At 39.0% G+C, this 115,343-nt stretch carries 99 protein-coding genes, 9 tRNA genes, 10 pseudogenes and 2 riboswitches (2 of these 120 only partly in view); of the genes and pseudogenes, 92 read left to right on the plus strand and 26 right to left on the minus strand.

The features are described 5' to 3' along the window. The 12 genes and pseudogenes from LA20531_RS08025 to LA20531_RS08080 form a co-directional block, all read left to right on the plus strand. Window positions 1-471, plus strand: the final stretch of a protein-coding gene (locus LA20531_RS08025) for an ATP-binding protein (RefSeq protein ID WP_056940491.1). 855 nt of this gene lie to the left of the window's left edge; only the last 471 of its 1,326 coding nucleotides appear in the window; its start codon lies off the left edge, out of view; its stop codon occupies window positions 469-471. A gap of 10 nt (window positions 472-481) precedes the next feature. Further along, window positions 482-2,713, plus strand: a complete 2,232-nt coding sequence (locus LA20531_RS08030; protein ID WP_056940492.1) for a DEAD/DEAH box helicase — start codon at window positions 482-484, stop codon at window positions 2,711-2,713. Between the two features lie 199 nt (window positions 2,714-2,912). Beyond that, on the plus strand, window positions 2,913-3,908 hold the full coding sequence (dhaK, locus tag LA20531_RS08035; protein ID WP_013437296.1) for a dihydroxyacetone kinase subunit DhaK: 996 nt from the start codon (window positions 2,913-2,915) through the stop codon (window positions 3,906-3,908). Between the two features lie 15 nt (window positions 3,909-3,923). Then, window positions 3,924-4,508 carry a dihydroxyacetone kinase subunit DhaL gene (dhaL, locus tag LA20531_RS08040; RefSeq protein ID WP_013437297.1) on the plus strand — a complete coding sequence of 195 codons (585 nt, stop codon included), beginning with the start codon at window positions 3,924-3,926 and terminating at the stop codon, window positions 4,506-4,508. Continuing rightward, window positions 4,505-4,876: a dihydroxyacetone kinase phosphoryl donor subunit DhaM gene (gene dhaM / locus LA20531_RS08045; protein WP_013437298.1), complete on the plus strand. Its 372-nt coding sequence runs from the start codon at window positions 4,505-4,507 to the stop codon at window positions 4,874-4,876. Before dhaL ends, dhaM begins: the two co-directional genes overlap by 4 nt. A gap of 17 nt (window positions 4,877-4,893) precedes the next feature. Next, window positions 4,894-5,604, plus strand: coding sequence for an MIP/aquaporin family protein (locus LA20531_RS08050; RefSeq protein ID WP_013437299.1), 711 nt, complete (start codon window positions 4,894-4,896; stop codon window positions 5,602-5,604). A gap of 123 nt (window positions 5,605-5,727) precedes the next feature. Then, window positions 5,728-6,105 carry a hypothetical protein gene (locus LA20531_RS08055; protein ID WP_013437300.1) on the plus strand — a complete coding sequence of 126 codons (378 nt, stop codon included), beginning with the start codon at window positions 5,728-5,730 and terminating at the stop codon, window positions 6,103-6,105. Between the two features lie 214 nt (window positions 6,106-6,319). After that, a pseudogene (locus LA20531_RS08060) lies at window positions 6,320-7,571 on the plus strand (ammonium transporter). 51 nt (window positions 7,572-7,622) lie between these two features. Next, window positions 7,623-8,381 carry an NADPH-dependent oxidoreductase gene (locus LA20531_RS08065; RefSeq protein ID WP_056940493.1) on the plus strand — a complete coding sequence of 253 codons (759 nt, stop codon included), beginning with the start codon at window positions 7,623-7,625 and terminating at the stop codon, window positions 8,379-8,381. 123 nt (window positions 8,382-8,504) lie between these two features. Beyond that, window positions 8,505-8,762 carry a hypothetical protein gene (locus LA20531_RS08070; RefSeq protein WP_056940494.1) on the plus strand — a complete coding sequence of 86 codons (258 nt, stop codon included), beginning with the start codon at window positions 8,505-8,507 and terminating at the stop codon, window positions 8,760-8,762. Between the two features lie 99 nt (window positions 8,763-8,861). After that, window positions 8,862-9,410, plus strand: a complete 549-nt coding sequence (locus LA20531_RS08075; RefSeq protein WP_056940495.1) for a TetR/AcrR family transcriptional regulator — start codon at window positions 8,862-8,864, stop codon at window positions 9,408-9,410. Between the two features lie 57 nt (window positions 9,411-9,467). Beyond that, a tRNA-Thr gene (locus tag LA20531_RS08080) sits at window positions 9,468-9,540 on the plus strand. 59 nt (window positions 9,541-9,599) lie between these two features. On the opposite strand, the gene LA20531_RS08085 is transcribed toward LA20531_RS08080, so the two are convergent. After that, window positions 9,600-10,634: an IS3 family transposase gene (locus LA20531_RS08085; RefSeq protein WP_099202331.1), complete on the minus strand. Its 1,035-nt coding sequence runs from the start codon at window positions 10,632-10,634 to the stop codon at window positions 9,600-9,602. Between the two features lie 230 nt (window positions 10,635-10,864). On the opposite strand from LA20531_RS08085, the gene pulA reads away from it, so the two are divergent. Next, window positions 10,865-14,458: a type I pullulanase gene (gene pulA, locus LA20531_RS08090; protein WP_056940470.1), complete on the plus strand. Its 3,594-nt coding sequence runs from the start codon at window positions 10,865-10,867 to the stop codon at window positions 14,456-14,458. A 136-nt stretch (window positions 14,459-14,594) separates the two neighbouring features. On the opposite strand, the gene LA20531_RS11655 is transcribed toward pulA, so the two are convergent. Beyond that, complete coding sequence (locus LA20531_RS11655) at window positions 14,595-15,083, minus strand: hypothetical protein (RefSeq protein ID WP_236704179.1); 489 nt, start codon at window positions 15,081-15,083, stop codon at window positions 14,595-14,597. 162 nt (window positions 15,084-15,245) lie between these two features. Between LA20531_RS11655 and LA20531_RS08100 the strand changes: the two genes are divergently transcribed. Beyond that, entirely contained in the window at window positions 15,246-16,646 is a 1,401-nt protein-coding gene (locus tag LA20531_RS08100) for an IS3 family transposase (protein ID WP_013436946.1), read from the plus strand. 146 nt (window positions 16,647-16,792) lie between these two features. Then, window positions 16,793-16,942: a hypothetical protein gene (locus LA20531_RS11265; protein ID WP_162252730.1), complete on the plus strand. Its 150-nt coding sequence runs from the start codon at window positions 16,793-16,795 to the stop codon at window positions 16,940-16,942. Here LA20531_RS11265 and LA20531_RS08105 read toward each other — a convergent pair. Beyond that, window positions 16,937-17,167, minus strand: a complete 231-nt coding sequence (locus tag LA20531_RS08105) for a hypothetical protein (protein ID WP_236704178.1) — start codon at window positions 17,165-17,167, stop codon at window positions 16,937-16,939. The two genes, LA20531_RS11265 and LA20531_RS08105, sit on opposite strands and share 6 nt — an antisense overlap. Window positions 17,168-17,256: 89 nt before the next feature. Further along, window positions 17,257-17,463 (minus strand): hypothetical protein, encoded by a 207-nt coding sequence (locus LA20531_RS08110; protein WP_056940469.1) that lies wholly within the window; start codon window positions 17,461-17,463, stop codon window positions 17,257-17,259. A 115-nt stretch (window positions 17,464-17,578) separates the two neighbouring features. Between LA20531_RS08110 and LA20531_RS08115 the strand changes: the two genes are divergently transcribed. The 12 genes from LA20531_RS08115 (at window position 17,579) to LA20531_RS08175 (ending at window position 27,692) form a co-directional block, all read left to right on the plus strand. Continuing rightward, window positions 17,579-17,974 carry a hypothetical protein gene (locus tag LA20531_RS08115; protein WP_056940468.1) on the plus strand — a complete coding sequence of 132 codons (396 nt, stop codon included), beginning with the start codon at window positions 17,579-17,581 and terminating at the stop codon, window positions 17,972-17,974. Window positions 17,975-18,003: 29 nt separating this feature from the next. After that, entirely contained in the window at window positions 18,004-18,933 is a 930-nt protein-coding gene (locus LA20531_RS08120; RefSeq protein WP_056940467.1) for a glycosyltransferase family 2 protein, read from the plus strand. A 15-nt stretch (window positions 18,934-18,948) separates the two neighbouring features. Next, entirely contained in the window at window positions 18,949-19,821 is an 873-nt protein-coding gene (locus tag LA20531_RS08125; protein ID WP_056940466.1) for a metallophosphoesterase family protein, read from the plus strand. Window positions 19,822-20,234: 413 nt separating this feature from the next. Further along, window positions 20,235-21,569, plus strand: coding sequence for a PTS sugar transporter subunit IIC (locus tag LA20531_RS08135; RefSeq protein ID WP_056940465.1), 1,335 nt, complete (start codon window positions 20,235-20,237; stop codon window positions 21,567-21,569). Beyond that, window positions 21,569-22,468: a DUF7916 family protein gene (locus tag LA20531_RS08140; protein ID WP_056940464.1), complete on the plus strand. Its 900-nt coding sequence runs from the start codon at window positions 21,569-21,571 to the stop codon at window positions 22,466-22,468. Before LA20531_RS08135 ends, LA20531_RS08140 begins: the two co-directional genes overlap by 1 nt. Window positions 22,469-22,841: 373 nt before the next feature. Next, entirely contained in the window at window positions 22,842-23,516 is a 675-nt protein-coding gene (gene apf / locus LA20531_RS08145) for an aggregation-promoting factor (protein ID WP_056940471.1), read from the plus strand. Between the two features lie 139 nt (window positions 23,517-23,655). After that, window positions 23,656-24,726 carry an SEC10/PgrA surface exclusion domain-containing protein gene (locus LA20531_RS08150; RefSeq protein WP_056940463.1) on the plus strand — a complete coding sequence of 357 codons (1,071 nt, stop codon included), beginning with the start codon at window positions 23,656-23,658 and terminating at the stop codon, window positions 24,724-24,726. A 77-nt stretch (window positions 24,727-24,803) separates the two neighbouring features. Next, window positions 24,804-25,379 carry a histidine phosphatase family protein gene (locus tag LA20531_RS08155; protein WP_056940462.1) on the plus strand — a complete coding sequence of 192 codons (576 nt, stop codon included), beginning with the start codon at window positions 24,804-24,806 and terminating at the stop codon, window positions 25,377-25,379. 6 nt (window positions 25,380-25,385) lie between these two features. Continuing rightward, the gene (locus LA20531_RS08160) at window positions 25,386-25,976 is read left to right on the plus strand and encodes a histidine phosphatase family protein (RefSeq protein ID WP_082589039.1); all 591 of its coding nucleotides are present in this window, start codon (window positions 25,386-25,388) and stop codon (window positions 25,974-25,976) included. A gap of 67 nt (window positions 25,977-26,043) precedes the next feature. Then, complete coding sequence (locus LA20531_RS08165) at window positions 26,044-26,703, plus strand: putative quinol monooxygenase (protein WP_056940460.1); 660 nt, start codon at window positions 26,044-26,046, stop codon at window positions 26,701-26,703. Window positions 26,704-26,755: 52 nt separating this feature from the next. Beyond that, on the plus strand, window positions 26,756-27,439 hold the full coding sequence (locus LA20531_RS08170; protein ID WP_056940459.1) for a glycerophosphodiester phosphodiesterase family protein: 684 nt from the start codon (window positions 26,756-26,758) through the stop codon (window positions 27,437-27,439). A 181-nt stretch (window positions 27,440-27,620) separates the two neighbouring features. After that, a tRNA-Gln gene (locus tag LA20531_RS08175) sits at window positions 27,621-27,692 on the plus strand. 437 nt (window positions 27,693-28,129) lie between these two features. On the opposite strand, the gene LA20531_RS08180 is transcribed toward LA20531_RS08175, so the two are convergent. Next, a complete protein-coding gene (locus LA20531_RS08180) occupies window positions 28,130-28,672 on the minus strand; it encodes a helix-turn-helix domain-containing protein (protein ID WP_056940458.1) in 543 nt (180 codons plus the stop codon). A gap of 162 nt (window positions 28,673-28,834) precedes the next feature. Here LA20531_RS08180 and LA20531_RS08185 point away from each other — a divergent pair, with 162 nt between their 5' ends. Beyond that, window positions 28,835-30,217, plus strand: coding sequence for an IS3 family transposase (locus LA20531_RS08185; RefSeq protein ID WP_099202202.1), 1,383 nt, complete (start codon window positions 28,835-28,837; stop codon window positions 30,215-30,217). A 5-nt stretch (window positions 30,218-30,222) separates the two neighbouring features. Here the strand turns inward: LA20531_RS08185 and LA20531_RS08190 are convergent, their stop codons facing one another. Beyond that, window positions 30,223-30,420 carry a hypothetical protein gene (locus LA20531_RS08190; RefSeq protein ID WP_156399038.1) on the minus strand — a complete coding sequence of 66 codons (198 nt, stop codon included), beginning with the start codon at window positions 30,418-30,420 and terminating at the stop codon, window positions 30,223-30,225. Window positions 30,421-30,549: 129 nt separating this feature from the next. On the opposite strand from LA20531_RS08190, the gene LA20531_RS08195 reads away from it, so the two are divergent. The 10 genes and pseudogenes from LA20531_RS08195 (at window position 30,550) to LA20531_RS11660 (ending at window position 42,745) form a co-directional block, all read left to right on the plus strand. Beyond that, entirely contained in the window at window positions 30,550-31,809 is a 1,260-nt protein-coding gene (locus LA20531_RS08195; protein WP_056940562.1) for a PTS sugar transporter subunit IIC, read from the plus strand. A 48-nt stretch (window positions 31,810-31,857) separates the two neighbouring features. Next, window positions 31,858-34,077, plus strand: coding sequence for a beta-glucosidase BglX (gene bglX / locus LA20531_RS08200; RefSeq protein WP_056940566.1), 2,220 nt, complete (start codon window positions 31,858-31,860; stop codon window positions 34,075-34,077). 107 nt (window positions 34,078-34,184) lie between these two features. After that, window positions 34,185-35,147, plus strand: coding sequence for a glycoside hydrolase family 43 protein (locus LA20531_RS08205; protein ID WP_056940563.1), 963 nt, complete (start codon window positions 34,185-34,187; stop codon window positions 35,145-35,147). 44 nt (window positions 35,148-35,191) lie between these two features. Continuing rightward, window positions 35,192-35,626, plus strand: a complete 435-nt coding sequence (locus LA20531_RS11270) for a beta-xylosidase family glycoside hydrolase (protein WP_260191332.1) — start codon at window positions 35,192-35,194, stop codon at window positions 35,624-35,626. 149 nt (window positions 35,627-35,775) lie between these two features. Further along, window positions 35,776-35,939: riboswitch (M-box (ykoK) riboswitch) on the plus strand. Between the two features lie 80 nt (window positions 35,940-36,019). Next, a complete protein-coding gene (gene mgtA / locus LA20531_RS08215; RefSeq protein ID WP_056940565.1) occupies window positions 36,020-38,707 on the plus strand; it encodes a magnesium-translocating P-type ATPase in 2,688 nt (895 codons plus the stop codon). A gap of 198 nt (window positions 38,708-38,905) precedes the next feature. Beyond that, window positions 38,906-40,063: pseudogene (locus LA20531_RS08220) on the plus strand (RNA-guided endonuclease TnpB family protein). A 192-nt stretch (window positions 40,064-40,255) separates the two neighbouring features. After that, window positions 40,256-40,468 (plus strand): hypothetical protein, encoded by a 213-nt coding sequence (locus LA20531_RS11275; protein ID WP_236704183.1) that lies wholly within the window; start codon window positions 40,256-40,258, stop codon window positions 40,466-40,468. 99 nt (window positions 40,469-40,567) lie between these two features. Next, window positions 40,568-41,739, plus strand: a pseudogene (locus LA20531_RS08230) (aminotransferase class I/II-fold pyridoxal phosphate-dependent enzyme). 258 nt (window positions 41,740-41,997) lie between these two features. Further along, window positions 41,998-42,348: a YSIRK-type signal peptide-containing protein gene (locus LA20531_RS08235; protein ID WP_233994823.1), complete on the plus strand. Its 351-nt coding sequence runs from the start codon at window positions 41,998-42,000 to the stop codon at window positions 42,346-42,348. After that, window positions 42,326-42,745, plus strand: a complete 420-nt coding sequence (locus LA20531_RS11660; protein ID WP_236704184.1) for an LPXTG cell wall anchor domain-containing protein — start codon at window positions 42,326-42,328, stop codon at window positions 42,743-42,745. Before LA20531_RS08235 ends, LA20531_RS11660 begins: the two co-directional genes overlap by 23 nt. A gap of 285 nt (window positions 42,746-43,030) precedes the next feature. On the opposite strand, the gene LA20531_RS08245 is transcribed toward LA20531_RS11660, so the two are convergent. After that, complete coding sequence (locus LA20531_RS08245) at window positions 43,031-44,392, minus strand: IS4 family transposase (RefSeq protein ID WP_099202230.1); 1,362 nt, start codon at window positions 44,390-44,392, stop codon at window positions 43,031-43,033. A gap of 215 nt (window positions 44,393-44,607) precedes the next feature. On the opposite strand from LA20531_RS08245, the pseudogene LA20531_RS08250 reads away from it, so the two are divergent. Both LA20531_RS08250 and LA20531_RS08255 read left to right on the plus strand, forming a co-directional pair. Continuing rightward, window positions 44,608-45,648 (plus strand): annotated as a pseudogene (locus LA20531_RS08250) (PTS sugar transporter subunit IIC). Window positions 45,649-45,948: 300 nt separating this feature from the next. After that, window positions 45,949-47,445: an SLAP domain-containing protein gene (locus LA20531_RS08255; RefSeq protein ID WP_056940615.1), complete on the plus strand. Its 1,497-nt coding sequence runs from the start codon at window positions 45,949-45,951 to the stop codon at window positions 47,443-47,445. Window positions 47,446-47,577: 132 nt separating this feature from the next. On the opposite strand, the gene LA20531_RS08260 is transcribed toward LA20531_RS08255, so the two are convergent. Further along, the gene (locus LA20531_RS08260; protein WP_056940616.1) at window positions 47,578-47,940 is read right to left on the minus strand and encodes a hypothetical protein; all 363 of its coding nucleotides are present in this window, start codon (window positions 47,938-47,940) and stop codon (window positions 47,578-47,580) included. Next, window positions 47,933-49,252 (minus strand): annotated as a pseudogene (locus LA20531_RS08265) (Y-family DNA polymerase). Before LA20531_RS08265 ends, LA20531_RS08260 begins: the two are co-directional and overlap by 8 nt. A gap of 353 nt (window positions 49,253-49,605) precedes the next feature. Here LA20531_RS08265 and LA20531_RS08270 point away from each other — a divergent pair. The 7 genes from LA20531_RS08270 to arsC all read left to right on the plus strand — a co-directional run bounded on the left by LA20531_RS08270 (window position 49,606) and on the right by arsC (window position 53,369). Continuing rightward, entirely contained in the window at window positions 49,606-50,004 is a 399-nt protein-coding gene (locus LA20531_RS08270; RefSeq protein WP_013437337.1) for an iron-sulfur cluster biosynthesis family protein, read from the plus strand. 140 nt (window positions 50,005-50,144) lie between these two features. Beyond that, window positions 50,145-50,594, plus strand: coding sequence for a GNAT family N-acetyltransferase (locus LA20531_RS08275; RefSeq protein ID WP_013641596.1), 450 nt, complete (start codon window positions 50,145-50,147; stop codon window positions 50,592-50,594). A gap of 65 nt (window positions 50,595-50,659) precedes the next feature. Continuing rightward, window positions 50,660-50,741: transfer RNA gene (locus LA20531_RS08280), tRNA-Tyr, on the plus strand. Between the two features lie 34 nt (window positions 50,742-50,775). Beyond that, window positions 50,776-50,847 (plus strand) — tRNA-Gln (locus tag LA20531_RS08285). A 202-nt stretch (window positions 50,848-51,049) separates the two neighbouring features. Continuing rightward, window positions 51,050-52,165 carry a hypothetical protein gene (locus LA20531_RS08290; protein WP_056940617.1) on the plus strand — a complete coding sequence of 372 codons (1,116 nt, stop codon included), beginning with the start codon at window positions 51,050-51,052 and terminating at the stop codon, window positions 52,163-52,165. A 94-nt stretch (window positions 52,166-52,259) separates the two neighbouring features. Then, complete coding sequence (locus tag LA20531_RS08295) at window positions 52,260-52,961, plus strand: GntR family transcriptional regulator (protein WP_013437341.1); 702 nt, start codon at window positions 52,260-52,262, stop codon at window positions 52,959-52,961. Between the two features lie 6 nt (window positions 52,962-52,967). Continuing rightward, a complete protein-coding gene (gene arsC, locus LA20531_RS08300) occupies window positions 52,968-53,369 on the plus strand; it encodes an arsenate reductase (thioredoxin) (RefSeq protein WP_056940618.1) in 402 nt (133 codons plus the stop codon). Window positions 53,370-53,423: 54 nt separating this feature from the next. Here the strand turns inward: arsC and tagD are convergent, their stop codons facing one another. From tagD to LA20531_RS08315, 3 genes are all read right to left on the minus strand, one after another. After that, a complete protein-coding gene (tagD, locus tag LA20531_RS08305) occupies window positions 53,424-53,810 on the minus strand; it encodes a glycerol-3-phosphate cytidylyltransferase (RefSeq protein WP_013437345.1) in 387 nt (128 codons plus the stop codon). Between the two features lie 183 nt (window positions 53,811-53,993). Continuing rightward, window positions 53,994-55,154 carry an RNA-guided endonuclease InsQ/TnpB family protein gene (locus tag LA20531_RS08310; RefSeq protein ID WP_099202335.1) on the minus strand — a complete coding sequence of 387 codons (1,161 nt, stop codon included), beginning with the start codon at window positions 55,152-55,154 and terminating at the stop codon, window positions 53,994-53,996. Continuing rightward, on the minus strand, window positions 55,129-55,749 hold the full coding sequence (locus tag LA20531_RS08315; RefSeq protein WP_056940766.1) for an IS607 family transposase: 621 nt from the start codon (window positions 55,747-55,749) through the stop codon (window positions 55,129-55,131). Before LA20531_RS08315 ends, LA20531_RS08310 begins: the two co-directional genes overlap by 26 nt. A 221-nt stretch (window positions 55,750-55,970) precedes the next feature. On the opposite strand from LA20531_RS08315, the gene LA20531_RS08320 reads away from it, so the two are divergent. The 18 genes from LA20531_RS08320 to LA20531_RS08405 all read left to right on the plus strand — a co-directional run bounded on the left by LA20531_RS08320 (window position 55,971) and on the right by LA20531_RS08405 (window position 77,446). Next, on the plus strand, window positions 55,971-56,699 hold the full coding sequence (locus LA20531_RS08320) for a WecB/TagA/CpsF family glycosyltransferase (RefSeq protein ID WP_013437346.1): 729 nt from the start codon (window positions 55,971-55,973) through the stop codon (window positions 56,697-56,699). A 7-nt stretch (window positions 56,700-56,706) separates the two neighbouring features. Next, entirely contained in the window at window positions 56,707-57,795 is a 1,089-nt protein-coding gene (locus tag LA20531_RS08325; RefSeq protein WP_056939941.1) for a glycosyltransferase family 4 protein, read from the plus strand. 81 nt (window positions 57,796-57,876) lie between these two features. Continuing rightward, window positions 57,877-59,355, plus strand: coding sequence for a nicotinate phosphoribosyltransferase (locus LA20531_RS08330; protein ID WP_056939940.1), 1,479 nt, complete (start codon window positions 57,877-57,879; stop codon window positions 59,353-59,355). Then, complete coding sequence (nadE, locus tag LA20531_RS08335) at window positions 59,352-60,182, plus strand: ammonia-dependent NAD(+) synthetase (protein ID WP_056939939.1); 831 nt, start codon at window positions 59,352-59,354, stop codon at window positions 60,180-60,182. The genes LA20531_RS08330 and nadE overlap by 4 nt, the downstream gene beginning before the upstream one ends. Window positions 60,183-60,356: 174 nt before the next feature. Beyond that, entirely contained in the window at window positions 60,357-63,044 is a 2,688-nt protein-coding gene (locus LA20531_RS08340) for a calcium-translocating P-type ATPase, PMCA-type (protein WP_260190416.1), read from the plus strand. A 90-nt stretch (window positions 63,045-63,134) separates the two neighbouring features. Next, entirely contained in the window at window positions 63,135-64,286 is a 1,152-nt protein-coding gene (locus tag LA20531_RS08345; protein ID WP_056939937.1) for a CDP-glycerol glycerophosphotransferase family protein, read from the plus strand. A 3-nt stretch (window positions 64,287-64,289) separates the two neighbouring features. Further along, a complete protein-coding gene (locus tag LA20531_RS08350) occupies window positions 64,290-65,720 on the plus strand; it encodes an oligosaccharide flippase family protein (RefSeq protein WP_056939936.1) in 1,431 nt (476 codons plus the stop codon). A gap of 2 nt (window positions 65,721-65,722) precedes the next feature. Continuing rightward, window positions 65,723-66,421, plus strand: a complete 699-nt coding sequence (locus LA20531_RS08355; RefSeq protein ID WP_056939935.1) for a glycosyltransferase family 32 protein — start codon at window positions 65,723-65,725, stop codon at window positions 66,419-66,421. Beyond that, the gene (locus tag LA20531_RS08360; RefSeq protein ID WP_056939934.1) at window positions 66,418-66,873 is read left to right on the plus strand and encodes a SprT family protein; all 456 of its coding nucleotides are present in this window, start codon (window positions 66,418-66,420) and stop codon (window positions 66,871-66,873) included. Before LA20531_RS08355 ends, LA20531_RS08360 begins: the two co-directional genes overlap by 4 nt. Before the next feature lie 81 nt (window positions 66,874-66,954). Then, window positions 66,955-67,039: transfer RNA gene (locus LA20531_RS08365), tRNA-Leu, on the plus strand. Window positions 67,040-67,125: 86 nt separating this feature from the next. Then, window positions 67,126-67,773 carry a glycoside hydrolase family 73 protein gene (locus tag LA20531_RS08370; protein ID WP_056939933.1) on the plus strand — a complete coding sequence of 216 codons (648 nt, stop codon included), beginning with the start codon at window positions 67,126-67,128 and terminating at the stop codon, window positions 67,771-67,773. Window positions 67,774-67,858: 85 nt separating this feature from the next. Further along, window positions 67,859-70,105, plus strand: a complete 2,247-nt coding sequence (gene pcrA / locus LA20531_RS08375) for a DNA helicase PcrA (RefSeq protein WP_056939932.1) — start codon at window positions 67,859-67,861, stop codon at window positions 70,103-70,105. 35 nt (window positions 70,106-70,140) lie between these two features. Continuing rightward, window positions 70,141-72,144, plus strand: a complete 2,004-nt coding sequence (ligA, locus tag LA20531_RS08380; protein WP_013641606.1) for an NAD-dependent DNA ligase LigA — start codon at window positions 70,141-70,143, stop codon at window positions 72,142-72,144. A gap of 13 nt (window positions 72,145-72,157) precedes the next feature. After that, complete coding sequence (locus LA20531_RS08385; RefSeq protein ID WP_082589016.1) at window positions 72,158-73,306, plus strand: CamS family sex pheromone protein; 1,149 nt, start codon at window positions 72,158-72,160, stop codon at window positions 73,304-73,306. A gap of 11 nt (window positions 73,307-73,317) precedes the next feature. Next, the gene (gatC, locus tag LA20531_RS08390) at window positions 73,318-73,626 is read left to right on the plus strand and encodes an Asp-tRNA(Asn)/Glu-tRNA(Gln) amidotransferase subunit GatC (protein ID WP_013437359.1); all 309 of its coding nucleotides are present in this window, start codon (window positions 73,318-73,320) and stop codon (window positions 73,624-73,626) included. Then, on the plus strand, window positions 73,626-75,065 hold the full coding sequence (gatA, locus tag LA20531_RS08395) for an Asp-tRNA(Asn)/Glu-tRNA(Gln) amidotransferase subunit GatA (protein WP_013437360.1): 1,440 nt from the start codon (window positions 73,626-73,628) through the stop codon (window positions 75,063-75,065). Before gatC ends, gatA begins: the two co-directional genes overlap by 1 nt. Before the next feature lie 4 nt (window positions 75,066-75,069). Beyond that, window positions 75,070-76,500 (plus strand): Asp-tRNA(Asn)/Glu-tRNA(Gln) amidotransferase subunit GatB, encoded by a 1,431-nt coding sequence (gene gatB, locus LA20531_RS08400; protein ID WP_056939931.1) that lies wholly within the window; start codon window positions 75,070-75,072, stop codon window positions 76,498-76,500. 25 nt (window positions 76,501-76,525) lie between these two features. Further along, a complete protein-coding gene (locus tag LA20531_RS08405; protein WP_052542872.1) occupies window positions 76,526-77,446 on the plus strand; it encodes a diacylglycerol kinase family lipid kinase in 921 nt (306 codons plus the stop codon). A 166-nt stretch (window positions 77,447-77,612) separates the two neighbouring features. Here the strand turns inward: LA20531_RS08405 and LA20531_RS08410 are convergent, their stop codons facing one another. Next, on the minus strand, window positions 77,613-78,017 hold the full coding sequence (locus LA20531_RS08410; RefSeq protein WP_056939930.1) for a hypothetical protein: 405 nt from the start codon (window positions 78,015-78,017) through the stop codon (window positions 77,613-77,615). A 487-nt stretch (window positions 78,018-78,504) separates the two neighbouring features. Here LA20531_RS08410 and LA20531_RS08415 point away from each other — a divergent pair, with 487 nt between their 5' ends. Next, window positions 78,505-78,816, plus strand: a complete 312-nt coding sequence (locus tag LA20531_RS08415; protein ID WP_236704146.1) for a hypothetical protein — start codon at window positions 78,505-78,507, stop codon at window positions 78,814-78,816. Between the two features lie 50 nt (window positions 78,817-78,866). On the opposite strand, the gene LA20531_RS08420 is transcribed toward LA20531_RS08415, so the two are convergent. Then, window positions 78,867-79,577 (minus strand): Bax inhibitor-1/YccA family protein, encoded by a 711-nt coding sequence (locus LA20531_RS08420; protein WP_056939929.1) that lies wholly within the window; start codon window positions 79,575-79,577, stop codon window positions 78,867-78,869. A 139-nt stretch (window positions 79,578-79,716) separates the two neighbouring features. Here LA20531_RS08420 and LA20531_RS08425 point away from each other — a divergent pair, with 139 nt between their 5' ends. Next, the gene (locus LA20531_RS08425; RefSeq protein ID WP_056939928.1) at window positions 79,717-80,064 is read left to right on the plus strand and encodes a hypothetical protein; all 348 of its coding nucleotides are present in this window, start codon (window positions 79,717-79,719) and stop codon (window positions 80,062-80,064) included. Window positions 80,065-80,115: 51 nt separating this feature from the next. Here LA20531_RS08425 and nhaC read toward each other — a convergent pair whose 3' ends face one another. Next, window positions 80,116-81,492 (minus strand): Na+/H+ antiporter NhaC, encoded by a 1,377-nt coding sequence (gene nhaC, locus LA20531_RS08430; RefSeq protein ID WP_056939927.1) that lies wholly within the window; start codon window positions 81,490-81,492, stop codon window positions 80,116-80,118. A 368-nt stretch (window positions 81,493-81,860) separates the two neighbouring features. Between nhaC and rlmD the strand changes: the two genes are divergently transcribed. The 3 genes and pseudogenes from rlmD to LA20531_RS08440 all read left to right on the plus strand — a co-directional run. Next, window positions 81,861-83,213: a 23S rRNA (uracil(1939)-C(5))-methyltransferase RlmD gene (gene rlmD, locus LA20531_RS08435; protein WP_056939926.1), complete on the plus strand. Its 1,353-nt coding sequence runs from the start codon at window positions 81,861-81,863 to the stop codon at window positions 83,211-83,213. A 345-nt stretch (window positions 83,214-83,558) separates the two neighbouring features. Continuing rightward, window positions 83,559-83,832, plus strand: a pseudogene (locus LA20531_RS11375) (helix-turn-helix domain-containing protein); the annotation flags it as partial. Then, window positions 83,830-84,588 (plus strand): annotated as a pseudogene (locus tag LA20531_RS08440) (ISL3 family transposase); the annotation flags it as partial. The pseudogenes LA20531_RS11375 and LA20531_RS08440, both read left to right, overlap by 3 nt. Before the next feature lie 94 nt (window positions 84,589-84,682). Here LA20531_RS08440 and LA20531_RS08445 read toward each other — a convergent pair. After that, on the minus strand, window positions 84,683-84,883 hold the full coding sequence (locus tag LA20531_RS08445; RefSeq protein ID WP_056939925.1) for a cold-shock protein: 201 nt from the start codon (window positions 84,881-84,883) through the stop codon (window positions 84,683-84,685). Between the two features lie 211 nt (window positions 84,884-85,094). Between LA20531_RS08445 and LA20531_RS08450 the strand changes: the two genes are divergently transcribed. From LA20531_RS08450 to LA20531_RS08490, 8 genes and pseudogenes are all read left to right on the plus strand, one after another. Next, window positions 85,095-85,541, plus strand: coding sequence for a HEPN domain-containing protein (locus tag LA20531_RS08450; protein WP_056939924.1), 447 nt, complete (start codon window positions 85,095-85,097; stop codon window positions 85,539-85,541). A gap of 69 nt (window positions 85,542-85,610) precedes the next feature. Next, a pseudogene (locus tag LA20531_RS08455) lies at window positions 85,611-86,138 on the plus strand (helicase-related protein); the annotation flags it as partial. Window positions 86,139-87,125: 987 nt separating this feature from the next. Continuing rightward, window positions 87,126-87,626 carry a GNAT family N-acetyltransferase gene (locus tag LA20531_RS08465; RefSeq protein WP_056939922.1) on the plus strand — a complete coding sequence of 167 codons (501 nt, stop codon included), beginning with the start codon at window positions 87,126-87,128 and terminating at the stop codon, window positions 87,624-87,626. 108 nt (window positions 87,627-87,734) lie between these two features. Then, window positions 87,735-87,821 (plus strand) — tRNA-Ser (locus LA20531_RS08470). Between the two features lie 6 nt (window positions 87,822-87,827). Beyond that, a tRNA-Asp gene (locus LA20531_RS08475) sits at window positions 87,828-87,901 on the plus strand. 6 nt (window positions 87,902-87,907) lie between these two features. Then, window positions 87,908-87,983: transfer RNA gene (locus LA20531_RS08480), tRNA-His, on the plus strand. A 4-nt stretch (window positions 87,984-87,987) separates the two neighbouring features. Further along, a tRNA-Val gene (locus tag LA20531_RS08485) sits at window positions 87,988-88,060 on the plus strand. A 62-nt stretch (window positions 88,061-88,122) separates the two neighbouring features. Further along, window positions 88,123-89,589 carry an MFS transporter gene (locus LA20531_RS08490; protein ID WP_056939921.1) on the plus strand — a complete coding sequence of 489 codons (1,467 nt, stop codon included), beginning with the start codon at window positions 88,123-88,125 and terminating at the stop codon, window positions 89,587-89,589. 7 nt (window positions 89,590-89,596) lie between these two features. Here the strand turns inward: LA20531_RS08490 and LA20531_RS08495 are convergent, their stop codons facing one another. Further along, window positions 89,597-90,109, minus strand: a complete 513-nt coding sequence (locus LA20531_RS08495; protein ID WP_056939920.1) for a TetR/AcrR family transcriptional regulator — start codon at window positions 90,107-90,109, stop codon at window positions 89,597-89,599. A gap of 109 nt (window positions 90,110-90,218) precedes the next feature. Between LA20531_RS08495 and LA20531_RS08500 the strand changes: the two genes are divergently transcribed. From LA20531_RS08500 to LA20531_RS08510, 3 genes and pseudogenes are all read left to right on the plus strand, one after another. Then, window positions 90,219-91,991 (plus strand): oleate hydratase, encoded by a 1,773-nt coding sequence (locus LA20531_RS08500; protein WP_056939919.1) that lies wholly within the window; start codon window positions 90,219-90,221, stop codon window positions 91,989-91,991. Between the two features lie 188 nt (window positions 91,992-92,179). Beyond that, a complete protein-coding gene (locus LA20531_RS08505; RefSeq protein ID WP_082589015.1) occupies window positions 92,180-92,656 on the plus strand; it encodes a GNAT family N-acetyltransferase in 477 nt (158 codons plus the stop codon). Window positions 92,657-92,745: 89 nt separating this feature from the next. Then, window positions 92,746-93,218 (plus strand): annotated as a pseudogene (locus tag LA20531_RS08510) (helix-turn-helix domain-containing protein). A 33-nt stretch (window positions 93,219-93,251) separates the two neighbouring features. On the opposite strand, the gene LA20531_RS08515 reads toward LA20531_RS08510, so the two are convergent. Genes LA20531_RS08515 through LA20531_RS08525 form a run of 3 tightly spaced genes read right to left on the minus strand, consistent with a single transcriptional unit; the run spans window position 93,252 to window position 95,779 of the window. Then, a complete protein-coding gene (locus tag LA20531_RS08515; RefSeq protein WP_056939943.1) occupies window positions 93,252-94,067 on the minus strand; it encodes a PTS system mannose/fructose/sorbose family transporter subunit IID in 816 nt (271 codons plus the stop codon). Further along, window positions 94,042-94,854 (minus strand): PTS mannose/fructose/sorbose/N-acetylgalactosamine transporter subunit IIC, encoded by an 813-nt coding sequence (locus LA20531_RS08520; protein ID WP_056939917.1) that lies wholly within the window; start codon window positions 94,852-94,854, stop codon window positions 94,042-94,044. Before LA20531_RS08520 ends, LA20531_RS08515 begins: the two co-directional genes overlap by 26 nt. A 10-nt stretch (window positions 94,855-94,864) precedes the next feature. After that, window positions 94,865-95,779, minus strand: coding sequence for a PTS sugar transporter subunit IIAB (locus LA20531_RS08525; RefSeq protein ID WP_082589013.1), 915 nt, complete (start codon window positions 95,777-95,779; stop codon window positions 94,865-94,867). 309 nt (window positions 95,780-96,088) lie between these two features. Between LA20531_RS08525 and LA20531_RS08530 the strand changes: the two genes are divergently transcribed. After that, window positions 96,089-96,925 (plus strand): aldo/keto reductase, encoded by an 837-nt coding sequence (locus tag LA20531_RS08530; RefSeq protein WP_056939916.1) that lies wholly within the window; start codon window positions 96,089-96,091, stop codon window positions 96,923-96,925. Between the two features lie 67 nt (window positions 96,926-96,992). Here the strand turns inward: LA20531_RS08530 and LA20531_RS08535 are convergent, their stop codons facing one another. From LA20531_RS08535 to LA20531_RS08545, 3 genes are all read right to left on the minus strand, one after another. Then, a complete protein-coding gene (locus tag LA20531_RS08535; RefSeq protein ID WP_056939915.1) occupies window positions 96,993-98,327 on the minus strand; it encodes a solute carrier family 23 protein in 1,335 nt (444 codons plus the stop codon). Window positions 98,328-98,337: 10 nt separating this feature from the next. Continuing rightward, the gene (pyrR, locus tag LA20531_RS08540; protein ID WP_056939914.1) at window positions 98,338-98,868 is read right to left on the minus strand and encodes a bifunctional pyr operon transcriptional regulator/uracil phosphoribosyltransferase PyrR; all 531 of its coding nucleotides are present in this window, start codon (window positions 98,866-98,868) and stop codon (window positions 98,338-98,340) included. A gap of 198 nt (window positions 98,869-99,066) precedes the next feature. Then, the gene (locus LA20531_RS08545; protein ID WP_056939913.1) at window positions 99,067-99,858 is read right to left on the minus strand and encodes a Cof-type HAD-IIB family hydrolase; all 792 of its coding nucleotides are present in this window, start codon (window positions 99,856-99,858) and stop codon (window positions 99,067-99,069) included. 126 nt (window positions 99,859-99,984) lie between these two features. On the opposite strand from LA20531_RS08545, the gene LA20531_RS08550 reads away from it, so the two are divergent. After that, window positions 99,985-101,454 carry an MFS transporter gene (locus tag LA20531_RS08550; RefSeq protein WP_056939912.1) on the plus strand — a complete coding sequence of 490 codons (1,470 nt, stop codon included), beginning with the start codon at window positions 99,985-99,987 and terminating at the stop codon, window positions 101,452-101,454. Window positions 101,455-101,485: 31 nt separating this feature from the next. On the opposite strand, the gene LA20531_RS08555 is transcribed toward LA20531_RS08550, so the two are convergent. Next, window positions 101,486-102,685 carry an MFS transporter gene (locus tag LA20531_RS08555; protein WP_056939911.1) on the minus strand — a complete coding sequence of 400 codons (1,200 nt, stop codon included), beginning with the start codon at window positions 102,683-102,685 and terminating at the stop codon, window positions 101,486-101,488. A gap of 91 nt (window positions 102,686-102,776) precedes the next feature. Here LA20531_RS08555 and LA20531_RS08560 point away from each other — a divergent pair, with 91 nt between their 5' ends. The 4 genes from LA20531_RS08560 to LA20531_RS08575 all read left to right on the plus strand — a co-directional run bounded on the left by LA20531_RS08560 (window position 102,777) and on the right by LA20531_RS08575 (window position 107,420). Beyond that, entirely contained in the window at window positions 102,777-103,859 is a 1,083-nt protein-coding gene (locus tag LA20531_RS08560; protein WP_056939910.1) for a M42 family metallopeptidase, read from the plus strand. Window positions 103,860-103,956: 97 nt separating this feature from the next. Beyond that, a complete protein-coding gene (locus tag LA20531_RS08565) occupies window positions 103,957-105,579 on the plus strand; it encodes an ABC-F family ATP-binding cassette domain-containing protein (RefSeq protein ID WP_056939909.1) in 1,623 nt (540 codons plus the stop codon). A gap of 96 nt (window positions 105,580-105,675) precedes the next feature. After that, window positions 105,676-106,596 (plus strand): aldo/keto reductase, encoded by a 921-nt coding sequence (locus LA20531_RS08570; protein ID WP_056939908.1) that lies wholly within the window; start codon window positions 105,676-105,678, stop codon window positions 106,594-106,596. A 50-nt stretch (window positions 106,597-106,646) separates the two neighbouring features. Then, a complete protein-coding gene (locus tag LA20531_RS08575) occupies window positions 106,647-107,420 on the plus strand; it encodes a hypothetical protein (RefSeq protein WP_056939907.1) in 774 nt (257 codons plus the stop codon). A gap of 102 nt (window positions 107,421-107,522) precedes the next feature. Here LA20531_RS08575 and LA20531_RS08580 read toward each other — a convergent pair whose 3' ends face one another. After that, window positions 107,523-108,341 (minus strand): transporter substrate-binding domain-containing protein, encoded by an 819-nt coding sequence (locus tag LA20531_RS08580; RefSeq protein ID WP_056939906.1) that lies wholly within the window; start codon window positions 108,339-108,341, stop codon window positions 107,523-107,525. Between the two features lie 167 nt (window positions 108,342-108,508). On the opposite strand from LA20531_RS08580, the gene LA20531_RS08585 reads away from it, so the two are divergent. The 5 genes and pseudogenes from LA20531_RS08585 to LA20531_RS11940 all read left to right on the plus strand — a co-directional run. Beyond that, window positions 108,509-108,949 carry a MarR family winged helix-turn-helix transcriptional regulator gene (locus LA20531_RS08585; protein ID WP_013437386.1) on the plus strand — a complete coding sequence of 147 codons (441 nt, stop codon included), beginning with the start codon at window positions 108,509-108,511 and terminating at the stop codon, window positions 108,947-108,949. Then, window positions 108,949-110,679, plus strand: a complete 1,731-nt coding sequence (locus LA20531_RS08590; protein WP_056939905.1) for an ABC transporter ATP-binding protein — start codon at window positions 108,949-108,951, stop codon at window positions 110,677-110,679. The genes LA20531_RS08585 and LA20531_RS08590 overlap by 1 nt, the downstream gene beginning before the upstream one ends. Beyond that, window positions 110,679-112,448, plus strand: a complete 1,770-nt coding sequence (locus LA20531_RS08595; RefSeq protein WP_056939904.1) for an ABC transporter ATP-binding protein — start codon at window positions 110,679-110,681, stop codon at window positions 112,446-112,448. The genes LA20531_RS08590 and LA20531_RS08595 overlap by 1 nt, the downstream gene beginning before the upstream one ends. Before the next feature lie 26 nt (window positions 112,449-112,474). Next, window positions 112,475-112,567, plus strand: a riboswitch (TPP riboswitch). 50 nt (window positions 112,568-112,617) lie between these two features. Further along, a complete protein-coding gene (locus LA20531_RS08600; RefSeq protein ID WP_056939903.1) occupies window positions 112,618-113,196 on the plus strand; it encodes an ECF transporter S component in 579 nt (192 codons plus the stop codon). A 179-nt stretch (window positions 113,197-113,375) separates the two neighbouring features. Then, a pseudogene (locus LA20531_RS11940) lies at window positions 113,376-113,651 on the plus strand (MFS transporter); the annotation flags it as partial. A 100-nt stretch (window positions 113,652-113,751) separates the two neighbouring features. Here the strand turns inward: LA20531_RS11940 and LA20531_RS08610 are convergent. After that, window positions 113,752-115,343, minus strand: partial view of an IS1182 family transposase gene (locus LA20531_RS08610; RefSeq protein WP_099202338.1) — the 3' portion only. 178 nt of this gene lie beyond the right edge of the window; 1,592 of the gene's 1,770 nt are visible here — the last part of the coding sequence; its start codon lies beyond the right edge, outside the window; its stop codon occupies window positions 113,752-113,754.

The raw sequence follows: 115,343 nt of genomic DNA on the forward strand, positions 1-115,343 counted from the left end.
AAATATCTGGGCATTATCATGTGTGGTACGCCGCAAGCCGTTGAAGATCGGCGCCGCGGAGTTTATTCATATGAAGCTCTGCGTAGTCGTTTAGCCTCAGGTAAATTTGCGCAAGAAAGCGCCCGCGACATGTACGCTCCAGTGATTAGGCTTGAACCATTAACCGCAGAAGAAATGCTGGTTTTGACAGAAAAACTAGCTGACATGCATGCCAATTTGTACGGCTACGAGCGCACGATTACTGATAATGACCTAGCTCAATTTATCAAGATTGAGTATGCCCGCGTCGGTGCAGATACTAATATCACGCCACGTGAAATTATTCGTGACTTTATCGAATTGCTTGATATTGTTTGGCAAAATCCAGATAAGAAGATCACGGACTTGCTTAATTCAGATCAATTCAGCTATACCAAGTCAGAAGCCGTTTCGGATAATGCGGAAAAGGATTATACCGAATTTAAGATTTAAAGGATGAACTATGGACGTTTTTTCACATTATGCGCCATTTATTCAAGATTATATTTATGAACATGGCTGGCAAAATTTAAGACCAATCCAGGTTGCGGCTGCCGAAGAAATTTTTAACACTGATCATAATGTGCTCTTGTCAGCTTCGACGGCATCAGGGAAAACCGAAGCGGCCTTTTTCCCGATTTTGTCAGAGATTTACAATGAGCCGGAAGATTCGGTTAAAGTTCTCTATATTGCTCCGCTTAAAGCGTTGATCAATGACCAATATGATCGTTTAACTGACTTATGCACAGATGTGGATGTTCCAGTTTGGCGCTGGCACGGGGATGTGGCTCAAACACAAAAGCGTAAGCTACTCAAACATCCTTCGGGTATTTTACAAATCACGCCCGAATCGCTTGAAAGCTTCATGATCAACAAGCACATGGATATTCCGCATCTTTTTGGCGGCTTGAAATATATTGTCGTTGATGAATTGCACTCATTTCTTAGAAGCGACCGCGGTGGACAAACTTTTTGTTTAATTGAGCGTTTGTCTAAACTAGCTAACGTTAATCCACGTAGAATCGGGCTTTCTGCGACTATCGGCAATCTGGAAGATGCCAGCAAATTTTTAGGTGCCGGTTCAAATAGAAAAACTGTGGCTCCAAGGGTGCAGAATGAACCGCAAATTTGGCATCTTTCCATGGAACATTTTTATAAAACCGATCCACAAGCCAGTTCAAAGGATTTTGATCCCAGTCAAATTGAACCGAAAACTGATAAGGCACCAGAATTGGCTGATCCCGGAATTGGCTATATTTTTGAACACACGCGTGGCAAAAAGTGTCTGGTTTTCACCAACAGTCGTGAAGAATGTGAGGCTGTGTGTCAGGAACTTAGAGCCTACTGCGCCTATAATCATGAACCGGATCGCTTCATGATTCACCACGGTAATCTTTCACCAGCCTTGCGTGAAACTGCAGAAGCCGCAATGAAAGATGACGATGTTTATATGACAACTTGTGCGACGGCCACGCTAGAACTCGGAATCGATATTGGTCAGCTGGAATCTGCCTTTCAAATCGATGCGCCGTTTACTGTGTCAGGCTTTTTGCAGAGAATGGGACGGACAGGACGCCGCGGCAATCCGCCAGAAATGCACTTTGTGATGCGCGAAGAGCACCCTGAATCAAGGGCAATGCTGCCAGAATTGATTCCATGGCCATTGCTGCAAGGAATTGCCTTGGTACAGCTTTATGCCGAAGAAAAATGGGTTGAACCGCCTGAACCTAACCGTTTGCCATATAGTTTGCTTTACCACCAAACGATGAGTACGCTGGCTGCAGGTGGTGAAATGACACCGGCAGAACTGGCCTCTAGGGTATTAACTCTGTCATATTTCCACAACGTGAGCCAAGAAGACTATCGCGTTTTGCTTAAGCATTTGCTTAAAACGGGACACATCGAATGGACCGAGAATGGTGGCTTGATTGTGGGCCTTGCCGGCGAAAAAGTTGTGAATAACTTTAAGTTTTACGCGGTTTTCCAAGAAAATGAGGAATTCAGCGTCCATGCTGGCAGCGAAGAATTAGGTACCATCGTTAAGCCGCCTCCTGTAGGGGACAAGATTGCGATTGCCGGTCGCGTATGGATTGTCGAAGACGTTGATATCAAGCGCCACCAGGTATATTGTCACGAAGTAAAAGGCAGAATTCCTGCCTACTTTGGGGATGTACCGGGCGATATCCAACCGAAGATTTTGCAAAGAATGAAGAAGGTATTCGCTGAAAAAACGATGTACCCGTATTTGATGCGAAACGGCAAGGTACGTTTAACGCAGGCCCGCGATACAGCAGCGCTTGCTGGTTTGCCTAAGAAAAACTTGATTAAATTAGGTGGCAACATGTGGTGTCTATTTCCGTGGACTGGTACTTATGCATTTTTGGCATTGGAACGCTTAATTAAGATCAAATGTGGTAAGCAGTTGAATATTCGAGGATTTAACTCATCCAGACCATATTTTATGTATTTTGCCATGGATGCGGATGAACAAGAATTTTGGCACATTATCGGTGAAGAAGCAACAAAAGATTTTGAACCGCTAGAATTAGTTTACCCAAATGAAGTGCCGGGAATTGATAAGTATGATCAGTACTTGCCAAAAGAATTACTTAGAAAGGAGTTTGCTAATAGCGTTTTGGATATTAAAGAAATGAAGCGTTGCGTTAAGCAAATGGTTAAAGAGAATTTGGTATAGGATTAAAAAATTAATAAGTAATTTAGAATGTTGATAATTGTTTCTTAAACAGGAATATATCGACATTTTTTAGTTTGCAAAGTTATAAAATGACACATTGTCATCATGCGTGTTAAAATATATTAAACTCAATTATTCAGTTATGTTACAATTTGCATGTAAGCATTTTCATTACAAGACCTAGAAAGAAGGATTCTTTATGAAGAAAATAATCAACGATCCTCATGATGTTGTTCCAGAAATGGTTAACGGAATGACGAGAGCCTATCCACAATACATTGAGAAAATTGAAGGAACTGAAGCTGTTGTTCGCAGTGATAAGGATTCTATGAAAGGTAAAGTTGGAATTGTTAGTGGTGGTGGTTCAGGCCATGAACCAACACATGCTGGTTATGTTGGTGAAGGGATGCTTAGTGCTGCTGTTTGTGGACAAGTTTTTACTTCACCTACACCAGATCAGATTTATGCTGCTATTAAAGCAGTAAATCAAGGTCAAGGAGTCTTCTTAGTAGTTAAGAATTACTCCGGTGATGTTATGAACTTTGATATGGCTAAGGATTTAGCAAGTATGGACAATATACCTGTTAAATCAATTGTTGTTGATGATGATATCGCAGTAGAAAACAGTTTATATACGCAAGGTCGTCGTGGTGTTGCTGGTACTATTTTTATGCATAAGATTCTTGGCGCTGTTGCTCAACAAGGAGCATCTCTTGATGAAATTGATGCTTTAGCTCATAAAGTTTTGCCAAATATTAAGACTATTGCCGTAGCTTTATCTGCAGCTACTAATCCAGAAGTGGGCAAGCCAGGTTTTGTCCTCAAAGATGATGAAATTGAATATGGGGTTGGAATTCACAGCGAACCGGGTTATCGTCGTGAAAAAATTAAGCCTTCAAAGGAATTAGTTGAAGAGCTGGTTGGTAAACTTAATAATGAAATGCATCTTGATGGTAATAAGAAGTATGCCTGCTTAGTAAATGGTATGGGTGCCACCCCATTAATGGAGCAATATATTTTTGCAAATGATGTACTAAACAAATTGCAAGAATTTAATATTAAACCAAGTTTTATGAAGATCGGTAATTACATGACCTCAATTGATATGGCTGGCATTTCTCTTACTTTATTTGAAATAAAAGATGCTAAATGGCTTGATTACTTAAATTATCCAGTTAAGACAATTGCTTGGTAAAAGGAGAACTAAAAAATGACATTAACCGTTGATACCTTAACGACTTGGATGAGTAAATTTGCTGAAAAAGTTGAAACCAATAAACAGTTTTTAAGTGATCTGGATACACCAATTGGTGATGGCGATCATGGCTTTAACATGGATCGTGGAATGAAAGCTGTTGAAGAAAAATTAGCAACTAAACCTGCTGATGTTACTAGTGGTTTTAAGATAATTGCTATGGCTTTGATTTCAACTGTTGGTGGTGCTTCAGGTCCACTTTATGGTACAGCCTTTTTAGAAATGGCGAAAAAGAGTACTACTACTAATGACATTGGTGAGTTACTTGATGCAGCATTGGCTGGTATTGAGATGCGTGGTGGAGCTAAACCTGGTGACAAAACTATGGTAGATGTTTGGAATGCTTTGGTTCCAGATGTTAAAAATGGTATCTTGACTGAAAATAGAATTACTGAAGCTGTTGCTGCAACGAAAGATATGATTGCGAGAAAAGGTCGTGCTTCATACTTAGGTGAGCGGTCAAAAGGACATGTCGATCCTGGTTCACAATCAAGTGGTTACTTATTTGAAGCTTTACTTGAAACGGAGGGCTTACTATGAGTTTAGGTATTACCTTAGTATCACATGTTTCTGATATTGCAAACGGATTACCTAAGTTATTAAAGCAGGTAGCTAAAGATGTTCCCATTACTACCGCCGGTGGTACCGATGATGGACGAATCGGTACTAGTATGCAAAAGATTATTAAAGCTTTTGATGATAATTCTGCCGATGAAATTTTAGCATTTTATGATTTAGGTAGTGCAAAGATGAATCTTGAAATGGCTATAGAAATGTCTGATAAAAAAATACATATTTATGATACTGCTTTCATTGAGGGTGCTTATACTGCGGCTTCATTAATTCAAGCTGGCGTAAATTTAAATGATATTGAAAAACAACTCAAACCCCTCACAATTAAGAATTAATAGAAAGAGGTTCTCTTATGTCAGGATTTATTGGTGAATTTTTTGGAACGATGATCTTGATTGTTTTTGGTACTGGTTGTGGAGCAGCAATCAATCTAAAAAAATCTTATGCGAAGGGTTCAAATTGGTTGTATGTTTCACTTGCGTGGGGTATGGCTGTAACTTTTGGTGTTTATGCAGCGGCTAACTTAGGTTCACAAGGACATTTAAATCCTGCGGTAACTATTGGCTTCGCTTGCTTTGGCTTTTTCCCATGGCATGAAGTATTGCCTTATTTGCTAGGTCAATTCTTGGGTGCTTTTGTAGGTGCTGTATTGGTAGCTATTCAATTCTATCCTCACTTTAAAGAAACTAAAACAGCAGAGGAAGGAAATAATGTAGGTATTTTTGCTACTGGCCCTGCAATTAAGAATAATCTGTTCAACTTTTTAAGTGAAACTATTGCCACTTTCTTCTTTGTTTTCACTTTACTTAATTTAGGTGACTTTGATAAAGGCTTAAAACCAATTGCAGTAGGACTTTTAATCATGGTTGTTGGTCAAGCCCTAGGTGGGACTACTGGTTTTGCTTTAAATCCAGCTCGTGATTGGTCTCCAAGGTTTGCTTATACAGTCTTACCAATTCCTAATAAGTCAGATGCAAATTGGAGTTATGCTTGGGTGCCGATGTTTGGCCCACTTGTAGGCGGTATCCTAGCTGGTGCTTTACAATATTTGTTAATCAAATAATTTATATAAGAACATCCTAAGTCACTCTTAGGATGTTTTTTAAGATGATACTTATTGTTGCGTTAAGCAAATGGTTAAAGAGAATTTGGTATAATAGACTAAAAAAGAAGAAAAGAGATAAAAATGACGCTTAAAATTAATCAATCTGTTTCTAAGGATGCACAATCTCGTACTTTGCTAAAAGAATTATTAAAGGTTCACCAAATTCACCAAGCATACAATGTGCGTGATTTGACCGACGCAGATGAACAAATTTTGGAAAAGGCATTTAACACTACCCGTGAAATGATGCCTAGAATTTCCGCTAAGGAAATCAAGTTTGAAGACAAGAAGTGGGATTCATTATTCAACTTCTTGATGGCTGAACAAATCTCATTTGCACGTGTGCTTACTAACGGTGACGACAACTTGAACGAATATGTTCAAGCAAAGAACCAAGCTCACCAAGCATACGCATTGGTTGAAACTGCAATCAACAATCTTGAAAATGAAGGTAAATAAAACAAGCAATATGTAAGGATACGTAGAAAAACATCTATGTATCCTTATTTTTTTATTCAAAAATAAGGACAAAAAGAAAAATGAGCGTATAATTAAAAACAACTTTATCAAACCAATATTTATAAAAGTGCTAAGTATATTATTAAATCAAAAAATAATAATATATACCAATTATGGATATTGAATCAACCTGATCATTTTAGGAGGGAAAAAGATGATTAACCAAACGAACACTCTATTTGTTTTTGTTGCTAGTGTTTTAGTTTTCTTTATGACACCTGGACTTGCTTTTTTCTATGGTGGCATGGTTTCCAAGAAGAATGCTGTGAACACGATGATTTCAGTATTCATGATTACAGGGATTGCAATTGTTTTGTTTATTCCTTTTGGCTACAACTTAGCCTTTGGTAAAGATGTTGGTGGGATTTTTGGTTTGAGTAAAAGTGTATTTTTAAACGGATTTGATTTAAAAACACTTTATTCTAAAGATTCCGGCATTACGCTTTTAACCTACTTAATGTTTCAGATGATGTTTTCAATTATTACACCCGCATTGTTTGTAGGTGCAATTGTTGGAAGGATGAAAATTTAAATTTTTGTTAGCGTTCGTCGTAATCTGGTCGATTTTGATTTACTACCCAATGGTTCACATGGTTTGGACACCAGGTGGGATTTTAGCTAAAAAAGGGATGCTTGATTTTGCAGGTGGGACTGTAGTTCATATTACCGCCGGTATTACCGCCTTGCTTTTATCAATTTTTGTTGGTCCAAGAATTGATTTTGATCCAAATGGTGAGGTTAAGCATTATAACTTACCATGGGTTTTAATGGGAACCAGTATATTATGGATCGGTTGGTATGGCTTCAACGTTGGTTCTGCCTTAACTGTAAGCGATGTAGCTACACAAGCGTTTTTAACTACAACCGTTGCAACTGGTACGTCATTTGTGGTTTGGATGTTCTTGGATATGTTTATTAAAGAAAAGACTACTATGATTGGCCTCTGTACGGGTGCCTTGTGTGGATTAGTCGGTATTACGCCAGCAGCTGGCTATGTTACTGTGGCAGGAGCCTTTGCCATTGGTTTTATTTGTACACTAGCCAGTTACGGTTTCATTCATGTGATTAAGCCAAAATTGAAGCTAGATGATCCACTTGATGCATTTGGCTGTCACGGCGTTTCAGGAATTGTAGGTTCGATTTTGACAGGATTATTTGCGACTAAGATTGTTAACCCGCAAATTGAAAATGACTTGCTTTATGGTGGCGGGTTGCATTTGATTACAGCTCAGATTTTAGGAACGTTATTTACTATCATATTTGTAGGGATCATGACGACGATAATCGTTTTATTACTTAAAAAGATTATTTCAATTAGAGTATCAAAAGAAGATGAATTAATGGGGCTTGATTTAGCTGAGCACGGAGAGCAAGCAGATTACGGAATTGAATTTGAAGAAAAGTAGCCATATTATTTGTTATAATGAACTTACAGATTATTAGTAAGAAGGATGAAAATGATACATAACGAAACAATCGACACGCAATTAAATCACCGTTCTATTAGAAAATTTAAGGATCAAACTTTGACTAAAGAACAACTTGAAACTTTGTATTCTGTCTTTGGTCAAACTCCAACCAGCATGTTTATGCAAAATGCTAGCTTACTGCACGTTACCGATCCTGAAGAAAAGAAGCGAATTCAAAAGTTATGTAACCAAAAATATGTTGGTGCAGAAGGCGATTTATTTATTTTTATCGTTGACTTGTACCGTAACCAACAAATTAGAAAGCAACTTGGCAAAGACGACGGCCGTGTTCACACGACTGATATCTTTTTCCAAGCGATGGAAGATACGCTGCTTGCTTTTCAAAATGTCGCTAATGCGGTAGAAAGTATGGGCTTAGGCTATGTGCCACTTGGTACGGTTAACGATCATCCGTTGGATTTGCTTAAGAAGCTTGATTTGCCTGAGTTGACTTTTCCAGTGTTGGGGATGCAAGTAGGTGTGCCTGATCAAAAGCCACAATTGAAGCCACGTTTGCCATACAAGTTCACTTGCTTTGAAGGCAAATACAATAAAGATTTCAATGTTAAGGAGCTTAAGGACTACGACCAAGTGGTCACTACTTATTACGATTTGCGGGATGCCAACCGCAGAATCGATTCTTTCACCAAGCAAATCACTGGTGCCAAGCTTAATAATCACGAAACTGACCGTGATCAATTACCAAAAGAACTTCACAAACAAGGTCTCTGTTTAGACTGGAAGTAGCAAAATAATTGACACTTTGTCTCTTTTCGTCAAATAGTTGACGTTTGTATATTTATTGGCTATTGCTTATAAGCCTAGTTGAAAAATATAATATATGCGTACATTGAAAGGAGATATAGGTTTATGTTTAATGCTATTTTTTGGATTTTGCTTATTTGGTTGTTAATCAATGGTATTTGGATGTGGTTCAAACTTGATGATCAAAAGTTGCAAAAGACTTTCGCATTGATTAATGTAGTTGCCGTAATTGTCGGCTTCTGGGTATTCTATGGTGTAAGTCACCCAGCTGGTACATTAGCAACTTGGTTCTTAGTTGTTAACTGGGTCAACGTGGTCATTGCCATTTTGCAATTCTACTTCGGTTATCGTAAAGCAAACTAAATTTAAATAAATTAATAAATTAACTGAAAAACTAACACACTATTATGAATAGAATGGAGTCTCCATAACCGATATAGTTATGGGGACTTTTGTGGTGTAATGATGAAACAAGATTTAAGAAGCATTCGTTCAGTAGCGAACATCAAAAAAGCATTTGTAGACTTATTGCAAGAAAAGCCTTTTGAGAAGATCAAGGTTAGTGAAATAGCTAGAAAAGCCGGGATTGATCGTCAGACTTTTTATCTCCATTTTGTGGATAAATATGACTTGCTTGATAAGATGAATAAGGAATTTCTCCAGGTGTATAAGACAATCTTGGTTGAGCGACTAGAGGGCGACAACTCCTTTGCTTTGGAAAAATTGGAGAAGATTTATCAAGGTAATTTGCCATATTTGAAAGAACATCGTCTGGAAGTTTTGAGCTTGCTTAAGATTGACACTGGTAGAATTTGCTTAAAGCGTGATTTAAGAAAAATGTTAATTGATAAGTATCAGAAAATAACTGGTGAAGCTTTGACTTCTTTCCAGCAGGATATGCTGGCCACTTTATATGTTGATAGTTTTATCACTTTTATTAAAGAAGATAGAAAGATCAGCGAGAAAGAAATTGAGGATTTGTTGATTAAAATTCGTGAGTTCATCTCCTAGCATTTTTTGCCAACTGGCGCTAGTTTTGGTATAATTCTAGTGTTATGTGGTTGGTTCGCTGAATTAGCTCAGTTGGTAGAGCATCTCCCTCGTAAAGAGAAGGTCGCCAGTTCGATTCTGGCATTCAGCACTCAGAGTACTAACAAAAAAGGCCTGTAATGATGAACTGAGACCTAAAAATTAGACAGTTTAAAATACAGGATTAATAGAGGCTTGATTCCGATATTCTTTCGGAGTTAAGCCTTTTAATCTGCTCTTTATCCTTTCTTCGTTATAGTATTCGATATATTCTTCGATTGCTTGAGCTAATTCTTGAAGACTATGGTACTTGTATTCTTGATCATAGAACATCTCTGTTTTGAGCAAGCCAAAGAAGTTTTCCATTAGCCCATCATCCATGGAATTACCTTTTCTAGACATGCTTTGAGTAATACCATGAAGCTTTAAAGCACGCTGATATCTTGGACTTTGGTATTGACAGCCCTGATCAGTATGAAAGATGCAATTATTAAGAGCCGTTTCCTTGGCCAAAGCCTTATCAAGCATTGTCATTACTAACTCCATGTCTGGATGTTTGGAAATAGTGTAAGAGACTATATCGCCTCCACAACCATCCAAAATAGGTGATAGATAAAGCTTTTCATCATTGAGATGAAATTCAGTAATGTCAGTGTACCATTTCATGTTGGGCATTGGTGCAGAGAAATCACGACGAATTAAATTAGGGGCTATCTTGCCAATAGTTCCCTTGTAGCTTGAATATTTACGCTTGTTGCGTCTGATACCCTTAAGACCCAATTTATGCATCCAGTAACGGACTGTTTTCTCAGTAATATTCCAGCCTTCTTTTATTAACTGGAGTGCCACTCGACGATAGCCATAGCGTCCTTTCTGTTTGATAATGACATTATACCCGTTTTCCTTATATTCTCTAAGCCAAATACTGAGTGTGCCAATACTCTTAAGCCCCAGTTCTAGTGATACTTGTACATATGACTTGGTACTGAAAACAGCTTGCTCAATTGCTTGTTCTTTAAATTCCTTAGAATAAACCTGATAAGGCCTATCTAAAACATTGATTCTATACATATCAATTAATCTAAGCATGTAATCCAAATTAGCTACATTCGTTTTATATGTTTTAGACAACTGACTTATTGAAATCTTTTCATCTTCCCATTTACGATAAATTTCTATTTTCTGTTCTTTATTAAATTTAGACATAGAAAAAGACCTAAAAGTGTCTCACTTTTAGGTCTCACTTCATTTAGATGCTGATAAATCCACCTTTTTCTTTTTGAAATATAAAAACAATTAAAATAAATCCGGTTTTTCATATGTACAAATGCAGATTAACATCCAAATTGTTAGCGGTAACATACACATTCACTATTGTTAATGAAAGCGTTTTAATATACGCTTATTCTGAAATATTCAAATAGGAGGAAGCTATAATGTATAAAAATAAAAACCGTTACAGAGGAAGTAAATGCGTATTTGTTTGTGCATCAGCCATTTTGAGCCTTTGGCTTGGTGCAACTTGGACTAACAATGTTAAAGCCGCTGAAGTTGACGCAAATCAAGCAGCAAATAACACCGAACAAACACAGCAAAATACAAATCCTGCAACGGCTAATAACCAAGATAAAACAAAAGATGTAGATAATCAAGCTACACTTACTGCAAATGAGCAAAATAATGCGCAACCAGCAGCAAATGCAGAAGGTAGTAATTCGGCTTCTGCAACACCTCAATCTGATACAAAAACGGTAAAGAACACAACTAAAGTTGTTGTTCACTATCAAGGTGATGGTACTAAATGGGTACCTTATGTATGGGGCAAGAATCCAAACAGTACTGGTGTTCAATATAATTGGGACGGCCAGGATAATTATGGTTATTATGCCAACATTACAGCCGATAATGATGAACAAGAAGTAGGGGTTTTGATTAAAGGTACAGACTCCTGGGATAAAGATGGTACAGGTGCCGACCGTTCATTGACTGTTGACGATAATGGTAAGGCTGAAGTTTGGTACAAAGAAGGTTCTGATGATAGTCAGGATGTAACTCCAAGCTATAATTCAGCTAAAATAAAAGTTCATTATCATGGTAATACTGATGCAACAAGTCTTAATTACTGGACTGATACTGATCAAAGTAAAAAGACAGTGTCATTATCGAAGGAAGACGATGATGATGAAATTGGTGACTTTGATTTGACGGGCCAAACATTTAGCAAGATTTATGTTTCACCAATTGGTAGTGACACTGAGACTAGAGAATTTACTCCACTTCCAGGCGATGGAACTACTGATATTTATTTAGTAAATAAAGATACAACGGCTTACTACACACCAAGCTTTGCTTTAGCACCAGAAAGCTTAGCTTCAGCTTCAATGGAATCAACCAATATAGTAGATATAAAGACTGCTAAAAAGATGACCGCAGATGAAGCTAAAGCTATCTTACAAATGAATGATAATAAAGTTGTTGATATATCCGCAGTTGACGCTGATCAGGATGGCAAGAGTAAAGAATTTAAGATTACCACAGCTAAAGCTCTTGATATTTTAACTAATAATCAAATTGGAATTTACAACAACTTCAGGTCTATCGATATTGGCAAATACGTCAGATCTGATGAATTCGATGCCCAATATTACTATGGCGGCGATGATTTAGGTGCAACTTACACTCAAGCACAAACCCAAATTAAACTTTGGGCACCAACAGCTAAGAAAGTTGTTTTGAACTTATATAGCCCATCAGATAATGACTCAGCTGCAACTAAGACATTTGTCATGACTCGTGGTGATAAGGGCGTTTGGTCAGTATCTCTTCCAGGTGATTACAAGAATTGGGCATATGATTACAGCTTAACCTTCGGTGATGGTAGCGAGACTAAAAGTAATGATCCATACTCAAAGGCAGTAACCATCAATGGTGATCGTTCAGTTATTGAAGATTATGATGCAATTAAACCAGATGACTTTAATAGAATGCCTTCATTCTCAAGCCCAACTGATGCAATTATCTATGAAACCAGCATTCGTGACTTTACGAGTGATCCAAACTCAGGTATTAAAGATAAAGGTAAATATTTAGGCATGATTGAATCAGGCGTAACTCCTGATGGCCAGGTCACTGGTTTGGATTACTTGAAGTCATTAGGCATTACTCATGTTCAAATTATGCCAATGTTTGACTTCGCAAGTATTGATGAAACTAAGAATGATGGAACTTATAATTGGGGTTATGATCCTAAGAACTATAATGTTCCAGAAGGAAGCTATTCAAGCAATGCAGCTGATCCAACCGCAAGAATCGTGGAAATGAAAGAAATGATCAACGGTTTGCACAAGGCTGGTATTAGAGTAATCATGGATGTTGTTTACAACCATGTATACTCACCAAACGACCAGGCCTTGCAAAAGACAGTTCCAGGTTATTACTTCGAATACGATGATGATAACAATATGGTAGCTGATAGTGGTTGTGGTAATGATACTGCCAGTGAACGTCGGATGATGAGAAAGTATATCCTGGATTCAGTTAAATACTGGGCTGAAAACTACAACATTGATGGCTTCCGCTTTGATATTATGTCATTGCTTGATACTACTACCATGAATGATATTCGGGATGAATTAAATCAGATTGATCCTGGTATGCTTCTTTATGGTGAAGGCTGGGATATGCGAACCGCCAAGCGTGAGATCGGTGCTGGTCAATACAACGCAGATAAAATCCCTTCAATTGGCTTCTTCAGTGATGATATTAGAAACTCAGTAAAATCTGATGAACCAAATTACGCTCCAGGTTTGGTTATCGGTGATGGGAAAGAAGAAAAGTATGAAGCTGATGCTAAGAAGTTTATTGCCAGCTACTTGGGCGGTAAGGACTTAGCAATTCCTGGTGTTACTTGGCAGATTCACCCATACCAATCACCAAGTCAAACTATCAACTATGTTGCTTGTCACGATAACCGTACTTTGTATGACTTGTTGAAGTGGGCTTTACCTAAGGAATCTGAAGCTAATATTATTAAGCGTGATAAATTAGCAACGTCAATGATCATGTTAGCAGAAGGTGTGCCATTTGTTTATGGCGGCCAAGAAGCTTTAAGAACTAAAGATGGTAACAATAATAGTTACAATGCTCCAATTGAAGTCAACGAAATTAATTGGGAACGTGTCAAAGACAATCAAGATCTTGTTAACTACTTCAAAGAATTAGTTAATGTACGTAAGAGCCAACCTGCCTTAAGATTGAACAATTATGATGAAATCGCTAAGACAGTAAAGACAGTCAATGCTGGTGAAGGTGGTATCTTTACTTTCGCTTACAAAGAAGATGGCAAGACACTTTATGTAGTATTTAATGTTAACGATAGTAATGCTGAATTGAATGATGTTGATTTGTCTAAAGCTGATAAGTTGCTAGACAGCGATGGAAATGTTGTCTTAGGCAAGACTACAACATTGATGCCACTTAGCACGTTGATTGCTGTAGTTCCAGATGAAACTCCAGTAACCCCAGAAAACCCTAGTGATACTGGTAATACTGGCTCCATCACTAATACTGGTTCAGCTGATTCATCACAAATTCAAGGCAATGGTGATACTGATAAGCTTTTACCAGCTCTTGATATTGTTTTGCCTCATAATGCTTATATCTATCAAAATGATGGAATTACTACTCTTAAAGAAAATGGTAAGAACATTGTCCTTAAATTGGGTAAAACTATTCATGCTATGAACAATGGTCAAATCTTTACCTTCAACGGTAAGAAATTCTACCAAATTGGAGAAAATGAATACGTCAAAGTTAATAATACTTTGAAACGCAAAGTTTTGATCCATAACGCTTTTGTTTACACAAAGAGCGGTAAGGCCATTAAGAAAGGTCACAAGCATATTGTTCTGAAGAAGAAGAGCACAATCTTAGCACTGGATAATGATAAGATTGTTACTATCAAAGGTAAAAAGTTCTATCGCATTGGTAACAATAAATATGTCAAAGTTGCTAATGTTAAAAAGGATTAATTGCTATTCATAATCTTTTCTCCACATATTACAAAGCTCTGAATCTAATTAACCATTTACTTAATACATAAAATTGCTTTGGAACAAAAAGGTTTAATTACTGTTATGGAATTAAACCTTTTTTTATTTCTTGATTTTAAATAATTGGAACGTATTTCATCCAAAGCTGCGTCCATTCAAAGTTCTTTTTTAATTGATCAGGTTGTTGAACCCGAAGCCAACTTTCAGGACACATTGATATTACATTCCCGTCTCTAAATATGAAGATCAGATCAAGATTTTTACCAATGATAATACTCCCAAGGGTATGCAATAAAGCATTATCAATCGGCATATGCTTAACCTTACTTCTGTCTGTAATGTTGGTGAGTCTTAATTGTTTAATACTGATATTCTTAAGACTATTCTTTGTAATTTCCATCAAAGCATGAGTTTGGTTTAACAAAGTTTGAACATCTACTGAATTTTGGATGTCTTCTAGCGTTAATTGATGTTCCGTACTTCTGCTTTCATTGATTAGTGCATCCCTCTCAGATATTTCTGTTGCTTTATTTTCTGAAGAGCTGGTTGGAGTATCTAATTCGATAGTTCTAGCAGGTTCAGATTTGATGATACCTGATTCCACATTAGGCCGATTAGTTACATAGCTATTATCAGGACTATCTGTTTTATCAGCAGCATCAATGTCATTAAGTTAAGACATTGACTAAAGCTTGACTTTAAGAACCGAATTATTTTGATTTGTAGTGACCCTCGAAATTCGGACATGAATCTCGAGGGTTTTACTATGTCTAAATTAACTAAAAAGGATAAAATTCATATTTTTGAAGAATGGACTTTAGAAAATAAACGTGGAACGTACTTAAGTAAGAAATATGGTATCAGAAGAGAAAAGGTAAATTATCTAATAAATTTAATTAAAATTCATGGCTTATCAGTACTTGATAAATCTTATACGCATTACTCAAAAGAGTATAAAGAACATGCCATAAAAAGAGTGCTTTTAGGAAATGAATCGATTAATGCAGTAGCACTTGATCTAGGTTTGCCTGGTAATGGTATGTTAAGCAATTGGATTCGCTCTTACAAAGAAAATGGATATAATGTCGTTATCAAGAAGAAAGGACGACGAATCCATGAGCAAGAAAGAGTTAAACGAATTAGAACGGCTCAAGCAAGAAAACGCCAAGTTGCGTCGCCAGAATTTAAAGCTTACTGTCGAAAACGCATATATAAAAAAATTGGATGCCTTGGTTCAAAAAAGAAAGAGCCAACCAAAACAGAAATAGCACAAGCTGTTACCGAATTGAGGCATGAACTGGGGCTCGCAGTAAAGAAGATCATTGAAATTATTAACGCTAATGAAGATCTGCCGCACATCTCGCGCAGTAACTACTATGACGTTTATACTCGTGAGGATAAGGATCAAGTTCATCATAGTGATGTGATGATGCGCATTCGGGAGATCTATGATGAGATTAAGAATCGTTATGTTGCCCCAGGTTATCGTCGTATTACACATATTTTGCATCGTGAAGGCTATCAGATTAATCGTAAAACTGTTAATCGTTTAATGCGCAAAATGGATTTGTACGGTTATGTGATGAAGCGTAGACATCCATATAGCAGCTATCAAGGAGATATTAAAGGCAGAATCAAACCAGACTTAATTAAACGCAAATTCTTTGCTTTAAGACCGAATATGAAATGGTATACCGATATTACCGAATTCAATCTAAGGGGTAAGAAACTCTATTTATCACCTATTATTGATGGCTGCGGACGTGATATCGTTGCTTATAATATTTCTCGTCATCCTAATCTGAAACAAGTGATGTCAATGTTGGATGATGCTTTTAAAACTAATCAGGCACTAAATGGTTTAATCTTTCATACAGATCGAGGCTGGCAATACCAACACAAGGCTTATCAACATGAACTAGCTATTCGCGGTATTGAACAAAGCATGTCTAGAAAAGGCTGTTCTCCAGATGATGGCTTAATGGAGGGCTTCTTTGGCATTCTCAAACGTGAAATGTTCTATGGTCAGGAGAAGAAATATGCTTCACTTGACGAATTAGAGCAAGCTATCAGAAAATATATAGACTATTACAATACGGAAAGAACTAAGGATAAACTAAAAGAACTTACTCCGATAGAATATCGGAATAAGTCCTTAGTCGCATAATATCAATAAAGTGTCCGAAAAATGCGGGTCACTACAATTCGGTTCTTTTTGTTTTTAAAATAAAAAGTGAGAAGGACAGCTCTCTTCTCACTTATTTGTTTATATGTTTCGGTCTTTTCAAATACGTTTTTAGGAAAGGTCGTATTATGATGAAAAAACTGCACACCAATATTCTAGAACGCCTTGATTTGATAATCAAAGAAACCGCAGATCATATTCATGATTTTATCGATTCAAAACTGCTTTTACCAGAAAACGCAAACTGGATGCTTTTGACGATGATAGTCAACTTATGAGCGCATCTGCTTCCATAACATTCTTCTTTCAAGAATCATGGTCAAAAAGCTGATCACAATTCCCTCAGTAAAAATTGAAGCACACATTGTCCAACCAAATGCGTGCATCATATTAACAATGGAAGCTGGCCAAAGGATACTTCCCAAGTTAGTGACAATGGTCATCGAGTTTTCAATTGCGTTTAAAGTTATTTCTAAAAATGTATATAAGTAAGTTTTCTTCATTCGTCGATCATCTCAACTTCAATCTTAGCACCGCCCTTAAAAAAATCGTCAAAAAAAAGCCCCTTTAGGGGCTTTCATTAGAGTTCTTATTATAATTTATCTGCCCAGATGATGATCATTTCCTGCCACTCAGCACTTTGACCGATGTTGCGGAACTGTAGACTGAAGATCTTGGCGTTCATGTGCTTTTCTTGCCATTCTTCATAGATCTCATTTGGCATATCTTCAGTTGATTGATACTTGAAAGAATCAACGTGTAATTTAGAAGCATCAATTGCGTTTTCTTTGTTAAACATCATAGTCACTTCTTTTCACACATTTATTATAGTCAGTTTTGTGAAGCTTTGCTCAAACTATGCCTTATAATGTAATTATGTATTGAAAATAGTAATAAAAAAGGAAAGCGATATTATGCCACTTTGTCAATTATTTATTAATAAGGAACAAAACAAATTCATGCTGATCAAAATGCCCAATGAGGTAACCCCAGACAAGTATCAAAATTGGGCCAGTGAAAAGGAAAGAGAAAATAATATCCAAACCTTTAACTTTTCGCAACAAATGCTTGATCGAATTGCTTTAAAATATGTGGATGATAGTCAAGCTCAGCCCTACGAAGCTAAGTATGTCTTAATGAAGGCACCAGACGAGGAAGGATTGTTTGTTTCTAGTTTGGAACTTAGCATCAATGGGGATGAAAAGATGGATATCGTCAGAAATGGTCTGTTGATTATTTTTGACGAAAACGAAGTAAAGCATTTCACTGAGATTTTGCAAGACGCATGGAATGAAGGCGGGATGCAATAAAAATATATAAGGAAGAAAAACGTTAATTAATGAAGAAATTATCAATTATTGTTCCTTGCTATAACGAACAGGAATCATTGCCGCTGTTTTATCCAGCGGTCAAAAAGATCGTCAAAAAAATACCGGTTGAGCCGGAATATATTTTTGTCAATGATGGTTCAAGCGACGATACACTGAAAGAATTGAAAAAAATCCAACAAGAAGATAAGGAACACGTTCACTACATTTCCTTTTCGAGAAACTTTGGTAAAGAGGCGGCCCTTTATGCCGGTCTGCAAGCCGCAACTGGTGACTTGGTGGTCGTGATGGATGCCGATCTGCAGGATCCACCCGAATTATTGATTGAAATGTATTATTTGATCAAGACCGGAGAATGGGATATGGTTGGCTGCCGCCGAGTGGACCGCAATGGTGAAAGCAAGCTGAAGTCCTGGCTGAGCAACATGTTTTATAAGGTGGTCAACAAAATTTCGGAGACAAAATTGGTACCAGGCGTGCGCGACTACCGCATGATGACGCGCCAAGTCGTTGATGCAGTCCTATCGATGTCCGAATACAGCCGCTTTTCAAAAGGAATTTTTAGCTGGGTTGGCTTTAACACGAAGTACCTCAGCTACAGCAATGTGCAACGTGTTGCCGGCAAGAGCGATTGGACCATTTGGCAACTATTCAAATATGCGATGGATGGAATTTCTGACTTTTCTCAAGCACCACTAAACATCACTCTGTGGCTAGGCTTTGTTTCATTTATCGTTTCATTTTTTGCCATCATTTTTATTGTAGTAAGGCACTGGATTTTCCCGCAATATGCTATTAATGGTTGGTCATCACTTGTTTGTATCATTCTCTTAATCGGTGGTTTACAATTATTATGCATAGGACTGGTCGGTCGCTATATTGGCCGAATATATTTGCAAGTTAAGCGAAGACCAATTTATATTATTAAAGAAAAGAAATAAAGAAAAGCGAGCAAAATGACCCAAAAGATTATTAACAACACGTTGGCAGACGATCGAGTGAAGGAAAACTATATTTTTATTTCTGATATTCATGGCAATCATGAGACGCTTGGTCTAATTGAACAAGCCAAAAAAGACTTCCCATATGCTCAGCTGGTTACCGGTGGTGATTACATCGATGGTCGCGACAGCGTAAAGGAAGTGCTGGACTATTTAATTGAACAAAAAAGTGAAGGTGCCATTGTTTTATTGGGCAATCATGAACAAATGCTGCTTAATTATGCCAATGAACGTGAACATCAAGATGGGATCTGGTTCTTTAATGGTGGTAGTGATACGTTAAGACAATTGTTGGGTGAAGTTGCTACGCCAGAAGAATTGCGCGCAAGCAGGTATTATCGCTTTTTGACGGGATGCCCGATCATGTATGAAACGCCCAACATCGTGTTCGTTCACGGCGGTGTAAGACCAGATGAAAAGTATAATGATCCGGCTACATATAATAGTGTTGATCATGGCTTTAAGATCGATTATGACTTTTACCGCATCTGGGCCAGAGAAAGATTTTGGTATTCCGACACTTTAAATAAAAAGATCGCTCATAATAAGACCAAGAAGACAATCGTCGTGGGTCATACGCCAACTTGTGGACTAGAAGGCGTGTTTGACGATGGTCGCTTGATGAATCGCTTGTCGCCAGATCATTGTATTGTGAGAAAGATGCAATATCCGGGCGAACCTGCTCGCGTCTTTACGGATGGTGGCTCGCACTCTGATCCGTTAATTTATCCACATAATGACGGCAACGTCGTCGTTTTAGACGGTAAAGGCGACGTCGTAAAGGTTTATAACTATAACAATCCGCAAGGAACTGAAGTAGAAGAATAAAAAAAGAAATAAAGAAAAATAAGCAAAAATAAAAAGATCGAAATTCGATTAGAATTTCGGTCTTTTTTGATTTAGAGATCCAAAAAATTTTATTAGTCTTCGACTTTCTTAGCTTCGTTCATAGCTTTCATGATTGAAGGGTTCTTTGAGTGACAATCCTTGATCATTTGTAAATCTTCTTCGTTTAATGTAACAACATATTTACTCATAATTTTTATTCCTCGCTTTTATTTGAAAATACACTTTAACTATAGCACTTAAGCCAATTGCTGCAAAGATGAAAATATTCTCAAGAACTTTTTTAAAAAATACTGGTAAATTAAGCGCTTTCATTGCATTATAGTGCCATAAAGGTATATACCAAAGAATAATGCAAGAGCTCTTTTTTTGTAGTATATGGAAGAGGAATTATTATGGCTGATAAGAAATCTGGGGGCTTAACTGTATTTGTTAACAAACACATTATGCCTGTAGCTGCTAAAATAGGTAACTTCAAACCGTTAATCGCGGTTCGTGACGGTATCGCAATGGCTATGCCGTTAATTATCGTTGGATCATTATTCATGATCATTAACTCATTCCCTGCACCAGGTTGGTCAGATTGGCTAGCCAAGACAGCAGTGCATGGTGTGAGCATCGAACAAATCTTAGCTAAAATTACTAATGGTTCCTTCGGGATCATGGGCCTTATTGCCGCATTTGGTATTGCATGGAGTTATGCCAACCAACGTAAGACTGATGGTGTTTCAGCTGGTATTATTTCCGCATCAGTATTCTTTATTTTGACACCAAGTATTATGAGTGGCGACAAGGTTCCTGTAGAAGGATTCCCTTACACCTACTTAGGTAGTAGAGGCTTGTTCGTTGCAATTATCTTTGGACTTATTACTGGTTGGATTTTCCAATGGTTTATTAACCACAACATCCAAATTAAGATGCCTGAAACTGTTCCACCTGCAGTTGCTAAGAGTTTCTCAGCATTGATTCCAGGTGCGGTAGTAATCGCAATTGCTGGTTGTGTTTACTGGCTCTTCACTTGGGCTGGCTGGGGCAACATCCACGACGTAATTATGAACATCTTGGCAAAGCCATTAGGTGCTTTAGGTGATACCTTAATTGGTACTTTAGTATCTATCTTATTGGTAAGTTTGTTCTGGTTCGTTGGTATCCACGGTGGTAACGTTGTTAACACCGCTATGTCACCAATTTGGTTAATGCAAACTGACGCTAACCGTGTCTTGAACCAAGCAGGTCACTTGGACTTAGCCCACGGCGGTCACATTATTACTCAACCATTCATCGACAACTTCGTTTACATGGGTGGTGGTGGTGCCACCATCGGTTTGGTACTTTGCATCGGTTACTTGGTATGGCGTAAACGCGCAAGTAAGCAAAGTGAAGTTTTAGCACCATTGACTATTGTTCCTGGTTTATTCAACATTAACGAACCAACCATGTTTGGTTTGCCAGTTGTTATGAACTTGATGTTGATTATTCCATTTATTCTTGCACCAATGATCAACGCAATTACTACTTACATTGCAATGAACTTGGGCTTAGTTCCATTATGTAACGGTACTGTTATTACTTGGACTATGCCACCACTTATTTCTGGATTCTTGGCAACTGGTAGTATCGCAGGATCAATTTTGCAGCTGATCAATATTGTATTAGACGTTTTGATTTACATGCCATTCATGTCCGCATTGAACAAGCGTCAACTTATGGAAGAAAATAGGGCTAAATAATGATAACAAGATTAATTAGTGCAAATTCTAGTGAATTGTTAAAAATGAACGGTGACGAGCTTAAGCAAAGCATTAAGGCTAGCGAAGGCCGGACCGTTTTAAGCGAAAACGTAGTAATTCAACCTGCCATTGATGGCTTAACGATGTCAGAAATTGCGGCCGCCTTTGGTGCGGACCTGATTTTGCTTAACTTATTTGATGTGTTTGAGCCTAAAGTTAGTGGTCTGGAAGTTAAGGACGCAAAAGACACTGTCAAGAGGTTGAAAGAACTTACTGGCAGACCAATCGGTGTTAATTTAGAGCCAGTTGATTCAGATGCCAAAATGGAATCAACCAAGTTGGAATTGCCTAAAGGCAGAATTGCGACAGCTGAATCAATGCGACGCGCAGAAGAGTTAGGTTTTAACTTTGTCTGCTTCACTGGTAATCCAGGCAGCGGCGTTACCAACAAGATGATTGTGCAAGCTGTCAGAACTGCTAAAGAGAATTTCTCCGGCATGATTATTGCAGGTAAAATGCATGGTGCTGGTGTTGATGAGCCAGTAGCAGATGAAGAGTCTGTGAAGGCAATGATCGATGCAGGAGCCGATGTGATTTTGGTACCTGCAGTAGGCACTGTGCCAGGATTTACTAGCGATGAGTTGATTAAGATTGTCAAAATCGTTCATCAACATGATGGCTTGGTAATGAGTACGATTGGTACTAGTCAGGAGAGTTCTGGCAAGGACGTGATTCGCGAGATTGCGCTTAAAAACAAGACTTGCGGTGTCGATATCCAACATATCGGGGACGCCGCATGGGGCGTGTTGTCTCCAACAGAGACTATCTTTGAATTAAGTAAAACAATTCGCGGCTTGAATCATACTATTTCAAGAATGGCGCGTTCTATAAATAGGTAATAATTACATTATTAATAGGTAGAAAAAGGTCAATGGATAACATTGATCTTTTTTTCTGTAATAGTTTTTGCAGAAATGTTTCAGAGTGTTAAGAGCGAACATGCTTTTGCACATAGCAAATAAAAAGTAAAAAGTGGGTTAAAACGTTGACATAACAGCATTTTGCATCATCAAAAATAATTTACATAAATATTACAAATGTTACAAAAGTGGCACATTCAGTAATACTTTCTTAATAAGCGAGTGATATTCCTGTTATGGTTCTGCAACGAAAGCACTGTAGTATATAGCTTGTCAATTGAATGAGACAGACGAATAAGTGGAAATTCGTTACTTATTAATTTATTTTTTAAACTTTAAGGAGAGAATTTTTTTGAAGATCAAATCTATCTTAGTTAAGTCAATTGCAGTAGCTGCTATGTCAGTTACAGGTTTAGTAGTAGCAAACAACGCAGGTTCAAACACTGCACAAGCTGCTATCGTCCAAAACGATGCAAGCGTAGTAACTGTAAACTACGTTTCAAATAACTCAATCAACGTATACAACAACTATGAAAACCCAGTAGCAACTGGTCAAACTTTAGCAAGCAACACTTCATGGAAAGTTATCAAGACTGCTTACGATTCAAAGGGCCACAAGTGGTACGACTTAGGTAAGAACCAATGGGTTCGTGCTAAGTACGTAACTATTGGTCACCACGCAGCTGCTACCCAAACTCAAACTACTGATCAAGCTTCAACTCAAGCTCCAGCACAATCACAAACTCAAAATACTCAAACTGCTTCAAATACTAGCGCTTCATCATACACTTCAAACGCATCAGGCTCAGAAGCAAGTGCTAAGGCTTGGATTGCTAGCCGTGAATCAGGTGGCTCATACAGTGCTTCTAACGGTCAATACGTAGGTAAATACCAACTTTCAGCTTCATACTTGAATGGTGACTACTCAGCTGCTAACCAAGAAAGAGTTGCTGACAACTACGTAAAGAGTCGTTACGGTTCATGGACTGCTGCTAAGGCATTCTGGCAAGCAAACGGCTGGTACTAATAAGCAGCCTCGAAAATAACAATTTAATAACGGCTAAAAGGCACGCGCTTACATTCAAGTTGCGCGCTTTTTTGCTATAATAACCATATAAGTTATAAGGGATACTATTAGTGTACAGGGAACAACGGAGGCAAACCATATGTCCAAAAAGATAATGATGACTTTACTTGCCAGTGTTTGCTTGCTAACTTCCGCTACTGCAGTCACGAAATATGCCACACCACAAACTGTGCAAGCTGCTACCAAGGGTAAAGTACAAGTAAAAGGCAGTAAGAAAGTCCGACTTTATACTTCGAAGGGCAAAAAGACTAATTACTACGTTTACGCCGGTAGAAAATATTCTTATTCCAAAAAAGGTTATATAAGAATTGGCAAGAAGAAATATTCAGCTTATAAGCTTAATGCCAACTCTTACTGGATTTTGGCTAAAAATGTCAAAACAGTGAAGAATACAGCTCCAGTAACTAATCTTTATGCTCAAGCAGCAATCAGGATGCCAAGCGGCTACACTCTTTCCGCATTGCTTGATGCATATAAGGGTAGCCCAAGTCCTGAATTCGTTAAGGCTTCTATGGAAGGTATGGAGATCAACAACTTCTCACGTATCGTAGCTGGAGAAAGCAAAGACGATGACAAGATGATTGATCCTGACCATCTTTCAGCTAACGATAAAAAGGAATTGGCTGAATTCTCTTTGCGTGTAATTAACAGTGCACGTGAGCAACTTGGCTTGCGTCCATGGGTTTACAGCGAAGGTACACAAAAGTTAGCTGATGATGTTGCTAAAGAATATCAAGATCACGGCCACAGTATCAAAGATAATGGTCACTATGTTGCCGGAATCGTTAGAGCCTGCAAGAAGAATGACCTTAACTTAGATGACAACTACGTTGAAGACATGGCTGGTTTTACCATTAATAAAAAGACCATGCCAATGGGTGAAATGAAACGTGACATTTACTTTGGCTTGAAGCAAATGATCTTCGGCTTTGCCGGTGCTGGTGAAGCACAACGTAGCGATAGAAACCTTTACCGTGAATGGGAACACGCAGGTGACCTCTTTAACACCCAAGGTTCTCGTCACGACGGCGACTATAACTACTACGGTTTCAGTATTTCTAAGACCAGCAACATTTACTCAATGCACTTTATCAGTGTTCCATCATTTATCGTGAATAGTAAAGAATACAACTCTAGTTTTAGACCTTAAAATCTAGCCAAAGAGCACGCATTAAGCGTGCTTTTTTGATAAGATAAAGAAAACGAAAAAGACGGGGGAAATTTTTTGTGACAAAAACTTTATATCTTGTTCGTCATGGACAAACTTATTTTAACTACTACCACAAGGTACAAGGCCGTTGTGATTCACCACTTAACGAAAAGGGTATTCGTCAAGTAGAAATGGCACGCGATTACTTCCAAGAAAATCACATCCACTTTGATAAAGCTTTTTCTTCAACACAAGAAAGAGCATGTGATACGCTTGAAATTATCACCGACCACAAGATGCCATATACGCGTTTGAAAGACTTGCGGGAAAAATGCTATGGTATTTTTGAAGGGCGCGATGAATTCTTGTTGCCATGGAACTACAACAATCCTAATGTTGATCCAACCATGGAAAAAGACGAGGACGTTGTAGCGCGTATGCGTCGTGCCGTTGTTGAAATCTTAGACAGCGTTGACGACGGTGAAACTGCACTTATTTGCGGTCATGGCGATATTTTGGCTAAGTACGTTAGAGCTGCTACTGATAGCCCTAACTTTCCTGGTTTTGCCAATGCTTCAATTGTTAAGTTAACGGTTGATGGCGATAAAGTTCATTTTGATGATTATGTGTGGCCCGCAAAAGATTTGGGATAACTTTAAATGACAATAAATTTGTATTTGGTTAGACATGGACAGACTTTATTCAATAAAGAATATCGGATGCAAGGTAGCTGTGATTCTGCTCTAACCCCACTGGGCGTGAAGCAGATCGAGGCGACTCGTGACTACTTTGCGCAAAATGGCATTGCCTTCGATCGGGCGTATTGTTCTACGCAGGAGCGTGCTAGCGATACGCTTGAGATTATCGCTGGTCCTGAGATGGAATATGACCGTTTGAAGGAACTAAAAGAAAAAGATTATGGTATTTATGAGGGCAGAAATATTCTGCTTTGGCCGTTTAGACGTTTAGTGGGGAGTAGTACGATCGAGGACGACCGTGAAGTGACGGAGCGGATGGAACGCGGCATGAACTTGATTTTGAGGGATGCTCAAGATGGTGAAAATATCTTGGTCGTGGGTCACGGCGATAGCATGGGACACTACATCCGTGAGCGTGCCGGTGGTAATAAATTCCCTGGCTTTCATAATGCGGAATTTGCCTTGCTCCAAAGCGATGGCAACGAAGTTGAATATGAAGAAAATGTTTGGCCTGCAAAAGATGTGCGAATCGATCAAATAACTGGTAATTAGTCGTTCGAATTTGGTACATTAGCTTATAATATGTGTGTAAAAATTATGATACGAGGCTAGAAGAAAAATGGATGAAACACCAATTTTTAAAATTACTAAGTTAAATATTGCAGAAAATGATCGTAGCGAATATATTCATGAAGCAGAAAAGAATATGCATGATTCAATTCCTGCAGAAGAAGGTACTTTGCTTATTGGTAGCGGCCACGACGACGCACAAGGCGAAGACAATTACGAAGTAGAATTGTTCCGTAACAAGGGTGCAGAAGATTTACACATTGCTGAATCTCACGCTGATGACTTTGCTGAAGTAATTGACAAGATTGCTACTAGCAAGAAAGTTATCGATTTGAAGCCAGAAGTAATTACTACTCATGCCCAAAAGGCTTTAAACAGTTACGCAGACAACTTCGTTATGCGTTTAGTTAAGGTTGAAGTTAAGAAGGGTAATGAAGAAGCATTTGCTCACTCAGTTAAGAAGGAAATTACTACAAGTATTGCTTCTGAACCAGGCATGGAAATTATGATGTCCGGTACCAACAAAGAAAATCCTAATGAATGGTATTTTGTTGAAGTTTATGCAAATGATCAAGCATACGACAACCACGTACAAACACCACATTACGAAGAATACATTGAAGAAACTGACGGTATGGTTGAAAGAAGAGACGTTAAGACTCTTGTAAGAGATGTCTTAGCAACTCAAGGTGCTATTGTTTTGGATTAATAAATAAAGAAAAGGTGCCGCCACAAGGCGGTATTTTTTTGAGGGTAAAATTATGACGAACACAATCGTTTTTGCTCACCGAGGTTTGCCGGTGAAGTTTGCGGAGAATTCACTTGAAGGCTTCCGTTATGCGGTGACGCATGGCGCAGAAGGCGTGGAGTTCGATGTGCATTTGACTAAGGAAAAGGTACCAGTGGTGATGCACGATGAAGAAATCGACCGTACGACTGATGGAACGGGTTTTATCAAAGACTACACGATAAGCGAACTTAGGAAGTTTCATTTAGCTAATGGTGAGCCGGTGCCGATGCTCAGCGAATTGTTTGAAGTTTTACAAAATAGGGATATTTATATCAACCTGGAATTTAAGACCAACAAGGTTCATGATGTTGGAATCGAAGGCATCGTTTTAGCATTAGCCAAGAAGTATCATTTTGTCCATCCCATCATCTTCTCTTCCTTCAATTACCAGACCTTGAAAAATTGCCAACGGATCGATTTGCATCAGCAGTACTGCTTTTTAACGAAGATGCCGGTGGCTTTGCCAGAGCGTTTTGTGAAGAAAAATCACTTTGCGGCCATTCATCCGCATTTCTATTTGCCAAGTAAGGTAACGCAGCGGATTTGGACGGTGGATAATCCAAGAATTGCGAAGCGGTATTTCAGACTAGATGTAGCTGGGATTTTTACGAATAATTTTGAGTTGATGAATAAGGTGAAAGAGAAAAGTAGATAAAATGTGATAATCATAGTTATTCTAATTATGATTATTTATAGTCGAAAAATTGGACAACTAAAATTAATTCAAAAAATTCAAATTTTTACTTGCATTTTATTTGTCATTCCCCTATACTATTAACTGTTGAGCGGTTGAGAGATCGTTCAAATAGAACCACTCAAGTAAAAGGTTTGAAGATTGGGTTATAGCCAAGTGGTAAGGCAATGGTTTTTGGTACCATCATGCGCTGGTTCGAATCCAGCTAACCCAATAGGTGAGATCTGGCAGTGAGCTTGATCTTTTTTTATTCGTTTTGGATATTCATGTTATAATCTTTATATGAAAAGAAGCCAACGGATTGCGCCCGTTGACTTCGATCGTAGTTTTAGATAACTGTTGGTTTAGCTAATCCTTGTGATTAGCTTTTTTTGTTATCGCATAGGCTATAGCCAAATTGATAGCTAATTTGCCTAAAGCACCTAGAACGATGCCGATTGCAATAGCCCAAGCTACCACGGAGCACTAAACCTCCAAACTATCCGTTTATGCATAACTCTCACCTCCATAGTTTCAAAATATGTGAGGGGTGGTTAGTCATGCTAAAACTACTAAACACAGATAGTTGCAACATACCCATGTCTGTAAAATAGTATATCAAATTTAATTATGAAAAAACACACGTTCATTACAAACGCGCGTTTTTTTACTTTATAATCCACGTTTAATGAATTCTTTGGGTGAAATTTGATATACACGTTTGAATGCATTATAGAGATTACGATATGTAGTAAATCCAGTTTCTGCCGCTATTTCTTCTAGAGTTTTATCAGAATATTTCATTAGAGTAATAGATTTATCAAGCCTAATGGATATTAATAGGCTAGTGAAGTCCTCTCCTAAGTTGTCTTTAATTAATCGCGAAGTATAAGCCTCAGAGTATGAAAATTTTTTAGCTACATCAGGTAAAGACAACTTATTTTGATAATTTTTGTTAATGATATTAAGTAATTTAGAAATAAATTTGGTGTTGATTAGCTGATATTCATCATTTAAGTCCATCGAATAATTTTCTACTAGTAAACTTAAAAGTTCATAAATCTTTCCCAAAAGAAATAGATTTTGACTAAGATTTCGTTTATCAGAAATTGACGTTAATAGTTCACAAAAATTCTCCCGTAATTTATCATCTTGAGGCTGCTTTCTTTTGGTGGAATTAGCATTAAAAATAAAATTATGAGTGAATCTATCCAATGTTGCTCTTTGTAGAAAACTATAGGGAAGCTGTAAGCATAAAACCCAATTCTTTGAAAGGCTTTGAGTTGAATGGATTTCGTTAGGATTAATAATAATAAAATCATTTGAGTGTAAATCATGAAGTGAGACCTAAAAGTGAGACACTTTTAGGTCTTTACTATGTCTAAATTTAATAAAGAACAGAAAATAGAAATTTATCGTAAATGGAAAGATGAAAAGATTTCAATAAGTCAGTTGTCTAAAACATATAAAACGAATGTAGCTAATTTGGATTACATGCTTAGATTAATTGATATGTATGGAATCAATGTTTTAGATAGGCCTTATCAGGTTTATTCTAAGGAATTTAAAGAACAAGCAATTGAGCAAGCTGTTTTCAGTACCAAGTCATATGTACAAGTATCACTAGAACTGGGGCTTAAGAGTATTGGCACACTTAGTATTTGGCTTAGAGAATATAAGGAAAACGGGTATAATGTCATTATCAAACAGAAAGGACGCCCTGCCCGTGATCAAAGAGACTCAAAAATCACGCAAGGAATTGGAGAAAGAGATCCAAAAGCTGAAAGAAGAAAACTTGCGATTGCGTATTGTGAACGAATACGTAAAAAAACTGAAGGCCTTGGATCAAGACAAAGATCGAAAGAAATAGCTAAGGCAATTACTGATCTAAGGCATGAATTTAAGGTTAGCTTGAACTATGTCTTAGATGCAATTTCAGAGCATCCAGAGCTGCCTACGATTGCCAGAAGTTCTTACTATAAAATAATTAAACGAAAGCCTAAGAAGCCCAAGCGTTCCAAACTTATTGCAAGGATCAAGGAAATATTTAATCGTCACAAAGGACGCTATGGCTATCGTCGAGTGGCACTCCAGTTAATAAAAGAAGGCTGGAATATTACTGAGAAAACAGTCCGTTACTGGATGCATAAATTGGGTCTTAAGGGTATCAGACGCAACAAGCGTAAGTATTCAAGCTACAAGGGAACTATTGGCAAGATAGCCCCTAATTTAATTCGTCGTGATTTCTTTGCACCAATGCCCAACATGAAATGGTACACTGACATTACTGAATTTCACCTCAATGGTGAAAAGCTTTATCTATCACCTATTTTGGATGGTTGTGGAGGCGATATAGTCTCTTACACTATTTCCAAACATCCAGACATGGAGTTAGTAATGACAATGCTTGATAGGGCTTTTGCCAAGGAAACGGCTCTTAATAATTGCATCTTTCATACTGATCAGGGCTGTCAATACCAAAGTCCAAGATATCAGCGTGCTTTAAAGCTTCATGGTATTACTCAAAGCATGTCTAGAAAAGGTAATTCCATGGATGATGGGCTAATGGAAAACTTCTTTGGCTTGCTCAAAACAGAGATGTTCTATGATCAAGAATACAAGTACCATAGTCTTCAAGAATTAGCTCAAGCAATCGAAGAATATATCGAATACTATAACGAAGAAAGGATAAAGAGCAGATTAAAAGGCTTAACTCCGAAAGAATATCGGAATCAAGCCTCTATTAATCCTGTATTTTAAACTGTCTAATTTTTAGGTCTCAGTTCATCATAAGTGTTATTTTTAATTTTTACTCTAAGTGATCCGTGTTTGCAAAATAGGATTTCTGTGTTTTGATGCCAATGTGGTGGAATAATGCGACTTAAATCACGAGCGTGAAAATCAAATATTTTAAACGGTATAGCTTTATCATTTTCAATTAATTCATGGGTAATATCTGTCATTTTATTAACTCTCAATGTCATAATTTTACATGTTTCTTCATAAATCATTGTATTACAAAATCAATGTAAACGTTTTAATATTTTAACTGTAATGAATGAGCGGAATGATTTATAAAGGGAGAGAGAAAAATGAAAGATAAGGTAACTAAATTCTTCCAAAAGTTACAACCAACCTTTACGAAGATAGGTAATAACCATTACTTACAAGCAATTATGGGAGCCATGATGGCTACGTTAGGGCCTATGATCTTAGGTTCATTTGCTACATTACTTAGTGTTTATGCAAATCAATGGCATTGGACTAAAGTAGCTCAAATAAGTGGTAACGTAAATGTAGTTACTATTGGCTGTATTGCATTATATGTATCATTTTTAATGGGGAAAGATGTTGCTAAGCAATTCTTAAAGAATGATGATGGTAATTCTGCAGGTATTATTTCATTAATGTCCTTCTTGATTATCACCCCATTGGGACAACAAAAGGCTGGTGCATTTATTCCTTCAACTTGGTTAGGTGCGTCAGGTTTGTTCTCAGCAATGATTGTTGGTATTATCGCTGGTAGAGCATATGTTTACATGAGACAACATAATTGGACCATTAAAATGCCAGCAGGCGTCCCACCTATGGTTTCTGACACTTTTGCAGCTTTAATTCCTAGTTTGGTAATTGGTGTGTTCTTCACTTTAGTTGCTTTAGCATTTTCAGTAAGTTCATTTGGTAGTTTCCACCAAATGATTTATAGCTTCATCCAAACACCATTAAAGAATATTGGTGGATCTATTTGGGCAATGATTTTTATCTGCTTCTTGGAACAACTAGTTTGGTTCTTCGGTATTCATGGTACCAACGTCATTATTCCAATTGTTATGCCTATTTGGATGTCAATGGATATGCAAAACTTGCAAGCTTGGAAAGCAGGTAAACCACTTCCTAATATTACAGGTTATGCTTTCTTTAACATCGTAACTTGGAGCGGAACGGCTTTAGGATTAATTTTATTAATGTTGTTCTTTGCTAAGAGTAAGAGATATAAGACTTTAGGTAAATTAGCTGTGGTTCCAGGTTTATTTGGAATTACCGAACCAGCAATTTTCGGTACGCCATTAGTTTTAAACTTTGACTTCTTTGTACCATTTGTATTCAACAATGCGGTCTCTGTTGCAATTGCCTACGGTTTAACTAAGATTGGTCTTGTAGCTAGATTCTCAGGGATGCAATCAGTATTCGGCTTGCCGATTGGTGTTATTGCCAGCTGTGGTGGATCGGTATCAATTATTGTTATGCAACTAGTATTGCAATTAGTCTTATCACCACTTCTTTGGTATCCATGGTTTAGAATGGCAGACAACAGAGCTTATGCACAAGAGCAGGCCGGTACAGAAAAGTAATGATTTAAGAAAAGAGGCATTCCCTCTCTTTTTGGTAGGATGATTTTTATGAAAGAAACAGAATTAAAAGAATTATTGAATGATATGTCATTGGATGAGAAGATTGGGCAATTAGTTCAATTATCTGGCGAATTCTTTCAAGCTAATGATATTTCATATGGGCCAAGAGAAAAATTAGGGATTACTCAAAAGACAGTAGATTTAACTGGTTCGGTCTTAAACGTTGCAGGTGCTGAAGCAACTAGAAAAGTTCAGGATCATCAAATGGCTGTTCAACCACACCACATTCCTGTGTTGTTTATGTCGGATGTCATTTATGGATATAAAACAATTTATCCTATTCCGTTGGGATTAGGAGCTACCTGGAATCCAGATTTGGTAAAGAAAGCATTTGCTACTGCAGCAGATGAAGCTTCATCCGCCGGTATTCAAGTTGGCTATGCTCCAATGCTTGATACAGTTCATGATGCACGCTGGGGAAGAGTTCTTGAGTCTCCTGGTGAAGACCCACGTTTAAATTCTATTTATGCCCAAGCAATGGTTACGGGCTTTCAAGATGGATTAAAAGATAAAAAAGGTATTGCTTCTTGTTTTAAGCACTTTGCTGGTTATGGTGGAGTTGAAGCTGGTCGAGAATATAACAGCGTGGATATGTCTATTAGTAATTTGTATCAAAATTATTTGCCAGCATATAAAGCAGCTGTTAAAGCTGGCGCTAAAATGGCAATGACTTCTTTAACTTCACTTAATGGTGTTCCATCAACGGCAGATCAATGGCTTTTGAAGGACGTTCTTCGCAAGGCCTGGAGATTTAAAGGTATCATAATATCAGATTATGCTTCAATTTATGAATTGATCAAACATGGGTTTGCTACTGACGAAACAGACGCGTCTGAAAAAGCTATTAATGCTTCGATGGACATTGATATGAAGTCACCATGTTATGCTAATGGCCTTAAGAAACTTGTAACTAATGGTAAATTAGACGAAAAGAAAATCGATGAGACTGTTTGGCGTGTTCTTTCACTTAAAAATGAACTTCACTTGTTTGAAGATCCTTACTTCGGTTCATCAGTTGAACGTGAAAAGAAGAGCGTTTTATCAGAAGAAAAAAGAAAACTATCTAGAAAGATTGCTGAAGAAGCAATTGTTATGCTTCAAAATAAAGATAATGTCCTGCCTTTGAAGCCAAGAGATGAAAAAATTGCTTTAATTGGTCCTTATTCTACTGAACATTCATTATTAGGGATGTGGGCAGTTCATGGTGAACCTAAAGATAGTATTTCAATTGAAGAAGGTATAAAGAAGTACATTCCTAATATTAAGGTTGCTAAAGGAACTGATATTGGTAGAAATCGTAAGATGTTAGAAAAATTGGGCTTCTTTAGTAAAGAACAAATTGATCAGATGATTTCCCCAGAGGTAATTGAACAGAAGAATAATGAGCAGGCGGTGTCTCTTGCTAAACAATCTGATGTAGTCATATTGGCTATGGGAGAAAATGCTCTTGAGGCCGGTGAAGCTGGAGCTAAAACTAATCTTTGTTTACCACAAAATCAATTGTCATTAATTGATAAAATTTCTAAGTTAGGTAAAAAGGTAGTGCTTCTTATTATTAGTGGTCGTCCTTTAGTTTTAACAAATATTGTTGATAAAGTTGACGCTATCTTAGAATTCTGGTTCCCAGGGACAGAAGGCGGTAATGCAATTGCCAATATTTTATTTGGTAAGGCAAATCCGTCAGGTCGTTTAACGATGACTTTTCCATACGATGTTGGTCAAGAGCCGATTTACTATAACCATATGTCGACAGGACGTCCAGTTCACAATTCACAACATGTGGGACGATTTGTTTCTAAGTATATAGATGCACCAGCAGATCCACTTTACCCATTTGGCTATGGTTTGTCCTACGATCAAATTAAATATAGTGATTTGAAATTAGATAAAGAAAAGCTATCAAGAAATGAAGAATTAAATGTTTCTATTAAGTTAACAAATGATAGTAACTGGGACTGTAAAGAAACTGTACAATTGTATTTCCATGACAAAGTAGCTAGTTTGGTACAACCAGTTAAGCGGCTATTGGATTTCCAAAAGGTAGAAGTTCCAAAAAATAGTAGCAAAGAGGTTACATTTATGATCAAGCCACAACAGCTTGGATTCTTTGATAATCATGGTCAATACGTTTTGGAAAATGGTAAATTTGATATCTTTGTAGGTAGAAACTCAAGAGACTGCTTGCAAAAAGAATTCTTATTAGATTAAGTAAATAATTAATAATTTATTGTAGGTATTTAAAATGTTCTTTTCCCCCTCTACATTTTAAATACCTATTTTATTTTAGAAATGTAATGAAAGGTTAGCGAATTAGTATGGAATATCAAAATCCAATTTTAAGAGGAAGTCATCCAGATCCAAGTATCTGTAAAGTGAATGATGTTTATTATTTAGTTAATTCCAGTTTTGAATTTTTACCTGGGTTGCCAGTCTATCAAAGTAAAGATCTAGTTAATTGGGATCTGATTAGCCATGGCATTGATGAAAGTAATGTGGATGCTTATCCATATAGTAATTTAAAAAATTCACTTGGTATTTTTGCTCCAACAATCAGATACCATAAGGGATGCTTTTATATCATTTGTACGTTTGTTCCAAAGGGCACATTTATTATCAAGACTACAAATCCAGAGCAGGGGTGGTCTAAGCCTTTATGGCTTAACATAAATTTTATGGGAATAGATCCTTCGCTTACTTTTATTGGTCAAGATTGTTATCTTCAGATGACTAATGGTGAGGGGGCAATAGTCCAATGCAAAATAGATCTGTCAACTCTTGAAGTTTTAACTGAACCTAAAATTATTAGTTACGGTACAGGAGGCAGAGATCCAGAGGGACCACATATTTATTATAAATTTGATAAATATTGGTTAATGATAGCAGAAGGCGGAACACGTGAAGGACATATGGAAACTATGCAGGTATCTGATAATATATATGGTCCATATCATCCGGTGCGTAATAATACAATTTTAAGTAATCGTGACTATAAAGGTGAGTTGCAATGTGTAGGACATGCTGATTTAGTCGAAGTAAATAAAAACAAATTTGAATTAGTCGCTTTATCGGTTCGCCAACCTAAACATGTTCATCGCAATTTATTAGGAAGAGAAACTATCTTATTACCAGTTGATTGGAATAAAAATGGTATATGGATTAATACCATGAATAAAGAGGGTAAAGCAACTATTAATTTATCGCAGCCTATTAGCGTGGAAAAACAGGCGCGAAATTCTAACAATATTGATAAACTTGACTTCATTTCGTCTTTATATTAAAAAATTACGAACTTGATTCAAAGAACTTAATTTTCAAAAAGAACATAAGTGAGAATATAAAAAACGATTTTATTGGATTTAGACAAACTGAATTTGATGGTAAATTTACATTTTCTATTAGTAGAGAAAATCAATCTACAGAGGCAGGGGTAATAGTTTATAAAGACAATAAGCATCTGTTTAAAGCTTTATATGATAGTAAAAAGAATGCGGTAACTTTCGTTAAGCAAGATAGTGATTTAATTATTAAGAAAGAAGTGAAATTGAAAGCTGAAGGTTCAGAAATTAATTTTTCTTTGGTATTCGATAATGAAAATTATCAAGTTGTAGTTTCAAATAATAAAGAAAAAATATTAGATTCTTGTCAAACGAGACATTTTAGTTGTGAAGAAAGTGATTCTCCATTTACAGGAGTAGTAATTGGATTAATTCGCAATAAAAATGTAAAGTGTAAATTTAACAATTTGTCTCTAAAATAAAGTTTAACCACAACCAAAATAAAGAGCATCTACTGCAAATTTATCAATAGATGCTCTTTTCTTAAATTCTTTTACAAATTCTAACGATTTAGTAAAGATAATTGCATTGTAAAATAATATGCATATAATAAAAATGAAAATTGAAAAAGCAAATAAACTGTTAGGTGAGGCTCCTACGTGAACACAAGCTATCGCCCGGAAACATCCAGAGATGCCAACGAGTAAAATAGTTCTTGTCGAGATAAGGCGAGATCCAGATAGCTAGCCTGTGCTTACGTCACGTAGTGTCAAAACTGAACGACGAGGAAACATCGCTTAGATAAGGAGTTAATACTAATTGGTATTAGCTCCTTTTTAGTTTGTTTGTATGTTTAATCAGAAAGTGAGATTAACATGGCAAAAAACAAGTTGCTGATGAATAAGAAGACAGCCGATACAGAGTTTGTTAAGCAGATCGCTAGGCAAACTCCCGAAGAAGCGTTAAAGACGCTACATAGTTCGCTAGACGGTCTGTCTTCGGCAGAAGCTAAAGAGCGTTTGGAGAAGAATGGTCTTAACGAAGTTGCGACCAAGAAGCACAACACGAAATTGCATTTCTTCATTGAATCATTCTTCACTCCTTTCACAATGGTCCTGTTGCTGCTAGCAACGGTGTCACTGTTTACCGACTACGTCTTCGTGCCGGCAGATCAAAAGGACCTGAGTACTGTGATAATTATGATTACGATGATCATCATTTCTGGATTAACATCCTTTATCCAGAATGTGAAAACTAATGACGCAGTTGAAGCCCTCTTAAACATGGTGTCTGTAACTACCAATATTCGTCGCAATCAAAAGGACGAAGAAATTTCTACCAAGCAAGTAGTTGTCGGCGATATTATTAATATCCACGCTGGGGACATGGTGCCAGCAGATATTAGATTGCTCAAAACTAAAGACTTGTTCTGTTCATCAAGTTCTTTGAACGGTGAATCAACGCCTGTGGAAAAGATTGCGACTAAGAGGCCCGATCAAAAAGACATGGATCAATATTTGGACTATCCTGATGTAATCTATCAAGGAACAACTATTGTGTCAGGTTCAGGTGTTGGCGTTGTTTTGGCCACCGGTGAACAAACTGTCTTTGGTCGTTTGGCTAAGGATATTTCAAACAACGACGTTAAGGAAACTAACTTCGATGTTGGTATCAAGAACATTTCTAAATTATTGTTAACAATGACCGCGATCATTGCACCTTTAGTTTTGGTCATCAACGGTTTAACTAAAGGTAACTGGCTCAACGCCTTGTTGTTTGCCATCGCTACTGCCGTTGGTTTAACTCCAGAAATGTTGCCAGTTATTGTTACTAGTAACTTGGTTAAGGGTTCGCTAGAAATGTCCAAGCACGGCACCATCGTTAAGAAGATGAACTCCATCCAAAACTTCGGTGCTGCCGACATTCTTTGTACTGATAAAACCGGTACTTTGACCCAAAACAAGGTTGTATTGGAACGTCACTACAACTTGGATATGAAGGAAAATCCACAAGTTTTGCGGTTGGCTTATTTGAATTCGTACTTCCAAACGGGGATGCACGATTTGATGGACCAAGCCATTATCGATGCCGCTAGCGATGAGCTAGACGTTGAAGAAATTAAACATGACTACACTAAGGTCGATGAAATTCCATTCGACTTCAAGCGTCGTCGCATGAGTGTCGTGGTAAAACGCCACGGCGATGGTCGTATCCTGGTAACCAAGGGTGCTGCCGAAGAAATGCTTGCTTGCTGCAATCGTGTGCAAGTTGGCAATCACATTAGTGATTTAACTGATGAATATAAAGAAAAAGTTTTAAAGCACATTGAAGATTTGAACAAAGATGGTTTGAGAGTTGTTTTGCTTGCTTACCAAAACAATCCTGCTCAAGCCGGCGAATTCAATGTTAGCGATGAAAAGGATTTGATTCTAACCGGATTCTTGGCCTTCCTTGATCCACCTAAGGATGATGTTAAGGACGTGCTTAAGCAGCTCAAGCAAGACGGCATCACCGTTAAGATTTTGACTGGTGATAACGCCGCCGTAACTAAGAGCGTTGCTTCAAGAGTAGGCTTAAACACCGAGTATGTTTATAGTGAAAAAGACCTCGTTGGTAAGGGCGACGAAGAGATTAAAAAGATGGTTGAAGAATGTAGCCTCTTTGTTAAGCTTTCACCAGAATACAAGGCCAAAATTATTCAAATTTTGAAAGAAAATGGCCACACCGTTGCCTACATGGGTGATGGGATCAACGATACGCCAGCTATGAAGAAGGCCGACGTGGCAATCTCAGTTGATACTGCCGTTGATATTACTAAAAAGAGTGCCGACATTATCTTGCTCCACAAGAGTTTACGTACTTTGGAACATGGTGTAAGAATTGGGCGTCAGATCTTTGCCAACACGATGAAATATATCAAGATTACCTTGTCATCTAACTTTGGTAATATTTTGTCAATCTTAGTGGCATCATCATTCTTGCCATTCTTGCCAATGCTGCCAATGCAGTTATTGATCTTGGATTTGATCTACGGAACCTCTTGTCTATCAATTCCATTCGATACTGTTGGTGAAAAATATTTGGAAGTACCACGTAAGTGGGAGACAAGAAAATTGCCTAAGTTCATGTTCTACTTTGGCCCAACTTCTTCAGTCTTCGATATTATTACGTTTGCCTTGCTTTACTTCTGGATTTGTCCAAGCGTTGTCGGAGCAAGTTACATGGCTGCTACTCCAAGTCAAAAGGCAGTCTTTATGGCAATCTTCTGGAGTGGTTGGTTCATCGAATCACTTTGGACACAAGAAATGGTTATTCAAGCATTGCGTGATCCAGCCGTTCCATTTATCCAACAACATTCTTCACCAGTTGTCATGCTCGCTACGATTGGTGCAGGCTTGATCGGTACCGCAATGCCTTACATCCCAAGCTGGGCCAAAGTAATGAAATTCGGTCCAATCCCAGAATTCTACGTTTTGGTAGTGTTAGTACTTTTGATTTTGTACATTGCACTTACTACTTTGGTAAAGCACTGGTACATGAAGAAAGAGGAGTTCTTAATTTAAGTGAAAAATTATAAAAAATACTTAATCGCATACTTTTGATCTGTGGAATTATTGGGTTTTGCTTCTTACTAAAATATAGTCGAAGAAAGCATAGGATTTCAATCCCGTGATGAATTTGGCTTTTTTAAAACTAGTGTTCTGCTTTTTCTTTTGATATAATTTTTATCAAAAGGAGGGGGGAACGAATGTGCTAAAAGGATCAAGCTGCGCTTATATCCTAACCAAACTCAACAGGATCAGCTCTGGCAAATGTTTGGCAATGATCGTTTTGTTTGGAATCAAATGCTGGCCATGATGAATGAACGCTATCAAAACAATAAGGATTTGCCTTTCTTATCTAAGTTTAAATTGGATTATCTGCTTAAACCGTTAAAGCAAGAATATCCTTTTCTGAAAAGCAGTGACTCTTCCAGTCTGCAGGTGGTTAATGCCTCCTTATATCAAGCTTGGAAGAACTTCTTTAATGATAAGACAGGCAAAGTTGGCAAGCCAAGATTTCATTCCCGCAAGTACTTAAAGAACTCTTATACTGGCAAGTCGCTTGTTCGAATAGCTAGCAGGAGGTATTTGAAGATGCCTAAATTGGGCTACATCAAGACAAGTAAAACAGATATTTTAAAAGATACTAAAATCAAGCGCTACACTGTTGTGCTTGAACCAACTGGAAAATACTACTTAAGCTTACAAGTAGAAACCAATCCGGTTAAGCCTTTTAAACAAACCGGTAAAAAAGTTGGGATCGATGTTGGAGTGACTGATCTGGCTATTCTGTCCAATGGACTTAAATATCCTTCTTTTGATGGTTCTTATTATGAGAAGCAAGCTATTAGCTGGCAAAAGAAGTATTCACGCAGAAGACATTCGGCTCAGTTGCTTTGTTTGCAGGATAAAAACAGGAAAGTATTAAATCCTAGAAGTTTGGGCAGCTTTTTAAACTGGCAAAAAGCTCAAAGGACTAAAGCAGTCTATCAAGCTAAAGTAGCTGCTCAGCGTAAAGACTATCTTGACAAGCTGACAACACACTTGGTTAAGCAATATGATGTAATTGTGATTTAAGATTTGAAAGTCAAGAATCTTCAAAAAAATCATCATTTAGCGAAGTCAATCGCTAATGCTTCCTGGAGCATGTTTAGACAAATGTTGAAATATAAGTGTCAATGGTACGGCAAGAAGCTAGTTGCTGTTGATCCAAAGAATACTTCAAGGATTTGTTCTAAATGCGGCTATAACAGCGGAGAAAAGCCATTGAACATTCGTGAGTGGAGCTGCTCTAAGTGTCAAACACATCACGATCGAGATATTAATGCGGCAATTAATATCTTGAATAAAAGCAAAGCCTGCATTGTAGAGCTTTAGCTCGTACAACACAGGACATCGAAAAGCTAAATAGTCAGGAACTGGCCATGGTAAACAGCTGAGTTCCGTGAGTTAGGCATGGCAACAGTACCAGTAAGATCCTAAACACTACTTAGTGTTCCCAGAAACCCGGTACTTTAGTGCCGGTGTAGTTCATCAGCGTTTCAAGATTTTTATATCAAATCATATCCGATGGATTTTGCCATCTTAGTAGCAGATATAGTTTTAATCTTAATGATCGCGATTTTGTCATATTTTCCACGTTTAAGAATATTGACGATTGTTTTAGCAATAATTTTAATTGTCCTGTTGCTAGTTAAATGGCAAGCAACTTATCCACCAGTTGCGATTATTTATAGCATTTATGCTTTAGTAGTTATTTGGTTTAACGTGCATTTTAAATAGAATGAAAAAGGCAAAAGTAAGAATTAATTTTTCCTTTGACAAGGATTAAAAAGACTCCTATATTTGAATTAATTTAGTTCGATATAAGGAGGAAAAACTATGGTCGACTTAACAAAACACATGAAAAAAGGCTTAGTTGAACAAAAGCCAGGGCAGATTTTAGCCTTTGCGGCTTACACCAACAAAATTCCCGACATTATCAAATTCACAATTGGTGAGCCTGACTTTAACACACCAGAGCATATTAAAAAAGCGGCCGAAGCCAGCATCGCTAACAACCACTCGCACTATGCGCCATCTAACGGGACTCCAGGTTTGCGCAAGGCGGCAGCCGATTTTTTAGCTGAAAAATATGGACAAAAATACGACTCAAGCGAAATTTTGATCACCAATGGGGTAACGGAGTCGATCTACGACTTTTTGACTGCGGTGCTTAATCCAGGCGACGTTGTTTTGGTGCCAACACCAATTTTTCCGCTTTATATTGGGGATGCCCTATCCATGGGTGCAATGGTTGAACAAATCGGCACTTCTGACGATGACTTCAAATTAACGCCGGATAAATTGCAAGCAGCTTTAGACAAATACGGCGATCGAGTAAAGGCATTGGTGATGAACTATCCAACAAACCCAACGGGCGTTATGTACACGCAAGATGAGCTCGATGCATTAGCTGATGTGGTGCGTGACAAGCCAATCTTTGTTCTTGCCGATGAAATTTACAGCGAACTCAATTATGATCAGCCACATGCTTCGATGGAACAGACCTTGCATGATCAAGTCGTATTGATGAACGGTGTGTCCAAGGCATGGGCGATGACAGGTTACCGGATCGGTGTGGTGGCTGCACCTAAGCCGATTTTGGATCAATTGCCAAGATTCATCAAGCGATTACCACGACGGAGCCAACGCCAATGCAGGATGCGGCTGAAGAGGCCCTGGCTAACGGCAAAGACGATGCTTTGCCAATGAAAAAAGAATTCCAGAAGCGTCGCGATGTGCTTTATGATGGTTTAACCAAATTGGGCTTTGAATGCGTCAAGCCAAAGGGTGCCTTCTACATTTTTGCTAAGATTCCGGCGGGGCTTGAACAAGATGATACCAAGTTCATCTATGATTTAGCTGAGAAAGGCCGCGTGGCTGGGGTTGCTGGTTCATTCTTTGCCAAGGGCGGCGAAGGCTATATTCGTTTATCTTACGCAACTTCGATGGACAATATTAAGGAAGGTTTGAAGCGACTGGAGCAGTACGTTAAGGAAAATAAGGCTTAATTAAACAATTTAGACCGAGTGATGAGCTCGGCCTTTTTTTGTATTAAAAAACAGTTTTGTTATGAGTTGACATTCCTTTTATATGGCACTTTTTAATTGTTATAAATTTTATAGTAGAAAAATTGATAAACACTTGAATTACTATAAATAACAAATATGATAAAGAATGAAGAAAAATAACGCAATTTATATAATAAAAAGAATAAGTTAATGCTTTGATAAGGGATTAAACATTAGGTTGTCTTCGGGGGACGCAAAATGAGAAATATTCAACAACACTTTTCTATTCGTAAGTTAACTATTGGTGCTGCTAGTGTATTAATTGGATTAAGTTTTTTAGGCTTTGGTACACAAACTGTACATGCTGATGCCAATGATACTGCAGTGCAAGCTACTTCTGAAAAGGTTGATGCTTCTACTAGTGAAGCAAAGAATGATGTTAAGACAGAAGATGTAAAAGTTGAAACTCCTGTAACAGATGATAAAGCTGCTACTGATCCAACTACAAATGCAGATGTAAAGGAAGAAAAGACTACAGAGCCAGCTGACGAAACATCAGCTGCAGATAAGACTGAAGCTCCTACAGATGCTACCAAGCAAGCCGGCTAAGTCAACTGAACCAGCTAAGAAACACACAAATAAGCCGGTAGCTCCAAAGAAGGGAAAGGGTTACAATTACAATTCTTCAGTTCATGGCGAAACTATTAAAGGTAGAAACAAGGTTAACGGCACTACAAACAACGTAATGCCACATGCTGAAAATACTGCTCGCCCAAAGGGTGTAGCAGCTCCTGATGGTGAAACTTTACCAAATGGCTACACCATTAACACCAAGGGTCAAATCCTCAACGCTAAAGGTCAAGCAGTGGGTTACGTTGATAAGAATGGTCACATGTACTTGCCACAAACCAGTGAAAAGAGTACCGCTTCCTTAGCATGGCTCGGCCTCGGCATCGCGTCCCTCGCCGCAATCATCGGGTTAGCCGCAGATCGCAAAAGAAGATAACTTAACACATTCTTAACTATGATTGTGAATAAAGTTCAAGTATAATATTACATATAGGGGGAACTAGGATGAGAATTTTTAATACTTTTTTTGGTATGAAAAAATTCTGCGAGCTAGTTCCGGAATAGACTAAATAAAGCTCCAGAGATATGCTCAATGTCATTAAGTTAAGACATTGACTAATCTGATGACACTTTTTGAGACATTTATCGAATTATTTTATTTGATAAATGTCTTTTTTTGATAGCACAAATAAGCCATCTTAAGATAGCCGTTTAAATTAGTTCAAGCTGCTAGACGATAAGGAAAGCCAACTACTAATTTAACTTTTAGATTTCGTTTATCTTTTCTTCCTGGTCGAATGGGCGTTAAATAAAATGCCACATCTAGCAGTAATTGTGTGAAGTTTTTATCTGAATTATCACTTATACTAAAATATCGTCGCCAGATACAACAGGCCATTTTAAAATCTATTTGATATTGATATTTTCCCTGAGTATACGGTTTTGAGCTCGCAATTATTGATAAACTCACGGCATTATACATTGCAAAATGGGCGTATATTTCCATATAAACAAATTGATCTTTTTTAGAATGAAACTGTATGCCGCTTAAGTCATATTTAAGCTCCCTAAAAGAAGTTTCTATTCCCCAGCGAAGATGATAGATCTCTTTCATTCTAGCTAGAGGATATTCATTTCGATCTAAATTGGTGATGAGGACTTCCCACTCATCGTCTGAACCTGGTGGATTGATTCTAAACTTACAAACTCTAAATCTAACATCACACATATCCTCAAAATCCCAGCGTTGATCTCTGGTATTTTTAGAACGAACAGCTTTATAGTGATGCTTTTTGTGAAGAATCAGGTGAAGAAACTTTTCTGTATCTTTATGGGTGACATAATAATAATGTGACGAAGTTACTCTGCATGATAAGTCAATATCGTATTCATGATTCGACATAGCTACAATTTCTTTAAAAGCACCATCTCCGGATTTTGATCGCATAACATAGTGGCAATGTTTTAATCGATTGCAATTTTCAATTAAATTAAAGCTAATGTAGCCACGATCCATCAGGACTAGAAAATCTTTTTCTTGCTGGGCTAATTTCTTTATCATGGTTAAAGCTGCCTCACGTTCATCCATTTTTTGTCTAGGTTGGATAACCATGTCTAAATATAATTTATTCAAAACATCATAAAAAGCGTTTACATGTATCTGGCAATATTTTCTACCATCTTTGCCTTGAAAAATATTCTTTGATTTTGGATTAAAAGGCTGATCAAAATCGGAACCATCAATCGCTACAACTAAGTATTTGTCATCTAGTAATTGCGGTGCATTGTTTGCCTGACTAAGCTCAGCCATAATTTCTTTAAAGCATTCAGGCTTTAATTTAGCCTTTTGTTGTTCAAAAGCCGAAGCAGTCATTCTAGAATTTATGTCAGGAAAAGCATGAAAAATTTCCGAATTCAGGCTGCCAGCTCCCATGTTAAGAATTAACTTAATCAAATCAGTGGAATTGAGCTTACGACAGCGAGTAAAAGCTTGATCAGATACAGAGAAATCGTGAATGTTGTCAGCAATTTTATTGATAATACTATCCATCAGCTTTAAAATATTTGAGTGAAGGGATTTCATAAGAGGCACAGCTTTCTATGAAAGACCAGATAATATGACGAAAGTGAGCAGAAGGGCAAATAAACTCTGCTTACTTTTTATTTTAAAAAGAAAAAAGACCGAATCAAAATGATTCGATCTTTAAAAGCTGTCGATATAATGTCAATGTCTTAACTTAATGACATTGGAGATATGCTCTGGGGCTTTTTATTTTTAACGAAACGAGGAAAGGACCTATGCGAAAAGATTTCAAAGAAAACCTTTTAAACATATTGAATGGTGTGAGTTCCGGCGTGGTGATCGCGCTGGTGCCGGGTGCGCTGATTAATGAGCTGATGAAAGGAATGTCCAGCTTCTGGCCAGGTGCGCAAGACATCTTGACGATGACGACATTGATGCAAAACTTGCTGGCCGTGTTTGCCGGTCTGTGTGTGTCATACCTGCTCAAGTTCAACTTGATTCAGTCGAGTTCAGTTGCGGCAACTACGATGATTGCCAGTGGTGCGTTGGAAATGAAAAACGGCCACATTATGTTGAATGGATCAGGGGATGTCATCAACATTGCGCTTACGATCTTTATTGCGGCAACACTGGTTAAGTACTTAACGCCAAAGCTTGGTAGCTACACTGTGCTCTTCCTGCCATTGTCAGTAGCTGTGTTTGCAGGTTGACTTGGCCAGTTTGCGCTCCCTTACACCAAGATGATCACAGGCATGATCGGTAGCGTCGTTTCTGTTTTGACCGACTTCCGACCGCTTGTGATGGGCATGTTCATGGGTGCAATCTTTGCGGCATTGATCGTTTCCCCAGTTTCTTCAGTGGGTATCGCAATGGCGATCGGGATCGAAGGCATTGCGTCAGGTAGTGCCAACTTGGGAATCACTGCCGGCGCATTTACTTTGGCAATTATGAGTAGCAGAGTGAACGGCTTCGGGACAACGATTGCGCACTTCTTGGGTACGCCTAAGATTCAGATGGCTAATATTTTGAGAAATCCTAAGCTGTTCGTGCCGGTGGTTGTGTCCGCTGGGATTGCCGGCTGGGTTGGTGCGATCTTCAACATCACAGGTACGGCTAACTTTGCTGGCTTCGGTTCAACAGGATTGATTGGTCCGCTTGCGGCTTACCAAAATATGGCGAGTGGTCCGATTACGATTGTGTTCTTGGTAGCGATTTTTGCGGGGATGCCACTGCTGCTTGGCTACCTCATGTGTTACATTTTTATTCAAAAGTTGGCTTTCGTTAAGGAAGAAGATCTTTTAGTTAAAAATGAATAAAAAAAACTCATTGGTGGATTAAAAGTCAATAGTTTGAGACGAAATTCACAAAATCGTAAATTTATGAATTAAAATTGTAATAGTGTGGTAACTACAGTTTAACGTTTTAGTTATAGGATATCTGTAGCGGTCTGAGGGGAGGGTAGCCCTGAAGATCGCGTACCTGATCTAAGCGTTGTTTTTATACAATAATAGGAAAAATGGTATAATAGATTCACAAGCGAGTAAGAGATAAAGATAGCGAGAATATTTCTTATCGATCGCTTACATAGTGATTTTTTCTGAAAAGGAGACCACATAATGAAGAAGAATTTAAGAATTGTTAGTGTTGCAGCTGCTGCTTTGTTAGCTGTTGCTCCGGTCGTTTCTACGGCTATTCCAGTTAATGCTGATACTACTGTAAATGTTGGCTCATCAACAGGTACTGGTGCAAATACTACTAATACAAACACCCAAGCACCTCAAAATAAACCATATTTCACTTATAATAATGAAATTATTGGTGAATCTACTCAAAGTAATCCTTTAGGTAACGTTGTTCGTACTACTGTAAGTTTTAAGAGTGGTGATAAAGTTTCAGATTTAATTAGTAAAATTTCTAAAGCCGTTCAATTCCACAAAGATAACTATGCTGGTGGCGAAAATGTTACTATTAATGAACAAGACTTCATTAATCAATTGAAGAATAATGGTGTAACCACTAAGACCATTAATCCTTCTAAGAAGGGTGAAAAATCTTACGAGGAAATTGATAAGGTACCAAGCACTTCATTTAATATTACTTTAAGTGCAAGTGCTAACAATCAAACTGCTACTATTCAAATTCCTATGGTGCCAGAAGGTGCTTCCGCTCCGGTAGATACCACTCAAAATCCACAAATTAATTGGACTAAGGGCGGTCAAGCACAAAGTGCTAGCTTAAATGGCCAAGTATTTCAAGTTGCTGTTGGTTCAAGCTTCAATCCATTGAGCTTCATTAACAGTAATGGTGATACAATTTCTATTTCAGCACAACAAAGTAAAGATAACTCAACTTACGCAAGTATTGAAGCAACTTCCAACCCGGTTAATACTTCAGAAGCAGGTCGTTACTACAACGTAACTTTAACTGCAACTGGTAACACTGGTAAGAAGACCACTGCAACTTATACTGTTTTGATTACTTCAAGTCAAAAGCAAACTTTATATGCTAATGGTGCAAGTTCAATTCCAACTTACAGCATTTACGGTGGTAATGTTTTGAGTAATTCAACCACATTCAAAGATGGCGACCAAGTTTACGTTTCAGACAAGACTGAAACAATTGGTAATGTTTCATACTCACAAGTTTCAACCAAGTCTAAATCAGATGCTAATGGTAGTAATATGTGGGTAAAAACTTCAGCACTTGTAAAACCGGCTGGTGATACTAACGTTAAGACTTACCCAGTAATGATTGACTCACGTGCTTACGACAAGAACGGTAACTATTTAGGCCACATGTATTACGCATATGACAACATTGATATCGTTCCAACTGTTGTAACCATCAACGGCAAGACTTACTACAAGGTTGCTAACAAGGATGAATACGTTCGTGTAACCAACATTACTGGTAACCAACGTACTTTACGTCACAACGCTTACATTTACTGGTCATCATACCGTCGTACCCCAGGTACTGGCAAGATGTATAGAGGCCAAACTGTAACTACTTACGGTCCTGCAATGAGATTCAAGAACGGTAAGAAGTACTACAGAATTGAGGGTTGCAGAAACAACAACAAGCGTTACATTAAGGCTGTAAACTTCTATTAAAAAGAAGTCCGGTTTGATATAAAAACTGAATAAAATTTTAATAATAATAGAAACCACGCTCCAAGCAGCGTGGTTTTTGGTTAAAACTAAAAAGTCATTACTATAATTCCAATAGAAGAGTAATGACTTTTTTCATTCAATAAATTCAATATGATTAATATCCTCAATCAGAACCAGATTCCGCGAAATGATCGCCGTATCTTCCTGATAGCCCTCGACAAAGCCAACAATATCAGCCTTTACGTCACTATCGACAGACAGCTCCTTGAGCTGCACCGACACCTTTCTATGTTCACCAAAAGACTGCATTAACATGGCCCTGATATCTTTCTGACTCATCGGCTTTTTCTTAACGTAGACAGTATCTCTTCTTCGCTGCTCCTGATTAATCTTAGCCGTGTGGTCACTCAAGTAGAACCCGGCCCATTTTTTCATCCCTCGATCCTGATAGTTCCTAAAGAATTCCTCAACCCTTTTATCAAGCTCGCTACTCATAAGCGTTGCCTCCATTGTGGCCGCCTACGAGTTTGCTACGTCTGATCGCTGTAGTTCCTGGCAGCAGGCTAGAGGCCTTCACCACACTAGAGAAGCCGTATTTTTTCCGCAGACTATCAACCGTTTTATCCAAAGTCTTCCGCTTCACCTGCAAATCCGGCTTAACAAACAAGTTGAATTGCTGACTAGTGTCCAGCTACAGGTCACCATAATCAACGCCAATATTCCTGACGCCTTCGCCTTGCCATTTGCTTCTAAACAGATCAATCAGCTGCGTAGTTAAATCATGATTATCGTTAGTCGGAGTAATTTTCTTTTGCACGTTAAAGCCGCCACGCGGATGGTCCGGATCGATCGAATCAAAAGAATAACCAATGAATAAGCCGATTTTACCAGTTCGCATATCATGCGCCCTGATTCTCGCTGCTACTTGTTCACCAATCTCACGAATGACGATTTCAATCTGTCTTTGATCATAGTAGTCGCGATTCAAGACCTGGGAATTGCTGTAGCTTTTAGCTTTCGTAATGTATTTATTCCTGATGATGCTGCGATCGACGCCCCAACTCATGGCATAGAGCTGCTCGCCAATCACGCCGAATTCTCTTTTCATAATTTCCGGATTAGAGTGGGCGAGGTCGTACATGTTGTTGATGCCAAGTCGTCTCAAGTGGTCGGCCGTTCTAGTGTTGATGCCCCAGACGTCTTCGAGCTTAGGGATGCGCCAGATCGTATCAGGGACGTCGATATAATGCCAGAAGTCGATCATCGACTCGCGATGCTTAGCCGAAATATCCATAGCAAGTTTGGCTAGCAAGGGATTTTCACCAATGCCGCAGGTCGTGTACAGCCCCAGCGTATCGTGGATATCTTTTTGAATTTTTCTTGCGACATAATACGGATCATCGCCGAAAAGCTTCCACGAATTAGTCATATCGATCATGCCTTCATCGATAGAGTACATGTGAATGTCCTCGTCCGCCGCATATTTATGGAAAATATCCAGCACCTGCATGCTACGCTTGATGTAAAGATTCATATGTGGGTCCACCAGCATCAAGTCAGGTGCTTCTTTTTTAGACGGTAAATTCCTTGCCCGCATTACATTGTGCAAGCCGTATTTTCTCTTAGCCAAAGGGGATGCGGCCATGATTAACCCAGAACCCCAGCTGGAATCTGGCTGACGAGAGATTACGGCTAACACCGACTTCATGGGATTCAAACCCAATCTGATTGATTCGCAACTTGCAAAGAAGCTCTTATTATCGATCATGAAGACTAGCCTGTGTGGTTCATATCTATAGTCATACATGTGCATCCCCACCTTACTATGCTAAGCGAATATACGTTCACTTACTTGATAATGCTATTATACGAAAATATGTTTGTGTTATCAATGCTAGTCTGATATTTTTAGCTAAAAAATAAGTCTTATTTTAAGCCAATCTTTAGAAAAGGTGTTATATTATAGGTGTATTGTAATTCATGATGCAATACACTTTTAAATACTCAGTATGATCTATATGTGTAAAAAAGTCGTTACCATGGTCTCCTTAAGGTAATGATTCTTTTGTGCCTAAATTAATATTTCTTGATTTAGATCAATTTATTTACTAGCTTTTTTCGCTATAATTTAATTAACAAAGCGAAAAGGAGAGTGGACTTATGTTGAAAATTACATTTACTGATAAAGCACTTGATTACTTAAAGAGAAGAGAAATCGCAGACAAGACTTTGATCTTAATCACCGATGATGGTGGTGGCAAGTATTCTATCAAGGGTGGCGGCTGCAGCATTGGTTCCCACTTTTCAATCATCTGGGTTGATCAAGTTGATCCCGATTATCCTGTAGAGCTTGAAAACGATCAGGGCTTGAAGATCTATACTTCAAAGTATGATATGACGATGATGGGACCAAACATGGTGATGGATTATGATGCCGGCAGCTTAAATCTTCGTTCTGACGAAGGAATTCTTGACGGCGGCGTAGAAATCGGCAATGGTGCCGCATTAATTAAGGCTAACAAGAACGTTAAGATGGGCGCTGTTGAATGGCGTTGTTAATAAGCGTAAATTTTGATATATTAAAAGCGAAGGACAATTTGCCATAATTGCATTTTGATTCAATGCAAAGGCACAGAAGTCATTACTCTAGAAACCACAATAAGAGTAATGGCTTTTGTTTTTCAAACGAGTAAATATAAATGATTTTACGTGAATATAAATCTGCTGACTGTGCACAACTAGCCCAATTGTTTTATGAAACTGTACATACTATCAACATTTTAGATTACTCTCCAGAGCAAATGGATGCGTGGGCACATAAAGAGATTGATTTACCAAAATGGGATGCATCTTTTAGAGCGCACAAGAGGATTGTTGCAATTGATAAAAAACAAATTGTAGGTTTTGGTGATATTGATAAATCAGGATATTTAGATAGACTTTTTGTTCATAAAGATTATCAAGGACAAGGTATTGCAAGTGCTATTTGTGATGAACTGGAAAGTAGTATAAAAGATGGTAAAATTGTGACACATGCATCTATTACTGCTAGACCATTTTTTAAGGCTAGGGGATACATTGTAGTTAGGAAACAAAAAGTTGTAAGGGATGGAATAGAATTGATCAATTTCGTAATGGAGAAAAAATGAAAACTTTTTTCAATTTTTCCTTGCATTTGTCCTAGATATTCGTTATTATAATTAAGTCAGCTAACGGAGGAGTAGCGAAGTGGCTAAACGCGGCGGTCTGTAAAACCGCTCTCTCTGAGTTCGGCGGTTCGAATCCACCCTCCTCCATTGTTGAGCAACAAGTAAAAAGCTCAGCTGGTATTGGGTTATAGCCAAGTGGTAAGGCAATGGTTTTTGGTACCATCATGCGCTGGTTCGAATCCAGCTAACCCAATAGTTCTAAAAGAACACCCAACCCTAATCAAAGAAACGTCTTATGACGTTTCTTTTTTTACCTAAAATTAAATATCATCATTTGCGTAGATAGAACTTGATCATTTCGATCAGGTTCTATTTTTAATAGGAAAAAATTAACCATTATTAGTGGAAAACAAGTACAATATAAGAGCTGTCTTTTTAAGTAAGGGGAAATTTGAATGGCTAGAATAATCAGAGTTGGCGGCTCAAGCAGCGAAACCAGTTGGCAGGAAGCGTTAAAAGATTTGCGTGCTGATGACGTTTTAATGCTGGGGCCTGGCTTTTACTATTTGCCACAAGGCTTAACACTAACAGATATTACGATTAAAGGGACAGGATCCGTCCCAGAAGATACGACAATTGAAGGCTACATTAGCGTTTCAGATGATAGCAGCTATGTCACTTTAGAAAATTTATGCATTAATACCAGCACTGACAACAACAGTCTTTTCGTCCCAGTTGAAAGTGATGGTTATTTGACGCTACGTAATTGCTTTATCAAGGGTAACGGCACCGACACTGCTGCGATCGCTGTGAACGGGAAGGTAACCGTTGAACTTTATTCAACTAAGGTGATTAACGGCTCTGTTTCCATGTACGAAAATGCTAATTTCCGTTTGGAAATGAATGATTCCGAAATCGACTACAAGTCTGATAAATACTGTGCTTTGGCCTTAGAGGGACAAGGTACCGCGATTATCAATAATTCCAACATCCACGGTAGCATCAACACTTTTGCCAAAACCAACGCAGAACTTGATATTAATAATTCCGAAGCCGATTATATTTTATTGCACGGACAAACCTGGATGAACATGCTCAACAGTACGGTGCGTGCTAAGGATGATTCATGTCTTTACCTCAGTGACGACTGCTGGAGCAACATCATGAACAGCAAGTTCAACGGCGGCATTTATATCGATAAAAAGACGCGGACGATTATCCAAAACTGCACCATCAACCGCATGGTGGTTATTAATGAGGCAAAAGTCACAATGAGCAATTCAACTGTGACCGCCCACAGTGATTTTCAAGATCAATCCAGCTGTGAAGCAACACGTGTCAGCTTTATGGGCAACATGGATTATGAATACTTCTTGGCATTGAGCGGCAACGCTAACTTGCGCGGTCATGATTTACTGCTTCATCCCAACGGCGCCGATTTGGCTATTCAAGACGAAGCCAAGTTGCACACCAACGTCATCGCCGACAAAGGTGAGAAGCTCAGCGTGGAATGTGATAAACGTCCGAATGTGTACATTTTAGGTGTTCAATGGACCGCTAAAAGAAAATAGCATGGTAAAATTATTCTACCGTATTAAATGCAATCTAGACCAATTTACTTTATAATAACAGGTAGTATTAGAGGACTTTGGAGGGCGACATATTATGGAAGAACCTATGTATATCAAGATCCATAATCAGATCAAGCGCGATATTGAAAATCATGTGTACAAAGTGGGAGACAGAATTCCAGCTGAACGTCAATTATCAGTGAAGTTTGGCGTTTCAAGAATGACTTTGCGTCAAGCAATCAAGACACTGGAAGAAGAAGGGATTCTTGAACGGCGCCTGGGCAGCGGTACTTATGTAGCTAGCCAAAAGGTGCAGGAAAGAATGTCAGGGATCATGTCATTTACCGATATTACTAAGGCAAATGGTCAAGTTCCTTCCAGCAAGTTGACATCTTACCAAATTGGCAACCCATCATTGTCAGAAAAGGAACGTCTGATGCTTAAGAAGGACGAAAAGGTTCTACGCATGGAGAGAATTCGTTACGCTGACGATGTGCCAATTTGTTATGAAGTAGTTACTGTGCCTTACTACTTGGTTAAGGACTTCTCAAAAGAAGAAGTTTCCAGCCACCTTTATGAAACACTTGAAAAGCGTGGCGGTTTTGAAATAGGCCGAGTAACTGAACATATTTCTGCCTCAATTGCTAATGAACAAGATGCGCGCTTGTTAAAAGCTAAGAAGGGCGAAGCTTTAATTACTAGACGTCAGGTTACTGAACTGGCATCAGGTCAACCATTTGAATATACGCGTGCTCGCTATGTTGCCGAAAGATTTGAATTCACTTTCTCTAAGTAGTAGATAATGAAGAAAATATACTTTTTATGCACTGGTAATTCTTGTAGAAGCCAGATGGCAGAAGGCTATGGCAAGATCCTGTTAAAGGGTAAATACGAAGTTAGAAGTGCAGGGATTGAAAAGCATGGCATGAATCCATATGCGGTTAAAGCTATGGCTGAAGATGGCGTAGATATTAGTAAGCAAATGTCTAAGATAATCGATCCAGATTATTTGAAGTCAGCTGATCTTGTGGTTACCTTGTGCGGGGATGCACGGGATCGCTGCCCGGCTTTGCCGCCTCAAACGAAAAGTCTTCATTGGCCTTTGATTGATCCGGCGCAAGCACAGGGAACGCCTGAACAAAAGATGGTGGTCTTTCGTCAGGTGCGTGATGAAATTAAGAAACTTGTAGCTGGTTTAGAATAGATAAAATAAAACTCCAACTTCATTCAGAATTTGAGTGAGATTGGAGCTTTTTTGTTATTTCAAGTCTTCTTTAATCTTGGTAGTTGAAATACCTGGCGTTCTTGGCAAGTAAACGACGTCGCAGTATGGCTTCAAAAAGTCGAATTTACCTTTCCAGTCGTCACCCATCACGAAGGTGTCGATATTGTATTTCTTCACGTCGTCGATCTTCTGATCCCAGTCTTTTTCAGGGATGACCTTATCAACGTAGCGGATAGCTTCCAAGATGTATTTTCTTTCTGGGTAAGTGTTGTAGGCTTCCTTGTGCTTCTTGAATTCGTTGAATTCATCAGTTGAAAGCCCCACGATTAGATAATCGCCTAATTCTTTTGCACGTTTAAGCAGGCGTACATGACCATAATGAAGCAGGTCGAATGTGCCATAAGTAATTACTCTCTTCATGTTGTCTGCTATATAAAACATGGAAATATGTAGAAGAATACGAATTTCCTACATATCAGAAAGATATATTTTTCCTTTCTTTGTGTACTGTCGTCTTCACTAGTATTCTGATATTCCAAATAGGAGTAATCACATTGACTAGCTCTTACAGCTTAAGGACCTAGCCAGCCCTGTTTATTTTCTTTATTTTGCCAAAGCTAAAAGATTTAAAACTGCATTTTCATCTCGATCATTCTTGTAGCCACACTCATAACAGACATACTCATTATGTTTGGTACCATGCTTTTTATTGCCCTGCAAAGTGATCTTTTCCTCGCCTTTTTTGACATAACCGCACGCAGCACATCTTTGAGTTGATGGGTATGTTTTATCAGCCAGGATTAATTCTTTGCCATACCAATCACACTTATAAGTTAGTATTCGTCTAAACTTGCTAAAAAGTGATCTCTGCATTCCTTTTGAAGCTACATGCGTCATCATCATTTCTTTGACTGCCAAATCTTCAATTACAATTTGATCGTAATTATTAACAAGCTTAGTAGTAAATTTTTGTAATAGATCGTTTTGAATATTAGCTGCTTTGCGATAATCTCTTTGCAGTTTGGTTCTCACTGCAAAGTAATTATTTGATTTTGTAGCTAACTTACCGTTAAATTCTCTTTTACGTGCCAGCATTCTTTGATAATGCTTAATACGCTTATAAAGCTTTTGCAATTTAGCAGGCAAAATATTGATTTGCCCCTCGGTATAGTTAAAGTGGCCAACATTGACATCAACTGCTGTCTTTTGCTGGGTTTTAGCTTTTAGTTCAATTTCTTCTTCATAAGGAAGAGCCACATAATAATTATCTTTTTCTTTGAAGACACTTACTACTTTGACTTCATCCATCTTTAGAGCTTCATAGCTTTTTAAATCAAACCAAGACTCTTTTGAAATGCTTCTTGGACGATCAAGGCGAAGCTTACCATTAACGATCTTAGCTCTATCAGTTTTAAAGCCTTGTCTGGGAGCTTTCTTAGATTTAAAACTAGGTATTCCCCAATCAGGTTGTGACTTATCAAAGAAGTTCTTCCAAGCATTAGCTAAGTCTTTAATCGCTAATTGTAAACATCTGGCAGACAAATCATATTGCCAGTCGGCTTTATTTGCGACTAGTTCATCACGGACTCTGCGTTCGTTAGGACTGGGATTATCTTTTTGGTTTAATGTATGAGCTTCATACATTAATTGCCAAGTTTCTAAGCCTTTATTCCAGCAGTATCGACGATAGTCGCATAGAGCATCAAGATGCTTTTGCATGGTCTTATTAACTTTTAGCTTAACTACTTGTGTCTTGATCGTCATTTAAGTACTCGCCTCTAATCTTTTTCTTGTACTTTCTTAAGCCATATAGTCTGCATGAAAACACATGAATTATACTTATCAGATCATCAACCAGTTCTTTATCAGGACTAGTGTCAATATTATTCAAAACAATTATTTCAGTCCCATGCTTTTTACATAGGTTTTCAAACCAATCATAGCCAAAACGGATAAATCTATCTTTATAAGTAATATAAATTTTATCTATTTTGTTGTTCATTACTTCGTCTAGAAGATTATTCCATTTTTGCCGTTTATAGTTTAAGCCGCTGCCAATATCGCTTATTTCTTCGTCTAATACGATACCTTGTGCGTTAGCGTATTGTCGAATATAGCTTAATTGATCTTTTAAGTCATCTTTTTGACCAGAAGTTGATACTCTGGCATAAGCAACTTGTTTTTTATTTGAGCTTAGACTATTTTTGCTCAAATATTGATTTATTTGATCTTCTGTATAGAATCTGCGATTAGTAGGAGAGCGCTTAGCTTTAAAAATACCCTTTCGATCCCATGTTTGGAGGGTTCTAGTGGTTATTCCTAAACGATCAGCGACATCTTTAGGTTTTAAAATTGTCATAATATTCACTTCCATGTTTAACTTCCTAATGAATATTATGGCAAATATTTCTATAATTTTCTACAAATTTCCATATTTTTTGTTAACAGTTAATCAGCTCCTTTGATTAAAACGATCTTATCATGTTTAAAGAAAATATGAAACTTGGACTTCATTCACTTACTTGTCTGATCAAATGGTAAAATAGAAAATAGATGAGAATACGCGCGAGGTGTACAAAAATGGACAAAGTTAATGTTTTAGGCGTTGATTTTGATAATAAGACTTTTAATCAATTTCAAAATGAATTTATTGAGCGATTGAATAATCATTTATCTACTTTTGTAGTAACGGCCAATCCCGAAATCGTGATGGCAGCTAATGAAAATCCCGAGTTTATGAAAATCTTAAAAAACGACACGGATTACATTACCGCTGATGGGATCGGCATTGTTAAAGCAGCTAAGATGCTTAAGCAGCCTTTGCCTGAGCGAGTAACTGGCTATGATCTTTTTACTTGGTTAATGAGCGTGGCTAACGACCGCGGCAGTCGAGTTTACCTAATCGGTGCTAAGCCACAAGTAATTCACGCAGTCCAAGCAAAAGTGGCTAAGGAATATCCTAATATCAACTTGGTTGGTGCCGAAGACGGCTACTTTACCGACGATTTAGAGCTGGTAGCTCGCAGAATCGCCAAGACCCAACCAGACATGGTTTTTGCGGCCTTAGGTTTTCCTAAGCAAGAGCAACTACTCGCAATTTTGCGCAGAAATGAACTTCCTGCTCTAATGATGGGAGTTGGCGGAAGTTTTGACGTCTTTTCCGGTATGGTTAAAAGAGCGCCGGAAGCGTTCCAAAAGACGCACTTAGAATGGTTTTATCGTTTAATTACTAATCCAACTCGTTTCAAGCGAATGCTGGTTTTGCCGCAGTTCGTAGCACGAGTTCAACAATCGAAGAGAGGAAAATAATCACAGAATGAAGGTTTTGCATGTAAATGCTGGTCTTGAAAATGGCGGCGGTCTATCGCATATTGTAAATTTATTAACCGAGGCCAAACAGGAAGGCAAGGACTTCGAACTATTAACTTTAGCAGAAGGTCCTGTTGCGCAGGCAGCACGTGAACACGGGATTGAGACTCATGTTTTGGGCGCAAATAGCCGTTATGATTTAGCCGGTTTGAAGAAATTAACTCGCTTTATCAATGATGGTGACTACGACATCGTGCATACTCACGGAGCCAGGGCCAACTTATTTCTCTCACTGATTCATAAGAAGATTAGGGCAACTTGGTGCATTACGGTGCACTCTGATCCTTATTTGGACTTTGCTGGTCGCGGCCTTTTAGGCAAGATTTTCACCAGTTTGAATATCCGTGCCTTAAGAAAGGCTGACTGCGTTTTGGCGGTGACTGAGCGTTTTGCCAGATTGCTCATTAATAAAGCACAGGTGGATAAAAATAAGGTGCACGTCATCTATAACGGCATTGTTTTCCACAACGACAGCGAAATCCCTGCTAAATATGAACACACATACTTCAATATTATCAACGTTGCTCGTACCGAAAAGGTAAAGGGCCAAGAATTGCTGCTTAAGGCGGTTAAACAGCTCAACGACCAGCATATTCGTTTGCACATCGCAGGCGACGGCAGTCAGCTTGAGCCGCTTAAGGCTTTGACGAGACAATTAAACATGGCTCCACAAGTAACTTTCCACGGCTTTATGACGCATCATCAATTGAGCGGCTTGTATAAACGCATCGACCTTGCCGTTTTGACCTCATATTCCGAAAGTTTTCCACTTGTGCTTTTAGAGGCAACTGATAATTTAATTCCTATTTTATCCACAGACGTAGGCGACATTCATAAGATGATCCCTGGGCCAGAATATGGTTTTATCGCTAAAGTGGGCGACATTGATTCCATTGCCAAGCAGATTAATTTCGCAGTAAACAAGTCAAATAAGGAACTCCGTCAAATGGCTCATGCCGAAAAACGTTACGCTGAAGAACATTTTTCAATTAAGAATCAATTGGATTCAATTTTGGCTGTATATCGTACGTTTTGAGTCGAAGAATAGTCATACGTTCGTAATGGTTGTATAATAAAAAACAAAATCATAATTTTTTAATTAACAGAAAGGGAAACAATGTTTTACCCAGAATTAGACAAAGACGATTCTTTGGCTTTACACACTGATTTATACGAAATTAACATGATGTACACCTACTTCAAGAAGGGCATCGCAGATCGCAACGCTGTTTTTGAAGTCTTCTATCGTAAAGAGCCGTTCGGCAACGGTTATGCGGTTTACGCAGGTCTTGAACACGTCATCGATTACTTGAAGAATTTAAAATTCAAGGAAAGCGACCTTCAATATTTGAAAGAACAAGAAGGCTACGATGATGACTTTATTGAATACTTGCGCAACTTGGACTTAAAACTCAGCATCCGTTCAATGAAGGAAGGGGAATTGGTCTTCGCTAATGAACCAATCCTTCAAGTTGAAGGTCCTCTTGCTCAATGTCAATTAGTTGAAACTGCTATTTTGAACATCATCAACTTCCAGACATTACTTGCTACTAAAGCAGCGCGTATTAAGTTAGCTGTTCAAGATGACAGCATAATGGAATTTGGTTCACGTCGTGCTCAAGAAACTGACGCAGCTATTTGGGGTGCTAGAGCCGCTTATATTGGCGGTTTTGACTCAACTAGTAACGTGCGTGCTGGTAAGTTATTCAATATTCCAATTTCAGGTACTCATGCTCACTCTTTAGTTGAAGCATTCGGCAACGAATACGAAGCCTTCAAGGCATACGCTGAAACCCACAAGGATTGTGTCTTCTTGGTTGATACTTACGACACTGTTAGAAGTGGTGTGCCTAACGCAATCAAGGTTGCCAACGAAATGGGCGACAAGATCAACTTCTTGGGTGTTCGTATCGACTCCGGCGACATGGCTTACATTTCTAAGCAAGTTCGTAAGGAATTAGACGATGCCGGCTATCCTAACGCTAAGATTTTTGCTTCAAATGATTTAGACGAAAACACCATCACTAACTTGAAGATGCAAGGTGCCAAGATCGATGTTTGGGGTATCGGTACTAAGTTTATTACCGCTTATGACCAACCGGCCCTTGGCGCAGTTTACAAGTTAGTTGCCATGGAAGATGACGTTCACGCAATGCGTGACACTTTGAAGATTTCTTCAAATGCAATCAAGGTTTCTACTCCAGGCAAGAAGCAAGTATGGCGTATCAGTGCCAATACTGCTAAGAAAAATGAAGGTGACTGGGTATCTCGCTACGACGAAGACCCACGTAAGTTTGATGCATTGTTCATGTTCCACCCTCAATACACTTACATCAACAAGGTGGTTACTGATTACACTGCTATTCCGCTTTTGCACGATATCTTTAAGGAAGGTAAGCTCGTTTACAAGCAACCTAGCCTTGATGAAATTAAGAAGTTCTGTGCTGACAACCTTGATGGCTTATGGGATGAATACAAGCGTAGCTTGAATCCACAAGAATACCCAGTAGACTTGTCACAAAACTTGTACGAAAGTAAAATGGACCTTATCCAAGACATTCGTCGTAAGATTAGAGAAAGAAGTATTGGTCGATGAGAGAATTACAAAAAGAAATTATTGCTTATGAACATGTTCAACCTGAAATTGATCCTAAGAAGGAAATCAGACGTTCAATCGATTTCTTAAAGGATTACTTGAAGGCTAACCCATTTCTTAAGTCATACGTTTTAGGTATTTCTGGTGGTCAAGATTCAACTTTGACTGGTAAGTTATGCCAAATGGCAATTGAAGAAATGCGTAAGGAAACTGGCGATGATTCTTACCAATTTATCGCTGTTCGTTTGCCATATGGTGTTCAAGCTGACGCAGATGATGCGGCTGATGCTGTTAAGTTTCAACACCCAGATCAAGATTTGATCGTTAACATCAAGGAACCAGTTGACGCCATGGTTAAGGTAGTTGAAGCAACTGGTCAAAAGATTACCGACTTTAACAAGGGTAACATCAAGGCCCGTGAAAGAATGGTCGTTCAATACGCTATCGCTGGTGCTAACAACGGTGCAGTTGTAGGTACTGACCACGCCGCTGAAAACTTCTGTGGGTTCTACACTAAGTATGGTGATGGTGCTGCCGATTTGACTCCATTGTTCCGTTTAGACAAGCGTCAAGGTAAGATGCTTTTGAAAGAATTAGGTTGTCCTGAACACCTTTACGAAAAGGCACCTACTGCTGACCTTGAAGAAGAAAAGCCAGACTTGCCGGACGAAGTTGCACTTGGTGTAACTTACAAGGAAATTGACGATTACCTTGAAGGAAAAGAAGTTTCTGACAATGCTGCTAACCAAATTGAAAAATTATGGAACAAGAGTAAACACAAGCGTCATTTGCCAGTTACTGTTTTCGATGATTTCTACAAAAAGTAAAATTATTCGCTAAAACTTGTGAAAGTTTAAAAATTTTCTTATAATAAACTTGTCATAAGGGAGTAACGGCAATTTGCTTGCGATAAATCCAACAGCCGAAGCGATTATACTTCTGGGTTTATCTTAATTTGTGAGACTTATGTGCTACAAGCATGTAAGTCTCTTTTTGTTTATATTAAGGAGGAAACTAAATTGGCTAAGAAATATTACACCGAGTCAGTACCCGATGTGGAAAAAGAGCTAAAAACATCCCTCGATGCCGGACTAAGCGATAGCGAAGCCAAAGCCAGACTTGAAAAGTATGGTCCCAATGCTTTAGCTGCTAAAAAGAAGGAGAGCATGTTTATGCGCTTCATCGATCAATTCAAGGATTTCATGATCATTGTTTTGATCATCGCCGCCATTTTATCCGGTGTAGTTGCTAAAGAATGGACCGATGCAGCAATCATCATGATCGTTGTTATCTTGAACGCCATTTTAGGTGTCTTTCAAGAGGCAAGAAGTGAAGCTGCGATTGAAGCCCTAAAGGATATGGCCACGCCGGAAGCGCATGTCCGGCGTAACGACGCAATCATTACGATTCCAAGTACCGAATTGGTACCAGGCGACATCGTTTTGCTTGAAGCCGGTGACGTTGTTCCAGCTGACTTGCGTTTGAATTTGGCAAGTAGTTTGAAGATTGAAGAATCTGCCTTGACTGGTGAATCTGTCCCAGTTGAAAAGAAGATTGAGACTTTATCTGGCGATGATATTGCTTTGGGTGACCGTGTGAACATGGCATATTCCAACACTAACGTTACTTACGGACGTGGTGAAGGTATTGTAGTTAGCACGGGGATGCACACCGAAGTTGGTAAGATTGCTACAATGCTTAACAATGCCGATGAAACTGACACTCCTTTGAAGCAGAACTTAACCCAGTTGGGTAAGACTTTAACCATCATGATTTTGGCAATCTGTGTGATTGTCTTTGCCGTTGGTATGTTAAAAGCAAATCCAGCCGACCGTAATTCTACTTTGATGATTAACATGTTCTTAGTTGCCGTATCACTTGCCGTAGCTGCAATTCCAGAAGGACTTCCAGCTATTGTTACGATTATTTTGGCATTAGGAACCCAAACGATGGCTAAACATAAGGCAATCGTTAGAAAATTGCCTGCCGTTGAAACTTTGGGTGCTACCGACATTATTTGTTCAGATAAGACTGGTACTTTGACTCAAAACAGAATGACCGTTGAAAAGGTCTTCCATGACGGCGCAGTTCACGACGACAGCGACGAGATTAGCGAAACTAATCCTGCACTTTTGTCCATGGTTTTGGCCAACGATACTCAAATTGAAAACGGTGGTAACCTTTTAGGTGACCCAACCGAAACTGCTTTGATTCAATTTGCCTTCGATCAAAGTATTGACGTAGAAACTTTGCTTAAAAAGTACAAGCGTGTCCAAGAAGTACCATTTGATTCAGAACGTAAATTGATGAGTACTGTTAACGTAGATGGTGATAAATACTATGTTGCCGTTAAGGGTGCTCCTGATATGCTTTTGAAGCGTATTACTAAGATTGATATTAACGGTAAGATTGAACCAATCACCGATGAAGACAAGAAAAATATTCTTGAAACTAACAAGAATATGGCCAAGAAAGCTTTGCGTGTGCTGGGTTTGGCTTACAAGACCGTTGATGAACTTTATGATGATCCATCTACTGACAACGTTGAACAAGATTTGATCTTCGCTGGACTTGTCGGCATGATCGACCCAGAACGTGGCGAAGCTAAGGACGCTGTTGCCGAAGCTAAGAGCGCTGGTATTAGAACCGTGATGATTACTGGTGACCACCAAACTACCGCTCAAGCCATCGCAGAACGTTTGGGGATTATTGAAAAAGGTCAAGACAAGCGCGTTTTAACCGGTGCTGAACTTGATAAATTAAGCGATGACTACTTCACTAAGCACGTTGGCGACTACAGCGTTTATGCCCGTGTTTCTCCAGAACACAAGGTAAGAATCGTTAAGGCATGGCAAGCAAACAACAAGATCGTTGCCATGACCGGTGACGGTGTTAATGATGCCCCAAGTTTGAAGCAAGCCGACATTGGTATCGGTATGGGGATCACTGGTACTGAAGTATCAAAGGGTGCCAGTGATATGGTCTTAGCCGATGATAACTTCGCTACGATTGTTGAAGCTGTTAAGCAAGGCCGTAAAGTCTTTAGTAACATTCAAAAAGCTATTTTGTACTTGATGAGTTGTAACGTTGGTGAAGTTTTGACAGTCTTCATGATGACCATGCTTGGCTGGGACATTTTGGCTCCAGTGCAACTGCTTTGGATCAACTTGGTAACTGATACTTTGCCAGCTATTGCCTTAGGTGTTGAACCAGTTGAAGACGGGATTATGAAACGTAAGCCTCGTGGTAAGAATTCTAACTTCTTCAGCGGCGGTGTAGCTAGCTCCATTATTTACCAAGGTGTTTTGGAAGGTATCTTAGTTTTAGGTGCTTACCAAATTGGCCTTCATGTTGGTCCGCACGTAGGTAATGTTGCTATGAAACATGGGGATGCCTTGACCATGGCCTTCCTTACTTTGGGACTGATTCAGTTATTCCACGCAATTAACTCTAAGTTCATTCACCAATCAATTTTCAGAAAGCACACATTTGCCAACAAGTGGTTCAACGGTGCGATTATTATCTCAGCCTTGATTATGGTTGCTGTTGAATTGCCATTCATGACTAAGTTCTTCGACGTAACTGAACTTGACGGTGATCAATGGCTAGTAATTCTAGTTGCTGGTATCTGCATGATCTTAATTGTCGAAATCGTCAAATTTGTTCAAAGAAGAATGGGAAAAGAATAAAGTTTGGCAAAAATAGAGAAAAAAGCTTGAGTTTGCTCAAGCTTTTTTATTATGCTTAAAAGTAAGATTATTTTAAGGAAGTTTATGTTAATGAAAAGTTTTTTATTTCGTCTTTATTTAGCGTGGATGAAGTTTCTAAGCAGATTTACTACGATGGAAGACAATACGGTTGTGGTTTTAAACGGTTCGGGTCGTTCTGGCTCAAACGGTTATGCTTTTTACAAATGGCTCTTAGTTAACCACCCTGAATTTAACACTACGTTGGTAGAGCCATGGCCATCATCTCACCTTAAGTGGCAAACTTGGCAAAAGATCGGGGCAGCGCGTTACGTAGTCACTACGCACCAGCCTTTTAAGGTACGCAAGCACCAGATCAATGTGCAATTGTGGCATGGCGTACCTTTGAAAAGAATGGGCATCATGGCCAACAATACCAAGTACCGTGACAACAAGCGTAATGAAAAGTTGTGGCATAAGAATGCGGATATCGTTGCTTCAAGTTCTGATTTATACGAGACCTTGATGAGTGCCTGCATGGCAATTGAAACTAAGAAGTACCAAAAAATTGGTTTTCCTAGATTGGACTTGTTAGATTCGCCAGTAATTTCTAAAAAGCAACTCTTGCAAGACTTGTTTGATACTGAAGATGAGCAAGCACAAATCGGCATCTACATGCCAACCTTTAGATACGAGCTTGAAGATAAAACCATCATGGACAAGATCAAGGAAGGCAACTTCTTTGCCTTTGAAGATTTTGATGGTAAAAAGTTAAATGAAGAGCTCAAGAAGCGTCATCAATATTTGATTGTAAAATTGCATCCCTACGAAATGCGCCTATTTAGTGCATTCAAAAGTAGCTATTCCAACATTGCCTTTTTAAACAACGATTACTTGTTTGAACATGACTACGACTTGTACGAACTGCTCGGTGACACCGACTTTTTGATGACTGACTTCTCATCAATTTACTTCGACTACTTGCACTTGAACAAGCCAATCGTGTTCGTTACCAACTTCCTTAAGCAATATGAAAAAACACGTGGCCTATTGATGGGACCATACAGTGAAATTACGCCAGGAATTAGCGTAAATTCAGAACAAGAATTGATTGATAATCTTGATCATTTGGATAACCAGCAAATTGCTAACCGTAGGCTTTACTGGCTGCATTTGACCAGCCAAGTGAAGGGCCCATATTGCGAAAAAGTCTTTAAATATATGACGCAGGAATATAGAGGGTAGAATATGCGCAAAACGTTTTTAAATATTCTTTATAACGCGATCTATCAGATTTTCATTGTTTTGGTCCCGTTGATTACGGTGCCATATTTGTCTAGAGTCTTAGGGCCAAAAACTTATGGGATCTACAGTAGTGTTAACAACACTGTGCAGTTTTTGATGATTTTTTGTATCCTGTCAGTTTCTTATGTAGGGATGCGAACGATTTCGCGTACGCGGACTTATGGTACGCCGGAAGAATTGACTAGAGCCTTTTGGGGCTTGTGGTACTTTCAAGGTATTGCCGGTTTAATTACGATTGCCATTACCGTTTTTGTAACGACCGTTTTTCATGTACAATACTGGTTCTACATTTTACTCATGGTGCCATATTTGATCTCAGCGCAGGTCGATATCTCTTGGTTCTTCCAAGGGCTAGCCGACTTCGGCCGCGTTGTTTTGAAAAATACGGCAGTAAAGCTGGTCAGTGTAGTTTTGATTTTGCTTTGGGTAAAATCACCAGCTGACTTGTGGAAGTATTTACTGATCATGTCAGTGTCAACGATGCTGGGGTCATTTGTCTTTTGGCTTGACATTTACCGTTACGTGGGTAACCCTGTGGCTCATTTTTACAAATTCAAGAAAACCGCAATCGCAATCGGTACGTTGATGATCCCGCAAATTGCGACGCAGATTTATACGTCGTTGGATAAGCCAATATTGGGCCTTTTTTCTAGTTCAACGCAAGTATCTTTCTATGACAACTCGCAGCGCATCTCAAACATGATCTTGGGCGTGATCACCAGTATTTCCCTGGTTATCATGCCTAAGATGGCTAGTGAAGGTAAAGAAGCCCAAAAGGTCGTCATGAAAAAGTCGCTTGAAGCAACCGTCATGCTCGGTACTTTGTTTGCCGTGATCATTATGGCTAATACCAAGCAATTCGTACCGTTCTTCTTTGGCAATAAGTATATTCCGATGACACCGCTGATGTTTTGGTTTACTTTAACCATCATCATGATTCCAACCGGTGGTGTCTTTGCTAACCAATTTGCCTTGGCCAATCGCCGCGATAAGGACTATGCTTTTCCTGTAGTCATTGGGGCTATTTTAGAAATTATCTTAAGTTATCTACTTGATCGTCATTACGGCGCTATGGGTGCCATGATCGCTATCTTAATTACGGAAGCCGTAGTTTTGGTCTTGCGTTTGTGGGTAGTACGCGATGGTTACAAATTTACTTACGTCTTTCACGATGTACCCAAGTATATATTGATTGCTATTATTACCTTAGCTGTTGGGATGTTCATGCCTAACTTTATTTCGTCAGCCTTTTTCAACATGGCAGTTAAATCAATCATCATGTTTGTCATTTACGTGGCCTTGATGTTCTTATTAAAGCTGGACTTCAACGAAGATATTATTAAGCTAGTCAAAAATTTCTTTAAACGAGGTTAAAAATGATTCCAAAAATGATTCATTATGTTTGGGTCGGGCATAATCCGAAGAGCAAGATCATCCAAGAATGTATTGCGACTTGGAAAAAGAATTTGCCTGATTTTAAATTTGTGGAATGGAACGAAGACAACTTTGATATGCATGAAAATAAATATATTGAACAGGCATATCAAGCTAAAAAATGGGCCTTTGTGTCCGACTATATTCGTGCCAAAGCTATTTATGAACAGGGCGGCATTTATTTGGATACTGATGTGCGTGTAGTGTGCGACTTAACGCCGCTGTTAAATGATCGTGCGTTTATCGGCTTTGAAAATAATGACTACTTGTCTGCCGCAATTTTTGGCGCAGAAAAGGGCCATCCTTTCATGCAGGACATTTTGGACTACTATAAGGACCGCAACTTTGAATACGACGTCAACAATCAAATGGCTGGGGTCAACAGTGTTTCTGTGACCGACATGTTGATTGATAAATATGGTTTAAAGATTGGTAATAAGGAGCAAATGTTAAAAGAGGACATCCACGTTTATCCTGATGGCGTTTTGTGCAATCCATCGGCGGATTCTAAGAGCATTCACTTGTTTACAGGAACTTGGATGAACGGCAAGCACTCTTTTAAGCATAAGATCGTGACGGATTTGAAGCGCCACATTAATACGCCAAAAGGTGCCGGTTTATATGCGAAGTGGATTCGATGAGACAAGAAGAATTACAAAAATTAACAGAACAAATTTCAAGGGACTATTTTCATCGTCCCTTTTTGCATATGGTGAAAATTAATCACCGGATGAGAACAACGGGTGGCCGCTATCATTTAGATGACCATCATATTGAAATTAATGCGCATTTTTTAGAAGCAAAAAATCAAAAATATTTGGTGGGCATTATTAAACATGAACTGTGTCACTACCATCTGCATTTAATGGGGCTAGGCTACCAGCATAAAGATCGCGATTTTAAAATTCTGCTTAATAGGGTAGGTGGCAGTCGCTACGCACCTGATATTGGTTTAAGACGCCGGAAAAAATATAAATATCTTTATGTCTGTGAAAACTGCGGGCTAAAATATCCACGCATGCGCAGAATAAATACGATCCGCTATAGGTGTGGCAAATGCAAGGGGCGCTTGCGTTTAGCGCGTACTTTTTAAAGAAAATAATAAATAAAATTAAATTATTTTCGAAATTTACTTGCACATCACTCGAATTTAGTCTATTATAGTTACTGTTCCGCGGGCGTGGCGGAATGGCAGACGCGCAAGACTAAGGATCTTGTGATCGCTTTAGATCGTGGAAGTTCGAGTCTTCTCGCCCGCACAAATTAAGAAGTCGCAGTGAGCGACTTCTTTTTTTTATATATTTTTCGGGTATACTTTAATTAATGGATTAAAGGAATTGGAATTATGGCAAAAAAGCGTAAATCAAGAATACCAAAAAGTGTAAAGTTAGTTGTTCGCGTATTTATTATTTTGTTTGTGTTGCTGATTGCCTTCGTGGGCTTTCGTTACTACAGACGCTATGCAATTCAATCTGAGCAGATCAGACAAGCGCAGTTGCAGCGCCAGCAAGAACAGGCAAAATTACTTAAACAAAGAAAAGCTTTTATTAAAAAGATCGGGCCAATTGCGCGTGAGGTCGACAAGTCTTATGATCTTTTGCCAAGTATCACGATTGCTCAGGCCTGCCTTGAAAGTAACTATGGCCAAAGCGATTTATCGCAAAAGTACAACAACTTATTCGGCGTTAAGGGGACTAACCCGAATACTTCGGCCGTGATGACGACAAAAGAATACGTTAAGGACAAGTGGGTAACTGTGAAGGCGCGTTTCCAAATATACGACTCATACGAGGCTTCTATTCGTGCCCATGCTAGATTATTCCAAAACGGGACAACGTGGAACCACGACCAATATAAGCACGTTTTAGCGTCAAAGGATTATAAGACGCAGGCCAAGGCTTTGGTTACCGATGGCTACGCAACCGATCCGGATTATGCTGACAAATTGATTAATTTAATTGAACAATTTGACCTCGAAAAATATGATAAGTAAATCTTTAAAGCAACGAATGTTCGTTGCTTTTTTGGTATAATGTTTAAGTTGCATTAATGAATTATTTTTTGTGAAGGAGACAATAATGAGCGAAAAATCTATCTTAGCTGGTTTGAATCCGCAACAAAAGAAAGCTGTCGAGACGACCGAAGGTCCGCTTTTGGTTGTTGCTGGCGCGGGTTCAGGCAAAACTTCTGTCTTGACAAGGCGTATTGCTTACTTAGTTGAAGAAAATCAAGTGGCACCATGGAATATTTTGGCCATTACCTTCACTAACAAAGCCGCAACTGAAATGCGTGAACGTGAACAAAAGTTGCTTGGCCCAGCTGCCGAGAATATTTGGATGTCAACTTTCCATGCCCTCTGCGTCAGAATTTTGCGTAGGGATGCGGAAAAGATTGGCTACAGCCACAACTTTTCAATTGCGGACTCAGCTGAACAATTGACTTTGGTGAAGCACATCGAAAAGGACTTGAACATTAATCCTAAGATGTACGACCCACGTGGCGTTTTAGCTGCAATTTCTAACGGTAAGAACGACTTGCTTGATCCAGAAGCATTTGAAACTACTGCTTCTTCACCTTTTGAAAAGATGGCGGCCAAGATCTACAAGGAATACCAAAGAAGATTGCGCAGAGATCAAATCATGGATTTTGACGATTTGATCATGCAGACCTTGGTTTTGTTTAAAAAAGATCCAGAAACGCTGCATTATTACCAAAACAAGTTCCGCTATATTTTGGTTGACGAATACCAGGATACTAACGAAGCACAATACCAATTGTGTCATGCTTTGGCTGCCCAATATAAGAATATCTGCGTTGTTGGGGATGCTGATCAGTCAATTTACGGCTGGCGTGGCGCTAATATGGAAAACATCATGAACTTTGAGCATGATTACCAAAAAGATGGCGTAAGAACCGTCAAGCTAGAACAAAATTACCGTTCAACTGGCCACATTTTGTCTGCCGCTAACTCAGTGATTAAGAACAACCAAAACCGCAAGGACAAGAACTTGTGGACTGATCAAGGCGAAGGACAAAAGGTTACTTACTACCAAGCTCAAAGCGGCGATGATGAAGCGCACTACATTATTTCCAAGATCCAAGAAGAAGTTAAGGACAAGCACCGTTCTTACAAGGATTTTGCCATTCTTTATCGAACTAACGCCCAATCGCGTACAGTCGAAGAAGCTTTTGTTAAGTCAAACATTCCTTACCAAATTGTTGGTGGTCACAAGTTCTACGACAGAAAAGAAATTAAGGATGTCATGGCTTATTTGAAGTTGGTGGCTAACCCTGCCGATACGATGAGCATGAACCGCATCATCAATACGCCTAAGCGTGGAATTGGTGCTGCAACTGTGGATAGGTTGTTAACATTTGCTGATGACAACCACTACACCGTTTTAGATGCGATGGACCATGTGGCAGAAAGTCCAATTAGTACGCGAGCTGCTAAGAAGTTGAGCGACTTTGGCGCAAAGCTGAGGGATGCGATTGCTTATGCGCAAACTAGTAGCGTTACCGGTTTAACCGAAAAAATCTTAGAAGACTTTGATTATACTGATGCTTTAAAGGCTGAAAATACCATTGAATCTGAGACACGTCTTGAGAACTTGGACGAATTCTTATCTGTAACCAAACGTTTTGACGATCATTACGAACCTGAAGAAGACGATTCTAATCCACTAAGCGACTTCTTAGCTGAAGTATCACTTTTAAGCGACCAAGACGATTTAGACGAAGACGATAACCAAGTAGCCTTGATGACTTTGCACGCTGCTAAGGGTCTAGAATTCCCAGTTGTCTTCTTGATCGGCATGGAAGATGGCCTCTTCCCATTGCAAAGATCAATGATGGACGATAATGAATTAGAAGAAGAGCGACGTTTGGCTTATGTTGGTATTACCCGTGCCAAGCAAGAACTGTTCTTAACTAATGCCTACTCACGTATGATGTACGGCAGAATGCAGAACAATCCGCCTTCAAGATTTTTGGATGAAATTGATTCTAAGGACCTTCATAAAGAAGAAAATGAAAAGCTCGAAGGCAGTTTTATCAAGTCCAGCTTTGCGGCTACTTCTGCTCCTTTTGCTAGAAAGGCAGAACGTGCTCGTGCCACAGTTTATACTGCTAAAAAAGCCAGCGGTGCTGTCGGTGCCGAAAAGAAGGGCTGGAGCGTTGGTGATCAAGTAGAACACAAAGCTTGGGGCCGCGGCGTAGTAACCAAGGTCAATGGCACTGGCGAAGACATGGAACTTGATATTGCCTTTCCAGGTAAGGGCATTAAGAGACTTTTGGCTGCGTTTGCGCCAATTAAGAAGGTATAATTGGAATAAATGAGATTTTAATCAGGAGGGCAAAAATGGCAGAAATTACTCTTGATGAAGCCAAAAAAGAGGCTGCTTCACTTAGAACCCAATTGAATGAATGGGCCGATGCATACTACTCAAAAGATGCACCTGAAGTTGAAGATAATGTCTATGATCAAAGCTATAATCGTTTGCTTGAACTCGAAAAAGAGTTCCCAGAGATAGTCACACCCGATTCAATTACGCAAAGAGTTGGTGGACAAATTGACAACGATTTTACTAAAGTTGAGCACCCGATTCCTATGCTTTCAATGGGGGATGTCTTTTCAAAAGAAGAATTGAAAGAATTTGACCAACGGATGCAAAAATTGGTTGGCCACCCCGTTGAATACAACGTCGAATTAAAGATCGATGGTTTGTCATTATCGCTTGAATATGAAAACGGTAAGTTAGTTCGTGCTTCGACTCGTGGTAACGGTTATGTAGGTGAAGATGTAACGGCTAACGCGCATTACATTGCCGACATTCCGCAAACTTTGCCAGAGCCTTTGACTACGGAAGTGCGTGGCGAATGTTACATGGGCAAGGAAGCCTTTGCCAAGCTTAACGAAGAGCGTGAAGAACAAGGTTTGAGCGTTTTTGCCAATCCACGTAACGCTGCAGCCGGTTCGCTTCGTCAGCTTGACCCTAAGGTAACGAAGAAGCGTCAACTGAGCACCTTTATCTATACTTGGGTTAATCCACCAGAAGGTATTACTAGCCAGCACCAAGCCATTGAGCGCATGCACGAATTAGGTTTTCACACTAATGAAACCGGTCGAAAATTAGCTACGCTTGATGAGATCTTTGACTTTATTGATGAATATACGGCTAAGCGTAACAGTTTGACCTATGGCATCGATGGGATCGTATTGAAGATTGATGATTTAAACATTGAACAAGAATTGGGTAATACCGTAAAAGTGCCACGTTGGGAAATTGCTTATAAGTTCCCACCAGAAGAACAAGAGACAATTGTCCGCGACATCGTTTGGACGGTTGGCCGTACCGGTGTAGTAACGCCAACTGCTGTGATGGATCCCGTTCAACTTGCTGGTACAACTGTTGCTAGAGCTTCGCTGCACAACCCTGACTATTTAAATGAAAAGGGCGTTCGCATTGGCGATACGGTTAAATTGCACAAGGCCGGCGACATCATTCCAGAAATCTCTGAAGTTGTTTTAGCAAAGCGTCCAGCAGATTCAGAGCCTTACAAGATTCCTGATACTTGTCCATCATGTGGTCAAAAACTGGTTCACTTAGAAGACGAAGTAGCTCTTCGCTGCATTAACCCATCTTGTCCAGCCCAAGTAGAAGAAGGAATTACCCACTTTGCATCGCGTCCTGCGATGAATATTGCCGGCTTAGGTCCTAAGATCGTTAAACAGTTAATTGCCAAGGATTTGGTGCACAACGTTGCCGATCTTTACCACTTAACTGCCGATGATTTGGCCGAGCTTGATCACTTTAAGGAAAAATCGATCAATAATTTGCTTACTGCAATTGATAATTCCAAGTCAAATTCAGTAGAATTGTTAATTACAGGCCTTGGAATTGATCACGTTGGAGCAAAAGCAGCCCGTTTAATCGCCCAAAAATTTAAAAATCTGTCAAAGATTATGGCTCAAGGGGTGCAAGATATTGCTTCAATAGATACAATAGGCATGACGATTGCCGAATCGATGACTACGTATTTTGCTCAGCCTGAAGTGCAAAAGCTGATTGAAGAATTGCGCGAAAGTGGTTTGAACATGGATTACCTCGGTGAAGATGAAGAAGCTGCACCTGATAACCCATTCAAAGATAAAACAGTTGTATTAACTGGAAAATTAGAGCATTATACAAGAAGTGAATTTACCAAGAAGTTGCAAGCCTTAGGTGCTAAGGTTACCGGCTCAGTTTCTAAGAAGACCAATTATGTAATTTATGGTAAGGATGCCGGATCTAAGTACAATAAGGCCGAGCAACTGGGAATTCCGCTTTTAACCGAAGAAGAAGCAATCGCACAAATTGAATAAAGGGACAATTATTGTGAAAAAATATTTGCAGATTATGGCTTTGGCTGGGGTGATGATTACCCTAAGTGGCTGTGGCAGACTAAAGGACTCAAGTTTAGCCAACAATGCGACAACTACTTCTACAACTAAGAGAAAAAGTTATCAAACAACTAATACGGGTAATAGCGGCTACAGCGTTTTGTTAAAGAACGGCCGCTACGTTACTAGTCCTATTTCTGGTTTGACTGCTACTGATAACGACAACTCAGTAGATACGCGTGAACTTGAACGTGGTTTGATTCAAATTTCTAAGAATCAATTTTCAACTAACCAATACGTTTTCCAAGAAGGTCAGTATTTGGATTCTTCAACGGTTACCGATTGGCTAACCAGAAAATCAAAATCTAATCCCCAGGGCTTGAACCCTGTTAATAACGGCAAGACCGGTACTGATACCAGAAATCCAATTTATTTGGAAGAAATTATTGAACAAGATTACTTGACCGGTTCCGGTTCTAAGTATTCAATTGGTGGTATGAGTTTGGGTCTGGCCATGAATTCCGTTGACTACTTCCAAAAGAAGCGGAATGGTGCAGAATTCCAAACCGATATTTCAAGAGCTGAACAACGCGCACAAGGCGAGAAGATGGCTAATGAAATCGTCGCTCGTTTGCGTAAAAAGAAGGCTTTGAAGAATATTCCAATTACCGTTGGTTTGTTCTCAAAGACCGGAAAAGACTCATTAGTTGGCGGAACTTACTTCGCTTACGGGACAGCGGCGTCTAATAGTAGTAGAATAACTAAATGGAAATCCGTGTCGGAAAAAATGCAGATTTTACCGACAACTGGTAATGAAAAGGCAATTAATAGCAACGACGCATCGCACTTTAATGATTTCAAGACGTCTATTCAAAATTATTTCCCTAATATTAGTGGGGTAACGGCAACTTTGCGTTATGATAATGGCAAGCTGGCTCAAGAAAATATTTCAGTAACGACCCAGTTTTATGGCTACGAGCAAATTCAAAGTTTTACTCGTTTAGCTTTGTCAGCAGCAAAGAAGTATTTGCCTAACAATATTCCAATTGAAATTAGGATTGGATCGGTTGACGATGTTCAAGCATTAATTGCCAAGGAAACCGGCGATAGTGATTATCAAGTCCATGTTTATGGCGGCGAATAGGAGGTATTTGCGTGGAAATCACAAAAGATACCATTAAACACGTTGCGACTCTTTCGCGACTTGCGTTTAATGAGGAAGAATTAGATAAATTTACTGATCAAATGGGATCAATCATCAACATGGCTGATCAACTTAGCGAAGTTGATACTGAAGGTGTTGATGAAACTGTCCAAGTTGTTGACCGTGATACTGTCTTCAGAGAAGATAAACCTGAACACTGGCAAGGACAAACTAGAGAAACATTAATGGCAAACGTTCCTGAAAAGGCTAACGGCTACATTAAGGTTCCTGTAATTATTAATAAGGATGAGGACGAGTAATGAATTACTTAAACGAAGATATTGATTCATTAAACAAAAAGCTTGCCAGCGGTGACTTGTCAGCAGATAAGTTAGCTAAAGACACTGTGGCAAACATTAAGGATACAGATAAGAAGTTAAACGCTTGGATCACTGTTTTAGATGATGCAAAGCCCGCAGAAAACCTTGACTACTCAAAGAGCAAGTTAGCAGGTATTCCAATTGCTATTAAGGACAACATTATCACTAACGGTATTAAGACTACTGCTGCTAGTCACATTTTGTACAATTACATGCCAATGTACGACGCAACAGTTATTTCTAAGCTTAAGAAGGCTGGCGTAACCTTTGTAGGTAAGACCAACATGGATGAATTCGCTATGGGTTCATCAACTGAACACTCATACTACGGTGCTACTCACAACCCATGGAACTTAGACAAGGTTCCTGGTGGTTCATCCGGTGGTTCTGCAGCTGCAGTTGCCGGTGGTCAAGTTGTTGCAGCCCTTGGTTCAGATACTGGTGGTTCAATTCGTCAACCAGCTGCATTCAACGGCATTTTTGGTATTAAGCCAACTTACGGCCGTGTATCTCGTTGGGGTCTTATCGCATTTGGTTCTTCACTTGACCAAATCGGTGTAATGACTAAGCGCGTTAAGGACTCAGCAGAAGTATTGAATGTTATTGCTGGTGCAGACGAACACGACTCAACTGTTTCAACTCGTGAAGTTCCTGACTTTACCAAGTTTATTGGTCAAGACGTTAAGGGCCTTCGCGTAGCTGTTCCTAAGGAATACATGGAAGCAGTTAGCGGTGAAATGCGTGAAGTTATCCAAAAGCAAATCGATACTTTAAAGGATGCTGGCGCAATCATCAACGAAGTATCATTGCCACACACTAAGTACGTTGTTCCTGACTACTACATCATCGCTTCAAGTGAAGCTTCATCAAACTTGCAAAGATACGATGGTATTCGTTACGGCTACCGTGCTAAGGATACTAAGAACTTGCTTGACGTTTACGTTAAGTCACGTTCAGAAGGCTTCGGTACAGAAGTTAAGCGTCGTATCATGCTTGGTTCATTTGCACTTTCAGCCGGTTCATACGACAGATTCTTCAGACAAGCTGCTAAGGTTAGAACATTAATTTGCAATGACTTTGACAAGATCTTTGCTGAAAATGACGTAATCGTTGGACCTACTACTACTGAACCTGCATTTGGTATTGGCGAAGAAGTTTCTGACCCAATCAAGATGTACAACAACGATATTTTGACTATTTCTGCCAACTTAGCAGGTATTCCTGCAGCTAGTGTTCCAGCTGGTTTAGTTGATGGTATGCCTGTCGGCTTACAAATTATGGCTAAGCGCTTTGATGAAGGTAACGTCTTCAAGACTGCTGACTTTATTGAACGCAGCAATAAGTTTTACGAAAAAACACCAACTGGAATGGAGGATTAATTGAATGAATTTTAAATCGACTATCGGACTTGAAGTCCACTTCGAATTAAAGACAAAGAGCAAGATTTTCTCTCCTTCACCAGTAACCTACGGTGCTGAACAAAACACGGAGACTAATGTTATTGACTGGGCTATGCCTGGTACCTTGCCAATGGTTAACAAGAACGTTTACCGTTTAGGTATCATGGTTGCCTTGGCAACTCACGCTCACATTTTGCCAACTACTCACTTTGACCGTAAGAACTACTTCTATCCTGATAACCCAAAGGCTTACCAGATTACTCAGTTCTTCCAACCACTTGCTCGTGATGGTTACATTGAAGTTGAAGTTCGTGGTAAGAAGAAGAGAATCGGTATCCACGAAATGCACATCGAAGAAGATGCTGGTAAGAACACTCACGGAACCAACGGTTTCTCATACGTTGACTTGAACCGTCAAGGTGTTCCACTTCTTGAAGTTGTTTCTGAACCTGATATGGAAGACCCAGAAGAAGCTTACGCATACCTTGAAAAGTTACGTAAGATCGTTCAATTTACTGGTGCTTCAGACGTTAAGATGGAAGAAGGTTCAATGCGTGTTGATACCAACATTTCCATCCGTCCTGCAGGTCAAAAGGAACTTGGTACTAAGGTTGAAATGAAGAACTTGAACTCATTTGACCACGTACGTCGTTCACTTGCCTACGAAGAAAAGCGTCAAGAACAAGTTCTTTTAGCTGGTGGTCACATTCAACTTTCAACTCGTCGTTTTGACGAAGCAACTGGTAAGACTGTTTTGGAACGTGTTAAGGAAGGTGCTTCTGACTACCGTTACTTCCCAGAACCAGATATCGCTCCTGACCACATTAGTCAAGAATGGATCGATCAAATCGCTAAGGAACTTCCAAAGAGCCCATTTGATCGTTACGATGACTATGTAAACAAGTACGGTTTGAAGCCATACGACGCAAATGTTTTGCTTCAAACTAAGGAAAGTTCAGACTTCTTTGACGCAGCTGTAGCTGCTGGTGCTGATCCAACTCTTGCTGCTAACTGGATGAACACTCAAGTAAATGGTTACTTGAACGATCACCGTGTAAGTTTGAATGACATCAAGCTTACTCCAGAACACTTAGCAGAAATGATCAAGTTGATCAAGGATGGTACTATTTCATCTAAGATCGCTAAGAAAGTCTTTGCTGAAACTATTGCTAACGGTACTGATCCTAAGAAGTACGTTGAAGACAACGGTATGGTTCAATTGTCAGATACTTCAGTCTTAGCTCCAATGGTTAAGAAGGTTGTTGACGATAACCCACAATCAGTTGAAGACTTTAAGAATGGTAAGGACCGTGCAATCGGCTTCTTAGTTGGTCAAATCATGAAGCAAACTCGTGGTAAGGCTAACCCTAAGATGGTTAACAAGTTGCTTAACCAAGAATTGCAAAGTCGTTAATTTTTAGAACGTTAAGGTAGTAATTATGACTAGTAAAGCAAGATTAATTTATAATCCTGTATCCGGTCACGAGCAGATGCCCAAAAACGTGGCCGATATTTTAGATGTGTTAGAGCAAGCTGGTTATGAAGCTAGTGCTTTTAGAACTACACCTGAACAAAATAGTGCTCGCAATGAAGCTACACGTGCCGCAAAAGAAGGCTTTGACCTGATCGTTGCAGCCGGTGGTGACGGGACAATCAATGAAGTAGTTAATGGGATTGCCTTTTTAGATAAGAGACCTAAGATGGCAATTATTCCAGCAGGTACGACTAACGATTATGCCCGTGCATTAGCTATCCCACGTGACAATATTCCGGATGCCGCAAAGGTTATTTTGAAGAATAAGACACGCAAGATGGATATCGGTAAAGCGGTTTTTGGTGATCAAACTCAATATTTTGTAAATATTGCTGCCAGCGGTTCTTTAACAGAATTAACATATGGCGTGCCATCCGAAGTAAAATCAGCTTTAGGTTATGCAGCTTACCTCATTAAGGGTGCAGAAATGTTGCCTCACTTAACTGAGAACGAAATGCGTTTAACTTATGATGATGGCGTTTATGAAGGCAAGCTCTCAATGTTCTTGTTGGGAATGACCAACTCAATTGGTGGTTTTGAACAAGTTATGCCTGATGCGCAACTTAGTGACGGACTTTTCCAATTGATCGTTGTTAAGCCTTCAGATCCTGTCAGCATGATGAAGTTGATGGCTTTGGCTTTGAATGGTAAGCACGTTGATGATCCTAACATCATCTATACCAAAACTAGAAGCTTAAAGGCTGAACTTATTGGTAAGAATGCAGGACGAGATTTGCCAGTTAACCTTGATGGTGAAATTGGTGGATATTGTCCAGTTGAATTCCATAATTTACAACAAAGAATTGAATTCTACGTTGGTAAATAATGATGATAAGAATAAGAATCTGGGAATTTCCTAGATTCTTATTTTTTCTATTTAATTCTGAAAAGGGTTATTAGAAAAATGACACACAAAAGTATTCAACCAAAATGGCTTGTCATTACTCAGTTAGTGCGCAAAAGGTGGTTAGTTACAAGCTAACCACCTTTTTTTACATTTGATTTGCTTCTTTGATTTTATTTAAAAGTCTTTCTGGATGATATTGATAATGATAAGTATTAAAACAAATTTGAATAAGATTTAACCAATTTTTCTTGATTTGACTATAACTAATATCATCACGTCTATTTTTAGCTAGATACTTATAACTAATAGAGATCAGTCTATCTAAGATTAATTTGCGAGATTTATTTTTGAAGGCGAAGTCCTTAAGCAATTGTTCGTTTATATTTTCGATGAAAACTTGATTGATGTGCTTAACTGGTTGAAAAGGATAATAAACATTGTCACTTAGAAGGACGTTTTCGAATTGGTCTAAGATTGTTTCATCTTTTTCGGAGAGAGAAAGTGGCGTCATCACTTCATGAATGCGGATAATGTTTTGTGATTTAGTCATTTTGCTCAAGTCCTATCTATAGTCCAACTAATTACACCATCAGTATATGGGATGCGGCTACTTGGTACAATGAACGGTGCAAAAGTAAAAATAATTAACACATTAGTAAAATATAATTTTCCCTTTTTTGGTATAATAATCTGCAATATTTTGGAAAAGATGACTGAAATGATAAAAGTGTGTGTCAGAGAGATGATATGCTTGCTTTTATTAACAAAAGGGTAAAAAATGTATAGTGAAATTAAAATGGAATTTTACTTAGAAGATATCCTTTTATGACTTCTAAATTCATAAGTAGTATTAGGAAGGATTTAGGTGCAATAAACTTAATGGATATTAGAATCACTAATACGAAAAATAATCTAGTAGCAGCCTTATTAACTTGTTTAGAAGAAAAAAGCCTTCGTGATTAAAAGTAAAAGATATCATTAAAGTTTCAGGCGTAAGTACCAGAACTTTTTATCAATATTACTCAGACGTTAATAGTTTGGTTAACGACGTCGAAGATGACTTTATCGCTGGTTATACTGAGAGCGTTAGAAAAGACAGAGATATTTTGGATCGTATTGATTTAACTAAGCCAGTGCAAGAGCAACTGGAATCAGTATTGAATTCAACCAAGAACACCATTTCATTTTGTTTTGACCGTAAAATAGAAATTCAAATTTTGTTGTCAGAGAATGGCGATATTCTTTCACCATATGATGTGCGTCAGAGCATTATGGCATTCTTACACCAGTCTCCGGTAGAATTGATGAGCAGCATGGTTCCTAATAAAGAAAAAAAAACAGAGCAATAAAAAATCCTGTTGGTGTAAAAACCAACAGGTATTTTCTTATCTTCATTAAATTAGTTACGGTCGTTGCCCATGCCAAAGATTTGAAGCAAGAACAAGAAGATGTTAATGAAGTCTAAGTAAAGTTGTAAAGCACCCAATACAGCAAGGCCGTTAGTAGGAACTTGGCTGCCGTAGTTGTTGTAGATGCTCTTCATCTTTTGTGCATCATAAGCGGTCAAGCCAGTGAAGATTATAACACCGATGATTGAGAATACGAATGAAGCAACTGAGTTGCGCAAGAAAATATTAACAATCATAGCTACAAGCAAACCAATCAAAGCAGCGCCCATGTAAGAACCTAAGTTGTTTAAATCTCTCTTAGTAAATGTACCGAAGATGGCCATTGCACCAAAGACAGCAGCTGAAGAAAGGAATGCCGTACTGATTTGAGCGCCAGTGTAGAAACCAGCTAAAAGTGCAAATTCAAATCCGTAGATGACAGCCAGAATCATTAACATTACAAAGCCAGCAACTGGATTTCTTGTAGCTCTGAAGCTGATCCCCATTGATAAACCAAGAGGTACGATCAGAATAATCCACATCAATGCAGTTGGCATTTGCATCACAGCTGCTCTGAAAACAGTCATGGTCAAAAATGCGGTGATAGCTGATACAAGAACAGCTAAGCCCATGTAGCCATACATCTTGGAAAGAAAACCATTAACTTCTGAGACGTCGTGAACTTGGCGACGTTCAGGACTTGAAAAGTTCATGTTGTCCATATATATGTCACTCTTTCTATTTAATTGTCTTATCTATTTTAACGTATTTGTTTAAAATTATAAATTTTTTTGATCTTTGGGCAAATACTTAACACTTTCTTGAAGATCTTGCTATCCTTGAAATAAGGGAGTAATTTTTATGGATAAGAAATATACTGATAGTGAAGTGCGCGGCGAGCGTAGCGACCATCCTGATAAGAGTTATGCGGCAGATGAAGTGAGAAAATTATTCTTTACAGAAAATGCTAAAAAGAAATATGACATTTTAACTGGTTCGCAAAAGACCTTTATTGATAGGGAACTTGATGATTTAAGATTGAGTCGAAGCAGTTCGGTAAGCCGCAAAGATAATTCTGAATTGCAACAAGAAATTGTTTTTGAAGAGCAAAATAATCAGGTGATTGTGACGGATATTTTGTATGATGATTATCGTAATTCAAAAGAATATAAAAAAGCGCAAGTTCGCATGTATGATATGAATAATTAAAAGGCCTGCAAAATTAATTGCAGACCCTTTTAATATCTAGTTATATCCAAATTATTTGTCTTTCTTAGCCCGTTTTAAGCCGATGCCTGTTACACCACTAAAGATTGAGAAGACAGGTGATAACAAGCTGAAGAAGACGAATGGCAAGAATTGAAGCACAGGTACACCCAATGCAGATGCAGCGAATGAACCGGCAACGCCCCAAGGAATCAAGTAGTTGATAACACTACCACCATCTTCAAGTACACGACTAAGTGCTAATGGTGAAAGACCGATTTTATCAAAGGCTGGCTTGAATGCACGACCAGGCAAAATTACTGATAAGTATTGTTCACCAACGAAGAGGTTGATACAAATACCTGAAAGAATAGTTACGGTGATTAAACGACCAGGTTTGTTCAGATGCTTAACGAGTGGTTCCATCGCACTTTGCACGATGTTGAACTTCATGAGCATCCCACCAAGTGACAAAGTTGAAATGATGAGCGCTACAGTAGCCATCATGCTGGAAATACCACCACGGGTAAGCAATGCGTTAACTGAAGCATCGCTAGTTTTGGCAACGAAACCGTTCATGATCAAGTTGTTCAATGATTGAGCAGATTCATGAGGACTTTGGATAAAGATCATGACCACAGTAATTGCAATGTTCATGAACAAGGTAGGAATTGCAGGGATCTTACGCCAAGCACAGATCAACATAAGAACGATTGGCAAAAGTGCCCACCATGAAATGGTGAAGTTGTTTTGTAAAACTTGTGAGGTACGTTCAATCTTGGTTGGGTCCATATGGCCGCTGTTACCCAAGATCCAGAACAGAATAAGTGATACGACGAATGAAGGAATAGTGGACCACATCATGTTCTTGATGTGTGAGAAAAGTTCACTTTCGGCAACGGCTGATGACAAGTTGGTTGAGTCTGACAAAGGAGACATTTTATCGCCGAATACCGCACCGGAGATGATCGCACCGGCAACTAAGGCAGGGTTGGCACCCATACTTGAACCGATACCAAACAAGGCAATCCCGACAGTTGAGATGGTGGTAAAACCACTACCGATGGCGACACCAACGATTGAACAAACGATGAAGACCGATGGTACGAAGAAACTACCACTGATCATGTTAAAACCAAGAACCATGATGGAAGGGATGATTCCGGCTTTGATCCAAACACCAATTAAGGCACCGATCAACATGAAGATGAAGATAGGAATGATCGCAACGCCGATACCTTCTTTAATCCCGTTTTGAACGTCTTGCCAACTAAAGCCGCGCAATCTTGCCCCAAAGGTAAGAAGTAGTACAGTGAACAAAACTGGCACTTCTGGGGACAAACCGAATTTAATTACGGAAACGCCCAAGATAGCTAGTAGAACTATCAGAATGATAATTGATTCTGCAAAAGATACCTTCTTTTTTTCCATATTTCTATTCCTCCAAATAAAAAAGCCCCGCTGACCTAAGTCAACGGGACGACGATAGCCGTGGTACCACCCACTCTTTCAAGTCTAAGTACTTGAATCTCTATCAGATGGTAACGGTTCTGAATATTTCCGAGCAATAAAAATTACGATGTAATTCGTCTAGCTTCGCCTGTCTGGTTCGCACCTACCACCAGTTCTCTGAACGCTGAGCGAAGCAGCTACTGTTTTCGTTAATTATTGAAAACTATGATAGCAATATTAAAAATGTATGTCAATACTTTTCATGAAAAATAATTTTCAAGACACAAAACTAGTCAAGTATTATAATGATTACAGTATTGATTTATTAAAAAGGTTGAAGATAATACATGAAGAAAAACCAAATTGTTGACTTAGAGATTACCGACCTCTCATACGAAGCAATGGGGGTTGCTCACTATGAAGGTTTGACAGTCTTCGTTACTAACGCTCTTCCAGGTGAAATCGTTAGTGCAAAAATTTTAAAGGTCAAAAAGAACTTTGCTTTTGCCAAAATCGAAAAAATTAAGAAAGAGAGCCCAGATCGAGTAAAGATCAAGCTTAACCAATGGGTGCAAACTGGCTTGGCATCTTTGGCACATATCAAATATGACAAGCAACTTGAATTTAAGCGTAATCAAGTAGTTAACTTGCTTAAAAAGGCGCACTTAGATGACATTGAAGTAGGGCAAACTTTGCCAAGTCCTGAACAAACAGGCTACCGTAACAAGGCACAAGTGCCAGTGCGTGAAATCAATGGTCAGCTCGAGATCGGCTTTTTCAGACGTCATTCACACGACTTAGTGCCACTGACTAATTTCTTTACTACTGATCCTGAAATCGACCGTGTGCTTGTTACTGTACGTGATATTTTACGTAAATATAGAGTGCCTGCTTATGATGAAATCAATCATAAAGGTGAAGTACGCTATCTTGATGTGCGTAGAAGTAAGGCAACTGGCGAGATCATGGTCATTTTGGTCTGCTTGCACAATGACTTCCCACAACTTTTGGGCGTTGCTGCTGAAGTGAGCCAAATTCCTGGTGTTACTGGCTTGATTTTGAACCACAACCCTAAGAAGACCAACGTAATTTTGGGTAAGAAGGACTACTTGGTCTTTGGTAACGATCAAATTACTGATCAAATTGGTGATTTGAAATTCAGAATTTCACCACAAAGTTTCTTCCAAATCAATTCATTGCAAACACCACGCTTGTACGATTTGGCTATTAAGAAGGCTGATTTGAAGCCAAGCGACGTTGTGATTGATGCTTATTCAGGTATTGGGACAATCGGCTTGAGTGTGGCTAAGCACGTGAAGGCGGTCCGAGGAATCGAAGTTGTACGGGATGCCATTAAAGATGCCAAGGATAATGCTAAGTTGAACGACATCGATAACGCTAAGTATTACTTGGGTAAGGCCGAAGAAATTATGCCACGTTGGGCTAAGCAAGGTCTTAAGACCGATGTTGTTTTCGTTGACCCACCTAGAAAAGGTTTAACGCCTGAATTTATTGATGCGACTGCGAAGACTGGTCCTGAAAAGGTTATTTATATTTCATGTAACCCTGCAACCATGGTCCGTGATTTGCAATTGTTCCAAGAAAAAAGTTATGAATTTAATCGAATTGATCCTGTTGATATGTTTCCACAGACTCCACATGTTGAAGCTGTAACGGTCCTCGAACGTACAGAAAAATAGCGTATGAATGCCGGGGTGGTGGCATTCCTGATAGATTGAAAGTGTACTAATTCCCGTTTTATTGATTGGAATTAGTACACTTTTTGCTTTTAAGCTAGAGGGTCGAGTGGACAACGTGCTGGATTTTTAGGTTGTGTAGATAAGTGTCCGTTTTGGGGAGTTGAGTTGGTTAAGTTGATGAGAGAAGCAGTAATGGTTGACATGACGATAAGATAATGGATGTTAATTATTAAAGATATTTATAAGGCAGATTGTAAAATTTAAGTTGAACATTTAAGTGGACAGAAAAACCCATCAAGGTCTTTAATGGTGTTACCGCACAATCCATTAGAAAGAAGGACCTTGATGAGCACAACTATTTTATCATTCCAGAACCGTGTTGTCATTGAAACGCTTCATAATGAAGGACGTTCCTTGCGATACATCGCTAACTACTTAGGCTTTAGTAAGGACCACCATCTTTAACGAACTTCACCGGCTAAATAGTGAATACCAGGCTGAGCTAGCGCAAACTGACTTTGAACGAAAGGTTAGTCAATGGGGGCGGAAGTCTTCGCTCACTAAAAACCTTAAACACTTGGTCGAGAAAAAGATTCAAGTCCAGAAGTGGTCCCCTGATATTATTCTGTCACGACGTAATCGCTACTTGCGTAATTACTTTCTGCGCTACGACCGCGCGGCTCGTCTGGCAGTGCGCACGGTTACGGTTGACCTGTATACGCCTTATCATCATCTTATTCATGAACTATTTCCCCATGCCATAATTATTGCCGACCACTTTCATGTGGTCGCTCAAGCTTACCGGGCTTTGAATAAAATTCGGGTTAAAGCTATGAACCAAGCTGGCAATGGGAGCCATCAATGGCGGGCACTCAAGCATTTCTGGAAATTAATCCTAACCCCAGCGGGGTTACTCAAATATGATAACTATTGGTCACGTCGTAATTTTGGCTATACTCAGTTGACCGACGTTGAAGTTATTCAACGCTTACTGGCTTTCAATGATGATCTTAAACAAGCTTATCGTTATTATCAGGACCTTATTCTCGCGATCAATCATCGTAGTAAGGATGAATTCAATCATTTACTCGCGATTAAATGGACCCAGCTTCCCCAATCACTTCAAAAAGTTCAACGGACTCTCCGGAGGCATCGTAAAGAGATTATCACCAGCTTTAAATATGGTGACTACACGAATGGTCCAGTCGAAGGAACTAACAATAAGATCAAAGTTATTAAACGAACTGCTTATGGCTTTCGTAACTTCTTTAATTTTCGGGCTCGAATCCTGCTTGCCCTTCCTAACTCATACTTTGCCATCAACTGGAAGAATAAAAGAACAGCTCATGTCCAATCTCAGACACGAGCTGTTTGAAAACTTATTCAAATTTTTCTATCAGTACTTCTTGACGAAGAGCCATAAAAAAGAACTGCTCCATCAAAAGCAGTTCTTCATAATATTAGACAAATTATTGTGGAACAACATTAGTCGCTTGAGGTCCTCGCTTGCCTTGTTCAACATCGTACCTAACTTTTTGCCCTTCCTCAAGACTCTTAAAACCGTCAGTTTTAATTGATGAAAAGTGTACGAATGCATCTTTACCATCTGAACCAGTGATAAACCCAAAGCCCTTATCAGCATTAAACCATTTTACAGTACCAGTTTGCATATATATATATCCTCCTAGAAATCAAACCAAAGTAACCAAATTAAATTAACATCTAAGAAAATAATAGATAGCAAAGATGAATGATACTTATAACTTCCGTATATGTCAATTTAATTAACTATAACACTTTAATTCGCTGTATGCAACCCTAAATAATTCAAGCGCACAGTTTTTCATATGACTATATGATGTCCAATCGGAGTTGCTCAGTGTGATAAATAATTGGGTAAGTTCCTCAAAAGAGTTACAGTTACTGGTGGATGACTATTTGTTAACGGTTAACTACAGGTCGGTAATTGAAAATGATCTTGTCAATTATACACAAGGCATTGAATCGTATTTTAGGAATGAACGTCTTACTTTGAGGGATAAAATAAACAAATTTATTGAGGAATTGCCTGAATCCTATAGAGAACTATTATCTGAACACGTTGGAAATACAGATGATTGGATTGGAAAGCTTGTAAGCACAAGGGTATTCCTAACACACGGAGATAGAGAAAATATGGCGGTATCTAATCCTTATAAGTTAGTGCAGATGACAAAAATATTCGGCTTTATGGTTATAATCTTTATTTTACAAAAATTAGGGATAACCATTGATAAACCAAAGATACTTAATAAATTTAAGAATGTTTTAACTACTCATTACTATTAAGTAACACGAACTTACTGTAAATTAGGTTTAATAAAGATCAGAATGTTTAAAATAGCACCCAGCCAAAATAGCATTGATAAGCTGGTCAGTCAAGGCAAAAAGGTCGTGGTGTGGGGGATGTTTGTCGGTACTATGCAAAAGATTACCGATACTCTTAATGGCATGGGCATTAAAACTACCTTGGTTTATGGAACGACACCAAAACAGGATCGAGAAGGAATGATTAATAATTTCCGGACCGATGATGCACAAGTACTGGTATCGAATCCTAACACTTTAGGGGAATCCATTTCGTTGCATCAAACTGTACACGACGCGGTTTACTTCGAATACAACTTTAATTTGACCTTCATGTTGCAGTCCCGAGATCGGATTAACCGTCTGGGACTACCAGCAAATCAATACACAAGGTACTACTATTTGATGACCAAGGGCGATGTTTCACATATGGGCTTTATCGACAGGATAGTTTACAAGAAACTAAAAGATAAAGAAAAAGTGATGCTGGATGCAATCGATGGTCAGCTGCTTGTTCCTGAATATACTGACGATTACTTGCAGGAAGTTAAGGACATTGTGATGGGGAGGTATAAGTGAAGGAAACTATACAACTAAATAAAAGATATAACACTCAACGAACTCCAAGATAGAGTGAAATATATTTTAAGCTTTAAAAATAAGTTATAAATATTAGAGGAAAATGATATACAGCAAGGGGTTACTGTAGCTAGGGCATTACAAAGTTTTATTAATGCTGAGGATAAAGAAGTAACCAAAACAAGGTACGACCGTTTGATGAAGAGTAACAATTATTTATCAAATTACAAGGGCTTTATTCTGGAGTTCCGACGATTTAACGGTCAAATTACAAGGGCTTTATTCTGGAGTTCCGACGATTTAACGGTCAAATTACTAAAGGAAACCTGCATAGTTTTATTTTTGAAATAACATCAGCTCATGAGTCAACAGTACTTAATGCATTATTTCCAAATGGGAATGTGCAGTTTAAGGATCTGTAATTTGCCACTAGTAATCACTGATGGTAAAATATGAATGTAGACAAAAAAGCGAGCCGCTTTAAAGGCAGTGGTTTAGTTACTTTTTATTTAATAAAAGATTGTCCGCAACTGGCCAAAGTTATGTGACGCTCTTTTATTATGCACAGAATGTGAAAATAAAGGTTAGTAATGCTTGGTAGACGCTCACGGGCCGTAATCCTTTCTGAAGCATAGCTCATTGGAATCACCTCATCTCGAGGGAACAGACACCGCCCATAAAACTTCTCGCAAAGGTGATTATGTCATAATTGGATGATGGCTTTGATATTTATAGTTCAGGTTTCCGCAAACGTTTGTCTACTAACCATTGTGGATCTTCTGTTACCACAGATGGCTATATAATTTTGATCAGCTAATCATCTACATAATCTAGATCTATTAGCATTTTTGAGTCGTGTAGATATATGTGCTACTATTTCGTAGACATTCCCTATTGCGACAGGGCGCAATTTGTACCTAATGTGCAATTGCCAGACACCGGTCACTGCATGTTGAAGCTGTAACTGTTCTTACAAAGAAGTAGAAAATGATTATTAAACCACTAATTTCTGAAGATGAAGCAAAAGAAACAAGTCGACTTTTTCAAAAATGTTGGCAAAATACATATAAAGATATATTGCCAGATGTATTTTTAGATAATATTACTGAAAATGCATGGGTTAAACGGTTGAATGAAAGTGGCCGTCACAATTTAATTTTTATTGATGATGACAATAAAATTCGTGCTGCGGTGAGCTATGGTCGCCCGCGTGATACTCGCATGCTAGGGTGCGGCGAATTAATGGCTTTATATGTTGAACCAGATTTCCAAGCCTTTAATATCGGAAAAACTTTGCTTAATGCTGCCGAAAATGAATTGAAAAAGATGGGTTACGGCAAGATCTATCTGTGGTGCATTGATGGAGATGAAAATGCACGACAATTTTTTGAACATTTTGGCTGGGTTAATAATGCTACCGAAAAGTTTGTGGAAATTGCTGGAAAAGAATACAAGTACTTGCTATATCAAAAGAATTTGCATGATTAAAAATTATTTGAGATGCAGTTATGTTCTAAATTGGACATAACTGCATTTTTTTGCAAAAAAGACTTGCGCTTTTATCTCACTTTAGTATAATAGTATCTGTTCGGCTATGGAGGATTACCCAAGTGGCTTAAGGGGACGGTTTTGAAAACCGTTAGGCGGTTCTGCCGCGCGTGGGTTCAAATCCCACATCCTCCTCTGATTGGTCCATTGGAGCAGTGGCTTATCTCGCCTCCCTGTCACGGAGGAGATCGTGGGTTCAAATCCCACATGGACCGTTTATGGCGGAATTGGTGAAGGGGTTAACACACTGGTTTGTGGATCCAGCATGCGTGGGTTCGAATCCCACATTCCGCCCCATAATGGAGGATTAGCTCAGCTGGGAGAGCATCTGCCTTACAAGCAGGAGGTCACAGGTTCGAGCCCTGTATCCTCCATATTTTTTTACTCTTATTATCGCTGATAATAGGAGTTTTTGTTTTTTAAAGGGGAAAGTTGAATGAATAAAAAACAAATTACAATGGTTACGATTGCCCTGATGCTTGGGAATGTAATGTCAGGACTTGATGGAACAATTATTAATACTGCAATTCCGACAATTGTGGCAGCTTTGCATGGGATTCAGTTTATGGGCTGGATTGTGGCGATTTTTTTATTAGGGATGTCGATTTCGATCCCAATTTGGACTAAGATTGGTGAGAAAATCACTAATAAAAAGGCCTTTGAAATTTCTCTAGTATTATTTGTGCTTGGAGCTGCTTTGCAGGGAATAGTACCAAATATCATCTTTTTCTTGTGTTCTAGATTCATTATGGGGATCGGCGCAGGTGGCATGGGATCTCTTCCTTACATTATTGCCGGTTACGTTTTTAAAAATATTAAAACTAGAACAAAGGTCCTTGGCTACTTGATTGCTAGCTGGAATGGTGCTGCAATTTTAGGACCATTAGTTGGTGGTTGGCTGATCGATGCCTTTTCTTGGCACTGGGTCTTCTATATTAATATTCCAATTGGTTTGATAGCATTAATCATTTGCCTTATCTACTACAAGCCTGTTACACCAGAAAAAACACCAGTCTTCGATATTCCTGGTGCTGGTTTGTTAGTTATTGGCTTGCTTTTATTCTTGATGGGTATTCAATTAGTTGGCTTAACTGCTAATTGGATTGTGATTAGTTTGATTATCATCAGTCTAGTATTTATTGTTCTCTTCTTTATTCGAGAGAATCATGCAGCTAATCCAATCATCCCAGTATCTTTGTTTAAAAATAAAGATTTAGATGGTGACTTTCTTTTATTTGCCTTTACTTGGGGTGCATTTATTGCAGTTAACACCTACATGCCAATGTGGGCTCAAGCATTGCTTGGTTTATCTGCACTTTTAGGTGGGATGACTTTGATTCCTAATTCAATCGTGGAAATCATAGCCTCTCAAAGTGTAGCGGCTATTCAAGAGCACATGAGTACATTTAAATTAGCCTTAATCGGAATCATTGCAATGATGATTTCATCAGCTGGGTTATTTTTAGCAGATATCCATACACCGGTACAGATGCTGACCTTTATCGGTGCATTTTCAGGAATCGGTGTTGGCTTTATCTTCGTTGCTATGCAATTGAAGGTTCAACTTGATGCTGGATTGAAAAATATGGCTACGGCTACTTCAACTTCATATTTGATTAGAATTTTGGCTCAAACCGTCATGGCAGCTGTGTACGGCGTAATTATGAACTTGAACTTGGCAAGCGGCGTTCATACATATAAGGGCATTACGATGGCAATGATGAACAAGTTAAGTGATGCAAAAAGTGCCAAATTATTGCCTCAGGAATTGGTACCAACAATGAGAACAATTTTCCATGCGGGGATTAAAGAGATTATGTTGGTATCGTTAATTTTGTTAATCATCGCTTTTGTGTTGAATTTCTACTTTAACTTTGGTAAAAAGCGTAAGAAACTACAATAATAAGACATTAAAGCATAATGTGTTTTTCCGCATAATTAATTAAATCTTCTAGTGGAGTAGCATAATCTTGCTTCACCCACCAGATTAAAAGCATGTAAATTCCGCCGGATTGGTAGGCAATTGCATAATCTGGCAAATTTAAGTCAGGGTGGTAGACATTAAGCAGCTTTTTTAAGTAGCGAGTTTGAAAGTTTAATAGACTCCCTTCAAAGCCAGCGTCTAATAAGATTTTCATGACCTTGGGATTTCCTTTGAAAAAAGTTAGGTAAGCTACTAACTGCTTGGTCAATGTTTTCAATTTGTGTTCATTGATATCGACAATGAATTTTTTATATTGATTAGCCAAAAATAGCATTAATACATCGTTTTTTTGGCTGTAGTTACGATAAAAAGAAGTTCGAGAAACATGAGCTTTACGCGTAATTTCTGCAATGGAAATTTCTGCGTAAGGCTTTTTTTGTAATAAATAAAATAAAGCTTTTTCTATATGTTGCTGCGTGTGCAGGCTTTTCATATTCATAAAAAATCATCCTTTGATTAGTTTTAATTTGACAAATGATATCGCTTACACTATCATTATAGCTGCAAATAGTTACAGGTGTAACAATTATTTGAAAGAAGTGTAAATTATGCATTATAGCAATGGTAATTATGAAGCATTTGTAAAGGCTGAAAAGCCAAAAGACGTTGATCAAAAATCTGCATATATTGTTGGATCAGGCTTAGCTGCTCTTGCCAGCGCTGTATTTTTGATCCGTGATGGTCAAATGAAGGGCAATAGAATTCATATCTTTGAAGAATTGTCACTCCCTGGCGGTTCAATGGATGGTATTTATAGCAAAGAAAAAGAAAGTTATATCATCCGTGGTGGTCGTGAAATGGAACCACACTTTGAATGTTTATGGGACTTGTTCAGATCAATTCCTTCAACTGAACATGAAGGCGAATCAATTTTGGATGAATTCTATCGTTTGAATAGAAAAGATCCAAGCTATGCTAAAACTCGTGTCATCATCAATCGCGGTGAGGCTCTTCCAACTGATGGTCAACTTTTGTTAACACCTAAGGCAGTAAAGGAAATCGTTGATCTTTGCTTAACACCTGAAAAAGATTTGCAAAACAAGAAGATTAACGAAGTCTTTACCAAGGAATTCTTCCAATCCAACTTCTGGCTTTACTGGTCAACTATGTTTGCCTTTGAACCATGGGCAAGTGCAATGGAAATGCGTCGTTACTTAATGCGTTTCGTTCAACACGTTGCTACATTGAAGAACTTATCATCACTTCGCTTTACTAAGTATAACCAATATGAATCATTAATTCTGCCAATGGTTAAATATTTAAAGAGCCATGGCGTACAATTCCACTATGATACGGTGGTAGATAATATCTTTGTTAACCGTTCAAATGGTGAAAAGGTTGCTAAACAAATTATCTTAACTGAAAAAGGTGAGAGAAAGACAATCGATTTGACCGAAAATGACCTCGTCTTTGTTACTAACGGTTCTATCACTGAAAGCACCACTTATGGTGATAACTTCCACCCAGCTCCAGAAGAGCATGAATTAGGCGCTAGCTGGCAATTATGGAAGAACTTGGCAGCCCAAGATTCCGACTTTGGTCATCCAGATGTCTTCTGCAAAGATATTCCGAAGGCTAACTGGAGAATGTCAGCTACGATTACCTTTAAGAATGACGATATTGTGCCATTTATTGAAGCTGTTAATAAGAAGGATCCACACAGCGGCTCAATTGTTACTAGTGGTCCAACTACGATTAAAGATTCTAACTGGTTATTAGGTTACTCAATTAGTCGTCAACCACACTTTAAGGCACAAAAGCCTAATGAATTGATTGTTTGGCTTTATGGTTTGTTCTCAGATACTAAGGGTAATTATGTTGAAAAGACCATGCCTGACTGTAACGGTATCGAATTGTGTGAAGAATGGCTTTACCACATGGGTGTTCCTGAAGAAAGAATTCCTGAAATGGCTGCAGCTGCAGCTACTATTCCAGCACACATGCCATACATCACTTCATACTTCATGCCTAGAGCATTAGGTGACAGACCAAAGGTTGTCCCAGATCATTCTAAGAACTTGGCCTTCATTGGTAACTTTGCTGAGACTCCAAGAGACACTGTCTTCACCACTGAATACTCTGTCAGAACTGCCATGGAAGCTGTTTATACCTTGCTTGATATTGATCGTGGTGTGCCAGAAGTATTCGCATCCGCATTCGATGTCAGAATGCTCATGAACGCAATGTACTACTTGAACGATCAAAAGAAGCTTGAGGACCTTGATTTGCCAATGGGTGAGAAGTTGGCAATTAAGGGGATGCTCAAGAAGGTTAAAGGCACCTACGTAGAAGAATTGCTTAAGAAGTACAAGTTGATTTAAATGAAAATTATATAACATAGATAAAAAGAACAGGTCGAATGATCTGTTCTTTTTGCTTGCTATCGTATTTTTTGATAAAATATGTGTGTAAAAATATTATATTTTTTAGTTTAATAGAAAAGAAGGATACTATTTTAGATTCTAAGCCCGCCCGATGGGGCACAAAAGCATATCGTGACGCTAAGCAGTTGTACATGAAGGCATTCCCAGCATGGGAAAGATTCTCAATGTTTTCACTCTTAGCAATGTCACTTCACCGTAACGTTAAGTTTCACGCAATTTATGATGATGGCAAGTTCTGCGGCATTACTTATTATGCTGAAAATGACAACACCGTCTATCTGACTTATTTAGCAGTTAGTGAGAAGTTGCGCGGACAAGGATATGGCTCCAAGATTCTGACTATGCTGGAAGATAACTTCCCAGATAAGCAAATCGTGATCGATATTGAACCGGTAACTAAGAAGGTAAAAAATTACAAGCAACGTGTTAGTCGGCTGAAGTTCTACGAGAGAAATGGTTTCCATAGAACAGACCAGAAGTTGAAGGATCCAGATGGAGAATTTGAAGCTTTGACGACTGGTGAAAGATTAGATAAAAATAGTTTCATTAAAACTTTACGTCAAATGAGCTTTGGCTTTTATCAAGCTAGGGTCGAAAAATAAAAAGGGAAGCACTGCTGTCGCTAATGCAAGCAGTGCTTTCTTGTTAGGTTTATGTTGTTTTGCCAAAATTAACTTGTGAGGTGAAAGATATGGAATTTAGTGATCAAATTAAACAACTGAGAAAGGAAAACAACCTGTCACAATCTCAGTTTGCGGAGAAGTTGCATATCACAAGACAGGCAGTGTCAAACTGGGAAAACAACCGTAATTTGCCCGACTTGGAAATGTTGATTGAGATCAACTGTGTCTTTCATGTCTCATTAGATCAGTTAATTTTAGGAGACGACAATATGAACAAGATGACGCAAAAATTGATTAAAGATACAGACGAAAATCGCAAGGCTAAGTACAACATGATTACGGCTTTAGTCGGCGGATTTTAATGGCTCTCGGCTTTATTTTCTTCTTTATCAAGGCTAATTCAGTGGAATACGTTGATAAGCAATGCTTTTTACATGAAAACTTCTATTTGATTCCGGTGGGCTATTTATTCCTCTTTGCGGGAATTATAGTTCTTATTGCCGGGGGAATAGTTTACTTGAGAAATAAACATAAGCATTAAAAAAGAGCTCCGTAAGGAGCCTCTTTTTTGTCTTTAACCCAAAATGTGGAAGTATGATAAGACGATACCAAGAATCAAGACGAACCAGATCATCTTAGTTGATGTAACGCCTTTTTTACCAAGTAACCAGTAGACAAGTGCAACTAGCAGTACTGGTACCAAGGATGGCATGATTTGATTCAAAATCGTTTGCATCTTAAGCGTGATCTTACCGGTATGGAAGACGTACGGTACCTTCGCCTTAATAACGGTAGGAATCAACGCACCAACAACCGTTACACCAAGCAAAATAGCTGAGTCGGTGATGGCGTTCAACTTGCCTGAAGCTGAGTCGATTAACTTAGTACCTTGATAGTAACCCATTGGTAAGAATGAGAAACGAAGGAACAAGATAATAAGATCAACAAGGATCCAAAGGATAGAACCAAGTGGATTGCCTCTAAGTCCCATGTAAGCACCAATTGAACCACAGATAGTTGGAATAATTGCACTGAAGATTGTGTCACCGATACCTGCGAGTGGTCCCATTAAACCAGTCTTGATACCAGCAACAGTGTCTTTAGATTTAATGCCTTGGCTTTCTTCAAGGGCTAAGTCAACACCGATGATGAAGTTACCAACATAGGCATTAACATTGAAGAATTGAGTTTGCATCTGCATCATTTCAACTAATTCGTCGTCTTTGTACCAACGCTTAAGGAATGGCAAGACAGCGTAGAAGTAACCAGGTGCCATCATTCTTTCGTAGTTCCAAGATAATTGACTGCCCCAAAGCCAACGCCAGTTAGCTCTGAATAAATCTCTCTTGGTTAACTTACCTGAATTAGTTTTCGTATTCGCCTTCGTCATTTTCATATTCCTCACTTTCTGTATTATTTGTGTTTGTAGTAGCAGGTTTTTCTTCTAATTTAGCAACTTCGCGTTGGTAGTGAATGTAGGCAAGAGATGCACCTAGTAAGGCAACACCAAGCATTGGAATCTTCATGTAGGAAGCTGCGATAAAACCAATTGCTAAATATGAGATGAAACGCTTAGTTGGTAAGTATCTAAGCAAGATAGCGATACCAACAACAGGTAAGATACCACCAGAAACTTTAAGTCCGTTTGTGAGCCAAGTAGGGATGACACGTAAGATCATTCTTACAACGTCGTTACCAACGATTAAAAGAATGAAGACAGGGATCGCACGTGAAAGTCCCCATGAAAATGTACCCCAGAGGGCGTTTCTTGCGGCTGCGTCCGGATTATTTTCTTTAATAAACTTGTCCATTCTGTGTTGGAAAATGGTGTTGATGAATCGAGCAAGCACATCGAGTTGCACCATTAACAAACCAACTGGAACGGCTAAACCGATCGCAAATTGAATACCTTTACCGGATAAAACGGCATAAACGGTACCAACGATCGCACCAGTCATAAAGTCAGGCATTGAAGCACCACCGTAAGTTGATACCCCAAGGACCATCAATTGCAGGGTTGATCCTACAGCAAGTCCCGTAGTAATGTCACCCATAATAATTCCTGAAACCATACCAATGGCTAAAGGATTGTTCAAAATCGATACAGTTAATTGATCGATAATTACCCAAAAAGCTAGGCAAGTTAATAATAAAATTTGCCACCAAGCTATTGTCATTTTCTACTCCTTACTTAATCATTTCCATGAAATCTTCTTTAGGTTCACTAGGTACCATTTGATGGTAGATGTGGCATCCCTTTTGATCCAAATATTCAAAATCTTCTACATCTTTGTCAAGCACTGCAACACTCTTGGCCACTTGGCGTGAGTGAGGCTTTGTTGACATGTTGCCAACGTTGATCTCAGGTAGTTTCACGTCGAAGTCAACAAGTTGACGAAGAACGCCAGGGTTCTTAACCAGTAATAAAACGGTTTGGCCAACGTATTTGCCTGAATTGATACGACGCGCTGCACCGTGAGCAGTTAAAATGCTGAGGTGAACGCCGTGCGGACATGCAGTCTTAAGACCGGTCTTAAGCACGTCGTTTTTAACGATATCGTCGCCGACAACCATGATGCGATTGAGTTTCAAAGCATTGGTCCACATAGTTGCAACTTGACCGTGAATAAGTCGCTCATCAATCCGCACGTTTTGCATAGTGTGAGGAGTCAAGGTCACGTTCTTGTTAGGCTTTTCTTCCTTTTTAACTACCTTGACTGGTTTTTCTTCCTTCTTCTTGGTCAAACCAACAGGTGCCATGTTGTCGATCGTTTGCTTGATCGCTTCGTCCATTGGTGTCCCCATAACTACGGCAAGCATAAGTGGCATCGATAGACCGCTGTAAACGGCAACGTCGGGATGCTTCTGTTGGTAACGCTGAGCAGTGTTAGCTGGTGTACCGCCTGCGATGTCGACGAGGATTGTTGGTGCTTCGTCGAATTCGCTGGCTACTTTTGTAATCTCTTCAAGTAAGTCATCTTGGTTCATGGTTTGTTTGAATGCGATTGCCTTGACGTTCTTTTGTTCGCCGGCAATCATTTCCACGCTGGCTTTGGTAGCCTTAGCGTATTCGCCATGACTGACAAGTAAAAAATTTGCCATTCTTTCTTCTCCTTTTGTACGTAACAAATAGACATTATACACTAATTGGTCTAATTAATAAAACTACAGTATTAGGGTATTGTCTTGAATTAATTAATATTGGTCTAGTCTATTTTTATGTAAGTGATTACATTGTTGGTAGAATGGGAAAGTTGTGAAACAATAAAAAATCCTTAATCGTTTTTGATTAGGGAGTGAGTTAATCGTAGATTTGTTTAATTTATGTCTTGATGGCAAAATCGTCTTTTTTCTTTCTCCGGAAAATAGATGCTAAAATAATTAAAAAGTTATCTAACAGAGGAAAACATCATGGGAAAATTCGTCACATTAAACAATGGAGTAAAAATGCCACGCCTTGGCTTCGGAGTCTACCAAATCGATGATCTTGCACAAGCGCAACAAGTCGTCGAGGATGGTTTAGAAGTCGGCTATCGTTTGATTGATACCGCGCAAATTTATGGCAATGAACAAGCTGTCGGGGATGCAATCAAGCATAGTAACGTCCCACGTGAAGACATCTTCGTCACTTCAAAAATCTGGGTCGATGATTACGGCTATGACAATACTATCAAGGCCTTCGATGATTCAATGAAGAAGTTGCAACTGGATTACATCGATCTTTACTTGATCCACAAGCCATACAATGATTATTATGGCACCTGGCGCGCAATGGAGCGTTTATACAAAGAAGGCCGCATCCGCGCGATCGGCGTCAGCAGCTTTTGGAATGAACGACTTGCCGATTTGATCACTTTCAATAATGTGAAGCCAGCAGTGAACCAGATTGAAACCAACGTCTGGAATCAAGAGTGGAAGTCACAAAAGTACATGGAAAAAGAGGGCGTACAGCCTGAAGCTTGGGCGCCATTTGCGGAAGGTGCCAACCATATTTTTACTAATCCAGTTCTAGAAGAAATTGCTGCAAAGCATCATAAGACTACCGCTCAGGTAATGCTCAGATGGTTCCTGCAAAGAAACTATGTGGTAATTCCTAAGTCAGTTCATAAGAAGAGATTGGCAGAAAACTTTGATGTCTTCGATTTTGAATTAGATGCTGACGATATGGAAAAGATCAGGACTTTGGATCAAGGTCACAGCATTTTAGAGGATGAGATGGATCCGGAAATTGCGGAAAGTTTTAGATAGAAGACTATAAAAACAGGAGTCCAAATTTAGGACTCCTGTTTTTTGGTTATTCAGTTAGTTTATATATCTATTGGTAAATCTTACCGTCTTGCTTTTGCTTTGCCTTGTTCTTTTCTTCAAGTGTCTTTTCACTGGCGGCCTTCTTAGGTAATAACCAGTTCAAAAGCATACCGATGATAGTTGAAAGAGCAACTGAAGTTAATTGGAAGTTACCGAGTTGGAGGTAGGCACCACCGATACCGATAACCAAGATAACTGAGGCAATCAACATGTTACGCTTTTCGCCAAAGTCGATTTGGTTATCAACTAAAATCTTCAAACCATTTGAAGCGATAGTACCAAAGAGCAAGAATGAAATACCACCAATAACTGGCATTGGAATTGATTCAATCAATGCTGCGAGTTTACCTACAAAACTAAAGATGATCGCACAAACTGCGGCACCTGCAAGTACCCATACTGAGTGAACCTTAGTCATGGCAAGAACACCAATGTTTTCACCATATGAGGTTGTAGGAGGACCACCGATGAAACCGGCGATAATCGTTGAAATACCGTCACCCATCATAGTTCTATGAAGACCAGGATTCTTGAAGAAGTTACGCTTAGTCAATGAGTTAAGCACCATAATGTGGCCCATGTGTTCAGTCATCGTAACGAAGGCAATTGGCGCCATAGCGAGGATGGCTGCTGGGTACCATTTGAAGTGGTAGCTGATACCCATTACGTCAAGGGCTGGAATTGAGAACCAGGCTGCTTTTTCAACACCTGAGAAATCAACAATGCCCAAGAAGCAGGATAAAACGTAGCCACAGATAATCCCAAGCATGATGGAAACCAAACTAGTGAAGCCCTTGAAGCACATTTGGAAGATCAAAGTCATTACCAAAGTGAAGATGGCAACACCGAAGTAAGTTAAGTCATACTTTTGGTGGTTCATCATAGCGTCGTTTGCGGCAGTAGTAGCAAGTGACAAACCAATAACGATAATGATTGGTCCAACCACGATTGGTGGCAAAACCTTGTTAACCCAACCAGAACCAACCTTGGCAATGATCAAAGCCACGATTACGTAAACTAAACCAGAAGCAATCGCACCTTGAGCAACTGCAGGATAGCCGTCAGTCTTCATTAATGCTTGCATAGTAGCAACGAAGGCAAAACTTGAACCTAAGTATGCTGGGATCTTGAAGTGGGTCAAGATCATGTGGACCAAAGTACCGACACCTGATGAAAGGAGGGCGATACTTGGGTTGATTCCGATTAAGATTGGAACCAAAACGGTAGAACCGAACATGGCAAACATATGCTGCAAGGAGAGCAGGATACCTTGACCAAGTTCAGGCTTTTCGTAGACGTCTAAAATCGCGTCCGGGTTTCTAAACTTTTCTTTTTCACTCATTCAAATACTCCTATTTGTTCATGATATCAATGCCGTCTTTGTCATCGACTTCAGTCATTGATACCTTAACTTCTTCATCCATTGCGGTAGGGATGTTCTTACCGATAAAATCAGGACGAATTGGCAATTCACGGTGACCACGGTCGATTAAAACGGCCAAGTTGATTTTAGCTGGACGACCTTGATCCATGATTGCGTCAAGCGCAGCTCTGATTGTTCTACCAGTGAACAAAACATCGTCGACTAAAACAACGTTCTTGTCAGTGATATCAAAGTCAAGTTGTTGACCATGAATCATCTTTTCCTTTTCACTTTCTGGCAGGTCATCACGATATTGAGAAACATCGATTGCTCCAACAGGAACATCAACGTCTTCAAGATTCTTAAGGTTCTTAGCAATTCTTTGAGCTAAGTAAAGGCCACGAGTCTTGATTCCGATTAAAACTAAGTTTTCAGTACCCTTGTTGCGTTCGATAATTTCGTAGGTCATTCGCATTAAGGCACGCTTCATACTGATTGCATCAACAATTTCTTTTGCCATATATTTTTCCTTTCTCGGATGACCAAAAGAAAAAGACCACCAAGGACACTGAGTCCAAGATGGTCTTTCTGTTTCTGCTAGCACAAAAAAGACTAGCTCACGCAGATTTCCTTCTTAGTCTCACAGGACTAACTTTAAAGGTCATCACTATATTTTTCTTATATTAAACTAGCAAAAACGGATATTGTCAAGCAGATTCTAAAGAATGTTCTTTTCGATGTAGTTCAAAACGCCTTCGTCATCGTTGGTGTCAGTCACGTGGTTGGCCACTTCAAGAAGGGCTGGAACGGCGTTCTTCATTGCAACGCCATCGCCGACTTCACGCAACATTTCCAAATCGTTGCCGCCATCACCGAAGGCACACATTTCGCTCAACTTAATACCCAAAATATCGCCGAGTTCCTTTAAGCCGTTGGCCTTGTGGATACCTGGTTGAATAATATCGATGTCGCCGTGACCGCTGCTTGTAACGTCGCTATATTGGTTCAAATTATCTTTGAATAGTTGAACGAAATAATCAGTTTTTTCATCAGGACATTCGATAGCAAACTTCAAAATCTTATCGTGAATATCACTGAAGCTCTTAACTTTTTCTAGGTGGTGGTAGTAGTGGCTAGAAGTCTTGAAGTATCGTTCTGGCAAAATGTCTAAGCCGTAAGCTGCTTGTTCACCACAGACCAAGAAGTTAAGGTTAGGCAATTGATCAAACAAGAATTTTTCGATTGCCTTAACTGCTTCAGTAGGGTAAGAGTGTACCGCATAAACTTTTTCTGGATTACGGATGAGTGCGCCATTTTCAGCGACATAGTCGATATCATCGTAATCGGTGAAGAAATCCTTGAGTTGATAATATTGGTTGCCGCTAGCTACGACGAAGTGAATGCCTTTTTCATCGAGCTTAGAATGAATTTCCTTGAATCTAGCTTCGTTGTATTTGCTTTGTGAATTTAAAAAAGTTCCGTCCATGTCGACAGCGATTAATTTGATCATAAAAATTGCTCCCTTTGAAATGATATTTTTATTTTATCATGAAAGCGCTTACCATTTTGACAATTATGGAAGATATCCTGCATACTATTTTTAGTTGAAAGTTTTTAAGTAAAAGGGTGAGATTGAATGAATAAAAAGCAAATTTCAATGGTAACTTGGTCCTTGCTTTTAGCAAATATTATGTCAGGACTGGACGCTACCATTATTAATACTGCAATTCCGGCGATTGTTTCTGACTTGCACGGAATTCAATATATGGGCTGGATCGTTGCCTGCTTCTTGCTGGGGATGTCCGTTTCAGTACCAATTTGGAGCAAATTAGGTGAAAGAATGGGCAATAAATTTGCTTTTGAACTTTCACTTGTCCTCTTTATTGTAGGGTCGCTGCTTGAAGGGGTAGCGCCAAACATTTACTTCTTCTTAATTGCCCGGATCTTGATGGGCGTTGGTGCCGGCGGGATGGGTTCACTACCTTATGTCATCGTTGGGTATATTTATCCAAATATTAAAAGAAGAACAGTCATTTTGAGCTACATTGCGGCCAGCTTCAGTGCGGCATGTATTGCGGGACCGCTTGTTGGTGGCTGGATCGTTGATGCCCTTTCTTGGCACTGGGTCTTCTACATCAATGTCCCATTAGGACTGATTTCTATTATTTTGAGTTTTGTCTTTTATCGCGATGTGCACAAGGCTAAGGAAAAAGTACACTTTGACAAAATGGGTGCCTTCACTTTGATCGCTGGCTTGTCCTGCTTTTTAGTTGGAATTCAGATGCTGGGTTTAGCTAGTGGTATCATGGTTGCAGCTTTCGTCATTATCGGAATTGCCTTACTTGTTGCCTTTATCTTTGTGGAAAAGAAGGCAGATAGTCCTGTTGTACCGTTGAGTGTTTTTATGAATAAAGCGTTGGTGGGCGACTTTATCCTGTTTGCCCTAGCATGGGGTGCTTATATTTCAGTTAACACTTATTTGCCAATGTGGTCGCAGGCCATTTTAGGGACCTCCGCTTTAATCGGTGGGATAACCTTGATCCCTAACTCCATTTTGGATATTGCCGGTTCACAAAGCGCGCCATATTTCTTGCGTCACTTTAGCAATTATCGTTTGCTCATTATCGATTTTACTTTGATCGTCATTACCGTTTTAGGCTTGATCTTGGTGCCAATGAACACGCCATATCAAATCTTGATGATCATTGCAGCTTTATCTGGTTTAGGTGTAGGTTCGATCTTTGTTATTTTGCAGATCAAGGTGCAGATTGACGCCAGTGAAAAAGATATGGCACCGGCTACGTCACTGAGTTTCTTGATTCGAATTCTTGCTCAAACTGTGATGGCTGCCATTTATGGGGTCATCATGAACTTGGCTTTGGCTCGAGGAATCGCCGGCCATCGCGGCATTACGATGACCATGATGAACAAGTTGAGTGATGCGGAATCGGCTAAGAGTTTGCCAACTGCATTATTGCCAATCATGAGAAGAATTTTCCATTCAGGAATTATCGAAATTATGTATGTGGCACTGTTTTTAATGATTTGTGCGTACGTAGTTAACTTTATTTATAACAGACATGAAGCCAAAAAAGCGGCAGAATAAAAAGCTTGAGATTTTTCTCAAGCTTTTATTTTTACTGTAAATTGCGAATGACGTTGATTCTGAACAAAAGTAGATTGATTAATACGATCACCGTAGTGACGATGAAGACCATGCTATAGTTGAACATCCCTGATACGAATGAACCAAGTAGCGGTCCTACGATGTTGCCGATGTACATAGCCGACTGGTTCCATGAAAAGATACGGCCAGTAACGGCGGCAGGTGAGTTTTTGGTTAACATCGTTTGTACTTGTGGGAATAAACAAGCGTCAGAAAAACCAACTAAGAAGCGCAAAATTCCTAATTCAACTGTGTTTCGTACAAAAGCGGTCAGGAAGAAGAAAATTGATGCCGCAATAAAACCAGCCACGATGATTTTGTGAGTACCGATTTTATCACCGAGTGCACCGAAGCGGGAGGCCACTAGGAAAGTAGCAATCCCAGGAAGGGCGGCGATAACACCAGAGATGAAGACAACGTTGCCATGGCCGTTAAGTAATTGGCGGACATATAGTGAAACGATTGGGTTAATGGAGTTATTAGCTGCTTGAATAATTAAGGTGGTTAATAGCAAACCAAAGATCAGATGAGGCGAACGAAGCGACTTAATTACGCCGCTGGCCTTGTCCAATTTTTTCGCGGTAACTGGCTTAAAGTCGTCTTCATGAATGAAGAATAGAACTAAGATTGAGCATAATAAGAGCAAGCCACCAGTGATCATAAAGGTAATGCGGTATGAAAAAATTGATGTTAAAGCACCACCAACAAGTGGTCCCAGCAAGGTACCGGCAGTGGTCGCTGAAGCAATCGTTCCTAGAGCTTGTCCAGAATTTGTCTTCGGCGTTTCGGTGGCAACTAAGGCATTAGAGTTAGAAATAAAGCCGGCAAATACACCTTGTAGCATTCTAAGCAAAAGCAATTGCCAAACATTTTGGACTAACCCCATGCAGGCGATAACGACGGACATCCCGATTCCGGCCCGCAAAATCATTGGTTTACGTCCTTTTTTATCAGCTAATTTGCCCCACCAAGGAGAAACAACCGCTGAAACGATGAACGTACCAGAATAAACGATCCCGGACCAGAAGTTAAGTTGTTGGTGAGAGAAGTTGCCTAACGTGTTAATGTATAACGACAAGAAAGGCATAATTTCTGAAAATGCGATCCCTGCAATGAAGACCGCGATCGATAAGACGAATAGATTTTTCTTCCAAATAGGTTTTTCTTTCACGATGCAAACCCTCCTAATTTTAGTTTAGCAAAAAATAAAGATAAAGAACTATGATAGAATTTGATGTAAGGACTTACAGAAGGAGAAAATTATGGAAAAAGCACAAGAAATCGAGATGCTCAAAGAATTCTCAGATGCTAACGCTACATCTGGTTTTGAAGAAGAATTCGTTAAACTTTTTACTAGCTATGCAGAAAAGACAGCCAATATTGAGACTGACGGGATGCTCAATGTTTATGCATCAAGGAAGGAAAACAAGGGCAACCGTCCTGTAATTCAACTTGATGCCCACTCAGATGCGGTTGGTTTCATCACCCAGGCCGTTCGTCCAAATGGTTTAATCAAGTTTGTTCCACTCGGCGGCTGGGTAAAATACAATATCCCTGCTTTGAAGGTTAAGGTTAGAAACCGCGATGGCGAATACATCCCTGGTGTTGTCGCAACTAAGCCACCACACTTTATGACTGCTGCTGAAAGAAACAACGTGCCTGACGTTGCCGATATGTCAATTGATGTTGGTTCAAGCAGCCGTGAAGAAACAATTAAGGACTACAAGATCGACACAGGTTGTCCAATCTTTGTTGATGTAAAATGCGAATACCACGAAAAATCTGGTTTGTTCTTTGGTAAAGACTTCGACGACCGTTTTGGTGCCGGTGCGATGATTGACGTTTTGGACAACTTGAAGGGTGAAGAAACTAACTTTGATGTTGTCGCCGCTTTGTCTAGCCAAGAAGAAGTAGGTCTTCGCGGAGCTTACGTAACTGCTAGAAAAGTTAAGCCAGATCTATGTATTGTACTTGAAAGCTGTCCAGCAGATGACACCTTCACTCCTGATTGGCTTTCACAAACCGGTTTAAAGCGTGGACCAATGCTTCGCGATATGGATACTACTTTCTTGCCAAACCCTAAGTTTCAACAATATGCTTGTGACTTGGCTGACAAGATCAAAATTCCATACACTCGTTCAGTTAGAACTGGTGGTGGCCAAGACGGTGCCGCAATTTACTACGAAAATGGTGCACCAACGATCGTTATTGGTATTCCAGTTCGTTATGAACACTCACCATATTGCTTCAGTAGTTACAAGGACTTCAAGGCATCTGTTGATTTAGCTACTGCAATTATTCGTGATATTACCCAGGAAAAGTTAGACAGTTTCAAAAAGTTTTAATCTTAATAAAAATTAAAAAAGCAGGTTTTCTATTTATTAGAGCTTGCTTTTTTGCTATACTTAGACATTATTTTATATTAAAAGTGAGGTATAACGATTGATTACAGTATCCGACTTAAGTCTTAAATTTGGCGGTCGCACACTTTATGAAGACGTAAATTTAAAATTTACTCCGAGCAACTGCTACGGCGTAATTGGTGCAAATGGTGCCGGCAAGTCTACTTTTCTTAAATTATTAGAAGGCAAGCTTGAACCGACTACAGGTTCTATCAGTATTGATCCTAACGAAAGAATGTCTAGCTTGAACCAGGACCACTTTGCCTTCGATGATTTCACCGTTATGGACACCGTAATTCAAGGTCACAAGGAACTTTACCAAGTAATGAAGGATAAGGATGCTCTTTACGCTAAGCCTGATTTTGGCGATGAAGATGGGGTAAAGGCAGCCGAACTTGAAAGTAAGTTTGCCGAACTTGATGGTTGGAATGCTGAAGCAGATGCTTTAAAACTGCTTCAATCTTTAGGTATTCCAGAAGATGAACATCAAACACTCATGAAGGAATTGCCAGAAGCTGAAAAGGTTAAGGTGCTTCTTGCCCAAGCACTTTTTGGTAACCCTGACATTCTTTTACTCGACGAACCGACTAACGGTCTTGATGTGCATACCGTTGAATGGCTTGAAAACTTCTTAGCCGATTATCCTAACATCGTAATCGTAGTTTCCCACGACCGTCACTTTTTAAACCAGGTATGTACTGAAATGTGTGACGTCGACCGTGGCAAGATTCAACTTTACGTTGGTAACTACGACTTCTGGTATGAATCAAGCAAGTTGGCTAATGAACTGGCAGCTAACCAAAATGCTAAAAAAGAAGAAAAGATCAAGCAACTGCAAGAATTTATTGCTCGTTTCTCAGCTAATGCTTCTAAGTCTCGTCAAGCTACTTCACGTAAGAAGCAACTTGATAAGATCACTTTAGACGACATTAAGCCATCTTCACGTAAGTACCCATTCGTTAAGTTTGAAATGCACCGTGATCTTGGTAATGACTTAGTTAAGGTAGAAAACGTTTCTTACTCAGTTGATGATGAAAAGATTTTAGACAACGTTTCATTTATCGTGCGTCCTGGTGATAAGGTAGCCTTTTTATCACGTAATGCTTTGGCAACTACAGCCTTGCTTGATATCATTGCTGGCAAGATTAAGCCAGATTCAGGTACGGTAACTTGGGGTCAAACTACTGCCTTTAACTACATGGCACGCGATTTGAACGCTAACTTCAATAACGATGACTTGACCATCTTGGATTGGCTGCGTCAATACGCTACTAAGGAACAAGACGACAATACTTTCTTGCGTGGTTTCTTAGGTAGAATGCTATTTAGCGGGGATGAAATCGAAAAGAAGATCAAGGTTTTATCCGGTGGGGAAAAGGTACGTTGCCAATTGTCCCGCATGATGCTTGAACCAGCTAACGTTTTAATCATGGATGATCCAACCAACCACTTGGATTTGGAATCAATCACCGCTTTAAATGATGCTTTGTTCTCATATCCTGGTTCGATTTTATTCACGTCCCACGACCACGAATTCATTCAGACTATTGCCAACCATATTATCGAAGTTGGTCCTAAGGGCATTGTTAGTCGCCAAGACACCACTTACGATGAATTCTTGGACAAGGATAGTATTCAAGAACAAGTTGAAAAAATCTATTAATAAGCAAGAACTGATTTGCCAATTAGGTGAATCAGTTTTATTTTGGGTAAAAATAGCGCATAATAAAAGAAAACTAGTTATGAAAGGGCTTTTATTATGAAGCAAATAAAGATGGGTTCTACTACTTTGGATATTCCAGCTATGGCACTTGGGATTATGCGAATGGATCAAAAGAGCATTCCAGAAGCTCAAGTTGCCATTCAAGCCGCTTATGATTCCGACATTAATTTTATCGATTCTGCCGATATTTATGGCGGTGGCAAATCTGAAAAAGTTTTTGGTCAAGCTTTAAAGCAAATGAACCTGAAACGTGATGATTTGTTCATCCAATCCAAGACCGGTATTGTCCCAGACAAACGTTATGATTTCTCAAAAGACTACATTTTAAAGGGTGTTGACGGTATTTTAGATAGAATGGGGCTCGACTACTTGGACGCCCTTGTACTCCACAGACCAGATGCTTTGTTTGATCCGGAAGAAGTAGCTGAAGCCTTTGATCAACTGCAAGCTAGCGGCAAAGTACGTTTCTTTGGTGTTTCTAACTTTGATGCAGCCCAATTTGAATTATTGCAAAGTGCATTGAGCCAGCGTTTGATGTTCAACCAATTACAATTTGGTTTAAAGCACACTGGCATGATCGACTTTGATATGCACATGAACATGCTTGATGATCCTTCAGTTGATCGTGATGGACAATTCTTAGATTATGCGCGTTTGCACCATGTTACCGTTCAAACCTGGTCACCATTCCAATACGGGATGTTTGAAGGTACTTTCATTAACAATGACGGCTTCCCTAAACTGAATGCGGAATTGCAAAAGTTAGCTGACAAATACAACGTAGGTAAGAATGCCATTGCAGCAGCCTGGATCTTACGTCACCCTTCGAACATGCAAATGCTAGTTGGTTCAATGAATCCAGAACACATTAAAGATTCCGCAAAAGGCAGCGATATTGAGCTTACTAGACAAGAATGGTATGACTTATATCTTGCAGCAGGTAACTATTTAGCTTAAAAAATTAGTTATAGTACGGCTGTAGATAGAGGAAGGAGGGGAGACTTATCATGCAAAAACAAGATATGATCTATGAAGATTTTATGGAAGATCGTACAATTAAAATGTTCAAGGATGACGAATTGAACTATTCTGTTTATGTTCAGGTTTTTACTACTGATAACTTGCCGTTTTCACCAATTACCGGTGATAAAAAACATATCTTTTTTGACTATGACCAAGCAGCCACAGATGGCGTTGCAATTAGTGATGTGTGCGGCAACAAGTTCAATCAAGTTACACAAAAATATGAAGTTACGGACCACACCTATGTTGTTGGAAAAGTAGTTAAGCAAAGTCTTCCTGAAGATAAAGCACTCTTATTGATGAAGAAGGCCGCTCATAATATTATTGCGGAACTAAATAAACCGGTTCTCATGTCTAAGATGAAGCACCGGCCGCATATTATGAATGATGTTGAGCGTTGCACTCAGCTATTAACCGATGAAAGCGTAGATCTGGGCACTTTAAGCAAAGAAACCGGCATTGCCGAGGATACTTTGCTTAGCTACCGTGATCAGCCTGATTTGCTTAAGAATGCTTATCATATTGAGCTTAAGAAATTAGTAGCTAAGTACTTTGAGGTCTTCTTTAATCGTAATGAAATTGAACGTTTTCGTTTCATGTTGATCGATATTGTTGGGGCTTACTTGAAAGAGAATAAGGATAATCCAGCTGTTTATGATCCAGCATATGAACTATATATGATGTGCCAAGTAGGAGATTGGCATGGCCTGGCCAAGATGGAAGAAACTTGGCGTGCAATGTATGCGGCACATGAATAGACCAAGTTGCTATTTTCGAGTGGCCTAGGTTAAACTATTTACTGGGAAATAATGATTTGTATAAAAAAGCATAGAGCTAACGAATTGCTAGTTCTATGCTTTTTAATATTGCTCAATTTCTTTGATGTTGAAGCCAGGAATATTGCTGAACCATTTCTTAGCAAGACGGGTGTAAGTACCGTCCTTTTTTAATTCATCTAAAGCAGTATTGATGTGCTTCATCATTGCCGTTTGTCCTTTGTTGACAGCAATACCATATGGCTGGTTGGTGAAGGTGCCACCAGTTAGCTTGTAGCCAGGGTTATCGTGCAAGATGCCGGCTAAAATACCATTATCTGTAACTAAAGCATCCCCTTGGTCTGCCTTTAATGCGGCAAAGGCCTGACCATAATCGTCAAACTGCAAGATCTCTGCTTTCGGTGCAAATTTATGCACGGCATCAGCGGCTGTCGTTCCTTTAACGATGAGTACGCGTTTATTATTTAAGTCTTTGACGTTCTTTATTTTACTGTTTTTAGCAACCATAATTGATTGGCCAGCAGGAAAGTAGGGGTTGCTAAAGTCGACCTGCTTTTTACGTTCCGGCGTGATTGTCATAGCGGCAATGACTGCATCGATATTTTTATTTTTTAATAATTGAATCTTAGTGTTTGCGGTCGTTGTGACAAAGTTGGCCTTGGCATTTTTACCAAGCATCTTATGCGTTAAAGCTTCGGCTAAGTCGATTTCAAAACCACGAATTTTACTGTCTTTGACGCTCATTGAGCCAAACAGTGGCGTATCTGCTTTGACGCCCCAATTGATGGTCTTAGTTTGTCTAACCGTTTGATAAACACTCTCATTTTTCTTTTGGCCACATGCAGATAGTGTGATAGTAATTAAAGCAATTAAAAAAGTTAAGTAGAATTTTTTTCTATTCATATACCTCCACCTTGTCTGGATATTGATTTTTTAATTATAGCAGACGGTTCTTTTTTTAAGGAAAGATATTTTCATTTTAAATTATTTCTTAAAATTTATTTGAAAATAGTCCACACGTGTACTAATATATTTTAGTACATGCAGAGACTAAATATAGAGGTGAGAAAATGGATATTAGCGATACAGCGAAGTTAAATTTAGCAATTGTTCATGGCAGTCATGGCTATGACTATTGGGATCAAACCCATGGAATGACTAGTTACTTAAGTATGATTTTATATGAGTTAACCATTCGTAAGAAGTTAACTCAAAAGCAACTAGTTGATTTAACGGATTTGCCCAAACAGTCAATCAACAAGGGGATCAAGCAGTTAATTGAATCGGGCTATTTATCGATGACAGTTGACCCACAAGACAAGCGAGTCCGCTTTTGTGAATTAACACCAACCGGTGAAAAATTTGCTCATGAAAAATTGCATTCTTTATTTGAGATTGAAGATAAAACAGCTAAAAAATTAGGCAAAGAAAAAATGAAGCAACTCACTGCTTTAAATGAAGAATGGAGTAATACTTTTTGGCATTTCTTAACTGAAGAAAGGAGTAATTAATGCAGACTTTTAAAATCTTAATGCCGTACTTTAAACGCTATAAAAAAGATGTTTTTGCGGCTTTTGTAGCGATTATCGTATCGGCGTTTGCGACACTTTATCAACCACGTTTACTTGAAAATATTCAACGTGCAATCATGGCTGATCAAAGACAATCAGTCATTCGCTATGGGATTATCTTAATCGTTTTAGGAATTGTGGCAATTATTTCAGGTATTTTCAACGTTTACTACGCTGCCCGTATCGCACAGGGTGTAACGAGTGACTTGCGTGAAGATACATATGCTAAGATTCAAAGCTTTTCTTTTGGTAATATCGAAAAGTTCTCAGCAGGGTCACTTACTACACGACTCATCAACGACATGAACCAGATCATGAACATGATTATGCAGCTTTTTATGCAGCTGCTTAGAATGCCGATTTTAATCGTCGGTTCCTTCATTTTCTGTATTGTCATCATTCCACGTTACTGGTGGGCAACAGTTGTGATGGTCGTCTTGATCATGGTTTTTGGTACTTACGTATTACGCCAAATGAATAGCTTGTTTGAAAAGTTCCAAAAGACCATGGATAAAATTTCTGGTCAAGCACAAGAAACTTTACAAGGTGTACGTGTAGTTAAGTCCTTTAACCAAGGTCCACAAGAAATTAAGAAGTTTGATCAGACCTCAGATAAGTTGAATGACTACAACATCGTAATTGGTTACTGGTTCTCTGCCATTATGCCAGCCTTCCAATTGATTGCTTACCTGGTAATGACTTTGGTTGTTTACTTAATTGGCCGCAGCATTACACAGCACCCAACCGATGTCGCCGTAGTTAGTCCTTTTGTTAACTATATTTTGACACTTCTTTGGACCATCATGATCGCCGGAATGACCATGATGCAATTTGCCAGAGGTAACATTTCTCTTGGCCGTATTAAAGAAGTGCTTGATACCGAACCAGACGTTAAGTTCGTTACTGAAGGTTCAACTCAACCTTTGAAGGGTAGCGTCGAATTTGATCACGTTTCCTTCACTTATCCTGATGGTGATGATGAAACCTTGAAGGATATTTCTTTCAAAATTAAGCCTGGTGAAATGGTGGGTATCGTTGGTGCGACCGGTTCAGGTAAGTCTACTTTGGCCCAATTGATCGCCCGACTTTACGATCCAACCAAGGGTGAAATCAAAATCGGTGGCGAAAACGTTAAAGATGTAACTGAAGACGCTTTGCGTAGCACCGTTTCATTCGTTTTGCAGCGTGCCGTTTTATTCTCAGGAACGATCGCTTCCAACTTGCGTCAAGGTAAATTACATGCACATTTACATGAATTGCAACGTGCTGCCAACATGGCGCAAGCTTCAGAATTTATTGAACGCTATAACGACTCATATGATCACGAAGTTGAAGAACGTTCTGCCAACTTCTCTGGTGGTCAAAAGCAAAGATTATCAATTGCTCGTGGTTTGATTGCTAAATCACCAATTTTGATTTTGGACGATTCAACTTCAGCCCTTGATGCCGAATCCGAAAAGAAGGTTCAACAAGCCTTAGAACATGACTTGCCAGATACAACTACCTTCATCATTGCGGAAAAGATCGTCTCAGTAGTTCATGCAGATACTATTTTAGTTTTGGATGATGGTAAGTTGGTTGCTCAAGGGACTCACGAAGAATTGCTTAAGACTTCACCTGTTTACCAAGAAATCTTCAAGACACAAAAAGGCAAGAAAGGGGTGGAATAATGGGAGACACAAGAAAAGCAATCAAGTACTTTGTTAAATATTTAAAGCCCTACTGGAAAGGTATCACCATCGTTGTTGTTCTTTCCCTAGTTTCAAGTGGTGCACAAGTTATCGCGCCAACTTTCTTGGGTAGAGCCGTAACTGATTTGACCACATACTTATCCGATTTAAGAAAAGGTACTGCTAGTTTAAATACTTTCTATGGTGCATTATGGTCAATGCTGGCCTTTTACGTATTGAGTCAAGTTGCCATCTTTATTGCTTGGATGGTCATGTCCAAATTTAACGCGGACTCAACCAATGATATGCGTGAAAATCTTTTCGCTAAGTTCCAAAGAATGCTCGTGCGTTACTTTGATACGCACCAGGACGGTAAGCTGCTTTCACTCTTTACTTCTGACCTGGACAACATTTTCAACGCGATGAACAACGCGATTTTTGAAATTATTTCCCAGGGAATCATGTTCATTGGAACAATTGTGGTTATGTTTATGGTTAACGCTCAACTTGCTTGGACGACGATTGCGACCACGCCATTAATCTTGATCGTCAGTGTTTTAATTATGAAAAAAGCTCGTGTATATCTTGATAAACAACAAGATGAAATCGGGGACTTGAATGGTTACATCACTGAACAAATCAACGGTGAAAAGGTAATTATCACCAACAATTTGCGTAAAGAATCAATCGGCGGTTTTAAGACCTACAACAATCGCGTAAGAAACGCTATGTTCAAGGGACAATTCTACTCAGGTATCTTGTTCCCATTAATGAACGGTTTGAACTTGCTTAACTTGGCGATCGTTATTGCCATGGGTGCCTGGATGATTATTTCAGGACAAGTTACGCAAGCAATCGGTCTTGGTTTAATCGTAACTTTCGTTGAATACTCACAAACTTACTTCCAACCTTTAACGCAAATTACTTCAATCTACTCTATGATCCAACTTGCCTTAACTGGTGCTAGAAGACTTGCGACAGTTGAAGAACAAAAAGATGAAGATGATGTGCCAAATGGTAAGCAAATTCACGGCTTAAAGAATGGCGTTAAGCTTGAAGATGTTCACTTTGGCTATGACAAGAATAAGGAAATCTTGCACGGTGTGAACATTTCCGTAGATAAGGGTCAGTCTGTAGCCCTAGTTGGACCAACCGGTTCGGGTAAAACTACTATCATGAACTTGCTTAACCGTTTCTACGATGTCAATTCCGGTAAGGTAACGTTCGATGGTACGGACGTGCGTGATATTCAATTGAAGTCGCTGCGTGATAACGTTGGGATCGTGCTCCAGGATTCTGTTTTATTCAGCGGTACGATTGCCGACAATATCTGTTACGGTAAGCCGGATGCTTCAATGGATGAAGTAATTTCTGCAGCTAAGCAGGCTAATATCCACGACTTTATCGAGAGCTTGCCTGACGGCTATAAAACTGAAGTAAACGACAGCAGTTCAGTCTTTTCAACTGGTCAAAAGCAGCTAGTTTCAATTGCGAGAACGATTTTGACTGATCCAGACTTCTTGATCTTGGATGAAGCTACTTCAAACGTTGATACTGTGACTGAAGAAAAGATTCAAAAGGCGATGGATGCTGTGATTGCAGGGAGAACTAGTTTCGTGATTGCGCACCGTTTGAAGACAATTTTGAATTCCAACAAGATTGTCGTCTTAAAAGACGGTAACGTCATCGAAGAGGGCAGTCACGAACAGCTTTTGAAAGAAAAAGGATTTTACTATAAACTTTATACTGACCAGACATCATTTAGTTAAAGTGGTATACTGAGACTAATTGAATAGTTAGTCACTAGGGGTGCTTGAATAAGCTGAGAAATACCCTTTGAACTTGAACAAGGTAATGCTTGCGATAAGGAAAGTGTAAATTAAAATAGATTATTAATGTACTCCTACTGGCTAGAATAGTTAGTTAGGAGTATTTTTTATGTTTACACGTTCATCGAAATGGAATGTTAAGTCGATTATTTTAGTAGCCTTGATTGGGATCATCATGGGGGTTATCTACACCTATGGTTTCAACAATGTGTATAACTTGGTTAAGTTGAGTTTTTTGCCAACGGGTTATGCACCAGTTGTGGATAATATCTTCACGGGTCTTTGGTACATGGCAGCACCGCTTGCAATGTACTTTGTGCCCACAGTAGGTTCCGGTACGATTGGCGAATTAATTGCCGCTACAGTAGAAATGGCGATCGGTGGCCAATGGGGCGCACTTACCATCTTGGAAGGTTTGATCCAAGGTGCCACTAACGAGATCGGCTTTTTCCCTAAAAAGTCTCGTTACGAAAGATTTTCTTGGGCCAGCGTCTTAACCGGTGCCTTCTTTGCCAACCTTGGTGGTTTTATCCCATCATATTTCATCTTTGGTTGGAGTCACTACCGTCCAAGCTTGCAAATTTTGATGTTTATTACCAGTATGATTTCTGCTTTATTATTTGATGGCGTTTTGGTTAAATTGATTACCAACTTGTTTGATAAGGCACTTAAGCCCAAGACAAAATAACTATAATCAATCCCTTTTTGACATATACACACTTTTATATGACCATATCTATGCTAGAATGGATTATAGGATGCATGCGCTTTCATAAAGAAGGGATTTATATGAAACGATCGAAGGAAGAAAAAGAAGCTGAAGCGGAGGCCATTAAGAATTGAAATCCGCGTTATAAGCATAATGTCATTATTTATTTGTGGATTTACGGCATTTTAGGTGCAGTCACTGGGATTACCAACGATGCAGCTTTGTCATATTATAAAATCGTTGCGTCGCACCTGATTTTCGGGTTAAACATTTTTAATGCAGCAACTGCGATTTTGATGTCCATTATGATCGCAACGGTGCACAAGTGGGGTTATCGTAAGATCTTGCTTATTTTGCCGCCAATGACCGCAATCTTTATGGCTTTAACCTGTGTAACGACCAATCAGTTTATTATCATGATCGCCTATGCCATTGTGGGTGTCATCGATGGTTTGCTCACTGAATTCTACTTGTTCAATACACCAAATGGCTATGCTAATGCTTACTACATTGCAACTGTCATTTATGTCATTGCTAGTGTCTTGCTTCTGGTCTTCTTTGCCAAGAAGCACAACAGAATTTTGGATGATGAAAAGAAATAATTGAAAGTGCAAAGTGTCTGGGAAGAAATTTGATTTTTAGCCCGGATATAAAAACACAGAAATTCATTATTTTTAGTGAATTCCTGTGTTTTTTGTTTTTGAAATGAAAATTCGAAGGCTTTACCTTCTTCTTGGCTCCATATTTTTTCAAATTCATCGTCATGAACATGATACCGACATCCGTTTCGACTTTCTTTTTGCCTCTTAAATGCGTTCTGCGCATACCAAATACACTCTTCATGTGCCCAAAAATTGGCTCCACATCTGACTTGCGACAGCCATAGATGCGTTTGCCTTCTTTGCTTTGAAGAGTCTCTTTTGCTTTTTCTTTTAAATACTGCCAGTTAGGATTGTAGTGAATCTGTCTTTGTCGACCTGTTTTGGTTTTAGCCAATTGGGTCAGTTCTTCAGTTAGCTGGAACTCGTCGGCTTCATAGATCTTAAAGTTTCTGACCATGCCAGTAGATCGATCTTTTCTTTGACTATAATATTTGAAGTTGAAGCGGACGCCTGATTTATCTACGTAATAGTCTTCTTCTTCGTTATAGTACCAGTTGTCGACCTTTGATGGATCTTTCTTATATTTTCGCGTTTGTTCTTTTTCGTATTGGGTATACGGAATCTGATAGTTCTTATCTGAATAATTCTCTTCCAGAATCGAGTAATTGTATTCACTGCCATAGCCCGCATCGGCCACAATATTTTGAAACTTATCGAGAATTCCTCTGGACTTCATTTGGTCTAGAAATGGTTCGAATGTTCTAAAGTCAGTCGGATTAGGAAACAGGGCAAAATCAACTATATATTGATTAGTAGTCGCTGCCTGAATATTGTAGCCTGGCTTTAGCTGCCCGTTTTTCATATGATCTTCTTTCATATGCATGAAGGTGGCATCATGATCTGTTTTAGAGTAGCTGTTACGGCCAGCAAAGATCTCTTCAGCTTCTTCGTACTTTTTAGCACGCGGAATAAAATCTTTTCTGAGTTTATGTGCGATCTTCTTTAATTCACGGCGCTTGGCCTTATTTTTTGATCCGCCTGGAATGGCTTTAGGTTCTCGATCAATTTTCTCGGTCAGCTTCTCAACTTCTTTTTCCGTTTCTTGAGCCAGAATCTCTAAGCCTTGACTAGTTTGGGCTTCTTCTTCGGCCATGGCTTTGACTACTTCTTTATTGATCAGTTCTTCATATAAAGCAGACACGTCTTCCTTTAACTTGGCATGATACTTCTCAATAGCTTTTCGCCAGACAAAAGTGTACCTGTTGGCGTCCGCTTCAATCTTAGTACCATCGATAAAAACTGCATTTTCACGGATTAATCCCTCATCTTCTAATAATGAAGTAAAGTAGACAAAGCACTGCTTAATTACCTTATTGGCATGGTCGCTTGATCTGAAATTATTGATCGTGTGATAAGAAATCTTTCTATTGTCAGCCAAAATCATCATGGGCAGATTCTCTTCTAGCATTCTTTCAATTTTTCTGCCTGAAAAAACTCTTCTAGAATAAGCAAAGAGTAAAATCT

The organism is Lactobacillus amylovorus DSM 20531, assembly GCF_002706375.1.
GTDB lineage: Bacteria > Bacillota > Bacilli > Lactobacillales > Lactobacillaceae > Lactobacillus > Lactobacillus amylovorus.

Coding starts and splice junctions, on each gene's coding strand:
- LA20531_RS08320 (WP_013437346.1), top strand. CDS start 55,971: ATGGACAAAGTTAATGTTTTAGGCGTTGATTTTGATAATAAGACTTTT.
- LA20531_RS08290 (WP_056940617.1), top strand. CDS start 51,050: ATGGCTAGAATAATCAGAGTTGGCGGCTCAAGCAGCGAAACCAGTTGG.
- LA20531_RS08515 (WP_056939943.1), bottom strand. CDS start 94,067: ATGACGAAGGCGAATACGAAAACTAATTCAGGTAAGTTAACCAAGAGA.
- LA20531_RS08325 (WP_056939941.1), top strand. CDS start 56,707: ATGAAGGTTTTGCATGTAAATGCTGGTCTTGAAAATGGCGGCGGTCTA.
- LA20531_RS08575 (WP_056939907.1), top strand. CDS start 106,647: ATGCAAAAACAAGATATGATCTATGAAGATTTTATGGAAGATCGTACA.
- nadE (WP_056939939.1), top strand. CDS start 59,352: ATGAGAGAATTACAAAAAGAAATTATTGCTTATGAACATGTTCAACCT.
- LA20531_RS08105 (WP_236704178.1), bottom strand. CDS start 17,167: ATGAAGAAAACTTACTTATATACATTTTTAGAAATAACTTTAAACGCA.
- pulA (WP_056940470.1), top strand. CDS start 10,865: ATGTATAAAAATAAAAACCGTTACAGAGGAAGTAAATGCGTATTTGTT.
- LA20531_RS08370 (WP_056939933.1), top strand. CDS start 67,126: ATGGCAAAAAAGCGTAAATCAAGAATACCAAAAAGTGTAAAGTTAGTT.
- LA20531_RS08170 (WP_056940459.1), top strand. CDS start 26,756: ATGACGAACACAATCGTTTTTGCTCACCGAGGTTTGCCGGTGAAGTTT.
- LA20531_RS08235 (WP_233994823.1), top strand. CDS start 41,998: ATGAGAAATATTCAACAACACTTTTCTATTCGTAAGTTAACTATTGGT.
- dhaM (WP_013437298.1), top strand. CDS start 4,505: ATGAGTTTAGGTATTACCTTAGTATCACATGTTTCTGATATTGCAAAC.
- LA20531_RS08075 (WP_056940495.1), top strand. CDS start 8,862: ATGATGAAACAAGATTTAAGAAGCATTCGTTCAGTAGCGAACATCAAA.
- LA20531_RS08115 (WP_056940468.1), top strand. CDS start 17,579: ATGCCACTTTGTCAATTATTTATTAATAAGGAACAAAACAAATTCATG.
- LA20531_RS08355 (WP_056939935.1), top strand. CDS start 65,723: ATGATTCCAAAAATGATTCATTATGTTTGGGTCGGGCATAATCCGAAG.
- pyrR (WP_056939914.1), bottom strand. CDS start 98,868: ATGGCAAAAGAAATTGTTGATGCAATCAGTATGAAGCGTGCCTTAATG.
- LA20531_RS08125 (WP_056940466.1), top strand. CDS start 18,949: ATGACCCAAAAGATTATTAACAACACGTTGGCAGACGATCGAGTGAAG.
- LA20531_RS11265 (WP_162252730.1), top strand. CDS start 16,793: ATGATGAAAAAACTGCACACCAATATTCTAGAACGCCTTGATTTGATA.
- LA20531_RS08050 (WP_013437299.1), top strand. CDS start 4,894: ATGTCAGGATTTATTGGTGAATTTTTTGGAACGATGATCTTGATTGTT.
- LA20531_RS08525 (WP_082589013.1), bottom strand. CDS start 95,779: ATGGCAAATTTTTTACTTGTCAGTCATGGCGAATACGCTAAGGCTACC.
- LA20531_RS08535 (WP_056939915.1), bottom strand. CDS start 98,327: ATGAGTGAAAAAGAAAAGTTTAGAAACCCGGACGCGATTTTAGACGTC.
- LA20531_RS08345 (WP_056939937.1), top strand. CDS start 63,135: ATGAAAAGTTTTTTATTTCGTCTTTATTTAGCGTGGATGAAGTTTCTA.
- LA20531_RS08255 (WP_056940615.1), top strand. CDS start 45,949: ATGAAGAAGAATTTAAGAATTGTTAGTGTTGCAGCTGCTGCTTTGTTA.
- LA20531_RS08420 (WP_056939929.1), bottom strand. CDS start 79,577: ATGGACAACATGAACTTTTCAAGTCCTGAACGTCGCCAAGTTCACGAC.
- LA20531_RS08445 (WP_056939925.1), bottom strand. CDS start 84,883: ATGCAAACTGGTACTGTAAAATGGTTTAATGCTGATAAGGGCTTTGGG.
- rlmD (WP_056939926.1), top strand. CDS start 81,861: ATGAAGAAAAACCAAATTGTTGACTTAGAGATTACCGACCTCTCATAC.
- arsC (WP_056940618.1), top strand. CDS start 52,968: ATGAAGAAAATATACTTTTTATGCACTGGTAATTCTTGTAGAAGCCAG.
- pcrA (WP_056939932.1), top strand. CDS start 67,859: ATGAGCGAAAAATCTATCTTAGCTGGTTTGAATCCGCAACAAAAGAAA.
- LA20531_RS08490 (WP_056939921.1), top strand. CDS start 88,123: ATGAATAAAAAACAAATTACAATGGTTACGATTGCCCTGATGCTTGGG.
- gatA (WP_013437360.1), top strand. CDS start 73,626: ATGAATTACTTAAACGAAGATATTGATTCATTAAACAAAAAGCTTGCC.
- LA20531_RS08315 (WP_056940766.1), bottom strand. CDS start 55,749: ATGACAATTTTAAAACCTAAAGATGTCGCTGATCGTTTAGGAATAACC.
- LA20531_RS08110 (WP_056940469.1), bottom strand. CDS start 17,463: ATGTTTAACAAAGAAAACGCAATTGATGCTTCTAAATTACACGTTGAT.
- LA20531_RS08545 (WP_056939913.1), bottom strand. CDS start 99,858: ATGATCAAATTAATCGCTGTCGACATGGACGGAACTTTTTTAAATTCA.
- LA20531_RS08195 (WP_056940562.1), top strand. CDS start 30,550: ATGAAAGATAAGGTAACTAAATTCTTCCAAAAGTTACAACCAACCTTT.
- bglX (WP_056940566.1), top strand. CDS start 31,858: ATGAAAGAAACAGAATTAAAAGAATTATTGAATGATATGTCATTGGAT.
- tagD (WP_013437345.1), bottom strand. CDS start 53,810: ATGAAGAGAGTAATTACTTATGGCACATTCGACCTGCTTCATTATGGT.
- LA20531_RS08550 (WP_056939912.1), top strand. CDS start 99,985: ATGAATAAAAAGCAAATTTCAATGGTAACTTGGTCCTTGCTTTTAGCA.
- LA20531_RS08260 (WP_056940616.1), bottom strand. CDS start 47,940: ATGAGTAGCGAGCTTGATAAAAGGGTTGAGGAATTCTTTAGGAACTAT.
- LA20531_RS08585 (WP_013437386.1), top strand. CDS start 108,509: ATGGATATTAGCGATACAGCGAAGTTAAATTTAGCAATTGTTCATGGC.
- LA20531_RS08560 (WP_056939910.1), top strand. CDS start 102,777: ATGGAAAAAGCACAAGAAATCGAGATGCTCAAAGAATTCTCAGATGCT.
- LA20531_RS08070 (WP_056940494.1), top strand. CDS start 8,505: ATGTTTAATGCTATTTTTTGGATTTTGCTTATTTGGTTGTTAATCAAT.
- LA20531_RS08165 (WP_056940460.1), top strand. CDS start 26,044: ATGGATGAAACACCAATTTTTAAAATTACTAAGTTAAATATTGCAGAA.
- LA20531_RS08190 (WP_156399038.1), bottom strand. CDS start 30,420: ATGACAGATATTACCCATGAATTAATTGAAAATGATAAAGCTATACCG.
- LA20531_RS08135 (WP_056940465.1), top strand. CDS start 20,235: ATGGCTGATAAGAAATCTGGGGGCTTAACTGTATTTGTTAACAAACAC.
- LA20531_RS08600 (WP_056939903.1), top strand. CDS start 112,618: ATGTTTACACGTTCATCGAAATGGAATGTTAAGTCGATTATTTTAGTA.
- LA20531_RS08295 (WP_013437341.1), top strand. CDS start 52,260: ATGGAAGAACCTATGTATATCAAGATCCATAATCAGATCAAGCGCGAT.
- dhaL (WP_013437297.1), top strand. CDS start 3,924: ATGACATTAACCGTTGATACCTTAACGACTTGGATGAGTAAATTTGCT.
- LA20531_RS08205 (WP_056940563.1), top strand. CDS start 34,185: ATGGAATATCAAAATCCAATTTTAAGAGGAAGTCATCCAGATCCAAGT.
- LA20531_RS08100 (WP_013436946.1), top strand. CDS start 15,246: ATGTCTAAATTAACTAAAAAGGATAAAATTCATATTTTTGAAGAATGG.
- LA20531_RS08030 (WP_056940492.1), top strand. CDS start 482: ATGGACGTTTTTTCACATTATGCGCCATTTATTCAAGATTATATTTAT.
- LA20531_RS08140 (WP_056940464.1), top strand. CDS start 21,569: ATGATAACAAGATTAATTAGTGCAAATTCTAGTGAATTGTTAAAAATG.
- LA20531_RS08185 (WP_099202202.1), top strand. CDS start 28,835: ATGTCTAAATTTAATAAAGAACAGAAAATAGAAATTTATCGTAAATGG.
- dhaK (WP_013437296.1), top strand. CDS start 2,913: ATGAAGAAAATAATCAACGATCCTCATGATGTTGTTCCAGAAATGGTT.
- LA20531_RS08465 (WP_056939922.1), top strand. CDS start 87,126: ATGATTATTAAACCACTAATTTCTGAAGATGAAGCAAAAGAAACAAGT.
- LA20531_RS08360 (WP_056939934.1), top strand. CDS start 66,418: ATGAGACAAGAAGAATTACAAAAATTAACAGAACAAATTTCAAGGGAC.
- LA20531_RS08160 (WP_082589039.1), top strand. CDS start 25,386: ATGACAATAAATTTGTATTTGGTTAGACATGGACAGACTTTATTCAAT.
- LA20531_RS08530 (WP_056939916.1), top strand. CDS start 96,089: ATGGGAAAATTCGTCACATTAAACAATGGAGTAAAAATGCCACGCCTT.
- LA20531_RS08120 (WP_056940467.1), top strand. CDS start 18,004: ATGAAGAAATTATCAATTATTGTTCCTTGCTATAACGAACAGGAATCA.
- LA20531_RS08590 (WP_056939905.1), top strand. CDS start 108,949: ATGCAGACTTTTAAAATCTTAATGCCGTACTTTAAACGCTATAAAAAA.
- LA20531_RS08350 (WP_056939936.1), top strand. CDS start 64,290: ATGCGCAAAACGTTTTTAAATATTCTTTATAACGCGATCTATCAGATT.
- LA20531_RS08150 (WP_056940463.1), top strand. CDS start 23,656: ATGTCCAAAAAGATAATGATGACTTTACTTGCCAGTGTTTGCTTGCTA.
- LA20531_RS08495 (WP_056939920.1), bottom strand. CDS start 90,109: ATGAATATGAAAAGCCTGCACACGCAGCAACATATAGAAAAAGCTTTA.
- LA20531_RS11660 (WP_236704184.1), top strand. CDS start 42,326: ATGCTACCAAGCAAGCCGGCTAAGTCAACTGAACCAGCTAAGAAACAC.
- gatB (WP_056939931.1), top strand. CDS start 75,070: ATGAATTTTAAATCGACTATCGGACTTGAAGTCCACTTCGAATTAAAG.
- LA20531_RS08405 (WP_052542872.1), top strand. CDS start 76,526: ATGACTAGTAAAGCAAGATTAATTTATAATCCTGTATCCGGTCACGAG.
- LA20531_RS08580 (WP_056939906.1), bottom strand. CDS start 108,341: ATGAATAGAAAAAAATTCTACTTAACTTTTTTAATTGCTTTAATTACT.
- LA20531_RS08270 (WP_013437337.1), top strand. CDS start 49,606: ATGTTGAAAATTACATTTACTGATAAAGCACTTGATTACTTAAAGAGA.
- LA20531_RS08500 (WP_056939919.1), top strand. CDS start 90,219: ATGCATTATAGCAATGGTAATTATGAAGCATTTGTAAAGGCTGAAAAG.
- LA20531_RS08245 (WP_099202230.1), bottom strand. CDS start 44,392: ATGAAATCCCTTCACTCAAATATTTTAAAGCTGATGGATAGTATTATC.
- LA20531_RS08310 (WP_099202335.1), bottom strand. CDS start 55,154: ATGACGATCAAGACACAAGTAGTTAAGCTAAAAGTTAATAAGACCATG.
- LA20531_RS08065 (WP_056940493.1), top strand. CDS start 7,623: ATGATACATAACGAAACAATCGACACGCAATTAAATCACCGTTCTATT.
- LA20531_RS08570 (WP_056939908.1), top strand. CDS start 105,676: ATGAAGCAAATAAAGATGGGTTCTACTACTTTGGATATTCCAGCTATG.
- mgtA (WP_056940565.1), top strand. CDS start 36,020: ATGGCAAAAAACAAGTTGCTGATGAATAAGAAGACAGCCGATACAGAG.
- LA20531_RS08055 (WP_013437300.1), top strand. CDS start 5,728: ATGACGCTTAAAATTAATCAATCTGTTTCTAAGGATGCACAATCTCGT.
- nhaC (WP_056939927.1), bottom strand. CDS start 81,492: ATGGAAAAAAAGAAGGTATCTTTTGCAGAATCAATTATCATTCTGATA.
- LA20531_RS08425 (WP_056939928.1), top strand. CDS start 79,717: ATGGATAAGAAATATACTGATAGTGAAGTGCGCGGCGAGCGTAGCGAC.
- LA20531_RS08275 (WP_013641596.1), top strand. CDS start 50,145: ATGATTTTACGTGAATATAAATCTGCTGACTGTGCACAACTAGCCCAA.
- LA20531_RS08410 (WP_056939930.1), bottom strand. CDS start 78,017: ATGACTAAATCACAAAACATTATCCGCATTCATGAAGTGATGACGCCA.
- LA20531_RS08330 (WP_056939940.1), top strand. CDS start 57,877: ATGTTTTACCCAGAATTAGACAAAGACGATTCTTTGGCTTTACACACT.
- LA20531_RS08595 (WP_056939904.1), top strand. CDS start 110,679: ATGGGAGACACAAGAAAAGCAATCAAGTACTTTGTTAAATATTTAAAG.
- LA20531_RS08085 (WP_099202331.1), bottom strand. CDS start 10,634: ATGTCTAAATTTAATAAAGAACAGAAAATAGAAATTTATCGTAAATGG.
- ligA (WP_013641606.1), top strand. CDS start 70,141: ATGGCAGAAATTACTCTTGATGAAGCCAAAAAAGAGGCTGCTTCACTT.
- LA20531_RS08520 (WP_056939917.1), bottom strand. CDS start 94,854: ATGACAATAGCTTGGTGGCAAATTTTATTATTAACTTGCCTAGCTTTT.
- LA20531_RS11275 (WP_236704183.1), top strand. CDS start 40,256: ATGGATTTTGCCATCTTAGTAGCAGATATAGTTTTAATCTTAATGATC.